The organism is Bacillus sp. PAMC28571 (genome assembly GCF_014250435.1).
Lineage (GTDB): Bacteria > Bacillota > Bacilli > Bacillales > Bacillaceae > Bacillus > Bacillus safensis.
The window spans coordinates 2,700,433-2,815,775 of the sequence record NZ_CP060191.1; the positions used below are offsets into that span (position 1 = coordinate 2,700,433).

The window sequence follows — 115,343 nt, forward strand, 5'->3', positions numbered from 1 at the left end:
CTGATCTGATAAGAGATCGTAAATGACCTCTTTGACTGCAACTGTCTCAAGCTCAGGTTCATGTTCTTTATCAAGTAGAAAATAGGCGAACAGATTATCAGATAGATTTTTCAATTGCAGTGCTTTTTCATAAGCACTTGCTATATATTGATCCTTACGGGTATCCGCTCCAGCCTCCTCTTTTTTCGCAAACTCCAAATTCATCATCAGCGACGTCAGCGGTGTCCTCATATCATGGGACATTTCAGTAACCAAGCTGCGGCTCTCTTCTTGCAGCTCATCAATGGCTTGAAGCTTGTCCAAAAAAGCTTTACGAAGGTCCTCAATACTTTTGGCAATCATCGCTAATTCGTCATGCCCTTTCACCGTCATCTCATAGTCCAGCTCTCCGCCTTCAAGAATATGTATCTCTTGGTGAATCGTTTGCAGGTAGCGCAAACTTTTGCGAATCCCGAGAAGAACAATGAGGAGAAAAATAAGCGTTGCTCCGAGCAGCTCGAGTGTAAACGCAAGATCGTGGTAGCGAGATGAATAGAACCCGTCCACCATGACGCGGCCTTTACCGTCGCTAAACTGAACCGGATACGAATGTTGCTCAGCGTACTGGGTCATCTTTTCTTTTCCGTACGCCGATTCATCGGCAGCAGAATAAATAGAGTCATATTGCAGCACTTGATCCTTGAAGATGGTCAAATTAATGTAATTCTCTTTTTTCACCCACTCGCCAAACGCTTTTCGATCCGTTGAAGACAGCTCATTCTCAGACACATAGCGGCTGAATTTTTGAATGTACTTGGCTGATTCCTGATCGTAATACTCGTCCGAACTCAAATATCCATCGATCAAATCATTGGTGATCTTTTGCAGCGTCAAAAAGACAATACCACTCACAATTGCAGCCGCCAAAATCAGCAGTGCAAGCTTTTTGGCCAGTGTATATTTACGATGTGGATGTGCCAAATCGATATCCTCTTCCCCATTCAGTTTTGATATATACAGGACGCGCAGGATCATCCTCAATTTTGGCACGCAGCTTTCGAATATGCACCATCACCGTATTGTTGGAACAATAGAAATAAGGCTGTCCCCACACGCTTTCATAAATATTTTGGGCTGAAAAGATTTTGTTTCGCCTGCTCATAAGCAGTTTTAACATCCGATATTCTAGATCAGACAGCTTTATTTGCTGGTTTTCTTTCCATACTTCATTAAATTCTTCACTTACCTTCAGTTTGCCCCCAACAAGAAAGGTCTCTTCCTGTTCCTTCTTTTCCTGATAGACAGTATACCTGCGTAATTGTGCAATCACTCTAGCATGAAGCTCCTCTTGTGAAAAAGGTTTTGTCATATAATCATCCCCGCCGGCAAGTAAGCCATCGGTTTTATCGAATGTACTTGATTTGGCTGTTAGAAATAGAATCGGGACATTAGAAGAGGCTCTTATCTGCTGGCACGTTTCGATGCCTGAGAGCCCCGGCATCATCACATCCAAAATCACCAAATCGAGCGAATCGTCCACAAACTTCAATGCTTTTTCGCCATTCATCGCTCTTAGCACCTCATATCCTGCACGTGAAAGGGATTCCTGCAGAAGGTCACCAATATCCTGATCATCTTCTACGACTAATATTCGATGGGTCATGTCTCTCACCTCATGTAATGTGTTGCTCTTTCTTTTATGTCTTTACTATATATCATCTAGCTATGTGAAAAAATACAGCATAAACCTTAACAGTTTATGAATTTGACCATCTGCCATCAATTTGTCACATTTATTTTCAAAAAATTGGATCTTCATAAATTGTTAAGAATTGGGCCGTATATTGATTCATTGTAAGGATCGATGAATTGATCCGAATCACATTATCATAACAAGAAAAGGAGCATGGATATGAATGCAAACAAAGTAGCACAAGGACAACCGATGAGTCTGCGGGAACGGGTTCATTTCTTGGACATTGTACGAGGGTTCGCCTTAATGGGGATTATTCTAGTCAATTACTTTTTGATCGTGGATTCGGCCAAGGGATTTGACATGCAGTCAAATGATGTCTTTCACAATGTGGTCAATTGGTTTGCCTCGGGGAAATTCATTACGTTGTTCTCCTTCCTATTCGGGGTTGGTTTTATGATTTTTATGGATCGAGCTGCTCAGAAGGTGGACAGTCCGAACAAGCTGTTTGCCCGCAGATTAACCATTCTCTTAGGATTTGGCCTTCTGCATTTAACTTTTGTTTGGATTGGTGACATTTTGGCCTATTATGCAGTCGCTGGCTTTTTATTGCTTTTCTTTTACAAACGCACAGCCAAAACCATCCTATACTGGCTCATCACACTCTTTGTGATTCAATTGCTCACACCTATTTTCACGATGCTGTTCAATACCGTCAGTTCAGGATCATCAGGCAAGCCGGACTTTGCTGATTTCGAGCTGACCAGCCACAACAGTCTGACTTATTTAGCATCAATTAGTGATCGGTGGACAGATATGGTCACAATGGCTTCCGGTTCTTTTTCCACCGTCTATTCTATGTTTTTCATGTTTTTACTCGGTGTGTATTTTGTGAAAATGGAGTTTTTCAAAAACATGCAGGCGAAAAAAGCGATTTGGAATCGCATTTGGATCATTTTTGCCATCGCTTTTCTGATTACACAGAGCAGCACGATCATAACAGCGGTCAATCCTTTTGAAAATACACTCTGGATGAACATAGCCTCTGCCCTTGAACAAAACGGCGGATTAACAGGCAGTATGTTCTATATGAGTACACTTGCGATGCTGTTTCTTCACGTCCCTCAGCTGCGAGGTGCTTTGATGGTCTTTACCAAAGTCGGACGCATGTCACTGACCTGTTATTTGCTTCACTCCATCATTGGCACAATGCTATTTCTGAAATACGGAGCCGGACTTGCTGATTATCTTCAGCCTGCTGGCACGTTTATGATTGGACTCGGGGTTTATGTCTTCCTCGTGCTCTTTAGTACATTATGGTTAAAGCGGTTCAAATATGGCCCGATGGAGTTTATTTGGCGTCAGCTGACATATGGGAAGGTTGATGATCAACCGAAAACAAATACAATGGATATGGCGAAGTAACTGAAATAATAGGAGTTAAAAAGAGTGGGAAAAGGCGAACTTTAGTGGTTCGCCTTTTCTGTAGTATATTCATTTTTTTTGATTCAATACTTGTCAATCACTTCTCGTAATTGATTCAAATAACTTTCTTTCAATTCATCTGGGTATTCAATTTTCACATGTTTCCCAAATGACATCAAATAATGAGTCATATACGATAATTCTTCTTGGTTGTATCCACCCACAATATAAGGGATCTGATCAATGATCTCCAATCGCATATTTGGGTAATGATGCTTTAAAAACTTTTCTTTTCCTTGTTCCGTTAATCGACATTTAAATGAGATATCATGATAAGTTTTTTCGTATTCGAGCTGCAGTTCTTTTAATTCTTCCTTTGTAAATGTGTCTCTGATTTCTTCTTCAATCACCATGTCCTTCATAAAGTCACATCTGTAGATGCCCCACTTTTTATTTTGAACATCATATGCTTGAGAAAACCAAATGCCATTTCGATAAAATAACTCAAGAAATTGCAGCCTGATCCATTTATTTTCATATTGAGTGTACGTCATCTTCACGATTTGATCTTTCATCATCGCCTGTAAAATCAATTCCAAATGATTTTGTTCACTAACTGGAGCGACATTATAGTAATGAATCACATCCAAAGTCTCCGTAATCATTTGTTTTCTCTCATCAGACATTGTGGCAAACAACTTTTGCCGAATTTGTGAGTAAGATTTTTTAAATGGTGTTGCTGACACCAGGTCAAGAGCTTTAAGAGCGAAAAAAATAGCTTGGACTTCTTCTATATTGAAATAAATAGGAACCAATGGAGATTGATTCACGAGTCGATATCCTCCGTGTCTGCCAGATTCAACGTAAAAAGCTAAGCCCATTGACTCTAGCTCTTCTATATCTCTTAAAGCCGTCCTTTTAGAAATGCCAAATTCGGACTGTAAGTCCTTTAACTGAAAAGAGTGTTTATCACTTAAAAAAATAAGTTCTTGATTTAAACGTTCTGATTTTTTCATTTGTTTTCCCTCTTAAAAAGGTGACTTATTTTGTCACCTTTATCATTTATACTCAGCTTATCAAAAGAAAAGGAGCATGTACATGCAAACATTAATCATTAACGCGCACCCAGATTTCACTCATCGAGAAAGTTATTCAAACAAACTGCAAACACTATTTTTAACACAATTTAAAGAAAGGTTTCCTCATGAGGAACCAACCATTTTACATTTATATGGAACTGAAATTCCTCGTATCGAAAAAGAACAGCTGCTAGGAATTTGGGATAAGCAAGCATCCGAACAAGCATTAACGGCTGACGAGGAAAAAATCGCTGCTGCTTCATCTGCTTTATTGGCTCAATTCAAAGCACATCATCGAATTGTGATCGTGTCACCTGTTCATAATTTCAATGTGACTTCACGAATGAAAGATTATATAGATAATATCTTTATTGCGAGAGAAACGTTTAAATATACAGAAGTTGGTTCAGTTGGTCTGATGACAGATGATTATCGTGTACTTTTGCTTCAAGCAAGTGGCTCAATTTTCACAAATAACGATCGATATACACCTCTGGAATTTTCACATCATTACCTAAAAGAAATATTTCAAAACTTGATGGGATTTCATCAATTTCATATTGTCCGAGCACAAGGAACAGCGATTTTAGAACAAGATGCGATCTTACAATCTGCATCTGATGATATGACGAAAACCTTAGAGGAGTTTTATGCACCTAATTAACCTCTATTTAATCAAAAAGACCCAAAACGAAAAATCGTGCTTTTTTTAATAAAAATCACCTTTTTCGTTTTAGGGTGCTATAAAATCTTTCAGTTGGTGTGCATCGGCTGGATCACAAGCACTGCGATTTCATTACAATTACGACATTCTTTATTTATCCCACATTCTCAACTGCTAGTAAGACTATTTTTTATAACCAATGCTGCCGTTTCACTCGGATGGCTAAGAGGAAAATGATGGCCGTATGGAACAACATCAACTTTACCTAGATGCGATGGAGCAGAATAGCCTCTGTCAAACTCCCCCCAAATCATATGAAGATTATGCTTTGTTGCTTCATTGAATTCACCGTGATCGTTTTTCAATAGTAAATGGTTAAGCTGAACTGTTGTATTTAAAATTCTAGGAGAAGTAAAGCTGTTTCTGATTTTTTCAATATAATGTTCAGGGATGCTCTCGGTCCTTTCAAACAAACTATTACTTAATAAATAACGCTCTATCATTTTAGGAGTTGCTAATTTTAAAGACCATTTGTTCATCCATTGTGGAACATTTAGCGATTTAGCATTTTTTTTAGCAACAGGCGGCTGAAGTAAAGTGATTGAATATTTCTTATCTATGTACCCTTGTCCCAATGCTTTTAATAGAATAAACGCACCGAATGAATGGCCGATTAGATGTGCACCATTAGCCGCTTTCTCCAATACCTTTTTCACTACATTCAAATAGATATCTAGAAGATGTTTCTCTCGTTTAAATGGGGAACGCCCCAAACCTGGAAGATCCAAGATCCATATAGGCTGACCCGTTTTTTCATGAAGCTCTTGTGCTAAAGGGAATAAATCCTCTCCATCACTCAATAAACCATGTAATAAAATAAACGGTTTCCCTTCTCCTTGTAATTGGTAAAGGGTGTTGTTATCGCATAATGTTCGCTCAAATGCATGATAATGCTCACCATGTTGATCCATCATGCGATAATCCAGATCAGCTACTACAGCAGGGAAAAAGTTCATGACACTCGTCTTCTTAAACCAATCTTCCCCCATCATTTTTTTCACTGAAGCATTTGAAAATGTTCGTTTTGTCATAAAATTGAGTCCATCAGAAGGAATGTTTGTTATTTTACTTACTCCACTTTTCATCATTGCTTTCATAAACGGCATTGGGACAGAGGTTTTTGGTGCCCTCATATTCATACTTTCCGACATCACACTTAATAATTCAGCAATGTTCTGATCATGCTCTTTGTCTTCAACAAGTGTATATGTTTGAATAGCCGGCTGCTCCATCCTGAAAACCTGCACAATAAACTTCGCAAACTCATCGTTTGAAATCAGTGGCAGCCTGTATCCTTTACCTCCAGGAATCACTGGCATAAGCCCTCTTCGCATACTTGTCACAAGCAATCCTAATCCTGCTATCTGTTCTGTACTCCCTGTTTTACTACTGCCGACCACAGTTGGCGGATTAATGACAGACAGCGGATAACCTACAGCTGATGCTTGTTGACGGATATAAAGATCTGCTAAAAATTTTGTTCTCTCATAAGGATTCTTTATTTTCAGGTAATCATTTCCTTCTTTAAACACATCAATTCCAATCTTGCTATTTTGATCATCAAAGGGGCTCATATAACCGACAACATGAATAAATTGCTGCAAGCCCTTCGATTGATGAATACTTTTAGCTAATTCACCAATATATTTGGCGCCATTTAAAAAGACGGAAGCTGCCTCGTTACTTGTCGCTTGAATATCCATAGGGCCTCCTGCGTGAATCATCACATCCGTCTTCAATACCCTCTCTTTATCTTCAGGATTTAGACCTAAATCTATTTTCGTCAAATCACCTTCAATAAAGTGCATCACTGACTCTTTTAAAATACCTCTTTCTTGAAAAATGCGTGTCGCTTTACTTTTCGACCTCACTAAAAGAAGAATGTTCACATCCTCTTTCACTAGTTCTTCAACTAATTGCTTTCCAATAAAGCCTGTTCCACCTGTTAAAAATACTGTTTTCATATGAAATCTCCTTTTTAGTACTAAACAGTACTAATTTGATGTAAAAAAAATGCTTCTTTATCGAAGCAAGTTAAATAAATGATCTGCTGTTTTTGTGATGACAGTGGCATCCTTCAATGTTTCTGAAATAAATAACGCTCCTTCAAGATTTGTAATAAAAAGTGATGCCACCTCATCAATCTGAATCGTATTTCTGAATTCCCCGTTCTCTACACCTTGTTTCAGTAATAGAGAAACTTTCTTTTGTAATCCTGTGAAAAAAAGACCTATTTTTTCTTTTATTTGTGTGGCCTGTGCAGGACTTTGAATATAAAGAGTAATAAATGGACAGCCTCCCTGATACTCTCTCGACTGAACGCCTTGTGATAATTGCTTTAAAAACATTTGGATACGATCTTCAACTGAAAATTGGGTCTGAGACATTACCTCGTCTATTGCAGCTTGATACATATCAATCCAATAATCAACGACCCCTTCTAATAATTCCTCCTTATTAGAAAAGTGATAATACACATTCGACTTTGATACTTTGCTTACACGTACCAATTCATCCATACTTGTATAAGCAAACCCTTTTTCCAAAAATAATGTTGCAGCTACTTCAAGTACACGTTTTTGATTCATTAATTTTACCTTTGTCATAATTAGAACTATACAGTACTAATTTGAATGTGGCAAGTATTTATGTTCGTCGTTTAGAAAAAGTTTGATTAAAGGATTCTCTCTCAAATGAAAATGAGTCCAAAAAAATAAGATGACTTTCATGATAATTATGATGTTATTGGAGGGATAGATTTTTGTAATTCCTTCATTCATGTGAGTAAGAGGCATTTGTTGGATTCACACTGAATACTTTTCTCCATTCACTAAAAAACAACGCCACAAAGGCATTTAATTAACAAGTGGTATCATAACGATATCACTCGAAATTAAATGCCTTCAAAAAGCGTTGTGTATCAATGTTTTTTATTAACCAATAGAGCCTTCCATCTCAAACTTAATCAAGCGGTTCATTTCAACGGCGTATTCCATTGGCAGTTCTTTTGTGAATGGCTCGATGAAGCCCATGACGATCATTTCTGTTGCTTCTTCTTCAGAAATTCCGCGGCTCATCAAGTAGAAGAGCTGTTCTTCTGATACTTTTGATACTTTTGCTTCGTGCTCTAATGAAATGTTGTCGTTTAAGATTTCATTGTAAGGGATCGTATCAGATGTTGATTTGTTATCCATGATGAGTGTATCACACTCGATGTTTGAGCGTGCACCCTCTGCTTTTCGTCCGAAGTGAACGATTCCGCGGTATGTTACTTTACCGCCTTGTTTGGAAATCGATTTCGATACGATTGTTGAAGATGTGTTTGGTGCAAGGTGAATCATCTTCGCACCTGCATCTTGGTGCTGACCTTTACCTGCTAGAGCAATACTTAATGTCATACCACGAGCACCTTCACCTTTTAGGATGACCGCTGGGTATTTCATTGTCAGCTTAGAACCGATGTTTCCATCAATCCATTCCATTGTTGCATTCTCTTCACATACTGTACGTTTTGTCACAAGGTTGAAGACGTTGTTTGCCCAGTTTTGAATCGTTGTATAACGGCAGTAGCCGCCTTTTTTGACGATGATTTCAACAACCGCACTGTGAAGTGAGTTTGTTGTGTAAACTGGTGCTGTACAGCCTTCTACGTAATGCACATGTGCGCCTTCGTCAACGATGATCAGTGTACGCTCGAACTGACCCATGTTTTCAGAGTTGATACGGAAGTATGCTTGAAGTGGAGTATCTACTTTTACGCCTTTTGGTACGTAGATAAATGAACCACCAGACCATACAGCCGAGTTAAGCGCAGCAAATTTGTTGTCAGTCGGAGGAATGACTTTTGCCCAGTGCTCACGGAAGATGTCTTCGTTCTCTTTTAATGCGCTGTCTGTATCTTTAAACACAATTCCTAGATCTTCAAGGTCTTGCTTCATGTTGTGATACACAACTTCAGATTCATACTGAGCAGATACACCAGCTAAATATTTTTGCTCTGCTTCTGGAATACCAAGCTTATCAAAGGTTTGTTTGATTTCTTCTGGTACTTCATCCCAAGAACGCTCAGAGCGCTCTGATGGCTTTACGTAGTACGTAATTTCATCAAAATTTAATGCATTTAAATCTCCGCCCCATTGTGGCATCGGCATGTTGTAAAAGTGCTCAAGAGATTTCAAACGGAAATCGAGCATCCACTGAGGCTCTTCTTTCATACGAGAAATTTCTTCAACGATCTCTTTTGTCAGTCCGCGCTCTGAACGGAAAATGGAAACGTCTTTATCAGAAAAGCCGTATTTATATTCACCAACATCTGGCATTTTTTTAGCCATCCATTTTCACTCCAATCTTATGATTTGCCGTTATCTTCGGCAGATGCGCCTTTTTCAAGCGCCTTCCAGGATAATGTTGCACATTTGATGCGGGCAGGGAATTTTGCCACTCCCTGCAGCGCCTCAATGTCACCAAGATCAATGGAATCGTCGTATTCTTTTCCTAGCATCATATCGGAGAAAATCTGAGACATTTTCAAAGCTGTTTCAATATCTTTCCCTTTAATCGCCTGCGTCATCATAGAGGCAGATGCCATCGAAATCGAGCATCCTTCTCCTTCAAATTTCGCATCCGTGACTTTTTCGTCTTCGATTTTCATCGTAAGACGAATGCGGTCACCACACGTTGGGTTGTTCATATCGACGACAATGCTGTCGTTTAGTACACCTTTGTTTCTCGGATTTTTATAATGATCCATAATCACTTGTCTGTACAGTGTATCTAAGTTTACATTAAAAGACATTCGTAAAATACTCCTTTGTCTTACGGAGCGCTGCAATGAGTAGATCAATCTCTTCTTCTGTATTATACAGATAGAAGCTTGCTCTTGCAGTCGCTGATACACCAAGCCATTTCATGAGCGGCTGTGCACAGTGGTGTCCAGCACGAATGGCGACACCTTCCGTATCCAGAACAGTTGACGCATCATGCGGATGGACGTCGTCTAAGTTAAACGTCACAAGCCCAGCTCGGTGCTGCGGTCCATAAACAGTCGCACCGTCAAGCTCTTTAAAGCGCTCAAGCGCGTAAGTCGCAAGCTGATGCTCGTAACGGCTGACTTCCTCCATACCAATGTCATTTAAGAAGTCAATTGCTTTTCCTAGTCCAACTGCTCCAGCAATAATCGGTGTTCCCGCTTCAAATTTCCACGGCAGCTCTTTCCATGTAGAATCATATAGATCCACAAAGTCGATCATTTCACCGCCAAACTCAGCAGGCTCCATATTATTCAAAAGGTCCTTCTTCCCGTAAAGCACACCGATGCCAGTCGGTCCACACATTTTATGCCCAGAGAATGCGAAAAAGTCACAATCTAGATCCTGAACATCAATTTGCATGTGCGGGGTGCTTTGCGCACCGTCGACGACAATGATTGCCCCATGATCGTGGGCAATTTTGGCGATCTCTTTAATCGGGTTGATGGTTCCTAATACGTTTGAGACATGTGTGACTGCGACAATTTTCGTTTGATGTGTGATCGTTTGCTTCACATCTTCAAGCGATAGCGTGCCGTCTTCCTGTAACGGAATGTATTTCAATGTGGCGCCAGTTGCTTTTGCTGCTTGCTGCCAAGGGATGATATTCGCATGATGCTCCATATGCGTAATGACAATCTCATCGCCTTCTTTGAGGTTGGCTCTAGCATAGCTGATCGCCACTGTGTTTAGTGCAGTTGTTGTACCTCTAGTAAAAATAATCTCCTGGACAGATGAAGCACGGATGAATGCACGAACTTTCTCTCTCGCACCCTCGTATGCGTCCGTTGCTTTTGTGCCAAGGGTATGAACACCCCGGTGGACGTTCGAGTTGTAAGACCGGTAATACTCATTCATTGCATCAATGACCACTCTTGGTTTTTGAGAAGTCGCTGCACTGTCCAAATACACCAAATCATGTCCGTTCACTTGCTGATGAAGGATTGGAAATTGCTCACGAACGTCTTTGATATTCATTATTTTACTTTCCTTTCAATCACAGAAATCAGCTGCTTTTTAACTCCTTCAATCGGCAGTTCTTTTACAACTGGATTTAAGAAGCCATAAATCACAAGTCTTTCTGCATCTTCTTTGGAAATCCCGCGGCTCATGAGGTAGTACAATTGAATTGGATCAACACGTCCAACAGAAGCGGCGTGCCCTGCTGTCACATCATCTTCATCAATTAAAAGAATTGGGTTTGCGTCACCGCGTGCTTTCTCACTCAGCATGAGGACACGTGATTCCTGCTCTGCATTTGACTTTGTTGCGCCATGCTCGATTTTGCCAATTCCGTTAAAGATAGAAGATGCTTGATCCTTCATCACACCATGCTTCAAGATATACCCTTCAGAGTTTTTACCGAAGTGGATGATGCTTGTTGTGAAGTTTTCTGTTTGGTTTCCTCGGCCGACAACAACTGATTTCGTATCACCGAATGTACCGTCGCCCATCAGTTTTGTGATGTTTTCAGATACGACGTCTCCATCATTCATCAAGCCAAGCGCCCATTCGATTTTACTGTCACGGCCATTTGCCATACCGCGTCTGTTTACATATACTGTGACTCCTTCTGCAAGGTTATCTACAGCACCGTATGTGACGCGGGCGTTAGCGCCTGTGAACACTTCAGAAACGATATTGAAGATCGCTTCTTCCGGTTTTGCTGTACTGATGTAGTTTTCTACATATGTCACAGCACTATGATCGTCTGCTACGACGATGACATGGTTGAACAAAGTCGTTTCATCATTTTCATGAAGATAAACAGCTTGAATTGGTGCTTCAAGCTCTACGTTTTTCGGTACATAGAGGAAAGCTCCGCCATTCACTAAAGCAGCATGTAAAGCTGTTAGTTTATGCTCATCCACTTTCACTGCATCTGTCATGAAGTATTGTTTCACTAAATCTCCATGCTCACGAATCGCTGTATGAAGATCAGTGAAGATCACACCTTTGTCTTTTGCTTCAGCTGAAAGAGACAAATAGGCCGGCGTTTGATCACGCTGAATGTAAACTGTCTTATCTGTGTCCTCTAAATCAATCAGAGATTTCACTTCTTCTGGAAGCTCTTCTAATGATCCAAATGGCGCACTTTCGACTGTATGCTGTTTGAAATTCGTTAAATTCCATTTTGAAATATTCGTTTTGTCAGGCTTTGGCATTGGGAGGTCTTCTGCTTTTTCAAGAGCCTGTAAGCGAAGGGAGCTCATCCATGCCGGTTCCTGATGCTTCTCGGAGAAGCTTTTGACATAATCTTGATCTACTGATAATTTCGTTTCTAATGTCATCAATAATCCTCCTAACGCTTACGCTTCTTGACCAACAGTTTCGTCTTCAATTCCTAACTCTTTTTTAATCCAGTCATAGCCTTCTGCTTCTAGACGCTGCGCGAGTTCTGGTCCGCCAGATTTCACGATACGACCTTGCATCATGACATGAACGTGATCTGGTGTGATGTAGTTCAGTAGACGCTGATAGTGAGTGATCATTAAGCAGCCGAAGCTTTCGCCGCGCATTTTGTTAATTCCTTTAGAAACAACTTTCAAGGCATCGATATCAAGACCAGAATCGATTTCGTCAAGGATGGCGATCTTTGGTTCAATCATCATTAATTGAAGAATTTCGTTGCGTTTTTTCTCCCCGCCTGAGAAACCTTCATTTAAGTAGCGCTGTGCCATATCTGGGTCCATTTCAAGGAACTCCATGTTTTCGTCCATTTTGCGGATGAATTTCATAAGAGAGATTTCATCGCCTTCTTCTCTGCGTGCGTTAATTGCAGAACGAAGGAAGTCAGCATTTGTAACACCGCTGATTTCAGATGGGTATTGCATCGCAAGGAAAAGACCAGCTTGAGCGCGCTCATCTACTTCCATTTCAAGGACATCTTCGCCATCAAGCAAGATGCTCCCTTTTGTTACTTCATATTTAGGGTGACCCATAATGGCAGCAGATAAAGTAGATTTACCTGTTCCGTTTGGTCCCATTACTGCGTGGAATTCTCCACCTTTTATCTCGAGGTTTACACCCTTTAAGATTTCTTTCCCTTCAATCTCAACGTGCAAGTCCTTAATTGTTAATGTCGAAGCAGTCATATATCGATACCTCCAAAATAATCATTATTCTCAATTTATTCTCATTCTAATTTTATAACAAATTAAAACTGAATACAACACATTCACGATAAGCGTGAGAGGATGCTCTCAAAATTCTAACAAAAAAAGCAGGTAGATAAAAGGATTTATGTCGAAAAGACTGTTTTCATAAAGAAAGGGCGGGAAACTGTTCTCCCCGCCCCTCAGCTATTATTAGCCTCGTATATTCATTTTTGCGAGCTGTCTTTTCTCATCTCGATAGGACTGCTCTCGTTTATATTCCACTTTCATCCTTAAGTCATGGTCTCTTTCGTACTCTGCATAGCTCATGCCATGAGCTTGATGCATGGCCTTTTCCATCTCGGCGGTATAATCCAATCCCAGTGTACTATGGTCCGAACAAATAATAAACCATTCCCTTCCTTGAGTGTAGCTTTATTGTAGCAAACGTATGCGGCTTCACTCAAAAGGGATATGACACCTTATGCTGGCATATTTTCTCACACAATCGGATGAGAAGCGCTCAACTCCCTGAGATGGAAAAATACCGTGTTTTGCTTCCCTTAATGCGTCTGTCCTCCAAATTCATCAATACATTGCTGAACGACAGTGATTCCTTGGCTTAGTGCTGCCCCGCCGCCAAAAGCTGCCGCCACGCTGACAACCTCCAGCAAATTCTCTTCTGTCGCCCCTTGATCGAGCGCTCCTTTTGTATGATAAATCATGCAGTATTCATCCTGCGCATGAATACTGATACCGAGGGCAATCATTTGTTTTTCCTTTTGCGTTAATGAATCGCTTTGGAAGCACTGCTCCGTAAATTCATTGAATTTCTTTCCAAACACCGGCATTTTCTTCTGGAATTCACCCATTGCGGTTTTATAATCAGTCAGTGATTGCTGCATGGATCCGCTCATATGCTGTTCATTCATCTTGATTCCATCCCTTCAGGTCATTTGTACGTTTTTATTATGAGCGAGATTTGAAAAAATACACAAAAAACCTCGCTTTGGTAGAAGCGAGGTTGAAATGTTGTTATTCAGATACAGGCAATACTGCACCGTCATATTTTTTGTCGATGAATTCTTTGATTTTATCAGAGTGAAGAACTTCCATTAGTGCCTTGATCTTATCTGATTTTTCGTCACCTTTGCGAACCGCAACGATGTTTGCATATGGGTTGTTCTTTGTTTGCTCAAGTTCGATTGAATCTTTTTTCGGATTCAATTTATTTTGGATCGCATAGTTGACGTTGATAAATACAGCATCGCCTTCACTGTTTTCATAAGCTTTCGCAGTTAATTCAGGCGCGATTTTTTTGAATTTTAGGTTCTTTGGGTTTTCTTTAATGTTCTTTACTGTTGCGTTAATTGTATCAACCTTCGGATCAAGCTTGATGACACCAGCATTTTGCAGCAGGGCAAGCATACGGCCTTGCTCAGCTACGTTGTTTGTCATGATGATTGTGCCGCCGTTTGGAATATCTTTTACGGATTTGTATTTCTTAGAGTAGATACCGAAAGGCTCAAGGTGAACCGCACCAGCACTCACTAGGTTATAATCTTTGTTTGATTTATTTTCTTCGTTTAAGTAAGGGATATGTTGGAAAAAGTTCGCATCAACTTCTTTTTCAGCTAACGCTTTGTTGTACATTTTATAATCGCTAAGCACTTTCACTTTTAAATCGTAGCCTTTTTCTTTTAGAAGTGGTTTTGCTTCTTCAAGAATTTCGGCATGCGGCGTTTTTGAAGCGGCAACCGTAATGGTTTTGCTTTCACTTGCGTTATTAGATGAACCGCACGCAGCTAAAATACCTGCAAATGCTAGAAATAGTGCACTTAAAATCAATTTCTTCATGAATAAATCCTCCCTTAACGTTTATCAATTTTATTTGTAATCAAATCACCGATTATTTGAATAATAAAGACGATGATGAGAATAAACACAGTAGCTACAAGTGTGACATCTGTATTACCAGATTGGTACCCTTCCACATAGGCGAGGTCACCAAGTCCGCCTGCTCCAATTGCACCTGCAATCGCAGTAGAGCCAATCAGAGCAATTGCTGTTACGGTAATACCTGAAATAAGGGCTGGCAATGATTCTGGCAGCAATACTTTGAAAATGATTGTCGACGTTTTTGCTCCCATTGATCGTGCTGCTTCAATGACTCCTTTATCTACCTCACGCAGTGCAATTTCGACAAGACGTGCATAGAATGGAGCTGACCCTATGACAAGGGCAGGGAGTGCTGCATTTGGGCCAAGAATCGTGCCCATAATGAGTTTTGTAAATCCTAATAATAGAATGATTAGAATGATAAAAGGAATCGATCTGAAAATATTGACGACTGCCCCAATGACGGTGTTAATCGGTTTATTTTCCCAAAGACCGCCTTTACTCGTTAGAAAGAGTAATAGTCCAAGGATAATACCAATGGCAAAGGCAAATGCCAATGAAATCAGTGTCATATACACCGTTTCACCTGTTGCACTCCAGATGACGTCTAAATCAACGTTCGGAAACCATTTCTCAAACATGTGTCATCACCTCGATTTCAACCTGTTTGCTTTGGATATAGGCGATGGCTTTTTCTACCTCAGTCTCTTCTCCATTAATGTGGATAAAGAGTGTTCCAAACGCGCCTTCCTGCGTTTGAGAAATCTTCCCTTGAAGGATATTCACATCGACATTGAAGGATCGAATGATTTCAGTGATCAGCGGCTGCTCGGCAGAGTCTCCAATAAAGGACAACCGTACGACCTGACCTTCTTTTACTCGTTCTAAGACGTGCTCGATTGTTTCTTTCGCTTCCTCTGGTTCTGCAAGCTGTTTCACAAATCGTTTCGTCATTTCTTCCTTCGGTTGTCTGAAGACGCGTAATACTTCGCCTTCTTCGACAATGCGTCCATTTTCCATGACCGCGACGCGATGACAAATTTTGCGAATGACGTGCATTTCATGTGTAATGAGCACAATCGTGAGCCCTAACCTTTTATTGATATCCGCCAAAAGTTCAAGGATCGAATCGGTCGTTTGCGGATCTAGCGCAGATGTCGCCTCGTCACATAGAAGAACCTTTGGATCATTCGCTAATGCTCTCGCAATGCCGACACGCTGTTTTTGCCCGCCGCTTAGCTGAGACGGGTATGCATTTTCTTTTCCTTCTAAACCGACCAATTTAATCAGTTCATTCGCACGCTCTCTCCGTTTCGATGTCGGTACACCTGCGATCTCAAGCGGGAACATAATGTTTTGTCTCACCGTTCTTGACCAAAGCAAGTTAAAGTGCTGGAAGATCATGCTGATTTCTTGTCTTGCTTTCCGAAGTTTCGCATTTGATACTTCATTGATCCGGTTGCCTGCCACTTCAACAATTCCTTCTGTTGGCAGCTCCAGACCGTTTAATAGGCGAATAAGCGAGCTTTTCCCTGCACCGCTATACCCGATAATTCCGAATATTTCACCTTTATCAATATCCAAGTTGACGTCTTTCACGGCATCAACATTTCCGCTTTTTGAATGGTACGTTTTTGATACATTCTGTAAATGGATCACAGTCTGATCACCTGCTTTCTTGCTGAATCTATAGGTTTCCATCACATACGTTATTTATTCTTCTTTCTGTCATGACTCTAGCCTGGCGCCAGGTCAGTAAAAAAGACCTAACTGCAACGCAAGCAGAAAGGCCTTTTATGTCAATTACGCCTTTCTCTCATCTTTCAAAGCGCTGCGGCTTTGAGTGAATTGGCACCAATTTCAGCTATGCTGACGGTTGCCGGGTTTCATAGGGCACGTCCCTCCACCTCTCTTAATAAGAGAAAATATGTTGTTTTATGTGATGTTCATGTTTTTACTAACGTAGAATATCATGCTACCCGAGATATGTCAACGCTGTAAATCGCTAATTTCCAAGTAAACAACTACGTTATCATTTTTCGAAAAAAACCGTTCGTCAGCCAAAGCACTGCCTCTAGTCTAAGGAGCGCACGGAATGACCCTTTCACTTTGACTTGTCCTCTGCTGATTAACTGCTGTAAGGACATATCTCCATCTAATAATTGAAGAATCTCTTTCCTCTCACCATAAAAGATGAGATCCGATAACTCAATTGCAGGTAGTTTCTTCACTTCACCACGTTCATCCACAATCAATGTACAAGAGTCAGTTTCCGCCTCAAATGTAATCTTCAAGGATGATGATGAGAGCAGCGGCTTTAATAATAAACGCTGCCCTGTGTTACCATGGGCTTTCACATTTTCCACATGTATAACCTCCCTGTCATTTGGTTATACATAACATTTCTCTACAAACATCGGCTTGTCCTTTATAAATAACTCGACAAATTTTCAAATGAATTTCTTGAAATATGACAAAAAACCGCTTTATTTAGCGGTTTCAATCATTTCATGAAGATATGGAACTGAGTGAAAGGCATAGCCTTTTTGCACCAATTCACCTTTTTTAAACATGAGAAAGCAAGGAACACTCTCGATTTCAAATGCTTTCGCAAAGCCTGGTGAATAGTTTAAATTGTTTTCGTAAAATGGTACATCCGGCTGCATGGCGTCTACGACTGCCAGCATTTTCTTTGCCAGCTGGCATGTTCCGCAAAACGGTGTATATAAGTATAAAAGAAATAAATCGTCCTCTATCTCCTTGAATTCGTGTTCTTCAATCTCTTTCATATACGTCCACCCTCATAAATATTTCGAATGAACATCAATGTTTGCAGCTAATAGGATAGATGCAATGTGGGCTGACGGTGAAGCGGCCACTTCGCGGTACGTTCTGTCGACAAAAAGATGAAGTGCTTCAGGGAATTCTTTTCGAAATTGCTTCCGCAGTTTGTCGCCTGCATCGTCACTGTCAGCTAATATGTAAACGTCTTTCCCCACTAAATCGTCCACAAGCTGATCCAGCTTCGATGTACTGATCGTGCCATTGGTGCAAATGATGGTAACAGGTTCACTTATGACTTCTTTTAGCTTTTGTTTGTCTGTTTTACCTTCTACAATGATGACCTTTTCTATCTCGACATTCATCACGATCACCCGGCCCTTTTGACGTTGATTCACTTCTTCCTTAGATTACAATCTTTCATTCAGGTTGTAAAGATTGAGCGCCTCGTCATCAAAAAGACTGCAGCTTCTGTTCACTGCAGTCTCATCTGTGATTAGCACCAGCCATTTTCATCGTCACAGTCAACATATTTTTCTGTCCCATCGGTCAATGTATCCGTTAAACGATAAAAACGATTTTGATCATAGGAATATCCCGATTTCAGCTCATATTGGTTTTCACTAATCATCGTACCAATCTCTTCATTTTGATGATAAAGCACCATGCCGCTTTCTTTGAATCGTCCAGTGACATGCTCTGTTATATCCACGTGTTCTTTTTGAAAAGACAAATTGGACACCCCCCATAAAGGTAGAGTGTCCAATTTCTCATGAATTAGTCTTCTTTTGTCATTTCTTCATATTGCTCAGCCGTCATTAAGTTCTCAATTTCAGAAGCATCAGCTGGTTCTACCACGATCATCCATGCTTTTTCGTATGGAGAGTCGTTGACGAATTCTGGGCTGTCATCCAGCTCATCGTTCACTTCAACGATTGTGCCATTGATCGGTGCATAAAGTTCAGAAACGGTTTTCACTGATTCTACACTTCCGAAAGGCTCGTCCGCTGTGATTTTGTCTCCTACTTCAGGAAGCTCAACGAACACGATATCGCCCAGCTCAGATTGAGCAAAATGCGTAATACCGATACGCACCTTATCTCCTTCTACTTTGACCCATTCATGTTCTTCTGAATAACGTAAATCTTTTGGTGTGCTCATTCAATACCCCTCCAGTCTTTTCTTACAATCTATATTGAAGATACCACAATCTGAATGAAAGTTACATCATTTCCAGACGCTTTTAAATGTATCTTCGTTAAATCCTACCGTGACTCGTTTTCCGTCTGTTGTAATCGGGCGCTTAATCAGCATTCCGTTAGACGCGAGTAATTCTAGCTGCTCGTCCTCTGACATTGCAGGAAGTTGATCTTTCAGCTGCAGCTCCCGGTATTTTTGTCCGCTTGTATTAAAGAATTTCTTCAGCTCTAAACCGCTTTTTTCGTAAAGGGCTTTTAATGTTTCTTTATCAGGCGTCTCTTCGACGATATGTATGCTGTTGATGTCTTTATTGTGTGCTTCCAGCCACTTTTTTGCTTTTCGGCATGTACCGCAAGATGGGTATTCGTAAAAATCTAAAGCCACCATTTTCACCTCCTGCAAATTGTGACAACATTTTATCACAAAATATTTTAAAAACCTAAATGTATGCTTACAAAAAGGTGCGGAGTGATATCCGCACCTTTTCAGCCGTCCTTATACAATATATTTCTCTGCTTCAAAGATTCGTTTTGCCACTTCGCGCTTTTTGGCGATGACATTGATCGGCGTAAATCGTGTCAGCTTGCGAAGGGCTGACAGGCTCATACGGAGTGAATCTCCTTCCTCCATCGCAATCAAGGATTCTTTTGCATGGGCTTCAATCTTTAAGAAAGCTTCCTGCGTGAAAATTTGTGTGTAAGCAAGCTTTTGTTCATTCTTTTCTGCCCCTGTTGCAGCGATTGCCTTTTCTGTACGCAGAATCGCTGATTCAGCAGCAAAAATTTCATTGACGATATCGGCTATGTTCACAAGAATTTCTTGCTCTTTGTCTAAGGCTTTCCCGTATTTCATAGCTGCCATACCAGCCACCATTAAGGCGATCTTTTTCGCATGGGCGAGCAAATATTTTTCTTGATCGAGCGGCTGATCGCCTGGCTCTTCCGGCATCATCATCATTAGCTCTTCCTGTAAGGTTTGCGCTTTTTGAAGCAGCGGAAGCTCTCCTTTCATCGCTTTCTTCAAGAATGTACCTGGTACAAGCAAACGGTTGATTTCGTTTGTCCCTTCAAAAATCCGGTTAATTCGCGAGTCGCGATAGGCTCTTTCGACCTCGTATTCTTGCATGAATCCATATCCGCCGTGAATCTGCACGCCTTCATCCACAATATAATCCAACGTTTCAGAGCCAAGCACTTTACAGAGAGAACATTCAATCGCATATTCCGCAATGGATTGGGCAATTTGTTTGCCGTCTTTTTGCTCTTCATCACTTAAGAGCCCCATCCGTTGTTCAAATAATCCAACCGTACGGTAAACAGCACTTTCCATCGCATAGAGCTTTGCTGACATATTGGCTGCTTTTTCACCAATTAAGCTGAATCGAGAAATTGGTGTTTTGAACTGCTTACGCTGGTTCGCATATTCTGCCGACAATTGAATGACGCGCTTGGATGCACCGATTGTGCCGACTGCCAGCTTATAGCGCCCAATATTCAAAATGTTAAACGCAATCACATGACCTCTGCCGGCTTCACCGAGCAAATTCTCCTTCGGTACTTGGGCATCTTCAAGAATCAACGTTCTTGTCGATGATCCTTTAATACCCATCTTTTTCTCTTCAGGCCCCGTTTTGACACCTGGAAAATCCTTTTCGACGATAAAAGCAGAGAAGTGTTCACCATCAATCTTCGCATACACAACAAAGACATCGGCAAATGCGGAGTTTGTGATCCACTGCTTTTCTCCATTGAGGACATAATGGGTACCTGCTTCATTCAGAACTGCCGTTGTTTTTGCTCCAAGAGCGTCAGAACCTGATCCAGGCTCAGTAAGTGCGTACGCCGCAATGGTTTCACCAGAGGCGAGTCCAGGCAGGTACGCTTCCTTTTGCGCTTGATTCCCGAAGAGCACGATCGGCAGAGAACCAATACCGACATGAGCACCATAGGAAAGTGAGAAGCTTCCTGCTCTAGCGAATTTTTCAGTAATGATAGCTGAACTGATTTTATCTAATCCAAGCCCGCCGAATTCCTCAGGCACATCGGCTCCTAAAAGTCCAAGCTCACCAGCCTTTTTGAGAAGCCTAACCGAATGCTCGAACTCATGGTTTTCAATTTGATCTATATGCGGAACCACATCTTGTAAAATATAATCCTCTGTTGTTTTTCCAATCATTTGATGTTCATCAGAGAAATCCTCCGGTGTAAAAATATGCTCATAATTCGTCTCATCAATTAAAAAGCTTCCACCCTTTTTTACATCTTCCAATGCTTTCATCCTGATTTCCCCCTTTAGATCAATTCAAAAATGCCTGCTGCTCCCATGCCCCCGCCGATACACATTGTGACAATGCCAAATTGCTCGTTTCGCCGTTTCATTTCATGAATCAGTGACAGCGTTAGTTTCGTTCCTGTACAGCCGAGCGGATGTCCGAGCGCAATTGCCCCGCCATTGACATTTACCTTTTCTTCATCAATTCCTAAATGACGAATGACTTGAATTGCCTGAGAGGCAAACGCTTCGTTTAATTCAAACAGGCCAATATCCTTCAGTTCAAGTCCAGCGATTTTCAGCGCACGCGGAATGGCTTCAACCGGACCGATCCCCATCACTTCAGGCGGTACACCGCCAACAGCAAATGCTCTGAATTTAGCGAGCGGCTGAAGAGAAAGTGAGGATGCTTTCTCGCGGTCCATCATCATCACACACGCAGCCCCGTCACTTGTTTGAGACGAGTTCCCTGCGGTCACCGTGCCTTTTGTTGAGAAAGCCGGACGCAAAGTGGAAAGAATCTCCTCCGTTGTGCCTGCTCTCACACCTTCATCCTGTGAGAACGTGAATTGATGCTCTTCTAATTGATATTGCTCACCTACCCGTCGCTCTGTTACATCAACAGGCACAATTTCATCTGAAAATTTTCCTTCTTGAAGTGCCTTTGCTGCCTTTTGATGACTCCTCACCGCAAAGGCGTCCTGATCTTGACGTGTGACCTGATACTTTTGCGCCACTTGCTCTGCCGTGTGCCCCATGCTCATGTAGTATTCAGGTGCTTGCTCTGCCAAGAGAGCATTTGGACGAATGGAATGCCCCATCATCGGCACCTGTGACATCGATTCGACTCCTCCGGCTAAAATCGTGTCTGCCTGCCCGAGCATAATACGTTCACCCGCATAAGCTATAGATTGAAGTCCAGACGAGCAGTAACGGTTTATGGTGATGGCAGGTACCGTATAAGGCAATCCTGCTAATGCCCCAATATTCCGGGCCACATTTAACCCCTGCTCTGCTTCTGGCGTTGCACAGCCAATGATCAAATCATCTATTTGACCGTCGTATTCACCGGCACGCTTTAACGTTTCTTTTACACATAATGCGCCCATATCATCAGGCCGGACATGTTTTAACGATCCTTTTTTCGCCTTCCCTACTGGTGTTCTTGCGCCAGCGACAATGACTGCTTCTCTCATTTTGACTCCCCCTTAGTTACGTAAAGGTTTTCCTTTGACGAGCATGTGCTGCATACGTGCCTGTGATTTCACTTCTCCTACAAGACTTAAAAAGGCTTCTCTTTCAAGCTCTAATAAGTATTGCTCCTCTACCTCTGTTCCAAATGGCAGTTTCCCGCCGGAAATGACATGAGCTAATTTTTTTACAATGGTCATGTCATGCTCTGAAATGTATCCTGACAGTCTCATATTTTCAGCAGCCAAAATCATCGCTGCATAGCCTGTTTCTCCCATGACCGGCACCTTTTGCTTGAGCGGCGCACGATAACCGGCTTCATCAAGAGAGAGCACCAGTTGTTTTGCATCATAGATCAGGTGATCCCCGTTCATACTGATCCGGTCACTCACGCGGAGCATGTTCATATCCCGCGCATCCTCAGCTGAAGTTGATACTTTTGCCATTGCAATTGTTTCAAATGTTTTCAGCGTGGCATCCTGTATAGCCGTCTGCGACGGCTTCGCTGATCCTTGCAGGTGACGAAGATATAACTCTTTGTTTCCGCCGCCTCCTGGAATCAGTCCAACTCCCGCTTCCACAAGTCCCATGTAAGTTTCGCTGGACGCCTGAATAGCTGCTGCCGGCAGACAAACTTCTGTTCCGCCTCCTAATGTCATCCCAAATGGTGCGGCTACGACTGGGCGATTGCTATATTTCACCTTCATCATTGCCTGCTGGAAGCGTCTGATCACAAAGTCAATTTCAAAGAAATTGTCGTCCTGTGCCTCCATTAAAATCAGGGCAAGGTTTGCGCCAACACAGAAGTTCTTCCCTTGGTTTCCGATGACAAGCCCTTTATAATTCTTTTCCGTCTCATCAACAGCGCGATTGATCATATCAATGACATCTAGTCCAATGGCATTGCTTTTAGAATGAAATTCGAGCAAGGCGACATCATCACCAATATCGATCAGGCTCGCACCAGAATTTTTGAAGATGACGTCGTGCTTCTTTTTCAATCTAGCTAAAGATATATGTTTGTCGTTCCCTTTTTCCTGTTCATAAGCCCCATTATGATAAAACGCACGCTCTCCATCAGCATTCTCTTGATAGAATGTCTCGTGTCCTTCTGACAGCATGTCTTGCACCCATGTTGGAATACTGTGGCCTTCTGCTTCCATGCGTTCAGCGGCTTTTTTGACACCTATTGCATCCCACAGCTCAAATGGGCCGTGCTGCCAGCCGAATCCCCATTTCATGGCGTTATCAATAGACTGAATATCATCCGCAATTTCACCTTTTAGATGAGCTGAATAAAGAAGTACGGGAGCTGTCATATTCCAAAGTAGTTGCCCTGCACGGCCATCCTGATAAATAAGCGCTTTCAACTTTGCTTTTGCACCCTTTTGCTGTTTCGCCATTTCAATGCCTGGATCATTTAGCTTTGTGCGTTCTCCATATGTGAGCGTCACTGGGTCAAGCTCTAAAATGACCTTCCCATTTTTTTGATAAAAACCTTGGCCTGCCTTGCTGCCAATCCATCCTTTTTCGAGCATTCTTTCAATAAACTCAGGCAGCTGAAAAATCTCTTTTTCCTTTCCTTCTACCTGTTCATATACGTTTCGTGCCACATGAGAAAACGTGTCGAGTCCCACTACATCCAGTGTACGGAAGGTCGCACTTTTCGGTCTTCCAATGAGAGGTCCTGTGACAGAATCCACTTCTCCGATGGTGTATTTGTTCTCAAGCATTTCACGCACTGTGACAAGAAGTCCATAAGTGCCAATGCGGTTTGCAATAAAGTTCGGTGTGTCCTTTGCTTCAACCACACCTTTGCCGAGTACATCCTCGCCAAATGTTTTCATAAATGACAGTACTTCTGGATCGGTTTCTTGAATAGGAATGATTTCTAAGAGCTTTAAATAACGAGCTGGGTTAAAAAAATGTGTGCCTAAAAAATGGCGTTTAAAATCATCTGATCGGCCTTCTGCCATTTTTTCAACTGAAATACCGGATGTATTGCTTGATACGATGCTTCCTTCTTTGCGGTGTTCGTCGATGAGAGAGAATACGTGTTGTTTGATGCTGAGCTTTTCAGTGACGACTTCAATGATCCAGTCAGCATCGTGTAATAAGGAAAGGTGGTCTGTGAGATTTCCCGGTGTGATGTATGATAGGTTTTTTGCTGAAGTAAGAGGTGCTGGCTTTTGCTTTAACAATTTTTTCATCGCTTCTTGACTTAATCGATTCCGAACACTAGGGTGATCAAGCGTCCGCTTTTTCGCCATTTCTTCCTTTGTCAGTTCATTTGGCACAATATCTAGCAGTGTAACTGGTATCCCAATATTGGCTAAATGTGCAGCAATGCCTGAGCCCATGACACCTGAACCAATGACAGCCGCCTTGCGAATATGTTTGCCCATAAATATCCCCCTAAACGTTTTGAATGAACAGTCATTCATTTTTTGTCCAAAAAAAAGCAATGCCTCTTTCTTTATCTTAAAAGATTTTCCGAAACAGTTCAATAGCAGATTTCAAAAATTTACACATTCTCGTGTGCCTTATTTTGCGGCGTATGAATTAAAGATGAGAGGGAATTGTAAGAATGGAGGTGATGTCCACATGTCTCGTTTGAAGAAAAACCCATCGAAAGCAGGCGTTAGTGCTGCAAGTGTAAAAGGAAACGCAGGTCCATCACAGGAAGCAGACCTAGGCGGGAAAAAAACCAGTCAAAATCAGCAATATAAAAAGAATCAGTAAGGAAACAAATTCGTAAGGAGGAACACAAGTTGAACAATCAGCAAATGAATATGCCCCCAGAAGTCATTTCAGTGAAGGATTCCTTGTACTTAGAGGATATGCTCAACTGGAATTTGATCGCCATGAAAAAGGCTCATTTTATGGCCGAGCATTGCCAGGACCAAACATTGAAACAAGAATTAAATCAAGTTGGGCAAATGCATCATCAGCATTACACACAAATTCTTCAGCATTTAGGCAGCTCAGGGCAAGGCCAGTCTACTGGCTTTATGCAATAGGAGGAAAAAACATGGAACAGCAAAACCAACAAAAAATCGGGAATCCACAAACTCCGGTTCCCACAACAACCAACATGAACGATCGTGATTTTGTCACAGACCTCTTGTCGACTGAAAAATATATGACAAGTGGATACAACACAGCGCTCAATGAATTCAGTCATGAATCTCTTTATCAGGATATTCAGCGAATTGCACTGGAAACACAGAAAACACAAAGACATTTATATGATGTCATGTTCCGATATGGCTGGTATTCTGTTGAAGCCGCTGATCAGCAAAAGCTCCAGCAGGCACACCAAAAATTCCAGCAAACACTGACAGATCAATCCCCGTACGGTTCATCACAAATGTCATAAGAAAAAAACTGCCAGTCTAGTGCTGGCAGTCAATTGTTGATAAAGGGCTAAAATGATTTTTATTTTAGCCCTTTGTCTTCTTTTCAGCGTGATAGAAAACCTTTGCAGTCTAGGAAGGACGAGCACTGGCGCGGAGCGAATTGAACATTCGTGAGCACCAGCGCACAGGACTGACAAAGAATGCGAGGGTTTGTCTACACGCTGCTGGCAGTTTTTTAACGGTCTTTATTGGCGCGATGAGCCTCGTTCAACTGTTTGATTCGTTGAATCGTGTGTTTGATTTCTTCTTTTGCTTCTGGATACGTTTCATTGAAATGCTTTGCTAGCGGCGGCATGCTTTTTGCGATATGGGAGTAGATCACCCATTGTTTCACATCTTGTTTCAGCTCGTCTGTTGATTCACCGAGCAGCAGCTCTGTATATTTATCAAGCAAGCCTTCCAGCTTTTCATCTAATTCATTTCCCATTGATATTCCGCTCCTTTTTCAGAAAAAAGCCTGACTCTGTGAGACACAGATGTCAGGCTTTTGACATACGATTATCTTGCAGCAAGAAATGTTTCAGCTTGTGCTTGCTGCACAATACAGCGTCCTCTACCGTGCGGAATACATAATGGTGTTCCAAATAAAGGATCTGTTGTCACTTGGCAATTCATATCAAAGACATTTTTCACGAGATCACAATTAATCACCGTTTCTGGTCTGCCTTCTGCATAGATCGACTTGTCTTTAATCGCCACAAGATGATGAGCATATCTGCATGCAAGATTGAGATCATGAAGAACCATCACAATCGTGCGCTGCTCTTTCTCATTTAAATCAAACAGAAGATCCAAAATTTCGATTTGATGCGTCATGTCTAAATATGTCGTCGGCTCATCTAACAAAATAATATCGGTCTCTTGGGCCAGCGTCATCGCAATCCATGCACGCTGCCTTTGTCCACCTGATAATGAATCAACGGTCCGATCAGCAAGATCTTCCATCTTTGTTGACTTCAATGCGCGGTTCACAGCTTCTTCATCTTGCTTCGACCACTGCTTCAGCCAATTTTGATAAGGATATCTGCCTTGCTTCACTAACTGATGCACAGTTAATCCTTCTGGCGCTTCTGGTCCTTGTGGAAGAATGGCGAGCTGTTTCGCTACTTCTTTTGTTGGTAATTTTGCAATGGAATGACCTTCAAGCAGGACAGAACCACCCATTGGCTTCATGAGACGGGCCAAAGAGCGCAGTAGCGTGGATTTACCACATCCATTACTGCCAATAAATACTGTGATTTCACCCTTAGGGATTGATACATTTAGTTCATCGATGATCATTGTTTCTCCGTAGCCTAAGCTTAAACCTTCAGTAGAAATGGCACTCATTCCGCTCAAACGCTCCTTTTCTCATCCAAATTTTTATATGAAATATCGTCTATGTACAGACGTAAAAGATCACTTATCTCAATTTAGTGTATCAGATTTAAGTGATCTTGAAAATCATTTTCAATTAAAAAATGAGAAAGTCTCGTTTATTTCTTCCTTTGGAATGTACGTTTGGTCCCATCCTCGAGTTTTAGATCGATCTGAATCTGCTGATAATCATCATCTAAATTAAAAGCAGTTAATAGTTCATTTACATACGCTTCATTGATCTTTGCACTAGGGATCGACATATCATTCAGCTTCATCTTCATCTCGCGCAAGGCTTCTTCTCCTTCATAGCGGGCCCCATTCATATGATCACGAATGATTGCTTCCTCTTTGCCTCTTGCCTGACGGTAGGTCGCTTCGTATAATTCGTTTTTCTGTCCATATTGGACAAGCAGATGCACATGCTGAAATGGCAGTTCCTTCATTTGAACAGCTGATAGACTTTCTGCTTCTGCTTCATGTGTTTGTTGTAACGGTTCAACTGATTGACAGCCGGACAGCATAAAGAGCAGCACTCCTATTCGTCCCGCCTTCTTCCAACACATCATGTGTTTCCTCCTATTTCACAGCATCGCTTTTTATTCTTCTCCAGGCTCCTTTTTGTTATTCAATAAAACAGCCCACTATGATAAATTGAAACAAAAAGGAGAACCGGATGATGATGAAAAAAATAGCCATTGTAACTGGTGCCAATAGCGGCTTTGGCAAGCTCATCACGATGTGTCTCGCAAAGCGGGGCTATACAGTGATTGCCGGCGTCAGACAGGAAACCAATGCCAAAAAGCTCGCTGAAGAAATCGAGGAAGCCTCTTTATCTGGCATGATACATATTGAAGCGTTAGATGTGACCGATACGCAGTCGATTCAAGCATTTCAGAAGAAGCTTCATACCTATGCACCCATTACCCTGCTTGTGAACAATGCGGGAACAGCCTTTGCTGGTTTTGCGGAGGAGGTTCCTGTCGATACATACCGCCAACAATTTGAAGTGAATGTCTTCGGTGTGATGGAAATGACCCAAGCAGTGCTGCCGTTTATGACGAGTGGCGCAAAAATTTTCAATATGAGCAGTATCAGTGGATTAATGGGAATGCCTGCACTTTCTCCATATGTATCGTCTAAGTTTGCGTTGGAAGGCTATACAGAAAGCTTGCGGATTGAACTGGCTTCGTTCGGTATACAGGCGGCCTTGATCGAGCCAGGCTCTTTCCAGACGAATATTTGGAACACTTCCATGAACGAGCAAATGATTCAGCCAGCAGAAGGTTCGAAATACACAAAACTCTATCAAAAGATGATGGCCCATATTGATGCCCAGAAATCCAACTATGGAGATCCTCGTGAAGTGGCAGAGCTTGTTGTACGTTTAGCAGAAAAGAGGCGGCTGAAACGGCTGAGATATCTTGTTGGAAAAGGTGTACGACTTTCATTCATAGCAAAGCAGCTTCTGCCGTGGAACATGTGGGAACAGATCATACTACGTACACTTTCAAAAAAATAAGCACAAAAAAACAGGCGGACATGTTGACATCCACCTGTTTTTTCATTTATTCGCTATCTGACTGTCCAAGAGTAATATCTAGATTTTTATTCTTTCCTTCACGGATGACAGTCATTGTGGTTTTATCGCCGACTTTTGTTTCTTTGTAAAGAATTTCTTTCAGCTGAGAGCTGTTCACTACGTCTTTTCCTTTGAACTTAATGATGACATCTCCAGATTTCAAGCCTGCTTTTTGAGCAGGTGAACCTTTTGAAACATCCTTTACGTAAATGCCTTTGCCGATTTGTTTATCAAATAAGCCGAGCGTATTTTCCTGATACGTCTCAGGCACTTGCTCAAGGTCAATCATTTGTACGCCAAGGTATGGACGTTCGACTTTTCCATTTTTCAACAGCTCATCTACAATCGGTTTGACATCGTTACTTGGGATCGCAAATCCGAGTGATTCCACACCGCTTTCGCTGATTTTCAAGCTGTTAATGCCAATGACTTGACCATCTGTATTGATCAGTGGCCCCCCGCTGTTTCCTGGGTTAATGGCTGCATCTGTTTGCAGTACATTCATCTCCACCGTACCAGATGACGTATTTGCTTCTACGGTACGATCAAGACCACTAATGATTCCTTCTGTCACAGTACCTGAGAACTGTGCACCGAGCGGATTCCCAATGGCAATGACTTTATCTCCAGCACGAAGCTTAGAAGAATCACCAAAGCTCGCCACTTTATCAATGCCGTCTGCGTTCATTTCAACAACGGCTAAGTCGGTCATGACATCACTGCCGACAAGCTTTGCGTCTTTTGTTTTTCCATCATAAAGGGTGACCTTGATTTTATTGGCCCCTTCGACAACGTGGTTATTTGTAATAATGTACGCTTTTTTGCCATCTTTTTTGAAGATGACACCAGAGCCTGTTCCAGCTTCAGCTTCTGTTTGATCACCGCTCAAGCCAAACGAATTTTGTGTAGATTGATAGTTTGAGACCCCAACAATAGTGGGCTCTAAATCTTCTACCATATCAGCCACATTTGTTGCATTGGTGATTTGTTTTGTCGAGAAATTATCTGAGGCTGCCGCCTCACTTGATGCGGTCTGCGTTTGCGTGTTGGCAGCTGTATCCTGTGACTGCGGCAAAAGCGGTGTAATGCCAAGTACAAGACCCCCGCCAATAATCCCTCCAAGAATTGGGCTGAGCCATGCCGCCTTCCGCTTTTTCTCTTTTTTCGACGCACGGTCATCCACCATTTGAGGAGAATGATTTGTCACACTCTCCTGCGAGGCAGATGCTTCATTTTCATGCTGGTGAAAAACGAGTTCCTTCTCTTTTTCTGGTACGTCTATTTGTTTCTCATTCTCTTGATGGGTATCTTTTTGATGATTCATTTCATTGTCTTGATTTTCTGGATGATTCATCTTATTCTCTTCATCTTCTCTTCGGAAATCCATCGCTTGCACTCCTTTACATCATGTTTCATTCATATGTCTAGATAGGACTCAGGTCCTCTTAATGGAAAGATCATTGAAAAATACTTTATGGCAATATGTCAAATTATATAATACTTATTCATAGAAAAAAAGCAAGGTGCGCACATTGATGAAAAGCACCTATTCATCCGCCTTTTGTCTATGCCCTTTTTTCCCTTGACCTTATCATAATCAAACATTATGGGATAATGATGAGAAGAATATGTGAAATTGTGAAAAAAGCGTGTGATTGTTGACATGCCGCCTTCGTATCCCGTTATAATGACGTTGAGAGGATGTGGAAGACTTTGTCGTACACCATTTATTTAGTTGAAGATGAACAAAATTTAAATGAACTGTTAACCAAATATTTAGAGAGTGAAGATTGGAATGTCTCCTCTTTTTTAACCGGAGAAGCGGCACGCGAAGCCATAAACAAGCCGCCGCATCTATGGATTTTAGATATCATGCTGCCTGATACAGACGGCTACACCCTTATTAAAGAAATCAAAGCCGCATCACCTGACGTACCGGTCATTTTCATTTCAGCACGTGATGCAGATATCGACCGTGTCCTCGGCTTAGAGCTGGGAAGCAGTGATTATATTGCGAAGCCGTTTCTTCCTCGTGAGCTGATCATTCGGGTTCAAAAGCTGCTGGAGCTTGTGTATAAAAACAGCGATACCCCGCAGCAGCAAAGCGTCACTTCAGTTTCTTCTTATGTCATTCATGAGGATGTAAGAGAGGTCTATGAAGAGGGGCAGCTCATTAACTTAACGTCTAAGGAATTTGACTTGCTGCTTTTATTTACACATCACCAAGGACATGCTTTTTCTCGTGAAGATATCCTCGTCAAGATTTGGGGACACGATTACTTCGGGACAGATCGTGTGGTGGATGACCTTGTCAGACGGCTGCGCAAAAAAATGCCCGACTTAAAGGTCGAGACCATCTATGGATTTGGCTATAGGATGCTGAAAGGATGAAGAACAAACCGCTCGCTTTTCAAATTTGGGCTGTGATCTCTGGCATTTTGCTCACCATTTCCATTGTCCTGATTATTCTATTTTCCAATACATTACGTGACTTCTTCACAAATGAAATTTATAAAAATATCGAAAATGAACAGCAAGTGCTGACAGAATATCCATTGAACCGAGACGGCTCGCCAAAGTCGACACCGGAAAACCGCTCCGTGCAGCACATTTTGATCCCGTCAGATGAATTAGATCAAATGGCGCAGTTTTTTCCGCATGCTTTTATTGAGAAAATCCAATCGTTTGTGAAAAAACAAAAAAGCGCAACGAAACGGTATTCTGAAGAGGTGAACGGCCAGCATATCTTTTTTGTCATCAAAAAAGTATCATCAGGCAATACACAATATATTCTTCTGTCCTATGCACCAGATTCTTATCGAGATGACCTGTCCTTTACGCTGTTTAAACAGCTGATCTTTATCTTAGGCACTGTTATTTTACTAAGCTGGATTCCATCGATTTGGCTTGCCCGCTATCTATCCCGACCAATCGTTGCGTTTGAAAAGCACGTCAAACGGATTGCCCAAGAGGACTGGGACGATCCTGTCATCGTTGACCGGCAAGATGAAATTGGCAAACTTGGTCATACCATTGAAGAAATGAGACAAAAACTCATTCAAAAAGATGAAACAGAACGGACACTTTTGCAGAATATTTCACATGACTTAAAAACACCTGTCATGGTCATCCGCGGCTATACGCAGTCCATTAAAGATGGTATTTTTCCTAAGGGAGATCTTGAACAAACGGTGGAAGTCATTGAAGGTGAAGCGGAAAAGCTTGAGAAGAAAATCAAGGATCTGCTGTACTTAACAAAGCTTGATTATTTATCAAAACAACATCCCGCACATTCTTCCTTCCTACTCAGTAATACGATGCTGGAAGTGGTCGACCGAATACGCTGGTCGAAAAATGAATTGCAGTGGAACGTGGACTTAGATGATGAGGCTGCTCTTGAAGGCGATCCAGAACAATGGAGCAAATTATTTGAGAATGTACTAGAAAATCAACTTCGCTACGCAAAAAGTAAGATTGATATTCAGATGAAACAAGAAGAGGATCAAATCCGCATTGTCATTCGTAATGACGGTCCTCCAATTGAAGAACATATGCTGTCCAACCTATACGAACCTTTTAGTAAGGGAAAAAAGGGCGAATTCGGTATTGGATTAAGCATTGTCAAAAGAATCCTTTCAATGCATCAAGCGTCCATATCTATTGAAAATGATGATCTAGGTGTACGTTATACAATCATGGTTCCAAAGAAGAGACTGTAGGTTTTTGACCGCAGTCTTTTTTAAATGAATGAATACCCATTGAAATCACGGTATGTGGCTTTGATCTTTTTGCCAGCTTGATACATCCATTTCTTTTCAATGGTTGTCTCTTTCGGCATTTTGACTTTTTCTACTTGAATCCCTTTTGTTCGCAAGCGTCTAATCATATCATCGATTTCTCTCATGGAACATCATCCTTTCACATATTTTGACCAGTTGGTCACCTTACTTTATAATATAAAGAATTACACTGTAAAAAACAAGTTACAATCTGATTAATTTTTGAAAACTTTCGTCGTTTATGACCAATAAGTCACATCTCTTTGCGCACGTTTCCTAAGACATTTGTCTCTCGGTAAGAAAGGATGACATTCATATTGAAAAAGAAAGAAAAAATGATCATTGAGGCTGGCATGAAATTATTTGCCAGCAAAGGCTACAACACAACGTCTGTTCAGGAAATTGCGGATGAATGCCACATGTCAAAGGGTGCTTTTTATCTTTATTTTAAATCAAAGGAAGCATTGCTCATTTCGATCCTTCATTACTATTACGATAAGGTATTTACCCGGATTCATGAGGTTCAAACAGAGGGCGGCACACCAAAAGAAGCCTACCGCAAACAGCTCACTGTCTATTACGATAATATTTTGCAGCAAAAGGATTTTATTAAAATGCAGCTGAGCGATCGAGCGCTTCCTATGACTCAAGAAACGCAGCAGCTCGCAAAACAAATTAGGCTTGCGACGATTCAGCTTCATATCGACAATATTAAACAAGTGTATGGAGACGCTGCCATTCCTTATATGGCTGATTTATGTTTGACGATTGAGGGCATGAGCCACGTTTATTTCGAGCTTGCGATTTTATATGATTTTCAGCTGGAAGCAGAAGAGCTTGCCACAACCATGATTCACCGTATCGATGATTTGATGGGCGGTATGATGAAGCGAAAAGATCTTCCTCTCATTTCTGTAGATCAAGCGAGCGATTGGTTTGGTCCGATTTATGAACGGTCATTCGATCCGCTCACAGAATCTCTTTTACAGGAATTAAGAGAGATGGCTGAAGCACACTATGAAGTGAAAGACGAGCCTGAATTATTTGAAGCGCTTGGCATTCTGGAAAATGAATTAAACAAACAAAAACCAAGACAAGTCATCGTGAAAGGCATGCTGTACCAATTGAAATTATACGCACCGCTTCAAACCAACTCCGAATCTCTTTTGCGTATTTTGAAAGAGGATCATTTGTAAAACCCAGGGGATGCCCTGGGTTTATTGTTGTGATAAAAAATCAAAATCCTTATGTGTCAGTTCAGGAAGTTTGCTGGCTTGAACTCTATTTAGTAAGTCATCTACATATCTTTGAACAGCAAGCATGTCACAAGGAAAATCAAATTCAAATTCTTCCTCTATCGACAGAGTGTCCATACAATACGAACAGGTTGGTTTAAAGCCAAGCATATCGTTATTGAAACTTAGAACATCTTCATACGACTCTTCTGACAGCTCAAAATGAGAGATCAAAAATATATCAATATGATTCCCACCCTCGGGCCGTCTTTGATCAATATATAACAAAAAAGCTGACTCCTCCGTATCTTGGGACATTACTTGAAAGAATTCAACATCGCGTGTCCGCAACCATCTAATAAACCTTGTCTTTAATGTTCTCACAACTATTCACCTCAAATATCTTCCCACATAAAAACCAGGGGCAGCCGCCCCTGGTTTCTTATTTTGCTTTCGGTGTCACCATTTCCTCTGGTTTCACAAATTGCTCGAACTGCTCTTCTGTTAACAGCTCTAATTGAAGTGCTGCTTCTTTTAGTGTTAATCCTTCTTTGTGCGCAAGCTTCGCAATTTTCGCTGCATTTTCATATCCGATGTGCGGGTTTAGTGCCGTCACAAGCATCAATGAATTGTTCAAGTTTTTCTCAATCGTTTCAAGGTTTGGTTCGATTCCAACTGCACACTTGTCATGGAATGAGTTCATGCCGTCAGCAAGTAGTTCAACTGATTGCAGGAAGTTATAAATGATGACTGGCTTAAATACATTCAGCTCAAAGTTTCCTTGGCTTGCTGCAAAACCGATTGTGGCATCATTCCCCATGATTTGTGCTGCAATCATGGTTAAAGCTTCACTTTGGGTTGGGTTGACTTTTCCTGGCATAATGGAGCTTCCCGGCTCATTTTCAGGAATGATCAATTCACCAATTCCGCAGCGAGGACCACTTGCAAGCCATCTCACATCATTGGCAATTTTCATTAAGTCAGCTGCAAGTGCTTTTAAGGCTCCGTGTGCATACGTAATTTCATCATGACTTGTCAGCGCATGGAATTTGTTTGGTGAAGAATTGAATGTTTGACCTGTCAGCTGGCTAATTTCCTCAGCAACATATTGACCGAACTCAGGATGTGCGTTAATGCCTGTACCAACAGCCGTTCCGCCAATGGCCAATTCTCTCATTTTTTCAGTTGATTCTAGAATCATTTCTTTTGAACGGTCCAGCATGTATACCCAGCCGCTAATCTCTTGGCCAACTGTCAGCGGTGTTGCATCCTGCAAGTGCGTACGGCCGATTTTCACAATCTCTTGATACGCTTTTGCTTTCTCATCAAGAGTTGTTCTTAACTGGTCAATAGCAGGCAGCAATTTTTTGTACACAGCTAAAACAGCTGCCACGTGCATAGCCGTTGGGAATGTATCATTTGAGCTTTGGCTGCGGTTAACGTCATCATTCGGGTGAATGCTGAACTCGCTATTTTTATCTTTCAAATAAGCAGTTGCTCTGTTTGCAACGACTTCGTTCATGTTCATGTTACTTTGTGTTCCACTGCCTGTCTGCCAAACAACAAGCGGGAAATGCTCGTCATACTTTCCGCTGATGATGTCATCACATACAGCAGCAATAGCTTCTGCTTTTTCGCTTTCAAGGTTGCCAAGACGCTCGTTCGCAATCGCTGTGCTACGTTTCAAAATTGCAAACGCATTCACAACTTCCTTTGGCATTTTCTCAGAACCGATTTTGAAATTTTCTTTGCTTCGTTGTGTTTGTGCACCCCAGAACTTGTCCTTCGGCACTTTGATTTCGCCCATTGTATCTTTTTCGATTCTAAATTCTGTCATTATGTATCCCTCCATAGCTTCTCATCACTCAACTCTATTCTATACAAAAAACGAAAATCCTTTAAGCGTTTTCAATTAAAATTTTATCTTTATTTTAATTTTAGTTCAATATAAACGCGAACATCCTTCGAATATTTGTATTTTGGGTTCGTTTTTCCGTAATTCTTTGATGTATATGTCACCTCATAATGCTTGTCAAACGACTGTAGAATACGGTCGATCTCCTCTTTTGTTCCTGCTAAACGAATCTGTGCCATCTTGTTTCCTCCAAAACCCTCATTCTTTCTTTTACCACAAAATAATGTAACACAGAATATTGTTTTTTCAAGCAGGTAATGCTAAGAAAAAGATTTGAGGCGGGTGATCCGAATGAATCAGACTCCATTAAAAGAGCACTTATACGATAATCTCTCCGTCATTCTTCCGCAATTAAAGGAAATGGACGATTTGGTCCATGAGAAAAAAACGCTGCCTCACGGACAGGTGGTTTACTATTTATACATAAAAGAAATGAACGAAAAGATGGAGATTCAAACCTTTTTAAAGCTGCTTCTCCAAGATCATACGTCTCTCACAAAAGAGAAGTTAGAATCCAATTTATCGATGATGACCACACGTTCGGTGAAAACCTCTGAGGAATTGGTCGATGCGATTTTTGATGGGCATTGTGTTGTTCTGATTAACGGATTTCAGCATGCGTATATTTTAGAAACGCACGGAACAAAGAAACGCAGTATAGGGGATGCTACCTCTGAAACAGTTGTGAGAGGACCGAAAATTGGCTTTATTGAAGATTTAGATACGAACTTAGCTCTTGTAAGACAGCGCTTGAAAAACCCCGATCTTAAAACCGTCGACATGAAGATTGGTCAAAAAAAGTACACCCAAGTGACCATCATGTACATTGACGGTATGGCTCAATCGTCTGTTTTAAAAGAAGTGAAAAAACGACTCAAGCAAGTCACCATTGATGATATACAAGACTCCGGTGTTCTTGAGGAACTGATTGAAGACAATGTGTACTCGCCTTTCCCGCAAATACAAAACACAGAACGGCCGGATAAAGTGGCCTCTGCTTTAAATAATGGACGTGTCGCCATTTTTGTTGATCATTCTCCTTTTGTGTTAATTGTACCTGCTTCTCTCGCGACGATTATGCAATCACCTGATGATTATTATGAAAGATGGATCGCTGCCTCTCTCATTCGGATGCTGCGGTTTACCTCTATCTTTCTGACATTATTTTTATCAGCCATTTATATTGCACTTGTGTCCTTCCATCAAGGGCTTTTACCAACAACTCTTGCTATTTCAATCTCAAGCACTAGAGAAAATGTCCCCTTTCCGCCTATTGTGGAGGCACTGATCATGGAGATAACGATTGAGCTGCTGCGGGAAGCCGGTTTAAGGCTGCCAAATCCGCTCGGGCAAACGATTGGACTTGTAGGCGGAGTTGTCATCGGGCAGGCGGCCGTTCAGGCTCATATTGTGAGCTCGATCATGGTGATTATCGTCAGTGTGATTGCCCTCGCATCATTCACTGTCCCGCAATATGGGATGGGCATGTCGTTCCGCGTGCTCCGGTTTGTGTCCATGTTTACAGCAGCTACCTTTGGTTTATATGGGATTGTGCTGTTCATGCTCGTTCTCCTTACTCATTTAACACGGCAAAAAAGTTTTGGGACGCCTTATTTCTCACCAGATTTTGTGTTCAGCTATAAAAACGAAGACAATTCCATCATTCGATTGCCTTTAAAAAATCAAAAGAAAGGAGAACGATATGGTCAATCATAAAGAGTCGATCACCAGCTATCAGGCAAGTGCCATCATTGCCAATACAACATTAGGTGCAAGTATGATGATTCTGCCAAGAGCAATGGCTCAGGCTGCAGCTACACCTGACGGCTGGATTGCGCTCTTACTCATGAGTGGCATTTACATTGTATTTATTTTTGCGAATGTCCTTATGATGAAAAAAGTCCCCTTCTCCTCTTACTATGATTATACGAACGAGGGGCTTGGCAAGTGGATCGGTGCCCTTGCTAACCTGCTCATTATTATTTATTTTCTCGGCGTTGCCAGCTATGAAGTGCGGGCTATGTCGGAAATGGTGAAGTTTTTTTTGCTTCAAAACACTCCAGTAGCGGTGACAATGATCAGCTTTATTTTGGTCGGTCTTTATCTTGTCGTCGGCGGGATTGGTGATTTTGCCAGACTGTGCCCTTTTTTCCTCATTGTCACCCTAATTATCTTATTTATTGCTTACGGACTCAGTGTTCAAGAGTTTAAGTTAGATAACCTCCGGCCTGTTTTAGGCGAGGGCTTCTCCCCTGTCTTCAAATCCTTTAATGCATCAGCCATTTCGTTTGTCGGTATTGAAATGATGCTGTTTATGCCTGTCTATATGAACACGCAAAAACACACCTTTGCTTATGGCGCAATCGGCTTTTTGATTCCTGCGATCATTTATATATTCACCTATATTCTTGTCGTTGGTGCGTTCACGGTGAAAGAAACTGCGACGTTGACTTGGCCGACGATTGCTTTATTTCAATCGTTCGATATACAGGGGATCTTTATTGAGCGGATTGAATCTTTTTTGCTTATCGTTTGGCTTGTTCAGCTTTATACGAGCTTTGTAGGATATACGTTTTTTGCTGCAATGGGGGTATCCAAACTAACAAAATTACCCAAAAAAGTCGTACTCACGTTGATGGGAATTGTCATCTACTTTGCCGCCGTTTTCCCAAAGGATGTTGATACAGTGCGTGATTATTTAACCTATGTGAACAATTTATTTTTCCTTTTATTCGGCATTCTCCCGTTTCTCTTATTTATCATCGTATTTTTGAAAAGGAGGCGGAAAGCGGCATGAAAAAGAAAGTGGTTTTTGCATTAATGACCCTTGTTCTATTAAGTGGATGCTGGGATAGTACCAATATTGAGGAACTCAACATGGCGATTGGTTATGGCTTAGATAAAGGAGATGACGGTCATAAGCTTAAAATATCAATGCAAGTCCTTGTTCCTCAAAAAATTGAACAAGAATCCAGCGTAAAAGACCCAACAAAGATTATAGAAACGAGTGGTGATTCCGTACATCAAATATTCCGAACAACGACGCTCAAAAGTCACCGGATTTTCGCCCAGCAGCTGAGGGTGTATTTATTTTCTGAGGAACTTATCAATGAGAATAATTTCGACCTCGTCATTAATCAATTTATTCGCGACAATGAAACGCGGAGAGGAAGCCTCGTCTTTATGACCTCAGAAAAGCCTGGGGACTTGCTGAAAATCAATGACGATGGGCAGCCAGCTTCTTCTACATTATATGATATTTCTGGGAATACAAAATCGACCATACGTATGTTCAAGCCCGTTTCATTAGGAGATATTTCTTCTGCTATGCAAAACAACGTATCTTTTGCTGTTCCGAAAGTCGGTGTGGATCAAGGGAAATTAATACTCGATGGAGCCTCTATTATTAAGAACAGACGATTTCTCACCAGCATCTCTCCGTTAGCCGTGCAGTCATACAATCTGTTGACTGGGGACGGAAAAGGCGGAGTCATTGAATTTGAATATGATCACAGCATCTATTCGTTTGAGATTTTTAAACTGAAACATAACATTGAAACGAATAAAACAGCGAGCGGAAAATATCAATTTAATGTGTCAGTGGCGCTTGAAGGAAGGTTGTCTGAGGATTGGAATGAGCGTGAAAACTCATTTAATGAAAAGTATCTTCAAGAGATTGAGGGTGCAGTGGAGCGTCAATTAGAGAAAAACGTAAAAGATTTCATTGGGGAATTACAACATGAGATCAAAGCAGATATTTGCGGGTTTTCTCAAAAAGCGAGTATTGCGTATCCGAAGGACTTTCGAAAAGAAGCGAAGCATTGGGATGAAATTTTTAGTGAATCGGACATTCGTTACAAGGCAAATGTGAAAATCCGTGACTTCGGGACTAAGGGCGCAACACAATCTTTATAGAGTGTGTTAAAATGGTAAGAAAAAAAGGGTGTCAATCATGAAACGAGCTTTACTTTCGGCCGGCATTCTATTTTTGATTCTAGGGATACTTCTGTTAATCGTTGTATTCACGCAATCAAAAGAAGATTTCTTCATTGAAGCCGACAGCTTTTCAAGCACATTTTTGATCGTGGTTTATTATGGACAAACCCCTGCGCTCCTTCTGTTGGGAGGCGGTTTATTCGTCGGACTTTCACAGATCATTGATTTGCAGGAAAAAAAAGCGGCAGCAGCAAAGGAGAGCGTAAAGCTTTTATCCGAAATGAAGAAAACCCTGGAAGAAAAATCGGCCAAGGAGCAGGAGGCTTTTCCAGTTCCTGAGCTCCATCAACTATCCGAACGTCCGATCACAGGACAGAAGGACTAATTTTACGCATGTTCTAGCAGCTTTCACTTGAAAGCTGTTTTTTTATTGAATCAGCTTATGACGGTGCGCATACACAGCCGCTTGCGTTCGATCTTCCACATCAAGTTTGGAAAGAATGTTGGTAATATGGGTCTTCACCGTCTTAATTGTAATAAATAATTCCTCGGCAATGACCTTATTCGATTTCCCATCCGCAATCAGCTTCAAGATCTCCATTTCTCTTGCTGTTAATGAATCGTGAAGGATGGACCCATTTGATGAATGACGGAGTTTATTCATGACCTTTCCAGCCACTTTCGATTCAAGTCTTGGTTCACCGATACTTGCTGATCTGATGGCATCAGCAATTTCTCCTGCCTTGGATGTTTTTAATAAATAGCTTAGAGCACCCGCCTCAATCACCGGATAGACTTTATCATCGTCAATAAAGCTCGTCAGAACGATAATCTTGGCATCTTCAATTTCCTGACAAATTCTTTTCGTTGCTTCGATGCCATCCATCCCTTCCATGACAAGATCCATTAAAATCACATCTGGCTTTAACTCAACGGCTAGCTCTACACCTTTTTGTCCATCTGACGCTTCACCAATGACTTCAATATCAGCCTGCGCCTCTAAAAAGGCCGCAAGACCCATTCTCACCATTTCGTGATCGTCGATTAAAAGCACTCGAATCATCGAACGTTCTCTCCTTTTCCTTCATCAAAAATGGGGACCTTCACATCAATTTGTGTGCCTTTTCCCTCAAATGACATAATCTCTGCGACACCGCCTACTTCACTTGTTCTCTCTCGAATCGATTCAAGTCCGTAGGAGGCTGTCTTCACATGATCTGTTTGAAAGCCGATACCATTATCAATAATCTTTAGCTGCACTTGCCGGTTTCTTATGAGCAGGCGCACAGTTACCTTTGTCGCCTTTGCATGCCTAAATACATTAGACAGGGCTTCTTGCACAATTCGGAAGAGGTGGTCCTCTACTCCTTTAGATAACGGAACATCATCTTCGATTTCCCAATCAATATCAATCGGCTGCTTTGCTTGGAATTCATTTAGCAGCTCAATTAAGCCTTTTTTCAGGTCTTTTCCTTCTAGCGTGATCGGTCTTAGGTGAAGCAGAAGAGCACGCATCTCATTTTGTGCATCGCCAGCCATTCGTTCGACAAGCTGCATTTGCTTTAATATCTTTTCGTCCTTTTCCTTCATGCCTTCAAGAATAGCTGAAGTCATCATTGAAATCGCAAATAACTGCTGACTGACCGCATCATGGAGCTCTCGTGCAAGCCGCTGCCGCTCTTCTGAGACGACCGATTTCTTCATTTGAACCTGCCATTCAGCCCGTTCATTTGAAAGCTTTTGCAAAGAGGCTACTTGCCCTTCGACCCGCTTCGCCATTTCATTTAATTGATCGGCGGCTAAGCCAATTTCATCGTCGCCAAGAGACGGCAGTCTATATGCAAAGTTTCCATTTTCAAATTTCAAAATCGACTCAACAAGCTGATCGAGGCGTTTCTTATGCTGATAGCCAAATACACTCCCGGCAGAAATCCCAATCGCAAGACTAACGATGAGTAAAATACAAAAAAACGGTATGCCAAACCAGCGGGTAGAAAGCAGGATCATTGGATCAAGCTGATAATAAAAAAACATCGGCAGGGTCGTCATCGTCACAACACCGAGCGAGATACCGACGCCAAGACGAACAGATTGCCACTGGAGACCTAAATGCAATTTCCTCATAAGTATCTCACATCCACATCTCCGATCAGCAGAGAGATGGAGATTTTCACTTTTCGTTTGCTCTCATCGTAATCGTTGGTCATCACGTACACTTTACTGCCGAACCCGCTTCTTTTTTCATCTATGATTTTCATATCACCAATCGCGGCGGAAGCACTCACACATACTTCAATATCCTGCGGTACGTAAATATCCACATCTCCAATCAGCCCGCTAATCACGATCGTACTCTCTTCTTCTGCGATGATCGCCTTTGATAAATCGATTTTAACATCGCCAATAAAACCTGAAATCGTCAAATCACTTAATTGAAACGGCTTTTTCATCAGCCTGACTTCACCAATAAAAAAGTCATGCTCTTTGCGCGGCTTTGTCTGGCTTTTTGTTTTCTTCTGATCGCTCTTTTTTTCAAGATTGACTTTCAGTGAAGGCTTCCCGTCGTCTGATGTTTCCTTTTTATCGACATCAAAAACAGGTTTATTTTTCAATAAGCGGTAGCCGGCATAAATCAAAAAGGCCGCAAATAGGTAACCTGTTAAACTAAATGTAATATTGAGCAGAAATTTTAAGAAGAGAAAGCCGGCAAAAATATAGGAAACTGAACCGAGCCAACGTTTGGATCGTGAGTGCAGCCAATAACCCGCCAGCGCAAAAAACACAGGCCAAAACAAATCTGCTCCGATCCCAATAATTTTGAGAAATAAATTAATACCAAATATCACAACAATGATGCCTAAAATTTGATTCCTTGTAAAACGCAGTTGACTCGCCTCCTTCCTTTCTTTCATTCATTACCGCAGCTTGAGGTTACCACTTGTCATTTCAATATCGACTACATGTGTCCCTTTTCCCCGCGTACCTGTAAAGCCTCGACCTTCACTATCCACTTGATCAAAGTCATACGAGTGATCGACGCTTCCACTTGTTTTTTTCACCTGAACGTTGAAATCTCCGTCATCTGGCAAATTAAATTTCGCACTCCCTGATGTCATATGAAAGGAGACAGGTGACTCAATTGTATCAAAACTTGCTGTCAATCGGCCGCTTGTCATGCCCAATTGCAGCTCGCCTTTGACATCATTAATATCGGCACGCCCTGAAGTTGCCCCAATATCACTATCCTTCGCATCAATGTGCGACACTGCCAGTCTGCCAGAGGTTGCTTTGATTTCTACATTTTTTGCTGAGAAATTCTCAGCTGTGAGGTTTCCGCTCGTTGATTTAAGTATCACATCTTGAAGGGACAGCTTTCCTTCTCCGTCAATCTCACTGACGCCGCTTCCACCCGTAATCTTCACATTTTTATGATAATCTGTTGGAATTTTAACTAAAAGCTCTCCTTTTTCAAATTGAGTAAAAAACAAGAAGCTTTTATTTTCAGCACGAATTTTGAACGTACCGCCTGTTTGCTCCGCATACATTTTCCCTTTTCCATTGACAGCAGTCACCGAGATATCGGAACGATTTTCAGGTTTTACCTTCACGCGAAACCCAGAAAGAGAAATATCTAATTGATCAATCTCCTCTTTTTTCGCTGAAGCTGTTGTCACTGGTTTTTCACGGGAAAAACTTAAATGAAAGAGATTTTCATTTTTGAAAAGCATGCCAATCATTAAAAAGATACCTACAAGTATACAAATTAGACCGATTAATCGCTTCATTTATACCATCCCTTTATCTTCTGACCTTTTCATTATAAGGAAAAGCGAAACAGAAAGAAATCAAATATCGGAAGAAAAAGCCTGCTTTTCTTCCGATTTGACCTCTATACGTTTGCTTGCTGCTGTTCAGGCTTTTTCTCAAGCTTCAGCTTCTGCCATTCTTTTTCAACCTCATCGGCGTAGTCTAAATGAGCGTATGCCCCTTGATCTGCAAATTGTGCATAGCTGCCTGCTTTTGTTTCCATTTCTTCAATACGGTTCTCCATTCGAAGAAACTCTTTATATGCACTTTCACTGTCTACTTTATTGATGGAATCATTCATATGCTGCTTTGCCTGTGCGGCATTGGCTCTTGCAATCAGTGCCTGCTTCTTGTCTTTTATATCACGCAGCTTCGTTTCTAAGTGCTGCAATTGCTCTTTCAGCTCTTTCAATTGTTTCACAGATTGCTGGTAGGCTTCCTGGTATTCGTTGTGCTTTTCTTCAAAATACTTCATTTCTGTGAGCGCTTTTCGTGCAAGCTCCTCTTCTCCCGCATGATATGCCAGCTCGGCCTGTTTCTTTCGCTTTTCAGCAAATGCTTCCGTCTCTTCTGCTTTTCGCAGGAAGCCTTGCTGAATCGTTTGCTGTTTGATGATGGCATGTTTCGCTTTCGCAACATCATCCTCCATATCACGAACGTATTGATTCAGCATGACACGCGGATTCTCCAATTTATCTAAACCTTCATTGACAGTTGCAACAAACATATCTCTTACTCTTCTTAATACCATTTGATATTCCTCCCTTTATTTTTTCTTTAAAAAGTCTTCCCATTCTTGATCAAAAGACGTATGAATCGGTTCTTCCGTATTAGGTGCCGTGTTTGGCTCCATATAGGCTCTGCTTGATGATTTTTCGGTAGATTCACCATTGATCATCGACCAGCCAAAATAAAGAAGTACCCCTGCAAATGCGATGCCGAGTATAAACGGCAGAAATTGCACGACGATCAGTACACCAATGACTGCTAGAATGACACCTAAGGTTGTACTGCTTTTTTCGTATTTTTTAACACCTACATAGATGAGCCCTGCACCAATCAAAACCGGGATCAGCCCACCTAATGAACCACCAAAGAAGATGGATAAACCGACAAACAATAAAATTGAACCGATAATGGTTTTACTTGTTATTTTCATCTTCATGCCTCCTTTCTTGCTCCTTGCTTTAACTATAGTCAAAAAAGAAAGCCGGCAAAACGTGTCACAGATTGATCTTTGATTGCGACTAGAGTCGTAACAATGCTCAGACTAAGAAGCAGAACCTAATAAAAAAGCACTCTTCTATGAAGAGTGCTTTCCTTATTTAGAACGAAACACATCGGCACTTCGTTCATATTCAACATCAGCTTCACCAAGCCGATAATTCACAATTCGAGCGGCTGCAAATAAATAATCGGATAGACGGTTTACGTATGAGAGAGCAACGGCTGGAATCTCCTCCTGTTTTGCAAGCGTCACAATATGCCTCTCGGCTCTTCTGACGACTGTCCGCGCTACATGTAAGAGAGCAGCGCCTTCCTGACCACCCGGTAAAATAAACTTAGTAAGCGGCTCAGCCTCTTCTACATAGACATCCATTCTTTCCTCAAGGACTGTCACAGAGGCTTCTGTTAATTTGCCTTCTTTACGTGGTTTGACTGCTGCCAAATCACCCCCGCAGTCAAACAGCTCATGCTGTATAACGATCAGCTCTGACAAAAGGTCCGGAAACAATTCGCCATGCTGCCGTAATTTTGCATGCGCGAGTCCAATAAAGCTATTCGCCTCATCTAACGTACCATACGCCTCTACTCTCACATCATCTTTATCGGCTCTTCCGCCAATCAAGCCTGTTTGGCCCTGATCCCCGGTTTTCGTATAAAGTTTCAACGGTTTTCCCTCTTTTCTACTGCTTTGTCCTTTTAGTATAACCTGAAGTTAAAAAGATGTATTTGTTTTATTATGAAACACTTTTACTGAAAATCACTCCAACCCTCTTATATATGTTGAATGATGAAACATCCCGTTTTATAATGAATGAAAGCGCTTTTTAATTATGAGAGATGGGGTGGGATGTACGTGAGTTTACAAAATAAAGTAGCAATCATTACAGGTGCAAGCAGAGGAATTGGCCGCGCCATTGCAGAGGCACTTGCCTGCGAAGGAGTGCGCGTCGTTCTCAATGGAACGAACGACATGCTGCTGCAAGAGGTTTGCTCCTCACTGAATAAAAAAGAGAAACGAGCCGTTTATGTAGCTGGTGATGCTAGTTTACCAGAGACAGCCTCTTCACTCGTGGAGCAAGCGAAAACACATTTTGGACAGATTGATCTGCTGGTCAACAATGCTGGGATCAATTTACGAAAATCAACAGTCGAGACAACCCTTGATGAGTGGAAACGATTGATTGATATTAATTTGACCGGCACGTTCCTCATGTGCCAAGCGGTCATTCCTGACATGATCAAACAACAAGGCGGAAAGATTATCAATATGAGTTCTACAACTGGCAAAACCCCTCATCACAATGCATCACCTGCATACGGTGCATCAAAGGCAGGCATCAATTATTTAACCATGCATCTTGCCAAAGAATTAGCAGAGCACCACATTCATGTGAATGCTATCTGCCCTGGTCCAATTGAAACAGACATGAGCAAACAGTGGAGCGATGAATACCGGCGTTCGGTTTTAGATAGAATTCCTTTGAAAACGATTGGAACACCAGAACAAGTCGCAAATGTTGTGACATTTTTAGCTTCTGACCAGTCGGATTTTATCACAGGAGAAACCATCAATATGAATGGCGGAACGTATATGAACTAGAAAAAAAGAGCCTCTCTTAAAGGCTCTTTTTCTTTTCATATTGATTTTCTCTCGTACCAGAAAGCATGATGGCCTGTCTAATAGCTTCTTCCATGCTCGCAGCATCAGCTTTTCCTGTTCCTGCGATATCAAATGCCGTCCCATGATCGACACTTGTACGGATAATCGGCAGTCCAACTGTAATGTTTACACCCGACTCTAAGCCAAGCACCTTAATCGGTCCGTGCCCTTGATCATGATACATCGCCACAACGATATCAAAGTCACCTCTTACTGCCCTAAAGAACAAGGTATCAGCAGGCAGCGGCCCAAATACTTGAATCCCTTCTTCCTGCGCTAGTTCAACCGCTGGGATGATCTTCTCCTCTTCTTCTCCGTTCCCAAACAATCCATTCTCCCCAGCATGCGGGTTAATCCCGCATACAGCGATTTTAGGAGCAGAGATCCCAGAACGGACGAGTGTATCATGTGCCAGCTTAATCGTCGTGTATACACGCTCAGTATTAATTTTTAAAATGGCATCCATTAATCCAATATGTGTGGTGACATGAACTACCTTTAAGTTAGGGGCCGCCAGCATCATCGCATAATCTTCTGTACCTGTCAGGTCAGCTAAAATTTCTGTATGTCCTGGATACATATGACCTGCCTTATGAAGTGCTTCTTTGTTTAGCGGCGCTGTGCAAATGCCGTCAATTCTACGGTCATTTGCAAGACTAATGGCTTTTTCAAGATATCGGAAAGCAGCATTTCCTGCTTCTTTTGATATGTCCCCAATTGGAATCTCGTTCGTTAAGAGCTTAAGGTCTAAGCACGGAACTGCTCCGGCTTTCACCTGCTCCGCTTCCTCTGGTTCTTTGATACTTACAATCTCCACATCTGTATTCACAAAGTCTTTTGCCCTATTTAATATACTGGTATCTCCGATCACAAATAGAACGGCTTCTTCATGTAAACGCGTTTGCTGAAAAGCTTTTAAAATAATTTCAGGACCAACACCAGCCGCATCTCCCATCGTTACAGCAATGATTGGTTTTGACATTCGACTTCCCCCTCTATCTTTTTCAGCACTTCTACCGCGTGGAGTACTGAATTTTTTTGACCGTAAGCTCCTGCTTTCGTAACCGCATATAAATTCGTATCAACAAGCTGACCGAGCGGGATGCCAGGTTCAATTTCTTTCAGCAGCCGAATACCTCCTGCTCCAAGCTCCTGGCAAATCGCCCGCGCTGTATCTCCGCCAGTTAGGAAAAGTCGTCTCATTCCTGATAATGTGACAATGTCTTTTGTGATCATTCCAAGAAAGACGGACAAAGCACTTCCAACCTCTTGTCTTGACAGCCCTTTCTTTTCTCCGTAAACCAGCATCTTTTCAACCATCTCTGGCCGTGCATCTGTGTAAAGGAGAATATCTTCGTTTTGACGCTTACGCAGTTGATCGAGAACTGATTTTCGTTCCCATGCTTCACGGCCGTTTAATACATTCAGCGGATTCACTTTTATCTCAAAACAATCGTGAGTTTCTCTTAAATAAGCAAACTGCTCATTTGTTTTTTGAGAGGCACTTCCAGATACGATGAGGACAGGTCTCTGTTTTTTAAAGCGAGAAGTATTTCTACGTTTAGCGACATATGCCGATAATGCACCAGCTAGTCCCGCTGAACCGACCCATAGTATTCTTTTATCCATCTTCATAAACACTTCCACAATCCGCCCTAAATCATCACTTGTTTCTGCATCACACACAAACCATTGGTGATCATGCTTCAATAAGGATGATACCTCATCACTCGTTCCTTTGAGCTCTTCGCCGATTGTTTGTTGAGAAAGGTTTTTTGGTCTGACGTTCGTCTGCTCCTCAATTAAATCTGATAGGCTGGATGTCAAAACTGGTGTTTTCGGATCCTTTGCCGCCTCTGACAGATGAACAGGCACTCCTTCCACATAATGTATGCCATCATTGGTTGCTCTTTGTGCATCTGGGTAGGCAGGTGCGATAACCGCCGCATCAAATGGGCCAATATCCATTAGTGCTTGCAGTTCAATTCCTATATTGCCTCTCAATGTTGAATCTATTTTTTTAAAGAAAAGGTGCGATTCATCTTGGAGAAATGGCTGCACCATTTGGCTGACCTCATGGTAGGCGTTCTCTGAAGACATACTTCGTGAATCGGTATCCACAATCAGCACATCCTCTTTATACCTGTCAACGCCTTCAAATGACGGCTGAAACAGGACAGAGGCTGTGAAGCCCGCTTTGACAAATTGAACACCTGTATCGTTGGCACCTGTCAAATCATCCGCCACAATGATTACCTTTTGCTCTAGTTTCGCTCCTTTTTTTAATAGATCGTTTGTCATTTAGACACCTCGGCCTCATTACATATTATTCCTTTAGCTTTCTCCATAGCGTCGTACGGTTGATATTCAACCGCTTTGCCGCCTTTGATTGATTCATATTTTCTTCTTCCAGCACCGTTTTGATAATCCGTCTTTCAATTTCATCAAGCGTTCCATTCAAATAGCTGGACAGCTGTTTTTCTTCATTTTCAAAAGCAAGCTGATCAATTGCTGCCTTTGCCTTATTCAACGTGATATATCCACTTTTTGTCGTCAGCACAAGCTCCTCAATGATCCGCTTGAACTGCCTGACATTTTCTCTGAATTTCTGGTGTTGAAAGGCTTCAATCACATCTGCTGACAGCCCAACCACCTGCGTCCCGTAAAGAGAATTTAGTTCCGCAATAAATAACCTGCTCATGTCCTCAATATCTTCTGGCCGTTCAGACAACGGAGGGACATGAATCGTGAGCTCCTGTAAGCCTGTATATAATTCCTCACAAAACGCTCCAGATTGCATCAATTTGAACAAATCCACTTGAGATGCAGCCATCCAGCGAATATTCTGATGATGATGCATCTGCTCAGCAATGAGCTGCTGTATATCCATTGGAACGCTCTCAATATCCTTTAGAAACATCGTCCCTTTTTGATGCAGAGGGATTGATTTTAAATCTTCCGGTTCTATCAAACGTCTGCAATGTACCGTCGTAAAGCTCTCATCTTTCCTCTCGCTCATTTGATGGATGGCAAATGCAAGGCTTGATTTACCAGTTCCTTGTTCACCATACAGGCAAATCGAGCGCTCCGTTTGGCTAAACGCTTTTGCCCTTTTGATCACATCTTTCATTTTTGGGCTTTGTTCTGTAAAAAGAGCAAATGGATGTTCTGAATGAATAGGCGACGCAAGCGTCCAAATACGAAGACCTTCTTGATTCATCACAGCCGAAGGCCTTTCAATCGTGACAAGCAACTCGCCTTTCGATAGCATGCTTCCTTTGACATGCCACACTTGCTGCTGATGAGATATTTGAGAATAACCATTTTGTTTCCCTTCTCGAATCGCCTTTAGTGCCGGTTCAAGTGCTGGACACCATGTAATCACATCGGCATGAGAAGTAGACGGTGCAAATAATCCTTTTTCTGTCCATTGTTTCATTTGTTGATTCATAAAATGAAGTTTGTTGTGTGGATCGACGATTAGCATGCCTTTTGGCTCTTGATCAATCATTTCACGAAAAAGACGCTGTTCAGCTGTCGCCTCTTTATATAAACGATACATTTGTTTTGCTTGATGAAATGCTTCTTTGACCGATTCACGACCTGATGTAATGAGCATACTCTGCATTCCCAGCTCTTTAGCCGCTTTATCTGTAATGACATCTCCAAGCACAACCTGTGTCCCTTGATCTTGTAATTGTTTTAAGAGATCCCATACCTCTTCCTCTTGCTGCACTGTGTAAATATCAATTTTAATTCCGTATAATTCCCCAATGGTGCGGACACCTTGAGTGATATTTTCAAAACCCACGACCGCTTTTTTACCTTGATAATCTTTTATCAGCGTTAAGGCACGAAGCAAGTCGTACCCTGACACAGGGATATCCACTACTGGGATGTTCACATGTTTTTGAATGAGCGCAGCTGTTCCGCCCCGGCTCATAATGATATCCATCCCTTGAGCTTCTGCTTGTTCTGCGAGAGCAACCCCAGACCGAAGATCTCCGACTACAAGCTGGAATGTGATATTTTTTTCTTCTTTGGCAAGGTCGATTAACACATCTCCCAACCCTTTATACGGCGCAACACCTAACACTTTGATATTCATGAAAAGGACCCCCATTTTTTATCTCTTCATCATGAGACATACCTTGAGGGAGTCCAGCCGATAGAAAATGGGGACAACCCTCCAAACATCAATTATAAATGAAGCAAATGAGGGTTACAATTCACCAGAAGCAGGGCCCTCTTGCAGTTAAGAAGTGCGATTGACCCATTCTTCTGTCACACACACATATTTGATCGCCTGCCGATAATACGTAAACGCAATATGCAGCTTCCCGTTTTTTCCTTCCGTGATGGATGGATAAGAATACTCTCGATTTAGTTTATCCTTTGAATTGTTTGTCATCGCATATCCATCACCCACTTCAAGGTTACGTCTGATAGGCCATGTATGACCATTATCCTCAGAGAGCGCCAAAGTCATTGGTGCACGCGGTGTTCCCCAAAACGCTGGACGTGCTTCTGTATCAACCGCCGTGCGCGTATCGCCTTCATCCTCAATTTCATCGTATAAAGAAGCTCTTTTTTCTGTTTGCTCATCCGCATTGATATGATTATAGACTAGGGCAAGATGCCCATTTTGGAGCACTGTAAATTGAATGGATGAATTATTATTGGGCAGCTCCGTTGCCTTTGGCTCAGACCATGTCCGTCCATGATCGACGGAACGGCTGATATAAATCGAATCAGCAAACCGGCTTCTAAAGAGGGCTATGAGGGACCCGTCTGCACACTTTCCAATATTCATATGAACACAGCCCGTGCTGTTTGGTACAATGACCTCCTCCCATGTCTTTCCTTGGTCGGATGAAATTTTCACAGCACTGACATCCCGGTTCCCTGTCCATTTGACGCCTGGAATGGTCTTACAATAGAAGACGGGCAGCAGCCAATCTTGATTATCCAGTACAACAATCGGCTGCCGTATAAACGTACCCGGCTGTTCAAACAAAGTATCAATCTCACCCCATGTCTCACCTCTATCCTCTGATAGCCGGTATCGCACGATGGCGGTATCTTGATTCCCAGATAGCTGCGCGGTATACAGCAGCCATAGCCTGCCATTTTCCTCTTGAAACAGAACTGGATTTTGTTCAGAGCGTGCAGGATCGTTAGATAACTTCACTGCCTCTGTCCACTTGTTACTTCCCCGTTTGAGTCTCGACGTATAGATTGAGATATCAGGTATTCCCTCCTGCGTTCCACCAAACCAAACACATAATACATCTCCATTATCCAGCTCAAGTAGATTGGCCGCATGATTTTGCACACAGTCTGTTGGCAGAAAGGCTTCTTTTCTCTCTGTATCTTGTTCATTTTGTCGCAAAATTCCATCTATTTTCATCACAGTCTCTTCATTTGTCATGACAATTCTCCTTTCAATGATTGATCCTTTTTAGCAGGCGGACTGATAAGTCGATCGATTACCAGCACAAGGAAAGGAATGATAATGGCAATATACATATTATCGATTCCGAACGGATTATCGAGTAAATACCAAACCGTCGTGGTAACACCTGAAGCAGCAAGGCCAATGGTCGCCCCTCTATTTGAATTAAAGTATGGCAAGTAAAAGCCCATTGCTGCTACAACGGCGATCGATGTTCGAAGCGCCCTTGTAAAAAAGGAAAGGGACAGCAGCTCCGGCGCAAGTGCCACTCCGACAAGAGGCACAATTCCAACGAGTACAGCCACATACCTCGTGATTTTCATTCTCTGCTCTGGTGTTGGATTCATTTTCGGTACATAAAAATCATCGATAATTAAGGTTGTCGTCGCAAGCGCGACCGTCGACACACCGACAAAGATGGATGCCACAAGCGATGTTGCCACAATGGCACTCAAAATTGGATTCATATGCTGTAAAAAGACAGGGAAGGCATAAATAGGATCAATGTCTGGATACAAATAATGTGCAGCTACACCGATCACACCAATCGCAACGGCGAGCGGCAAACAAAGCAGAGCTGCATAAAGTGTCGATTTCTTTGCCTCACGCTCACTTTTCGACGAGGTGATTGCTTGAATAATAAACTGCGTAGCAAAGATGGCGCCCATGTTTCCTATAAACCAAGCTCCAATTGTCCCCCAACCAATTGTCCCGTCCCATGTAAAGAAATGATCAGGCATCGTTTGTTTCATCGGTTCAAAGCCTTTTGTTAAATAAAGGGCTACCCCTAGTGTAATTAAAATTCCCGCATACTTCACGATCGAATGAAGGATCGTGACCCATGCTACCCCTTTCATTCCTCCGAATGTAAAATAAAATGTACTCACAACGGCCGTAATGATCGCACAGGTCATTAAAGGAAGCCCTAAAATGGATGCAATAGCAGCTGACCCACTTAAATAGTTTCCTAGATTCACAAGCAGTAATGCAGCAATCATAATAACAGAAACAACTAGCTTCGTTGATTTCCCAAACTTCTGATCGATAATACCTGAAATGGTGTACTGCCCTGTTCGATAAAACTTGCCTACTAAGAAAAATGAAAAAATAAAAAAGGCGATAGCGACGGTCACAATAGACCATGAAGCAGAAAGCCCATGCGTAAAGGCAGATTCTGCAGTTCCAACAGTGGATTTCGTTCCAATGAATTCACTCATGAGCAAGATACCGACTACAATGGCTGGAAGTGACTTAGCAGCATTGTTAAATTCTGAATTGGATTTACTGCGGAAACGCATCGTCAGCCAAGTCGTAAATAGTATATAGAGAATAATGACGATCAAAATAAATGTGATGACAGAACTGCTTAAGACATTCATTTAAAATCCCCCTTTGTGTGCAAGCCGTGTGAAGCAACTTCTCATGTCCCATCCCAATGAAGCATTAAGCGTCAAGCAGTTTCATGTATACCTGTTCAATTTCGGAAACAGACATTGGCTTTGGATTGTTGTCCATTAATCTCTTCACCTCTGAAGCTGCTTGAGCAAGTGCCGGTACATCCTCCTTCGACACGCCAAAAGCTTTGAGCTGCTGTGGTATGTGTAAATCCGCTGTCCATTCTTCAATTTGATGAATCACACGATCTGCAAGATTCTGCTTTGTGTGAGCTCCCGATAGTCCTATTACTCTTGCCACATGTTCAAGCCGATCAATGATATGATCTGCATTAAAAGCAGTGACATGCGGAAGCAGCATGGAATTAGCAACACCATGAGAAATCTTGTATTTCCCCCCTAATGGATAAGCCATGGCGTGAACAGCCGCAGTTCCGGCACTTGTGAGCGCCATTCCCCCATACATTGCACCAACAAGCATATTTTCTCTTGCCTTCATATGATCCCCGTGATGATACGCTTCCTGAATACTTCCTGAAATCAGCCGCATCGATTCCAGTGCAAACATATCACTGAATGGATTGGCTTTATTTGAAATATAAGATTCAAGCGCATGCGTAAAAGCATCCATACCTGTAGCTGCGGTAATAGATTTCGGTAAGTTGAGTGTAAGTGCTGGATCTAAGATGACAAGGTCTGGCAAAAGATGCGGACTAACCATTCCAATTTTCAGTTCCTTTTCTGGAAAAGTCACAATTGCATTTGGTGTCACCTCAGATCCCGTACCAGAAGTTGTCGGAATTAGAATCGTCGGCACTCCCCTTTTTTCCACAAGGTTTGTGCCAACGAGAGCAGAAATCGGCTGATCGTTTGTCTTAAGAACAGCTAGAATTTTTGCAGCATCAAGGACACTCCCGCCACCAATGCCAATAATGGCGTCATGCTCTCCTTTTAAAAAGGTGTGGAATACGCCCTCGATATTTTCTTCTGTTGGTTCAGGTTTGATTTCTGTACTTATCTCACTTGCTATCCCCTTTTTCGCAAGTTCTCTTTTGATGTGATCTGCATAACCAAGTGATACGATAGATGGCTGTGTTAATATAAAAATGGATGTGAGTCCGCTAAGCCCTAAACTATCTAATTTCTCCCCAAGAAGGTCTAAAGAACCTGCGCCAGATACAATGTGTGATGCCGTCTGAAAGTGATAATGGGTGATCGTCATCTCTTCACTACTCCTTTGCCGCTTTTCCTTGTTTGCGATAGTCTTCAACCATTTGCGCCACAGCTTCCAATGCCTCACCTGACAGCTCTTTTACAGGGCTTTTGGGCGGGCCAACCGGAATTCCATAAAGCTCTGCTGCCTTTTTCAAAGGTGCTGGCAATGTCCCTAAACCGAATGTTGCTCTTAATGGCTGCAGCTGCTTCTGGAAGTGCTCACTTTCGTCAAGCTTCCCTTTTTGAAAAGATTCATAGAGTCCAACGACAGTTTCAGGCAGTACATTTGCAGTTGCTGCGACCGCCCCTGCTCCACCGAGTTTCAAGGTATCCAAAATGAGTGAGTCCGTACCTGCAAGGACAACAAAATCTTCATCTTTTGTGACATCCAGATATGCCTTAATGTTTTCAATGTTTCCACTGCTATCTTTAATGCCTAGCACATTCGGCAGTGCACTGAGCCGCGCAACCGTCTCTGGTGCTAGAGATACGCCTGTTCTCGATGGAATGTTATAAAGCAGAATCGGAATATTCACATTCTCAGATATGTGGCGAAAGTGCTCATACAGCTCTTCTTGGGTTGGTGCAACAAAGTAAGGTGTAATGATAGACAGAACATCTACCCCTCGATCTGCCAGTTTGTTTGACAGTCTGATGGTTGCCTCCGTACTATTCTCACCTGCTCCAATGAATACCGGCACTCGTCTGCCAACAGCCTTCACGACAGTTTCAGCAATTTGAAGCTTTTCTTCCTCTGAAAACAAGTGAAACTCTCCATTTGTGCCTAAAGCAAAGATGCCGTGTACACCTGACTCGATCAAATGATTCACTAATTGCGTTGCCACTTCGGGATGAAAATGTTCTTTCTCAGTAAGCGGTGTCAAAATAGCTGGTATAATTCCTTGAATGTTCAAATGATCCTCCCTTTCTTATATGTTGCATTTTTAAACATATTATAAATTAAGCGCTTTCATGTTATTTATTATAAAAGGATTTCGATTAAATTAGCAACACTTTTTTGATTTTTCACTATAATCCGTCCTTTTCTTATATAGCTGTTGATGTTTTCAACAAAAAAAGCGAACCATTTTGGTTCACTTTTGAATGACATTCAACGTACCATCCTTTTTATTTCATTATAAAATAGCGATTGAAGATATAGTTTTTAATGCCTAAAATATGATTAAGACAAAATGAAGGAGGATGGTATGAGTAAATTTAGTTTATTTAACAAGTTTTTGGTAAAAGAAGGCGAAAAAGAAAAAATGGTTGATATTCTGTTAGAAGCAGCAGAATCAATGAAGAATTTGGATGAATGTGAAATATATCTTGTGAATATTTCCGAGAATGAACCAAGTTCTGTTTATGTTTATGAAGTGTGGGCAAATGAAGATGCCCATCAAGCGTCTCTAGGTCTCGAAGCTACCCAAACATTAATAAGTCGTGCGAAACCAATTATTACTGGTATGGAAAGAATCAATACTTTAATAACACAAGGCGGAAAGGGCATTTCATCTAATTAGAATTCGACCGTCTTAGATATAAAATTAGAACTGGCTGTCATTGTGGCAGCTTTTTTTCTTATTTAAAGCAAAGATTAAGAACTATTGTCAGGACTACACATTTTAGATATGTGTAGTCCTTTTATTTCAACTGTTTTACTCAACTAACCTAAATATAATTGTACATTTACTTTTGAATGTCTTTCAACGTATGAAGAAGCCCTTGCACCTTTTGTCCTAATCTTTCGTGTAAATGGTCAGCATCTTCCGTTTCTTGCGTATTGGGTGCAGCGATGCACAGATGATGGATCGGATAACTTGTTTCTTGCTTAATGATGTGCATAAGCTGCCCCATGAGCTGAACAGCTGCGCCATTTGCTAAAGATCGTTTTAGGATAAGCCAAATAGTCAACGCTTCCTGCTGAAGCATGCCGTAAAGGATCATATCGTCTTCGTCGTCTTCTGCGGCAAATTGTGCTAATCTGTTAGCTTGCTCGAAAAACAGCATATCTTCAGCTGACTCTAGTTGCTCATGAAGCGTCTTCGTCCCCGTTCCAATAGACCTTTTCCAAAAGAACCCGCCGTTTTTCTTATGTGAGGAAAGGATGCGAAGAGGCTGATTAATGGAAAACGTCATTCCTTCTGAGCCATATGTCCTCCAACCATCCGCTATGTTTACAATTGATGCTTTAGAAGGGGCTGCAGGCTCAACCATCAGCTGAGGGTTTGCCCTAAATGGATGCTGGAGCGGTGTCACATTTGTTTCATACACACGGTTGATTCGTTCAGTGGTCAAGACGTGATGCGGCATTCCTAACATGTCAGTCTTTCCTTCATGAAGCAGCAGCAGCCGATCACAATATAAACTGGCGATGTTCACATCATGGAATACGCCAATGACCGTTAACCTAGAAGAAGCAGTTTCTTCTTTAATTAAATCAAGCAAATCTTTTTGATAGGCTAAATCAAGGAAACTCGTTGGTTCATCCAGCAATAAATATTCAGGCTGCTGCGCCAATGCCTGTGCTAAATACACCCGCTGCTGTTCTCCTCCGCTTAACTCATGGATGGATTGATTCTTAAACTGTGCAACACCCGTTTGTTCCATGACTTTGCTGACGACCTGCACATCTTCTTGCGTGACAGATTGCAGCCACCCTTTTTGATATGGATAACGACCAAATTGGACGGTTTCTTCCACCGTAAATGAAAAAGCTTGGTCCGTTTTCTGCGGCAGAACTGCCATCTTTTGCGCAAGCGCCTTTGGCTGATAGGATTGAATAAGGTGACCGCCGAGACGTACTTCACCGCTCATAGGTGCTAAAATCCCTGCCATCATTTTAAGCAGGGTCGTCTTACCGCTTCCGTTTGGACCGAGTATACCGAGAAATTCTCCTTGCTTTACTTCAAGATTAATGCCACGAATGACCTCTTTCTCTCCATATCCACCTCTGATTTCTTTCACTTGAATCATATGTGCGTCCCCCCTCTATATTTACGAATGAGGATGATGCCAAATACAGGTGCACCAATTAACGCAGTAATGATGCCAATCGGTAATTCAGTCGGCTCGATGATGGTACGGGATAACACATCTGCTAATACAAGAAAGGAAGCACCGTTCAGCATAGACAAAGGCAGCAGATGCCGATGGTCCGTGATAGTTAAGAGGCGGATAAAATGCGGAATCACAAGTCCTACAAAACCGATCGTCCCTGATACCGCAACTGCACTTCCAGTCAGGATCGAGCCCGCCAGCAGCACAATATATTTGCTCCTTTTCACATGTACACCTAATAACTTTGCCTTCTCCTCGCCATACGTCATCACATTCAAATCCCGCCCCATCAACATTAACGCAAAGGTTCCAATAAGAAAGAAAGGAAGAAAAAGCACAATATAACGCCAGCCCCTCATGGACACACTGCCAAGCAGCCAATGAATGATCTCTTTTAGATCATCACCTGTTAAAGCAATCATCAATGAAATGAGCGCACCCAAAAAAGAGCTGAAAATTACTCCTGTCAAAATTAAAGAAGAAATGCTCATCCCCCGATGAACAAGACGCGCAAAAAAGAGAACGAGACAGAGGGTCACAAGCGCTGTTGTCATACTGAATAATGGCAGTGTGAAACTACCAAAAAGCGGGAGCTGCAAGCTGAAAAACAGGGTCGCTACGGCTCCAACTGATGCCCCTTGAGATACCCCCAGCGTATAAGGGTCAGCAAGAGGATTTTTTAATAAACCTTGAAAAGCTGCACCAGATAACGCAAGTGCTGCTCCGACTAATGCCGCTAATATGACCCTTGGCAGCCGAATGTTCATCATAATATTGCGATCGATGAAATCAATGGTTCCAAACTGCACGCCGAATAGTTCGTGAACAAATATTCGAAGAATAGAAGGAATGGGAATCCCTAAGCTTCCAAAGGAGATTCCCATTCCAATGCTCATCACAAGAAGTAAAACACTTAGTGTATATGCGATGGTCAATTTATTTGAACGTATCAGGATAGACGTTTTTCGCAAGAGCCTCGACTCCTTCAACCAATCGCGGTCCCGGTCTTGATGCGAGATCCGTATTCAATTGAAAGACTTGTTTTTCTTTCACTGCTTTCATTGCATTCCAGCCGTCTCTTTTTTTCAAGTCAGCTAAGCTGGAACCATCAATTGTCACGATGACATCAGGATTTCGCTTGATGATCGATTCTTCTGTCATTTGCACCCAGCCAGTTTGATCGCCTGCAGCATTTTTGGCATGAATAACAGAAAGCATTTCATCCATAAATGTATTTTTACCAGTTGTATAGATTTCAGGTGCACCTGACACTTCGACAAAGACTGTTTTTTGCTTATCTTTCGAAATCCCCTCTGCTTGTTTCTTGATGTCATTCAGCTTTGTTTTCATTTCGTCTACAAGCTTTGTTGATGCTTCTTTCACGCCAGCTGCTTCACCGATCATATTGATTGATTTGTACACATCCTTAAAGGACGTTGCATCATTTACAGTCAGCACTTGGATCCCTGCATCTTCAAGCTGTTTAAATCCATCTTTTGATCCCATCTGAGATGCATGTGCTAAGACAAGATCTGGCTTTAAGGAAATGACCTTCTCGACATTGAATTCAAGTCCGCCAATCTTCTCTACCTTTTCGACTTCCTTTGGATAATTGTCAAAGTCTGATCGTCCAACCATTTTATCTCCAAGACCGAGTGCATAAGCAACTTCCGTATTACTTGGAATTAACGAAACAATTCGTTTAGGCTGTTCTTTAATTTCAACTGTTTTGCCAGCTGCATCTTTTATTGATACTGGAAAAGCCGCAGTGGCCGTTTCTTTATTTTGTGACCCTTTTGCTTTGTGATCTGTCTCAGCGCCTGCACATCCTGCTAAAACACCCATCACAAGCAATAACGATAGCCAAATAGCTGTTAACTTTTTCATGAGTGAACCCCCTGTTTATGTACTGCTTAACGAAATCTCTTTCGTCAATTCTTTTCTAATTTCGGGAATATTATACTACAGTGCAGATAGGTTGTATATGTGATTTCTAAAAGCGTCTTTTCTGTCCCTAAAACAAAAAAACAGCCTCTAAAAAGACTGTTTTTCACTCTTCAATGAATTGATTTGTTCTCCATTGATGACGACTTTCTGAAAAGCTGGAGAAACGGCATGCTCTAAAGATAAGGGATACGCCACATCATCTATGACACAATCTTTCATTTTAAAATGTGTCACAGGAGAATGTGCGTATGCGGCTATTTTCACACCATATCGTCCGCCGCTGCTTTTGAGTCCTTCTACTTCAATATGACGTACAACAGGACGGTGCGGACCAGCATCTCCTTCCTCATACATCATGTCGATACAGACCACTTCATGCTTTAGACTTTTCACTGTATTGTTTTTAAAATAAATATGTTCAATGGTACCGCCTCTGACAGAGTTGGTTTTAATACGCAGTGCCCGGTCAAGGTTCGGACTGTCCATTACATTATCTTCTGCATAAACATACTTTACCCCACCAGAAATCTCGCTCCCGATCGTCACACCGCCGTGTCCATCCCGCATCTCATTTCTACGAATGACAATGTTTTCAGATGGAATCCCTATTCTCCGTCCATCCTCGTTTCTGCCCGATTTGATGGCAATACAATCATCTCCGTTATCAAAATAACAATCTTCAATGAGTACATTCCGGCAAGACTCCGGATTGACACCATCTGTGTTTGGTCCATGCCCAATGATTTTAACGCCGCGGACGATGACGTTATCACTTAACACAGGATGAATTTGCCACATCGGTGAATCCTTCACTGTCACTCCTTCGATTAGCACATGCTGACATTGGTATGGCTGAATAAAGCTTGACCTTAAATAATGACCTTCTCCAAATACCCTTTCTTCTACCGGTATTCTCTTTTCCGCCATTTCAAACAAAAGCTGGCGATCCCGATCCTGAGAGGGCTGGCCATTTGTCCCATACTTCCAAGGCCACCAATGATGCTCATCCCCTCTGCCATCAAGCGTTCCGGCTCCCGTAATAGCGATATTTTCTGCATGGTGTGCATAAATGAGAGGTGAATAATTATAAAGTTCAACCCCTTCATATCTTGTCAGTACAAGAGGCAAGTAATCCTTTGGGTCTTGGCTGAATGTCACATAGGCTTTCTCATGAAGATGAAGTTCTACATTGCTTTTCAATTCTAAAGCACCTGTCATAAATCTCCCTGCTGGGATCAGCACCCGCCCCCCTTTCAACCGGTGCGCATCATCAATGGCAGACTGAATAGCATTTGTTGAAAGCTCTTGCCCTTCCGCATCTGCTCCATAATGCACCACATTCAATTCACGATCTGGGAACTGCGGTGCTTTTATCTGCTTTAGCACTTGATCAATTCCGTTTACTTTTTTATCTTTCTTCCCTTGCTTTGCTAAACGAGCAATTCCAACTCCAGTTAGTACCGTTCCTGCTGTGATATACATCAAATCCCGTTTTTTAGACACGTACTCATCCCCCAGTCGACTTAAAGTGTGACACCTGTTTTGAAAATAGCCAGCTCTCTAAAATTGTTTTTTTCATGATTTAACAGCTTCCCGCTCGCCACATCAATGACAGTTGAAATGAATTTTTCTAATACAATATCTTCTGGTACATCTTCAAGCAGTTCTCCAGCATTAAAGTCAATCCAGTGCTTTTTTGTTTCATATAAGGCTGTGTTTGTTGAGATCTTCATTGTTGGCACAAACGTACCAAATGGTGTACCCCGGCCTGTTGTAAACAGGACCATTTGACAACCGGAAGCAGCAAGTGCAGATGAAGCAACCAAATCATTACCAGGTGCACTTAATAGGTTCAATCCCTTTTGTTTCAGCAGCTCTCCATATTTCAATACATCTTTAATTTCAGAAGTACCTGCTTTTTGTGTACAGCCAAGAGATTTATCCTCTAATGTCGAAATTCCACCTGCTTTATTTCCCGGGGAAGGATTTTCATATACCGGCTGTCGATGATCCATGAAGTATTGTTTAAAGTCATTGATCATTTGCACAATATTGTCGAAAGTCTTTTCTGATTCCGCTCTCTCCATTAAAATCGTTTCAGCACCAAACATTTCTGGCACTTCTGTCAGCACAGTTGTTCCGCCTTGCGCGACAAGAAAATCCGACAGTCTGCCTAAAAGCGGATTTGCGGTAATACCAGAGAATCCATCTGATCCTCCGCACTTCAAGCCAATTTTCAGCTCAGATAACGGAATGTCTTCACGATGATCTTCTTTCGCCGCATCATAAATTTCCTTGAGTAAAGCGACTCCCGTTTCTATCTCATCTCCTACTTCTTGGCTTCTTAAAAATTTCACTCTCGTACGGTCATATTCACCTAAAGTGGACTGAAAATCCTCAATGTCATTGTTTTCACAGCCAAGTCCAAGAACGAGTACTCCTCCAGCGTTAGGGTGCTTCACCGCATTTTGTAAAATGGTTTTGGTATTTTCATGATCGTCCCCAAGCTGTGAGCAGCCATAATTGTGCTTTAATACAAGGGCTGTTTCAAAAGGATGGATGTTTCCACCCATTTCAGCGGTGAATATTTGGATCATTTGATCGGCGATGCCATTTACGCATCCAACGGTAGGAACAATCCAAAGCTCATTGCGGATTCCGCTTCCGCCATTTTTTCGTTTATATCCTTTAAATGTAAGATTCGTTTTTTCATAGGGGTTTTCTGATAATGAAGGCTGGTATTCGTATTCTAGCTTGCCAGATAGATTGGTTTTGATATTATGCGTATGCACCCATTCTCCAGCAGAAATGGCAGTCACTGCATGACCAATGGGATAGCCATATTTGATAATATTCTCTCTTTGCTTGATTTCAGCCAATGCAAACTTATGACCTTTGGCGACGGTCTCTTTTAAGATAATCGTATGTCCTTGATGCTGCAGCTCCTCCCCTTGCTCAAGCTCTTTTAAAGCAATACCGACATTATCTGAAGGGTGGATGACAATAAAGTCTTTCATGCTTTCTCCCCCTGACTTTCATATTGATGAAGCATCATTCGATGAACAGCTGCTCTCATCCCATGCGTCTGTATGAGGCTAAGCTGATCAGCTACAGCTTGACTCAATCCATTTATATCTGTTAAATCTCTGCCCCATAATGACTCGCATGAAAGAATTTTCGCTGCAACTCCTTCATTAGAATGGTTTTCCTCTCCCCTTGCTTCCTTCATGAGCGTTAGCACAGTTTCATCATCCTTGACCCTTCCTGCATGTGCTCTGTAGAAATAAATGAGACTGCTAAGTGAAAACACAAGTTTCATTGGCAGCTGTTTCTTTCGTTCAACATAATCAAGCAATGACGGAAGATTACGGGTTCGGAATTTGGATACCCCATTCAGTGCAATATCCAGCAATTGATGCTTTACAAATGGATTGCAAAAACGATCCCAAACGGATTGTGTATAAAGAAGAAGCTCATCTTCAGGGAGTTCAAGCCCTGGAAGTACTTCCTCCTCCAGCATACGCCGGACGAACGGACCAACATGCTCATCATCCACAGCTTCTTTTACAGTTTCTAAACCGCATGAGTAAGCAATCGGCACCATCGCTGTATGTGCACCATTTAAAATTCGTACCTTGCTCATACGATAAGGCGCAATATCCTCTACAAAAAGTACATTTAATCCTGCTTCTTGAAAGGGAAGCTCCTTTTGTACAAAGGCAGGCGCTTCAATGACAAAAAGATGATAATATTCTGCCGTGACAAGCAATTCGTCGATATACCCTTCCTCCTTTTGTACAATTTCAGCCGCTTCCTTAGAGAATCCAGGGACAATCCGGTCCACAAGTGTATTACAAAACGTGTTGGCTTTCTTAATCCATGTAATAAACGCAGGCGGCAGTTCCCACTCAGCTGCCATACTGATCACGTATTCCTTCAATCGATCACCATTTTGTTCAACCAATTCACAAGGCAGAATGATCAGTCCTTTCTGCTCATCTCCAGCAAATGCTTTAAACCGGTGATACAAGAACGATGTCAGCTTTCCTGGAAAACTGGCTTGCGGCCGATCCTCCAAACGATCCTCTTTTCTAAACACAAGTCCTGCCTCTGTCGTGTTTGAGAAGACAAAGCGAAGATTCGGGTTTTCCGCTACGTGTAAAAACTCCTCGTAATCCGTATACGTACTAATTCCTCTGCTAATCGATTGGATGATCATACGTTCATTCATTTCTTGCTGGTCATGATATCCCTGAATACATAATGTGTACAAGCCATCTTGTTCATTTAAGGCTGCTACCGATCCTTTTCGTGGAGGGACAACAACCGCTCTTCCTTTAAAATCTGTGCAGTCGTTCAGCTTCTGGATGTGCCAATTGATAAATCCTCGCATAAAATTTCCTTCGCCAATCTGCAAAATCGTTTCCGGATACTCAGCCGCCGGGTATATGGCTTTTGATAATCGTTTCAAATGGATTCCCCTCTCCAAAGAAATATGCACACGTGAACATTTTTCTAAGAAGGTGCTGATTACTGCACCTTTTTGACTGAATCTCTAATCATCAGCTCTGTGTGGACATACACTTTTTCCATATGATCCTCTTCTTGCTCTTCACCGTTTATTACTGAAAGGATAGCTTCTGCTCCAAGTGCACACATTTTTTCAATCGGTTTTTTCACCGTTGTCAATGCAGGTGTGGTATAGGACGAAAAAGCAATATCATCAAATCCAATAATAGAAATATCACCTGGACACGTTTTGCCTTTTGCAAATAATGCATTCATTGCACCAATCGCCATGTCATCGTTTGAGCAAAAGAGCGCTGTTGGCGGTTCATCAAGGGCCAGCAGCGATTCCATTGATTCATAGCCGCTTTTCATATGATAATCGCCTTTCATCATATATTCTTTCTTCATAGGTATTTGGTGATCAATTAACGCTTGCAGGAAACCAGCTTTTCTTTCTTGAGTTGATTTAAAGCCTTCTTTCCCTTCAATGATGGCGATTTGTTCATGACCTTGCTGAATGAAATGGTGTGCAGCCTGGTAAGCTCCTTGACTATCATCTGCTAATATATTCATAACCTCATGACTTTCTACACGGCGATTCAGCACAATGATGGGTATGCCCTGTTTTTTCACATGATGAATAAATGCTTCATCGTGTTCGCTTTGACTCATGAGCAAAATGCCATCGTAGCGTTGTTTATGAATGGTTGTGTAATCGTGAAAGTCGTCAATTCCTCTTACAAAGAGATTATAATGCTCTGTCATGACGCTATTGACACCTTTTAACGCATCCACAAAGAAGCTTGAAGATGTGCCTTCTGTTAAACTCGTAAAAAACAGACCAATTGTGAATGATTTTTGTGATACTAGGCCTCTCGCATGGACATTCGGTGAATAATTCAGCTGTTTTGCAATCGACAAAATCTTTTGTTTTGTCTTCTCTTTAATAAAAGGACTGTTATTCAAAGCCCTTGATACCGTGGTATGAGAGACGTTTGCCAATTTTGCTATGTCTTTAATTGTGACTGTCATGCTATTCCGCCTTTTATGATTTTTTACCATCTTATCATAAAACCGCTTTCATTTTCTTCATGTCATTCAGTTTGGATGCTGGAGCTGCTTTGCCCGGTCAAATTGGAAATACTGCCTGGCATTTTCATAGCTGATTCCTTTCACAATTCCCCCTAACAGTTCAAGATCATAAGGGGCTTCTCCTTTTTCTACCCAATCTCCGATGATATCGCATAGCAGTCTTCGAAAATATTCATGCCTTGTATACGACAAAAAGCTTCGTGAATCTGTCAGCATCCCAATGAAACGGCTGATCAGTCCAATACTGGATAGAGCCATCATCTGCTCTGTCATCCCTTGTTTCGTATCATTAAACCACCAAGCTGTGCCGTGCTGGATCTTCCCAGGTGTCGTCCCATCTTGAAAGCTTCCAGCCAATGTTGAAATCACAACATTGTCCCGAGGATTCAAGGAATAGAGAATGGTTTTTGGCAGTGCCTGTTCTTGTTCTAAACGGTCTAATATTCTGCAAAGCGGCTTGGCAATGTCTTCATCATTCATCGCATCATACCCTGTATCTGGCCCAAGCCGCTCAAACATTTTCGTATTGTTGTTCCTAAGCGCATTGATATGAAGCTGCATTGCCCAGCCCCGCTCATAGTAAGCCTGACCTAGCTGAATGAAAGTTTGTGTTTTAAATTTGATCTTCTCTTTTTCCGTCAATGAATGCCCAGACATTCTTTTATGAAAGATGGCTTCCACTTCTTCTTCCGTCGTTTCTTCAAACGTCATTTCGTTAATAGCATGATCTGAGATCAAGCAGCCTTGTTCATGGAAAAAATCAATTCTTGAAAGGAGTGCTGTCAAAAAGTCTTGATAGGATTGTATTGAAGTAGATGAAGCCTCTGCCAGTTCGTGAACATACACTGTAAATAGGTGATTCGTTATATCTAGTGCCTTGTCAGGCCGAAATCCGGGCAGTACTTGCACAATGAATCCTTCTTCCCGCAGTTTTTGATGATAGCAAAGCGAATCGACTGGATCATCTGTTGTCACGACTGTTTCAACGTTCGATTTCACAATAAAGTCTCTTGCACCAAAACCCTCTCCTTGCAGCTTTTCATTTACTTTTTGCCAGATGATGTGTGCGGTTTTTTCGTTTAAAAGTTCTTCAACTCCAAAATATCGTCTCAGCTCTAAATGAGTCCAGTGATAGAGCGGGTTACCAATGGTCATGGGAACAGTCTTCGCCCACGCCAGAAATTTCTCATAGTCTGAGGCATCCCCTGTGACGTGCGATTCGGGTATGCCATTTGCTCTCATGGCACGCCATTTGTAATGATCTCCGTAAAGCCATGCTTCGGTGATATTATGGAAGGTTTTATTCTCATAGATTTCTTTGGGGCTTAAATGACAATGGTAATCTATAATTGGAAGGTCCTTTGCAAACTCATGGTATAACTTTTCCGCCGTTTGACTGTTGAGTAAAAAATGCTCATCTAAAAAGGCTTTCATCAAACTCCCCCATCTCACTTATAGATAAAATTGATTTGTTCACGTTAACAATTTCATTGTAATCGTTTACAAAATTGATTTCAATCCTAAAACAGGAAAAAACGATCTCCTTTAGAAAAGAAAATCGTTTTTTGGCTATTTTACAGGTGATGATTTTTTTAGGATAATCGCAATAGTTGTTCCAATGCCTAGTTCACTTTCAACTTGAATATCACCGTCATGCAGCAAGACGAGCTCTTTTGCTATCGCAAGCCCGAGACCTGTTCCGTTCGTTGGATCGTTTGTATTTGTCCCTCTGTAATAGCGGTTAAATAGGTGATCCACCGTTTCCTGTGCCATTCCGCGGCCATTGTCTTTCATTTCGATTCGAACTTCTTCATTTGTTTCAGATAAAACAGCTGTAATATGTGTGCCTTTTTCGTTATGCTTCACTGCATTCGCCAGCAGGTTCTCAATCACTCGTCTGAACCATGCTTTATCGATCTCAAATATGACACCATCTGTTTGATCTTCAAAGGAGGATGGATAATCCTCAGAAGAAGAGCTTCTTGAAAACTCGTCCATAATGGAAGCTAAAAATTCTCTGAGTTCAACCGGTTTCCGATTAATAGGCAGGGCACCATTCTTCAATCTGTACGTGAGGTTTAAATCCTCAATCAGTGTTGACATGTATTCTGATTTCTCACGAATCACCTGTCCCATTTCCATGACTTCTTCCTTGGACCATTGATATTGATCGGATTCAAGCATGAGTCCATAGCCATAAATCGTACTTAGAGGCGTTTTCAAATCATGAGACAATCCTGCAATCCATTCTTCCCTTGTGGTTTGAATTTTTCTTCGGTTTGCTTCATTCTCTTTTAATGTAAGCGTGAGCTGCTCCATTGTTTTTAGGATATCCTCAAATAATCGGTATTCCCGCTTAATACGGCCTTTTTTATTTTTGCTGACTGGAATTCCCTTTCTATTTGTTGGTTCCTGCAATTTATTTTTTGATAAGAAAATCAGCCAGCGAATAATGTGATAAATTGGCAGCCCATAACGATACGAATACCATAATGTCATGACAATAATAATAGTGAGTGCAAGACCTGCAATTAAGATGGTTGTATATTGATTTAAAGCGTCTCTCTCTTTATCGTAAAGCTCGTCCGGGCTGTATACTTTATTTGGTACTGAAACGATGATATATAGTTTTTTATTCACTTTTATATAAGTGAGGTCACTTCTAAACTCCCAAGGCTTCGATTGATACTTGAGCAGTTCAACATCTGTTACGTTATGTTTCAAATCGGTGTTGGCTCGAATGCCTTTTAAATATTTTCCTTCGTCATTGAACAAATGAACTGATCCGTTCATTCTCTTCAAGAATTCTTTCGTTTCAACCGAATATTGAGATAATGCAGCCAAATTTTTCTCGTGCTGTTTCAGATAATTGGCTACCTTTGTGCTGTTCGTTTTGAACCCATATAACACAATAAAGCTTTCTTGATCAATCTCAATGGGCCAGAAGTACATCTTGTAATCTTTAAATTCTTTTTTTTCAAAGATCTTGATCATTTCATCCTTTTGATAAGACGTTGGAATGGATTTAGGGCGGTGATAGCTATAAACAGTATTCTTTTTTGAATCAATCACTTGCAGCCAGCCGTCTCGTTTTTTCACTGCTTGCTTGAGCTGATCGTCGGCTTCCATTTTTCCATCCTCGTTAAAATAAAGCCAGCTCATGAGTGTATCTCCATCAGCTTTTGTTAAACCAGTTTCAGCCATGTTCTCGTATTGTTTTGTTATATATAAATTTTCAGAGAACGTCTGCCCGATCGTCAGAATGGCAATCACAATAAACATTTGTCCGACAAAGTGAAAGAAAAGTTTTGATCGTAAATTCATAAATTATTGAAGGACCTTTGCAGGGTGGGGTATAAATTTATATCCCATACCACGGATCGTCACAATATATTCTGGCTGACTCGGATCTAATTCAATCTTTTCTCTCAGCTTTCGAATATGAACCATGACAGTGTTGTTATCACCATATGATGGGACGCCCCATACTTTCTCATAGATTTGATCTTTTGAGAGTACCACATTCGGATGGTCACAAAAGTACTTCAGCAAAGAAAGAAGCTGAGCAGAACATGCCGTCACCTCTCCTCTTACTTTCAATTCGGCTGCATGAGGATGATAGGAGAAATGGGCATAATGATATTGGCTTTGAGTGTCTTCTTGCTCCTCCTGTAAGGAGATATATGTTCGATTTAGGTGAGCCTTAATTCTAGCCACTAGCTCAAGCGGGTTAAATGGCTTCGTGATGTAATCATCTGCCCCCTGTGCAAAGCCCGTCAGTTTATCGACATCAGACGTTCTTGCAGTTAAATAGAAAATAGGCACTTTCGTTAACTTTCTGATTTCAGGCAGAACGTCAAAACCAGACTTACCGGGCATCATTACATCTAGAAGTAAGAGGTGGATGTCCTCGTTTTTGACAATATCTAATGCTTCATCTGCATGGTAGGCTTTATAAATATGCTTGAATCCTTCTTTTTTTAATACGCGTTCAACCATTTTCACAATTGCTTCTTCGTCATCTGCAATCAATATTTTTGCTGTTTCCACGCATCTCTTTCCTTTCTAGCATGATCTCTAACCGTATATTACCATTGTCTAAAGTAAAAAAGTACCTCTTTTCTGCATAAAAGCGAAAAAATATCAACTGGAGAAAATGGCAGGACCAGGAAGTTTTAAACATGCAAAAAAACCCGGCAGCTGCACCGGGTTCCTTTACATCTATTATCCATTCACAGCTTCTAGCTTTCGTTCATGATTCATTAAGTCATATGTTAAACAGATCGGCTTATTCGTTCTAGGATCAAGCACAATTTCTGCATCAATATGGAATACCCGACTGAGTACATCTTTGGTCATGACCTCATGAGGCGTACCATCTTTTATGACTTTCCCTTGATTGAGGGCAATCATGTAATGTGAAAAACGCGCCGCATGATTCAAATCATGGATGACCATCAACACAGTTCGGCCCTGCTCCCTATTTAAGCGTTCTAACAGCTGAAGAATCTCGAGCTGATGTGCAAGATCCAAATACGTCGTAGGTTCATCTAATAGGAGCAGCTCTGTTTCTTGGGCAAGTGCCATCGCAATCCATACACGCTGACGCTGTCCGCCGGAAAGTGCTTCAATTGGCCGATCATGAAAAGCAATCATTCCCGTTTCCTCAAGTGCCCACCTAATGATTCGTTTATCTTCATTTGATAAGCGGCCAAACCCATTTTGATGCGGGAAACGTCCATATGACACGAGCTCATACACTGTCAATCCACTTGGTGCTTCGGGCGTTTGCGGTAAGATCGCCATTTGTTTTGAAATTTCTTTTGTCGGCGTCTCATGGATAGCCTTGCCATTTAAGTAAACAGCTCCTCGATTGGATTTCATAATACGAGACATCGTTTTTAAAATGGTTGATTTCCCGCAGCCATTCGGTCCAATCAGTGTTGTCACCTTGCCTTTTGGGATACTGACATTCAAATCTTCTACAATCAAACGGTCTTGATAACCGATACAAAGCTTTTCTGTTTCGAGTGATTTCATATGTTGTCTCTCCTTCCTCATTAGTTCGATTTCATCAATAAGTAAATGAAGTAAGGTGCGCCTAAAGCAGAAACGACAAGGCCAACTGGCACTTCTGATGGTGCAAGGATGACGCGGCCAATTGTATCTGCCAGTAATAATAACAGCGCGCCAATCAGCGCGGAGGCCGGTATCATTCCTTGATGCTTTGGCCCAACAAGCTTTCTAGCTAAGTGCGGTGCGGCTAATCCTAGGAAAGAGATACTTCCTGCAACAGCAACACTCGCACCTGCTAATGCAACGGCAATCAGCATGAGAAGGCTTCTTTCTTTATGAACAGAAATGCCCAATCCATAGGACAGCTGATCACCTAAATTCATAATGTTTAAGTAGCGTGATCTGACAAGCGCTAATATAAGGAAAATCAGCATCCATGGCAGAACAGATAAGACGTACGTCCAGCTCGAGCCATAAATGCTTCCAGATAACCACACGATGGCTTGGTTAAAATCATTTGGGCTCATTTTCAACTGGATGACCACAATTGCTGCTGAAAACGCAGCATTCACACCAATACCAGTTAAAATCAATCGAACAGGTGTGATGCCTTTTTTCCACGCTAACACATAGATGAGAAATGCAGCAAAGCCTGCACCTACGAACGCGAAAAGCGGCAGTACAAAAATCGTAAAATCACCTAAATTTGTCATCGTGCCTTGAAATGCAAAGATAAATAGCACAACGGCAAAACCAGCACCGGCATTGACACCGAGAATACCCGGGTCAGCTAAACCATTTTGAGAAACACCTTGCCAAATCGCTCCTGATACAGCGATAGAAGCGCCGACAAGTAAAGCGATGACCATTCTTGGAAGCCTGAACTCGAATAATACGAGTTCATCCATTTCACTTCCGAATCCAAAAAGTGTTTTTAATGTATCCATCGGAGAGATTCGAATTTCTCCGGTATTTAAACTAATGAGAAACACAGCTACGATCGCGAAAAAGATCATGAGCATCGTTCGTTGATACTTCTTTTTCTTTGCTTGCTGCACCATTTCCATTTAAATCCCGCTCCTTTCACGTCTAGCTAAGTATAAGAAGAAAGGAACGCCTATAATCGCAGTAATGGCACCGACTGGCGTTTCAAACGGAGCGTTGACCAGCCTTGCAGCAATGTCTGCATAAATTAACAAAGTGGCTCCTAAAATAGCAGAGCATGGGATAATCCAGCGGTAGTCCACTCCAACCAAGAATCGAGTGACATGAGGGATCACAAGCCCAATAAAACCAATAGAGCCTGCTACCGACACGGCAGCACCCGTTAAAAGAATAACAACCAATATACCAAGCACCTTGACCGTTTTTGTATATTGTCCAAGTCCTTTCGCCAGTTCTTCACCTAAGCTCAAAACCGTGATCGAACGGGCAAGGATCATTGCAATGATTAGTCCTGCAATGGCAACTGGAATGATGATATGAATGTTACTCCAATTCACACCTGCCACTCCACCAGCATACCAAAAGCTCATATCTTGAGCGACGTCAAAACGGATGGCAATGGCTGAGGAGATGGAGCTCAAAAGTGCTCCAACCGCTGTACCAGCTAGTGCGAGCTTTACAGGAGTCAGCCCCCCTTTTGACATAGTACCGACACCAAATACAATAGAGGCACCGAGTGCGGCTCCAACAAATGACCAAAGAATTAATGTAAAAGAAGATTGGCCAGGGAAAAATGCTAATGCAATGGCAATCGCAAATGCGGAGCCATTTGTCACGCCCATAATCTCAGGTGACGCAAGCGCGTTTCTTGTCATTCCTTGCATAATGGCACCTGATACGGCTAAAAAGGCACCGACGAGGGCAGCTCCAACTGTACGCGGCAGCCTCAATTCCCGAATGATTTGATGTGAAGTTTGATGTGGATCAAAATGAAAAACGGCTTCCCATACAGTCTGTAGATGAATGTTTGCCGCTCCTAATGATACTGATAAAAAAAGACCAAATGCTAAAGCGATCATTCCTATGATGATAACAGCTGCTGTTCCAAAAGGCTTCGTGACAATATCGATCGTATCATCGCTGGCTGGCAGCTGTTTATTCGATTGTGAGCCCAAAACCAGTCTCTTCCTTTCCGTTCATGTCTATTCTGTATTAGTGATAATGATTATCAATCTCGAAGTCTAGTATATCACTTTCTTTTCTTTTTGAAATCACTGTTCTGATAAATTTCTTTATTTTCGGCAAAAAACTGTGAGAATTTCATCATTTTTCTTTTGGTTCTAAATTAGCCGATGCATTTTTGTTCCTACCATGTTACGATAAAATTGAAAATGAGAATCATTATCAAAGGAAAGTGAATAGGAGAGAACTTTTGTGAAAAAACGAACTGGATTTCTTTTGATTTCTTTATCCATCCTTATGATCTTTACAGCCGCTTGCGGCAGCACTTCAAATAAACAATCTGCAGAGAAAAAGAATGACATGATCACCTATCAGGATGCCAAAGGTGAAGTGAAGCTACCGAAAAATCCGAAACGAATAGTGCTTCTTGCAGAAAGCTATTACGGGGACCTCGTCACGCTCGGCAAGACGCCGGTTGCTACAACATCACCCATCTTTAAAAACCCTTTTTATAAAGGGAAAACAGATGGAGTGGAAAATCTCGGAAGGACCCCATCAGTCGAAAAGGTAGCCGCTTTGAAGCCAGATATGATTATTGCATGGGGAGAAGACGAGAAGTTTGATCAATACAAAAAAATCGCCCCAACTGTAGCGGTTAAATACAACCAATATTCCTTCAAAGACCAGCTAAAAGAATTCGGTAAAATGACAGATACACCAAAAAAAGCAACAGAATGGATCACGAAATGGGATACCAAAATTGCTGAGGTGAAACCAAAGGTAACAAAAGCGGTCGGTAGCAAAACGGTTTCGATCGTATCGCCATTTGATAAAGGTATTTATATTTTTGGAAACACCTTTGGCCGCGGGGGCGAAATCATTTATGACGAGCTGAAATTAAAAGCACCGAAGGCCGTCAAAAAAGAAGCGATCGACAGCGGTGTCGGCTATGCAAACATTTCTCTTGAGAAGCTGCCAGAATTCGCAGGCGACTATATTTTCACAGGTCCATGGAGCGGCTCAAAAAGTAATGGTGACCAAGTGTATCAAAGCAGCATTTGGACATCACTTCCTGCCGTCAAAAATAAACGTGTATTTGAAATAGATCCCGTCGGTTACTTCTTTAATGACCCAGTGTCACTAGAAGGTCAGCTAGAGTTCATTGTGGACCGATTGACATCTGCATCATAAAAAAACGTTTCTCCAGAGATGGAGAAACGTCCAAATTATTGACAAAGGGATAAAATGAGCTTTATTTTAGCCCTTTGTCTTCTTTTCAGCGTGATAGAAAACCTTTGCAGCCCTAGGAAGGACGAGTACCGGAGCGGAGCGGAGCGAATTGAACATTCGTGAGCACCGAAGCGCAGACCTGACAACGAATGCGAGGGTTTGTCTACACGCTGAACGTTTCTCCAGAGATGGAGAAACGTCTTCCTTATCTTATACCGTTTCTTTGGCAAATCCTTTTGACATAAGTGGATAAAGCAAAATACCCACTAAGAATAGACCGATTCCAAGACCAAAAGTTTTCAAGTCGGCTGTTCCTGAAATAATGACCCAAGCTGAATATCCCATCGCAACAAGTGCAATGATACCGTCTCTTGTTCGATTCCCTTTTTGAAGCTCATATGTGTCACCTTGCATAATGACCTTAAAGCTGTAGATGGAAGACACAATATACGGAATAAGATACGCAAGTGTCGCTGATGTGGTTAAAAAGGTAAAAGCTTCATTAATCGTACGTGACATCACAGAGAAGATAAACAGCTGTGACATAATATTTGTAACAGTCAAAGCGAAAGCAGGGCTTCCTTTTTTGTTTGTTTTTGCAAATACTGCTGGAAAATCACCAGCCTTTGCTGCTTGATACGGTACTTCTGAACCAAGTAAAATCCAGCCAAGCATCGAACCAAACAAACAAATAATCGCCAGCAGTGCCATGACAATTCCGCCAGCTGGCCCAATAATAAGCTGAAGCACATCCACGAATGGTTTGTCAGAGCCTTGCAATTGATCATGCGGCAGAACGCCCATTGTAATCAATGTGATAATCATGTAGATCGAAAGTGCGATTAAAAGACCTGTAATCGTCGCACGTTTCACATCACGCTGTGAGGATGCTCTTCCTGATAAAATGACAGCTGATTCAATCCCAATAAATGCCCATAGTGTGGAAATAGCCGCATGATGAATTTGGCCACCAAGTCCAAGCACTCCTTCTCCGCCTGTTTCAACTGGGAAGTAATAATGTTCAAATAATGCCGTTTGAAATGCAAATAATCCCGCCACAATAAAAAGGACGAATCCAAGCACCTTCGAAAAGGTCGTAATAAAATTCAATTTACTTGCAGCACTTAAGCTAGTGATTAAAATGGTATGTGTTCCCCATAGAAGAAGGGTACATACGATAAACGTCATGAGCTGGCCAAGTGTGACCGCTTCTTTTCCAAAGGTAAAAACTTCAGTCTTCACGGTGAGAATAGGGAAAAAAGTCGTTAAATAACCAGCAAGGCTTGTAATAATTGCGACATTACTAATCCAGCTTGCCACCCAATATCCCCAAACCATTGTAAAACCGGCCGCTTTCCCTTTTTTCGGATCTTTAAAAAGCGCCCTTGCATAACTTTGTGGTCCAGCCGTCAGCTGCGGCTTATGAATGGACAAATGCCCAAATACAAGCGCAATCATCAGCACACCGCCGCCTGTGACAAGCCATGCCATCGTCACACCTAAAGGACTGGCGTGCTGGGCAAGCGTACTTGGCAGCATAAAGATGCCTGAACCTACCATATTTCCGACGACAAAAGCCGTCAATAACCAAAAACCCCATTTTTTTGTCTGTTCCATTTCCGTACCTCCGTTTTATTCACTTTGGACCAGACCCGGCAGTATCTTCATTGATATATTTGTGAAGCAATGACTTGCATTCTTTATGTTCATTATGGATTACTTATTCACAGCATACCCTTATTTTTTTTACTCAGAACATAAAAAAAAGCCTGAACAAAAGTCCATGCTTTTCAAAACATACACCTTGATCTCCGGATAGCCCTCCACGCTTCAAAGACGTGGCAGTCCTGCATTTATTCAATGCAGACCCAGCATAAAGAAAGTTGGAGCTCTCTTTACACTTCGGCGCTGATGCCTTTTTTCTCATGATCTACGATTCCATCTCTCCTATGAGTGACTCATCATCCGCGCAACCTCTACCTCACTGAGACATAGCGTGAGGATTTCTATTCATTTTTACTACACGAAGGTTATCAAACATTCTCACATCTGTCAAAGGGAAAAACATAGAAAAAAGGCAGAGAACGGTTTCTCTGCCCTTTACCTGCTTATTGTTGGTTGTTTTTCTTCTTTTGTACAGCTTCCTGAAGCGGATCGCCTGCTAGCTCTTTACTTGCTTCCTCTAACAGCTGATCTACCTGCTGATGGTTTTTCTCACTTTTCGCCTTTTTATCCTTTTGGAAAAATGACATCGCTGTTTCCTCCCTTTTCATAAAATGCGGTTGCCTGTTTAATTTGCGCTACAGCGCTCAGCATTATACAAGGGAAGGGGCTCAATCATCATGAAAGGTCTGTCTCATTTTTTGCAAGTACGACAGAAAGGTTTTTAAATCATCCTTTGTGAAGTCTGACATCATATGCTGAATCACTTTTCCGAAAAGACGTGTATGCTTTTCATAAATCGCCATCCCTTTTTCCGTGACTTCTAAACGAACAAGTGATGAATCGTCCTTGTCCCGTTCTCTTTGAATATAACCCTGCTCACATAATTTATTGAGTGCAATAGAGGCTGCACCAGGGTTTAAAGAGAGTCTTTGCTTCAGCTCTTCGGCATGTGATACTTTGCCTTGTATCAAAATAGAAAGAGCATATATCTGCGGGGGCGTGATGTCTTTCTCTAACTCAAGTAACTTGCGGTTTAATTTACGGCTGACTTCATAATGTACAAGAACAATTTCTTTTAAAATGTCTGCATTACCCATCCGAATCGCATCCTTATCGTTAGTATCAACATGACTTCTCCCTTATTATAGAATGTTTTTCCATTCAGCCAACCATTTTGGCCTCTTTTTCTTTAGAAATAAGCCTTGCTGAATAAATCCACCCTTGATATAGTGAGTACTTGAACTAAAGATAGAACAGGAGTACGCATCATGACAGGAAAAACACACATCATGGGCGGAGTTGCCGCCTCTACAGCCGTTGCCTACTATTATGGATTAGACCCAGTGACGATGGCTGCTGCTGGATCACTTGGTGCCCTGATCCCTGATCTTTGCCATACAAAAAGTAAAATCGGCAGAAAATTCCCGCTGCTCTCGGCACTGATCAGCAGTGTATTCGGTCATCGCACGTTTACACACAGTTTATTATTTTTGCTGATCATTTATTTTCTAGCGACAACATACATTCCAAATGACAGCCTAAGTATCGGTTTACTAGTCGGGATGGCAAGTCATCTCATCCTGGATGCAGGAACAGTGAACGGGATTAAATTTTTATTTCCAGCTTCCATTAAAGTGCGTCTTCCCTTCTATGTCAAAACAGGCAGCACAGGAGAACAAGTCGTACTAGCTGCTCTTACCGTCGTTACCTGCTATTACATCGCCGTCATCTGCGGCATATCCATCCCATTCTAATGAATTAAAAAGAGTTTTTCCGAAAAACACAGGATATGAATTGATCATTCCTCATTTTTTTAGTAGGTTTAAGATAAGTGTTTTTGCCTTGCAGCTGAATACAGAATGATGAGGAGCTACATAAATGAAAGCGTTCTTCAAAAATCACTGGTTTTTAGTGTATTCCATCCTCTTCATGTGGATGAAAACATACATCATATATCAATTCGGATTTCACATAAGAACGGCCAATCTGTTTCATGAATGGCTGCTTTTGATCAATCCACTTAGCTTTTTGCTCCCTTTGTTTGGGATTGCTCTTTTTTTAAATGAAAAGAAGCAAAAGATTTTTTTATTGACCGCAAATTTTATTTTAACGGCGATTCTCATAGCGAATACGATCTTTTATGGATTTTATATTGATTTCATTACGATCCCTGTATTATTCCAAGCGAAAAACATGGGGGATATGGGCAGCAGTATGACAGAATTGTTCCACCCGCTGTTTTTACTGATGCTCATTGATTTCGTGGTACTGGCATGGCTGTTAAAGCGTAAACCTTTAGCACCAAAAGCCTCCTTCAAGACGATCAAAACATATTATGCCGTGTGCTGCAGCTTTCTATTGTTTCATGTCAGTTCAGCCATGATGGATCACCCTCGTTTTCTGACAAGCTCTTATGATCGAGAAGTGATTGTACGAAACCTTGGGCTGTTCCAGTTCCACCTATATGACGGCGCTGCCCAAACAGCGCGAATTGGACAAAAAGCCTTTGCAGATGAAGATACACTTTCAACCGTAGCTAACTACACAAAGGCTGATTACAGTGCACCAAACGAAGAGTACTTTGGACTTGCTAAAGGCAAGAACGTTGTGTTCATTTCACTCGAATCAACCCAGCAATTTGTCGTTGATCAAAAGGTGAATGGACAATACATCACCCCCTTTTTAAATCAACTCGCTAAAAAGAGTTTTTATTTTGATGAATTTTATCAGCAGACTGAGCAAGGAAAGACGTCGGATTCAGAGTTTATTGTCGCAAATTCCCTCTATCCATCTAGCAGCGGCGCTGTCTTTTTCACAGCGAGTGACAACGAATACGACACGTTATACAAGCAGTTGAAAAAAAAGAACTATCAATCCGTCCAATTTCATGCGAATAATAAAACGTTTTGGAATCGTGATGTGATGTATGAATCGTTTGGGATTGACCGCTTTTATGATGTCGATTCGTATCAAGTCAATGAACAGAATTCAACTGGCTGGGGCTTAAAGGATATCGACTTCTTTAACCAATCCATTGATTATTTAAAAAAGTTGAAGGCACCTTATTACAGCACATTCATTACCTTGACCAATCACTTTCCATTTGAAATCGATCCAAACGATCAATTGATTGATGAATATGATTCGTCCAGCGCCATTTTAAACCGCTATGTGACGACCGTCCGCTATCAGGATGAAGCCATAAAGACATTTTTTGAACGTATGAAAGAAGAAGGACTGTATGACAATACAATGTTTGTTCTCATGGGGGATCACTATGGCATCTCCGAGGCACATCATCAGGCAATGGCAGAGCTGCTCAATAAAGATGAAATCACACCGTTTGATGCTGTGAAATTGCAGCGGGTTCCCTTTTTGATTTACATTCCGGGAGTCACAGATCAAGCACCGCAGACAATTTCTGAAACAGCTGGGCAAATCGACGTGAAGCCGACACTCCTGCACTTACTCGGTATTGAAACGAAGGATGCCATTCAATTTGGCAATGACTTATTTTCAAACGAACGGACGCCTTTTGCTGTTTTGAGAAACGGAAACTTTATTACAGATGATTATCTCTATACAAAGAACACCTGCTATGATCAAAAAACAAAAGAACCTGTTGAACAGGATGAGGTGTGTCAGCCTTATATCGAAAAAGCCAATAAAGAGCTTTCCTTATCAGACAAAGTGATCAATGGAAATTTGCTCCGTTTTTATCAGCATTAAAAGTCGCCTTCTGGCGGCTTTTTCTTTTCTCTTTTTACTGAAAGCCTATGAATGGTCAAATAAGTTTGCTTATAATAAAGGATACAGATGATATTGAATAATAAGAGGTGTAAACATGAAGTATGCGTTCTTCGCCTTCATCGCCATCTGTTTGCTCCTGAGCGGATGTCAAACAGAGATGAAGTCATCGGATACAACCAAAAAAACTGAGCTTGTCATTTCAGCTGCGGCAAGCCTTCAGGATGCACTAAAGGAAATTGAATCCACTTATAATGATGAGCATCCGAATGTGACATTAACAAATAATTTCGGGTCATCCGGCGCATTAAAGCAGCAAATTGCGCAAGGGGCAAAGGCGGATCTCTTTTTCTCTGCAGCTGAAGCGCCCTTTGATGAGCTTGTGAAATCTGGAGACATCGATCAACACTTTATCAAGGATGCTATCCAAAATGAGCTTGTACTCATTGTGCCAAAAGATCACTCTTCCTCTATTAAAAGCTTTCAAGACGTCCAGCACATAAAAGGAAAGGTTGCTCTTGGCACACCTGAATCCGTTCCTGCTGGTACATACGGCAAAGAGATTTTCACAAAGCTGAACATCTGGGATCAAGTGAAAAAGAACACTGTGTACGGCAAGGATGTGCGGCAGGTTTTAAGCTACGTAGAAACAGGAAATGTGGAAGCTGGTGTTGTGTATAAGACAGATGCCCTCGTTTCCAAAAAAGTAAAGATTGCAGCTGAAGCCAATCAGGACATGCATTCCCCGATCATTTACCCAGTAGGGATCGTAAAAGGGACAGAACATTTAGAGGAAGCCAAGTCCTTTTTTCAATTTCTACAATCAAAAGCAGCCAAATCCATTTTTAAAAAGTACGGCTTTCAAGTAACATAATGCCCATGCTCACTGAAGAATTCCTATCTCCCATCTGGCTGTCTGTGCAAGTTGCCGTTGTGAGCGGGCTGCTGGCAACAGTTTTTGGTACAATGATTGGCTATTGGATGGCGCGAACTTCATTTAAGGGGAAAATGATCGTAGAAACGCTTTTGATGATGCCGCTTGTCCTTCCGCCAACAGTTGTAGGGTTTTTATTGCTCGTCATATTCGGAAGGCATAGCTTGATCGGAGGCGTGATTGAATGGATCTTCCACCAACCTGTCATTTTTACATGGTGGGCGGCAGTTATTGCATCGACGGTTGTGGCATTCCCCCTTATGTATCAATCTGCAAAAGCTGGATTTTCTACGATTGAGTCAGACATTGAAGGGGCTGCAAAAGTAGATGGTGCTCATTCATTCCAAGTCTTTGCCTATATTACAGTACCACTTGCCCTGCCTTCCCTCTTGTCAGGCAGCATCCTCAGCTTTGCCAGAGCCCTTGGAGAATTCGGGGCGACCTTAATGTTTGCCGGCAACATCCCAGGAAAAACCCAAACACTCCCAACCGCTATCTATGTGGCAATTGATTCTGGACGAATGGAGCTTGCTTGGGCTTGGACGATTTGTATTGTGATCCTATCTTTTATCATGCTCTTGGCTGTGCGCCGAAGCAGTACGTAAAAAATCCTCTTTCTCAAATAAGAAAGAGGATTTTATTATTTATTCAAACCCAACCGTCATCGTCTCTGGATTTGAGCCGACGCGTTCGTTATTGTTTAATGCATCGATTTTTTCCATGTCTTCTTTGGAAAGCTCGAAGTCAAAGATGTCTGCATTTTGTTTAATGCGTTCTTCATTGATTGATTTTGGAATTGTCACGACACCGCTTTGCAGATCCCAGCGCAAGATGACTTGAGCAACAGATTTGTTGTAGCGTGCAGCAATGTCTTTCAATACGTTATGATCTAATAGCTTCCCTTGCATCAGCGGAGACCATGCCTCAATCTGAATGCCTTTTTCCTTTGCATATTGACGCAGTTCAACAAGTGTCAGTTTCGGATGAAATTCCACTTGGTTCACAGCTGGAACAACCTCAGCATCTTTTAACAGCTCTTCTAAATGCTGAATGTAGAAGTTGCTGACTCCAATGGCTCTGACTTTCCCATCTTTATAAAGCTTCTCAAGTGCGCGCCATGTGTCTTTAAATGTATCTGCATTTGGTCCAGGCCAATGAATCAAATAGAGGTCTAAGTAATCAAGACCTAATCGGTTTAAGCTTGCGTCAAACGCTTCAAGCGCTTTTTCATAGCCTTGATCTGTGTTCCATACTTTAGATGTGATAAATAAGTCTTCTCGTTTCACGCCAGATTCTTTAATCGCTTTTCCTACGCCTGTCTCATTTTTATAAACAGCTGCCGTATCAATGCTGCGATATCCGTTTCGTATGGCTGCTTTTACGGCATCTACCACTTGATTGCCGTCCTCCACTTTGAATACACCTAAACCAAACCAAGGCATTTCGACTCCGTTATTCAATGTTACGGTATCATTCAAGCTTTTGACCATTTTTACAACCACCTTTTTTATAGATTCCATCTCTTTCATTATCTCATGTTGTGCTTCAAAACTCTATTATCAGGCGTTTCTCTTCGCTTCGACGGCTAAGAGCAGTGCACCTGTCATGCCAGCCTTGTCCTCAAGCCCGGGGGAGACAATGTATGTATCAAGCGGCGGCAGATCGACATAATCATTGACATAAGCAGCCAGCTTCTCTCGAATGAGTGGGAATAGCTGCTTTTGCTTCATGACGCCTCCGCCCATGATGATGCGCTCTGGGCTTAAAATGAGTGAGTACTGCATAAGCGCCTGCGCTAAATAATCCGCTTCAAGTGCCCAAACTGCTTCTTCCTGCGTAAGCTCTTTGGCGGGTTTTCCCCACCTTTTCTCAATCGCTGGTCCAGCTGCCAGCCCTTCTAAGCAATTTCCATGTGCCGGACAGACACCTGCAAACGGATCTGATTCATCCTTTCTGATAAGGATATGTCCCATCTCAGGATGTGAATGGCCGTGTAGAAGCTCATTTTTCACAACAGCTCCCGCACCAATGCCTGTACCGACCGTGATATACAAACAGCTGCTTAGCCCTTTGGCTGCCCCTTTTGTTAATTCACCTAGTGCTGCGGCATTGACATCTGTTGTAAAGGATACTGGGACACCTAATTGCTTCTCAAGCTCAGGAATGAACGGATAATGCTTCCACTCCACTTTCGGCGTGTTCATAATATAACCGTATGAAGGATCCTCCTTTTGAACACAAATGGGTCCAAAGGAGCCAACCCCTAATGCTGCAATGTCATGCTGCTTAAAAAATGGAATAAGCTGCTGTATTGTTTTTTCTGGGTGCTCTGTCGGAATCGTCATTTCCTCTAAGATGTCTCCATGCTCATTGCCGATTGCACAACAAAATTTTGTACCCCCAGCTTCAATCGCTCCATAATACGCCATCATTGATCTCCCCTCTGCTCGTTCTCTTTCTTCATCATAAAACACGAGGGAGAAGATGACAACATCACGTATTGGTGAGCAGAACAGCTTCCATGTCATTGATATACTCCCTTAAATGATGGGCAATATCACGATTGATCTCACCATCTTCATATAAGGTTTGAATTTCATTTCGAATCGACTGTACAGCTTGGAAGTTAAGCTCTTTTTTCTTCCGGTCAAATGAACGGTCTTTTTGCTGGAAGAAGCTTGGACCGTGTTCACAGCGGTAAATCACTTGGTTGTAAAAACCAATCACTTGGTGGCATGTTTGCTGGTTTTCATCTGTCATATGCTGTTTGATCGAGTCTACCGCAGCCTCAGCCGTTTTCTTACGGATTTGTTTGTACGCGTCCTCTTTTTCTAAAATACCGCTTGAAATGTGCTGATTCGGCCGCCATAATTGCAGCCATTGAAGCAAGCGGAGAAACTTTACCTTTGAAAAACGGATTTTGAAGGAGTTTGAATACAGCATTTCCAGCTCATGAAATCTCTCTTGCAGCTCATAGGCTTCTTCCTTGTCAATTTTCTCTTCATCGATTAATTGTTGAAGTTTCATCTGTTCTGCTTTGATGCCGTGCAGTCTGATTTTTCGCTCTTGTTTTCTCATCCCGAATTGGTATGGTTCACGCTGGATATTTCTCAGCTTCATTCGGTAATCATTGATGAGTGCAAGGGATACTTCCCTGTTGTCCTCATTCATCCCTTCTTTTAACGTTTTAATCGCGCTTCTCAGCAGTTTTCGTTTCGCATGCTGAATCTTTGTATCCAAGTCCACGTCGACTTGTTTGTCTTTTTTCTCAGATAAAAGAGGCAGTAACACACTGGCTAAAATGAGTGTACATAAGATGACGCCTGCTGCGAGGAAGATAATCAAATGCCGCTCTGGAAATGGTGATCCGTCCGCGAGCGTAAATGGGATAGAGAAGGCACCGGCTAATGTCACAGCCCCGCGGACACCAGAGAATGTCATGAGCATCGAGGCGCGAAACTTCGGCTTTTTCACATTTTGCTTTTTTGTTGCACTCCATTTTCCTGCCCAGAACAGCCATACCCATAAGAACCGCAGCACCATGAGACATAGCGTAATAATTAAGATGTAGCCAATCACCTGCATGTTGTTAAAGGATTCATCTTGGAAAATGACTGTAGAAACATCCGGAATCTGCAATCCAAGTAAAACGAAAACAAGTCCGTTTAAAATAAATAAAATAATATTCCATGTGTTTGATGAAGCAATTTGCAGTTTGGCTAAATTCGCTTCCATTCGGTCTTGCTCAATGGCATGTGTCACACCGCCAGCCACAACGGCTAAAATTCCAGATACACCGATTTCTTCCGCTGCTAAATAAATCACAAATGGTGTAAGGATTTGCAGGATGATATGCATTGTGACATCGTCCATTCCTAAACGGCGGAGAAAATAGCGAAAACGAATGATAAAAAAGGATAGAATAAATCCAGTCAATAACCCGCCTGCTGCAATCAGTACAAAACTAAAGGATGCCTGAGCAATTGAAAATGCTCCCGTCACCGTTGCAGCAATGGCAAATTTAAAGGCGACAAGTCCTGATGCATCGTTCATCAGCCCTTCGCCTTCCAGCAGTCTCATGATGCCCTTTGGCATATTCACACGGCTGGATAAAGCACTTACTGCCACCACATCTGTCGGTGATAAAATTGCTGCAAGCGCAAATGCGGCTGGAAGCGGTATGCTTGGAATCATCCAATGAATGGTATATCCCGCTACAATGACGGTCGCAAACACTAACCCAAGCGCTAAAAGAAGAATCGGTGCTCTTAATTTCCATAGCTCGTCCCTTGGGGTACGCTTCCCGTCATTAAATAACAGCGGCGCAATAAATAGAACGAAGAAGAGTTCAGGATTTAAAGAAATATGTAAACCTGAAGGAAAAGCTGCCACCAATATTCCTAAGCCCACTTGAATTAACGGAACGGGAATAAAGGGGACAAAACGATTGATAATATTAGATACTGCAATGAGTGCCAGTAGTACAAGCACTGCCAAAAAAATCTCCACTAGTACATGTCCCTCCTATGTATATTTTTCGTCAAGTTTTGCTTACATGCAAAGATGTGTTCATTTCATCCATCCGTCCGCTCAGAAGTGCTTCTTTAGTATTCCGCAAAAAGTGAAACCAACACATAACAATCCATCTAGGCAAAAAAAGGCTGAATCTAGATATTCAGCCAGCTGACAAAATTTTCATCATATGTATTGTTCAAATGATGAACAAAAGACCCTGCTTTTATTTTACACGAAAACTCCATCATCTGCTGATATTCAGCTCTTATTAAACACAAAAAAAGAGCGGAATCGCCCTTTTTTCGTTTTACCCTTTATTTAAAAAATAAGACCTGGCGGGAAGACGCCATTTGAATAAGTAGGAACAAACTCTGCATACGACGAGGATGACAAACAGCAGATATAATGCAAGCTCTCCTTGCGCTAAGCCGAGTCCGACGAATAAGCCGCCAAGGGCTGCCCATACGGCGTAAATCTCTGCTTTTAGCACAAGCGGCTTCCGCCCTGCCAATAAATCACGCACAATTCCGCCGCCGCTTCCAGTCAAAATGGCTGCCACAATAACTGCACTGAGCGGGAGTTCTCTTTGCACAGCAAATAATGCGCCTTGAATCGCAAACGCTGCTAAACCGATCGCATCTGAGAAATTCCCCCATGTGCTCCAATGCTTGAGCAAAAGCTTTGGAAAAAGAAACACAATCGTAATGGATACAAGGGCAATCGTAAACATTTTGCCCTGTGACCATAAAGCAGACACCGGCAGACCAATTAATAGATTCCGAATCGCTCCACCGCCAAATGCTGTCACAATCCCTAAAATGTACACACCAAGAATATCGTACTCTTCCTCCATTGCCACAATCGCGCCACTAATAGCGAATGCGACAATGCCAATGATACTTAAGACTTCCCATGCCATTTTCCGCTTATCTCCTTACCTTTATCTGATCATCTAACACTACTCCCTTAATGTATATCTGACACTGGTGAAAAGCAATACAAATTTTCTTTAAATTTTATCTTTTTGCAAAAATAAAAAATAGCCCGCTTATAAGCAGGCTATCTCTTTCAATCTTCTTTTGCATTTAACAGCAGCATACTAATGATGATGAGAATAAATGCAATAAGGGCTAGCAGTGGAATGGTGATAAAACCAAACCAGTTCAAATAATCAACGGAACAAGGAATACCGCTCAGGCAAGGGCGAATCGATGCAAAGCCAGGTATCTTTTGTTCCATATAATGATAGATAGAAAAACAAGCGCCAATCACAGCCAAAGGCAGAACGTAATATTTCACTTTCACATCGCCCCTGAATGTCGCAATTCCAAGTAAAAGCACGAGCGGGTACATGAAAATGCGCTGAAACCAGCACATATCGCATGGGATAAACTTCTTTACTTCACTTAAATACAGGCTGCTCATCGTCGCAACGATAGAAACGATCCAAGCACTGTATAAGTAAACAAGCTTATTCTTCATGATTTTTTCCCTTTGAGCTCTTGATCAATTAATTCTTTGATTTCATCATAGTCATAAAAGTTTTCGACTTGTTTATTGTTAATGAAAAGAGTTGGTGTTGCATTCACTTTATATTGGTTCACAAGCTGATCGTCTGTGTTCAGCTGCGGCTGATATGTTTTCTTTGATAGGTTATCTTTAAGCTTGTCCGTATCTATTTTTGTTGTCTTTTTCGCTAGCTCTGTCAGCTTAGCAGGCGTGACCCATTCTGCTTCACTATCTGGCTGTGCTTGATAGACAGCTTCATGAAATGCCCAAAAGTTTTTCGGATCTTCTTTCCACACTTCTTCAGAAGCTAGTGCTGCCAGCACTGCGCCATCTCCATGAACAGGAAGTGGCAAGTTAATAAACGAAAATGATACATCGCCTTTATCTATGTAGTCCGCTTTCAGTTTTGGGAAAATGTCTGTTTCAAATGATTTACATGACGGACATTTATAATCCCCAAACTCGACGATTTGCACCGCTGCGTTTTTATCCCCCATAACAGGCTGTCCTTTAATAGAAGGCTTACTGTCAACCGTTTGTGCTTCTTTGCTGTTGTTATTTCCAATGACGACGAATAATCCGATGAGAAGAGCTGCGATAATGGTTAAAATGACAGCAAATTTAATGGATGATGATTGATTATTTTTTTTACTCACATAAGCACCTACCTTATCTTTTTCATTCCTTCAAAAGAAAAAGGATAATAGCTTAGAATAATGCCATTATCCAACTTCTTCTATTTTAACAAGAGGGGATTCATTATGAAAGATGGTATTCATGAATTTTTCCTAACAATTTTATTTCATTACCCTCATGGCATTTAAAACAGCGAGTACAGTCACACCGACATCCGAAAAGACAGCTTCCCACATGGTCGCAATACCAAATGCTCCGAGTAATAGGAAAACCCCTTTAACCCCAAGAGCAAATGCAATGTTCTGCCATACAATTCTTCTTGTTCGTTTAGCGACAGCGATGGCTTCTGCAACTTTTGACGGCTGGTCTGTCATAATGACGATATCAGCCGCTTCTACCGCTGCATCTGAACCAAGTCCGCCCATCGCAATTCCTATGTCTGCTCTTGCTAATACCGGTGTATCATTAATGCCGTCCCCAACAAATAATAATTTTTCTTGAGGCGCTTTTTTCTGATCAATTTCTTCTAATTTCGTTACTTTATCCTGCGGTAATAATTCGGCATGTACTTCATCAATGCCAATTTGCTGGGCGACCGCTGTTCCAACTTGCTTGGCATCACCAGTCAGCATGACTGTTTGAATGCCAGATGCTTTTAGAGCTGAGACGGCTTCAATTGCATCATCCTTTAATTCATCTGCAATCAAGATCGATCCGGCAAACTCACCGTTAATGGCCATGTACACAACCGTTCCGCTTCGTTTTTCTTTTTCATATGAAATGCCTTCTCGTTCCATCAAGCGATGATTACCCGCTAACACTTGGGAACCACTGATGGTTGCTTTAATTCCATGTCCCGCAATATCTTCATATGCTTCGATCTTGCTTTCATCAAGCGGCGAACCATATGCCGTTTTAATTGATTCAGCAATCGGATGTGAGGAGTGGGCTTCTGCTAAAGCTGCAAAAGAAAGCAGCTCTTCTTCTGACCACTTGTCGCTCGTTGTCACGATATTGGTCACTGTAAAGTTCCCTTTTGTGAGTGTGCCCGTCTTATCAAATACAGCATAGCTCACAGAGTTTAGTGCTTCTAGATAGTTACTGCCTTTTACAAGGATGCCTCGTTTAGAAGCTGCCCCAATTCCTCCGAAGAACCCTAATGGGATGGACACGACAAGGGCACAAGGACAAGAAATCACTAGGAAAACGAGTGCCCGGTAAACCCAGTCAGACAATTGAGCTGATGGAATGAGAAGCGGCGGCACAAAGGCAAGCAGCAATGCCAATACAACGACAGCCGGTGTATAGTATTTTGCAAACTTTGTGATAAAGTTTTCTGTCTGTGCTTTTCGGCTGCTCGCATTTTCAACCAAATCTAAAATTTTCGTCACTGCCGATTCGCTTAGCCCTTTTTGCACTTCAATTTCAAGAATACCGTTTTGATTCACAAATCCTGCAAGAACTTCTTTCCCTGCTTCTACATCCCGCGGCACAGACTCACCTGTTAATGCAGAGGTATCCACGAGTGAAAAGCCTTCAATGACGAGACCATCAAGTGGAATTTTTTCGCCCGGTTTTACGACGATACGGTCACCGACTTTTACTTCTTCCGGCTTCACTTTTTTCGTTTCATTTCCTACTTTGAGATTCGCATATTCAGGGCGAATATTCATTAGTTCACTAATGGATCGTCTTGAACGATTCACTGCTGCTCCTTGGAACAGCTCTCCAATTTGGTAAAACAGCATCACTGCCAGTGCCTCTGGATATTGCTGAATCACAAAAGCGCCAGCTGTTGCAATGGTCATTAAGAAGTTTTCATCAAATACTTGGCCGCGCACGATATTTTTCAGCGCTTTAAAAACCACATCGCCCCCGACTAGTAAATACGCTGCGAAAAACGTAATAAATTTCAGTAAGCCATCTTCTGGTATAAAATAAGCTGCTGTTCCAATGACTGCACCGCCAATTAATTTCAGCACAATCGCTTTTAAATTTTTTGTCCCATGATCATGATCGTGGTGATGTCCTTCTTCTTTTGGTGATACACTCACATGAGGTTCGATGGACTGAACCGTTTTTTCAATACGTTTTGACATCGTTTCTTGCTTATCTGCATGTGTGACAGTCAATGTCCCTGTCGCAAAATTAACGGAACAAGCTTCAACGCCATCCATTTTGCTGACACCTGTTTCAATTTTACGTGCACAGTTTCCACAATCAAGACCGCTTAATACGTATTCATCCTTCATTTTTTTCATGTTCTCACCTTTTTTCTATATGATAAGTAACGTTCCCTGGATCGATGAAACCTATTAAAAATCAAAAACTTTATATATGAGCATATATTCATATATTGGATTACCTTTATTATATGAGGAGTTCTCGTCTTCTGTCAATCATTTCTGAAGAAATAATTGGTTTTTTGTGTCCAATTCTGTCACACGGATTTTCAATAAACCAAGCTCATGTCCCCCGCCCCCCGCATAACATAAAAACGATCGTTTGCAGTTTTTCTCTTTACAAAAGAAGGACAGACGCTTAGAATAAAATAAAAGTTTCCCTAAGGAAACAAATTAGCATTAGAGAATCATTTCATCCTTTAGTCAAAATTATTTAATGTATGCATATATCTTTAGGAAGTGCAATGATGATTGAAAGGGGCCGCAAGAGATGTCAAATGCTTTAACAATCGACCGTCTTCATGTCTCATATCACGGACAGGATGCATTAGAGAATGTCTCTCTTTCCATACAGGAAGGGACAATGACAGGAATCATCGGTCCAAATGGTGCTGGTAAATCGACGTTACTCAAGGCATGTTTGGATCTCATTGAAAAAGACCAAGGGGATATTCGTTTTTTTGAACAGCCCTTTAAACACGTCAGAAAACAGATCGCCTATGTACCGCAGAGAAATGATTTAGATTGGACGTTTCCGATTCATGTACTGGATACCGTACTACTTGGAACATATCCGAAGCTCGGACTAATCAAACGTCCAAAAAAAGAAGACCGGGCATATGCGTATCACTGTTTAGAAAAAGTCGGGATGCAGGACTTTGCCAAAAGACAAATCGGTGAGTTATCCGGCGGACAGCAGCAGCGTGTCTTCCTTGCAAGGGCACTTGCTCAAAACGCACAGCTCTTCTGTTTGGATGAACCATTTGTCGGGATTGATATGGCAAGTGAAGAAACGATGGTGCGCATTTTGAAGGAATTACGAGATGAAGGGAAAACCATTTTGGTTGTCCATCATGATTTGAGTAAGGCAGATGATTATTTCAGCCATCTTGTTCTGTTAAATAAAAAGCTCATCAAAGCAGGACCTGTACATGACATCCTTCGCCCAGAGATCATGCTGGAAGCATATGAAACACAGCTGCCATTCTTAAAATCAGCAGGAGGAGACGTGTAATGGAATTTTTAACCGGACTCTTTGAATATGCTTTTTTACAAAAAGCGCTATTTACATCCGTCATGGTAGGCATCATTTGCGGCGTTATCGGCTGCTTTATCATTTTACGCGGCATGGCTCTGATGGGAGACGCCATTTCTCATGCCGTACTGCCAGGGGTCGCCATCTCTTATATGCTTGGAATTAACTTTTTCTTCGGGGCCGTTTTAACTGGCGTGTTAACAGCGATTGGGATCGGTTATGTGAGTCAAAACAGCCGCATAAAAAATGATTCTGCCATCGGCATTGTCTTTACAGCCTTTTTCTCAATCGGAATTATTTTGATCACATTTTTGAAAAGTTCAAGTGATCTATATCATATTCTATTTGGAAACGTTCTAGCTGTTCGATCATCTGATATGTGGATTACACTGGGAATCGGTATTTTTATTTTGCTAGCCGTCATTGTTTTCTACAAGGAACTGCTCATTAGTTCATTTGATCCGGTGATTTCTTCGGTTTACGGTTTGCCGAATCGTATGATTCATTATTTTCTCATGACCTTATTGACCCTTGTGACCGTTGCATCACTGCAAACCGTTGGAATTATTCTTGTCGTTGCCATGCTGATCACACCGGCAGCCACCGCTTATCTCTTAACGGACCGGCTCTGGATCATGATTTATTTATCTGCTTTTTTCGGTGCTGTTTCTGCTGTCGTAGGTCTTGGGCTTAGTTTTACGTATAACTTGTCATCTGGCGCTTCCATCGTGCTGGTCGCGACTATTTTATTCGGCAGTGCCTTTATCTTTTCACCAAAGCAAGGCATTCTATGGAGATCATTAAAATCTAAACGAAAACGAACGCACTTAAAAAAGGAAGCGTCTATGTAAAAGGAGGACATATATGAAGAAGGTATTTGCTATCCGTTTGACCGCAGTATTCATTGCCCTTATGATCATCGCAGGCTGTTCGACCAAGCAAAGTAATTCCGGTAAAGATGACGGCACATTAAAAGTTGTCACGACCTACTCTATTCTTTATGACATTGTGAAGGAAGTAGGCGGGCAGCATGTCTCTATTCACAGCATTGTTCCCATTGGTACAGATCCGCACGAATTTGACCCACTGCCAAAGGATGTTCAGTATACGACGGATGCAGACCTTGTTCTATATAATGGCTTGAACCTTGAAACAGGGAACGGCTGGTTTCAAAAGCTGCTTGAATCGAGCGGCAAGGACGGGGATGATGCACCTGTAGCCGAGCTGAGTAAAGGCGTCAAAGTGAAGCATTTGTCCTCAAAAGGCCTTGAAAGCCAGCAGGACCCTCACGCATGGCTGAATGTTGAGAATGGGATCCTTTATGCCCAAAATGCCCGAGATGCGCTTATTCAAGCGGACCCTGAACATAAAGAGGATTACGAAAAAAATGCAGAAGCCTATATCAAAAAGCTTCAAGCTCTTCACGATGAAGCAAAAGACAAGTTTGATCAGCTGCCAAAAGATAAAAAGCTCCTTGTCACAAGTGAAGGGGCATTCAAATATTTTGCAGAGGCGTATGGATTGAAAGCCGGCTATATTTGGGAGATCAACACAGAAAGTGAAGGAACACCAGGACAAATGAAGCGCATTATTCATTTTGTCAAAGATCATCAAGTTCCTGCACTCTTTCTTGAAACAAGTGTTGATAAACGCAGCCTTGAAAGCCTCTCTGAGGAAACCGGGGTTCCGATCAAAGGAAAAGTCTTCACTGACTCTATTGGAAAAGAAGGGGAAGATGGAGACAGCTACTATAAGATGATGAAATGGAATATCGACACCATTTACAAAGGGCTGTCATCATAAGAAAAGACAGGCGGAGTGAATCCGCCTGTCTTTTTTGTCAGCCTGTTATATTTTCTGGATGTTTTTTCGGCCAAATGACGTAGCTGATGCTAATGATGAAATCAATCGTTAAGATCATCCCCCATGTATTGACAAGCTGTATCAGCGCTTCCGTCCGCTCTGGTGCTTGGATGAGATAGGTCAATCCATATAACAGCCCCGCTCCAATAACATAAGAAATGAAATGCCGCGCCCAGCCGACCATTTCATACACAGACCGCTCTTTCCCGTACTTTGGTTTTCCCTTTGGCTTAGGGCCTCCTGCAAATCGATAGGCAAACCTAGCATCTGCCCATTTCACCATTTGATGTCCGAAGGCAAGGCTCACACCAATATAAACAGCCGCAAGCCCGTGGATGACACTCGCCACAGCCCCTTGCCTTAAATCTATATAAGTAGCCGCAAGAAGGATGAGATCTAAAACTGGCGTACAGACAAGAAAAAAAGCACCCCACTTTTTCTGTTTAAACACATAACGAAGCGTTAAGCCCATTAGAATAAACAGCCAAAAACCAATTTCACATGCCACAATCAATAACCCGACCAATTTCTCCACATCCTTTTTAATACGATTGTATTAAATAAAAAATAACACATCTGTGTTAAAAAAACAACAGCTATGCTAAAATCAATGTATGCCAAAAATCGTCGATCACCATAAACAAAAACAAAAGGTCGCTCAAGCTGCAATGAGAGTAATTAAACAAGAGGGATTGGAAAACGCTTCTGTACGAAAAATAGCAGTCGAAGCTGGAATTTCAGCCGGCTCTATGCGTCATTACTTTTCCACACAGCAAGAGTTATTTCTCTTCTCTATGAATTTAATTCAGGAAAGAGTCAAGGAGCGGATTACAGGGCTTGCATTAAACGGTTCAACGAAGGAAAATGTCCTCACTTTATTGGAACAGCTTCTTCCACTTGATGAAGAACGAAAATTTGAAATGGAGGTGTGGCAGGCTTTTACAGTTAAGGCGCTGACTGAACCAGATTTACAGCCGCTCAATGCAAAGATGTATGACGAGCTATTCAAAACGGTCCAATATTGTTTAATGAAATTGAAAGAGGATGGGCTGCTGCTAACTGATATCGATCTTTTATTAGAAACTGAGCGGCTTTATGCGGTCATCAATGGGCTTGCATTGAATGGAATCGTGCAGCCCGAACGCATACCGCCTCAGCTCATACGCTCCGTACTGCAGATGCACCTGCAATCTATCACAAAAAAAGACATGTCTCCTTAATTGGAGAGCATGTCTTTTTTTAATCTTCCATAAAAATACGTTTCGCTTCGTAGTAAAGCACCTGCACAAATTTCTTCACATTGATGCGGGTGTGTTCTTCTCTTCCGCTCATCTCTTTCGTCAATTCACTCATTTTCTTTCGTACGATGGTGAAATCGAAAAATTTAGATGCGTAATTTTCAAACGTTGGATGAGAAAAATCGGTTAGCCCAAGTGATGCGATGTGCTTTAATGATTGGTTGATCGCACGTCTTACCCGCTGTTCGGCTGCCTTTGCTTCTCTTGCGATGTCTGCCGATGTGTAGGGCTCACTTAACTTATCCTCCGTAATCCCAGTGAAAATGATCTTTAAAGAAGGAAAGGAATCATGCTGATCAGCATGCAGCGCTAAATACTGGTCTGTAAACAGAATCATATCTAATAAATCTTTAGACCCCTTCTCCCCAACAATACCAAGCTCCGCCAGCAAAAACTGCCCCGCCTCTGCAAGACTTTTCCCCCGCTGCTTCGTTTTCGTCTGACCGCGCTGCTGAAATTGCATGACCGATTTGAGTGAGTGCTGAATATTTTCAATTGAATGCTCTAAATGAAGACGTTCAATCATGAGATGGAGAACACTTAAGACCTCTACACGATTGATCGGCTTTGTCACATAATATTCGACGCCAAGCGTATACGCCTGTCCGATTAATTCCTTTGTTTCAACCTGTGACAGCATTAAGTATTTCCCATGAAACTCATCCTTGATCGCTCGAATCGTTTCAAGCCCGTCCCTTTCCGGCATCAATAGATCAATACATAAGATATCAATGTGCAAATCATTTAAGTAGCTGGCTGTTAACTCTGCGCCATCCTCTGCTTCCCCGGCCACAATGCCAAGCTCTTCATCTTCAATGAGCTGAGCCAGTGAAGAACGAACGGCTTCATCATCATCAACAATAAAAAATCTCATCTCCCAATCCCCTCTTTTCTACTGACTTGATCTACTGGTATCGTTAATGTGAAAATCGTTTGTTCATTTGGGATACTCTTCATCTCAACACTTCCGCCAAGCTTCTCCGCTGTATCCTTTACATAGGCAAGCCCGATACCGCTCGATGGATTCCCAGCCTGATCGTATTTTAAAGTGAAGCCCGGTTTAAAAATCACATGATGATTACGTTCTTTTATACCAGGCCCGTTGTCGCTGATTTGAAAAATCACGTGGTTTTCTTTCTGTGAAATAGAAAGTGACACCTCTCCTTCTACAGGAATGGCTTCCACAGCGTTGGATACGATGTTATTTAACAAAGATAGAATGGTATACACGTGATAGGCGGGATGCTTTCCATCTTCATCATAATGAAAGACGATGTTTTTTTTAAGAGATTCTGCATAATTTTCATGAATGCGAATGACAAGCCCAGCGATATGAGAAGGACTCTCATAAGCCTGGAAGTTTTCCTCATGAATCAGCTTTGATAAGGCAGAAAAAATGCGCTGGTTATCCTTTTTGATTTCATGCACCTCTCCTGCAATCTGCAAGGCGGTTTTACCGAGCTTTTTCAAATCCAATGATTCCGCATCCTTTGCGTGGTGAAGGGATTGATACAATTGATAGGATGTAGCCGTAATATGCTCAGCATGTGCGAGTGTTTTATGAAAATATGTAGATTCTGTGTAAAGGTTAGACAGAAGCATCAGCAGATGTTCCTTTTCCTTTTTCATCTGACGCTCTCTCGCCTGCTCTTCATATAAGCGAATCATTGTATAACAAGCCAACACGAAAAAGCTTCTGAATATCGCCAAAACAAATAATTGGAACAGCGTCCTCACCGTTAAAATTTCATCCATCGTGCCTCGAAGTGCGATGATTTCAACAACGCTTGCGCACAGCTCCATGACGATGCCTGTTGCTCCAATCAGCCATGGCTGATCGCGGAAACGTCTGACCTTCAATAAATAAAAGAGTGTGCCATAGACAACATAATAAAGCAGGGAAGGAAATCTTAATGAAACTGCCTCTTCAAGCGGAAGATGCCCTGTCACAGCTGTATCAAGCAGCACGCGAAACACAAAAACAGATATCCCAGCGATAATGCCGCTTGCCCATGCCGGAAATCTTTTCATTTGAAGCAGGATAAAGAAAAAGACAACGGTTCCAAAGCTGACCCGAAAGCTGTCCTCAAACGGATAAAATTTAAACTCTCCGCCAATCGGCGTCAGTACAATGAGCAGCACAATTAAATAAGGCTCTGTATTCAGCCATTTTTTCAGTAGATTCAAACGCAGTCACATCCCTAATAATTGACGATAGTATACTATGTGAGCTAAAGAAAAACAAACCTCCATGAAAAAGCGCACACCGGAACTTTGCCGGTGTGCGCTTTTCATGATGCCGCTTAATCTTCTAAACGATCCTTTTCTAAAAGTGATGCGCCAGCAATACCTGGTTTTGTCATTTCAAAAGGATTTAAGATGACATCAAGCTCTTCCTCTGTTAACACATCATTTTGCAGACAAAGCTCACGTACAGATGCGCCTGTAAGGATGGCTTCTCTTGCAATTCGTGCAGCCGCTTCATAACCAATGTGCGGGTTCACCGCCGTCATGACACCGGCACTCTTTTCTACATATTCTTTTAATCTAGATTCATCTGCTTTTAAGTCACGCAAGCAGTTGTCCACGAAGGACTCGAATACATTTTTCATCATGCTGAGAGATTGAAGCAGGTTGAACACTAACACTGGTTCCATAACGTTTAGTTCAAGCTGGCCAGCCTCTGATGCAAGACAGATTGTGTGATCGTTCCCAATGACTTGGAATGCCACTTGGTTCATGACCTCAGGCATAACTGGGTTGACTTTCCCTGGCATGATGGATGAACCTGGCTGTCTCGGCGGCAGGTGCAGCTCACCAAAGCCTGCTCTTGGACCTGAAGCCATCAGACGAATATCGTTCGCCATTTTGGACATGTTCATCATACATACTTTAAGTGCAGCCGATACTTCTGTATAAGCATCCGTATTTTGCGTTGCATCGACTAAGTCTTCAGCGCCAACTAACGGTAATCCGCTAATGTCAGATAGGTAGCCAACCACTTGGCGAATATATTTAGGATCTGCATTCAATCCAGTTCCGACTGCTGTTGCACCCATATTGACTTCATATAAATGCTGTCTAGACTGCTTGATACGTTTAATATCACGAGCAAGAACTTTTGCATACGCACTAAACTCTTGTCCAAGTCTGATTGGAACAGCGTCCTGAAGATGCGTGCGTCCCATTTTGATGACATGATCGAATTCCTGCGCTTTTTCGGTCATGACTTGATGCATGTTTTCCATCGTATAAAGTAGTTTTTCAATCATATTCAATGTTGAAATATGAATCGCTGTTGGGAAAACGTCGTTTGTTGACTGCGACATGTTCACATGCGTGTTTGGACTTAGCTCAGTATAAGCGCCTTTTTCCTTTCCTAGTAGTTCAAGCGCTCTGTTTGCAATGACTTCATTGGCATTCATATTCATTGAAGTGCCAGCCCCGCCTTGAATTGGATCGACAATAAATTGATTGTTCCATTTTCCTTCGATGACCTCATCTGCGGCTTGAACAATTTTTTCTCCAAGACCAGAATATAGTCGCTGTGTATCCATATTTGCAAGTGCGGCTGCCTTTTTGACAATCCCTAATGCTTTGATGAGTTCCTCATGAATACGGTAGCCTGTAATTGGAAAGTTCTCCACTGCACGTAATGTTTGAATTCCATAATATGCTTGAGTGTCTACTTCCTTTTCACCTAGAAAGTCACGTTCGATTCGAACTTGCTTGTCCTGTAGCTTCGTCATTTGAAAAGATCTCCTTTTTTACGCTGCTTTTGTTTGTTGTTTTAATTCCTCAATATACTTCTTCGATTTCTCTTGATCAAATACTTTTTCCCACTTAGACATGACAATGGCTGCAAGTGAGTTACCAAATACGTTCACTGTTGTACGAACCATGTCAAGAAGTCGGTCGATCCCAACGATGAAGGCAAGTCCTTCAAGCGGCAGTCCCATAGCACCAAGAGTTGTGATGACAACAACGATTGATGCACCTGGTACACCAGCCATTCCTTTAGATGTCAGCATTAAAATTAATAGTAACGTAATTTGCTCATAGATGGAAAGCGGCATGCCGTACATTTGTGCAACAAATATCGCAGCAATGGATTGATAGATGGCACTTCCATCTAAGTTAAAGGTGTAGCCTGTTGGAATAACGAACGACGTGATCGCTTTCGGGCAGCCGAACTTCTCCATTTTGTCCATTAATCTAGGCAGTACAGCTTCTGAACTTGCTGTTGAGAATGCAAGAATGATTTCTTCCTTTAATACTTTAAATAGTGTAAAGACGCTTGTTCCAGCCATTTTCGCAATAATGCCAAGTACAACAATGACGAAGAATGCCATTGTACCGTAAACAACAAGTACCAGTTTACCTAGCGGGAGAAGCGCTCCGACCCCGAATTTGATCACCGTCACACTGATGAGCGCGAATACACCAAATGGTGCAAACTTCATCACTTTATTGGTCACCCAGAACATCGCTTCGAGTATCCCCTCAAAGAATCCTAATACTGGTTTTCCTTTGTCTCCTACTGCGGCAATTCCTAATCCGAATAAGACTGTAAAGAAGATGGTTGGTAATAGATCACCTTCTGCAATAGATTGGAAAACGTTTGTTGGTACAAGATGCACCAACGTTTCAGAGAAAGTCGCTTTTTCAGAAGAAGCCTTAGATGTCTCTTCATATTTAGAGATATCGCCTTTCTCCATGTTGCTCATATCAATTCCTGTACCAGGATGGAAGACGTTTGCTGCAAGCAGTCCAACTGCTAATGCAATCGTTGTCACAATCTCGAAGTAAAGAATGGTTTTTCCGCCGAGTCTTCCGATTGTTTTCATATCTCCTACACCTGCAACTGCTACAATCAATGCAGCAATAACAATTGGAAGAACGATCATTTTAATTAAATGGATAAATATATCGCCAATCGGCGTTAACACATTAATAACGGTTTCATTTTGATAAAACAGCGCTCCCACGACAACACCCAGAACAAGTGCAATGAGTATTTGAGAAGCTAACCCTAACTTTTTCATACGTGAACCCCCTTTTTTTGATAACGCTTTCTTTGTTGCTTAATCGCATCTTAACGACGAACCTACAAAAAACGACAAAAAGGAACAAAAAGAAGTGAATTTTTTATGAAAAATCTTTAAAAAGGTGGGTTTTTCCACAATATTGTAAAAAAAAGACTTCGCTTTTGGCGAAGTCTTAGAATATAGACAACGTGCTAAAATGATTTTGTTTTAGCACGTTGTCTTCTTTTCAGCGTAATAGAAAACCTTTGAAGTCTAGGAAGGGCGAGCACCAGCGCGGAGCGAATAGACATTCGTGAGCACTGGCGCACAGACCTGACAAAGAATGCGAGGGTTTGTCTACACGCTGGGACTTCGCTTTTGGCGAAGTCTTAATGATTTTGCATCTGTTCACTTGGTGTATGTTGATTTGGAAAAAATTCATTATAAATCGTATATCCAATGAGCACAAGAGCAACGTAGAACAATGCACTAACGGTCCAAATCCATTTGACATTCAGCTTCATTCTGCCACTCCCTCTCTAACTGGCTTCAATCGCTGCAATCTGAGCGCATTCAGCACAACGGACACGGAGCTAAAGGCCATTGCTGCTCCTGCAAGCCATGGCGCAAGAAAACCAAATGCAGCAATCGGTATCCCAATACAGTTATAGGCAAGCGCCCAAAATAGGTTTTGTTTAATGTTTCTCATTGTTTTTTGACTAAATTCCAGCGCATCTGCAATGGCATGGAGATCTCCCGTCATGAGCGTAATATCTGCTGCTTCCATGGCAACGTCTGTCCCTGTTCCCACAGCCATCCCAATATTCGCTGTTGCAAGAGCTGGGGCATCATTGATACCGTCTCCGACCATGGCGACTTTCTTTCCCTGTTCCTGAAGCGCTGCAATGTGAGCCGCTTTTTCTTCAGGCAGCACTTCAGCAATGACATGATCAATGCCCGCCTGTTTCGCAATCGCCTCTGCTGTTAGTTTATTATCACCTGTCATCATCACAACGTGAATCCCCTGCTCTTTTAGACGAACGATGGCTTGTGGAGAGGATGATTTGATTGTATCTGCAACCGCGACAATGCCGGCGACTTCACCGTCAATCGCAACAAGCATAGCCGTTTTTCCTTGCTCCTCCAGTGTTGTGACAGAAGCTTCAATTTGCTCATATTGGATATGATGTTTCTGTAATAGCTTACGCGTTCCAATCAAAAGCTTGTGTCCTGCTGCCTTTGCTTCAATTCCATGACCTGGATCTGCTTGGAACGCTTCAACCTCGACCGCTTCAAGACCTCGTTCCTTCATACCGTCTGTGATCGCCCGGGCAAGCGGGTGTTCCGACTGCTGTTCTGCCGAGCCTGCTAGCTGCAGCAGCGTATCTTCTGTCCAGTTGGCATATGCCAGTACATCTGTCAGACTAGGCTCTCCTTTTGTCACAGTCCCTGTTTTATCTAACACGACCGTGTCGAGTGATTGAGTCACTTCTAAATGCTCTCCGCCTTTAAACAGAATGCCTGATTCAGCCGCACGGCCGCTGCCAGCCATAATAGAGGTTGGTGTCGCAAGGCCGAGCGCACACGGACATGCGATGACAATGACGGCTATAAAGGTTTCAAGTGCTGACGTCACATTTCCTGGATCAACAAAGAAAAACCATATGAGGAATGTGAGCACAGCAATTCCTACAACAATAGGAACAAATATCCCTGATATTTGATCTGCCAATCTTTGAATCGGTGCCTTTGAGCCCTGCGCTTGTTCTACGACTCGGATAATCTGTGAAAGAGCGGTCTCTTTCCCGACTTTAGTCGCTTTTATTTTGATGAATCCATTTTTATTGATCGTTGCCCCAATGACCATATCTCCTGCTGTTTTATCAACAGGCAGACTTTCTCCTGTAATCATGGACTCATCTATTGCGGTTGTCCCCTCTATGATTTCTCCATCTACCGGCACTTTTTCCCCGGGTTTGACAAACACAAGATCATTCACTTTCACGTCAGAAATAGGCACAGTCATCTGTTTGCCATCTCGCTCGATAACCGCTTCTTTCGCCTGTAAGCCCATCAGCTTTTGAATCGCTTCTGATGATCTTCCTTTTGCTCTTGCTTCCATTAATTTTCCGAGCACGATCAACGTAATGAGGACAGCACTTGTTTCATAATAGAGGGCTGCCTCATGTGTGCCTCTAATCGCTGACTGAATGCTTTCATATAAACTATAGAAAAACGCGGCAGATGTCCCAAGTGCGACAAGAACATCCATATTGGCACTTTTATTTCTTAAAGCCTTATACGCACCTACATAAAAGGGCCAGCCGACAATGAACTGCACCGGCGCTGCTAACGCCAGCTGTACCCATGGATTCATAAACGCTTCTGGCAGCCAAATAAAGGACGTAAAAGAAAAATGGCTGACCATTGCCCAAAGAAGCGGCAGTGATAAAATCATCGAGAATAAAAAGCGTGCCGTTTGCTTTTCTATTGCAGCTTGCCGGTGATCTTTTTTTCCTTCCTCCGCTTGATCTGCATCTGGTTCTATTAAAGAATACCCAATAGACTGCACCGCATCTTTTATGTCATTTGCAGACGTTTGGCCCGGATGATATGTGACCTGAAGTGTCTCAAGGGCAAAGTTTACAGACCCGTGATCGACACCATCCATTCGGTTAATTTTTTTCTCGATGCGGTTTGCACAAGCTGCACAGGTCATTCCCTCTATATCAAATTCTGCTTGCTCCATCACCACATCATAGCCAAGAGATTGAACTTTTCGCTTCAAATCATCTGGTGTTAGCTGCTCTGTTTCATAAATGATATGAGAAGTTTCAAGCGCCAAATTCACACTGGCATCCTCCACACCTTCCAGCCTATTCAATCCCTTTTCGATGCGGCCTGCACAGGCAGCACAGGTCATCCCTGTAATTTGAAAATCAATTTCTTTTTTCATTGATCTCACCTCTCCACATACTCCATGGGGGTATTATATTTTGAAAAAAATACGTGCTGTTTTGCAGCACGTATCAGATTGTGACAAAGGGTTAAAATGATCTTTATTTTAACCCTTTGTCTTCCTTCTTTATCAGCGTGATAGAAAACCTTTGAAGTCTAGGAAGGACGAGCACTGGAGCGGAACGAATTTGACATTCGTGAGCACCAGCGCACAAACCTGACAACGAATGCGAGGGTTTGTCTACACGCTGAAACGTGCTGTTTTGCAGCACGTATACTTATTTATATGACATCATATCCCTGTTCCTCAATCACATCGGAGATACGGTGTAACGTGACTTGATCCGGGTGAAATGAAACCTCCACCTGTCCTTTGTCTAAATGGACTTTCACAGATTCAACACCTGCTAATTCTCCTACATTTCCTTCGACTGCTTTCACGCAATGTCCGCAAGACATGCCCTGCACTTGAAGTGTTGCTTGTTCCATTTCTCATCGCCTCCATCAATCATTTTCTACAATTTACTATACCCTAGTAGGGTATTAATGTAAACATAAATGCTACGATTTTGTCAGTTTCGTAAAGACCGTCATTAACTCTTCAATGGCTTCATCCCCATTGCCGCTCTTGATAGCATCTGCAACACAATGGTGTGTATGCTTTTCCATCAAATGAAGACTGACTTTTTTCAAAGCCGCATTGACTGCGGAAATTTGATTCACAACATCTATACAGTAACGATCGTTTTCAATCATTTGCTGAATCCCGCGCACTTGTCCTTCCACTCGTTTTAAGCGATTGATCAATTGGTCCTTTTCCTTTTCGGCTCTAGGCGAAGCCATATGTCTTTCTTCATGTTCTGTCATGTGATCACCTTTTTTCCATTATGACTTGTCTGTACCTAAATTAAAGCATATCTCCACCGGAAAAGGCAAAGATATGCTGAGCACCGCATATAAAGCTGTGTTTGTCCTAATTTGTTAATTGTTCGATATCCTGCAAAAGATTGACGGATTGCTGAAGCTGTTTCATCAATCCCTGCTGATCCTCCAGTATGGCGGCAGCATCGATATCGCCTGCTTTCAATTTCTGTAAATACGTTTGGATTTCCTCTGACAGCACTTTATTTTTTTCAATGATTTGCGCATGCAGGTCTTCTGCCATTTTTGGCGCTGTGACGTCATTAAAATCTTGAATGTCTGCCTTCAATGATTCAAGCTGCTGCGTTAATTCTGCTTTTTTGGCGGCATTTTGCACAGCTTCTTCAGCGAGTTTTGGAAAATCCTCTGTAAATTGCTGAATGTCTGTCACATAGTCATTTGCCTCAGTGACATATGTCGTTGTATCGTTGACCTGATCAAGCAAGCCGGAGCACCCGCTTAATACAAGCGTTCCGGAAAATAGGCAAGCCATCACATATTTTTTCAAGATCGATCATCCTTTCATCTGTAGGATTAAAAGCATCATTTGTTCCGCTCCTCTATCACACAGATGCAAAAAGACCTTAAAAATAGCCAGACCTTTGCCTCATGTGTGATAGGCAAAGGTCTGGCTAACATTGTTCATGCCGGAATGGCCGAGAAACAACGAATGTTTCTGTAGTGACGACCAAACCGTAAAAGCTACTCCCCTTTAGGAAACCGTTCAAATGTTATGTTTATCATATCGAATGTCAGGACAACAGTCAATTCGGAAGATCCTGCTCTTGATACAGCACATGGCCCTTACCAGTGGATGCATAAATCCGGTTCCGTCCTTGGCGTTTTGACATATACAAGGCCTGATCCGCTTCAAATAGAAGTGTCTCTAATACACAAGGATCATTGGCTGTGTGAGCAATTCCAAAGCTCGCTGTCACTCGCACTTTTTCCTCATCATTCGTAAAGAAACTTGCTTCAAACGAATGTCTTATTTTTTCCGCGATATGACATGCCTCTTTAAATGACTGATGAGGCAGACAAATGGCAAACTCTTCTCCCCCATATCGTCCAAATAAATCATCCATTTGTAAATGCTCCTGACAAATAGAGACAACATGACGCAGCGCTTCATCCCCGATATGATGTCCGTGTGTGTCATTGATTTGTTTAAAGAAATCAATATCAAACAGCATAACAGCCGTATCCTGTGCATCCTCTTCCAAGATCATCTGCGTTCGTTCGATGAAAGAAGAACGATTGAAGATATTCGTCAATCCATCGATATACGCACGACGCTCCAGCTCTTCCTGCAGCAAACGCTGCTCTGTTACATCACTGATCACTATTTGCCTGCCTTCGATCTCTCCTCTTCTATTAAATAGAGACGAAGCGGTCAGATGATAATAGCAGGACTGGTCTTTTTCCTTTTTCCACATTAAATCATATTGCGAATGATCCTGCGGAGAGCGCAGCCATTGAATGAACGTTGAATCTTTGATGATTGCTGAGAAAATATCGTCGATTTTATAGCCAATTCCCTTTTTATTCGCAAGTGCTGGAATGATCGATGCAGCAGCGGGATTGTAATCAATGAGTGTCCGATATCGATCTAAAATCAGAACCCCTTCAGACATATGCTCAAACACACGCTCCATTGCAATAGGAGACAGCTTAAAGAGCTGAAACGACATAATTGCCCATAAATAGAGTGCGTTGGTGATAAACATCACCACAGGAACCGGATCAATATGTAGGGGTGTAACGCCTAATAAATAAATAAAAGAAGTCAAAATTGGTAATGACATTCCCACTAACAGTATGAGAATCTGCTTTAAATATTCTTTTTTTGTGACACGTAAAAACCAAAGCAGCATAAAGATAGCAAGCATCGAACAGCCAAACGTATAAACGCCATGAATGATATACCAATAGCCAATCGTAAAATCAGCCAATAAAAACCCATCTACTGGATTCATCGTGATGCTTCGATAAAAGAGTGAATGTAAAGAGTTGGTGAACACCATAATGGTTGTGAGAGTTGGAATCAATAAGATGAGAAGCACGCGGCGCTTTGTGAAATATTGATGGAACCCCGTAAATTGTAGCACAATCAGCAGACTGAGCGGTGCGATAAACGGAAGACCTATGTATTGAAAACAAACCCAGAACATGATTTCTCCAGGAGTACGAGCCAATAATTCAAACGTATGTCCAAAGATATAAATCGCAGTTGCTCCAGACATGTACATAAACAATTGACAGCCAATATATCGATGGCGGTTTGCATGAGCAATGATTGATAATATCACGGACAGAATGCCAGAAACACTCATGATCACAATAAAATGTAAAACAATCGAATCCATGTAAACGCCCCAATTTCAGTTATTTAGAACTAGTCTAATCTTACTATATATGAGGACGTCTCAAATGGGAAGATGTGATTTTGAATTGGTTGGAGGTTTTTTGTAAAATTTCAGGCGTCATCGGTTCGTGATTCCTTATATTTTCACTACTTTTTGCTTAATTTGAGAAGAAGTATGTTGCGTTCGGAGAAATATCTGTACAATGTGGGGATGAATGGAGAGGAGACTCGAAAGGAATATGAATTTTTGGATGATTATGACGGGGCTGTTTATGCTGATTCTTTTAGAAAAACCGTTTAAAAAGAGAAGTTCTGGATTGTTATTTTTGATCAGTTACTTGCTGCTGATTGCGGTTTATGTGATTCAGACAACGTTTGTAGAACTTGTGCCGGATGGATTTTTGATGATGATTGCGGTGGTTGTCGTTTTTCCTTTGTTTGTTCGGTTGGTGTCTTCTTTGAGAAACCGTACATAAGAAAAGAGATGCCAGATCTGACATCTCTTTTTCTGCTGTGAACCAAGTTCGGTTTATGATCCTTTAAAAGGTTCCAGCATTATTTTTCTAAATCAAGGTTTTGAATTATCTTTTGTTGTATTTTTAGCTTTCTCATCTTCAATTTTACTAACCTCTGCTTTTGCAAGAACCATCTCTTCTAATGCTTTCTTCATCCTAGAATCTATGAAATTCAAATCATCACCGTCTACCTTATCTTGCTTGGCAACCTTTAAAATATCTTTGAAAATCGGCTCTAAGTTGTCATCTGTTTTCACTAAGTAACTATTTACCTTTTTATACGTATCTGGAACTTTGTTTTCATTTTCTTTGGCTTCGTTAAGTAATTCTCGCAGACTATCAATTTTCTTCTCAAGTTCACTAGCCCATTCTTTATCATAAACATCATCCATTGGAACTAATGAAAAAAAGAAAGGCATAATTCTATCTTCAAAACGTTTTAAATACCCCTTATACCATGCAGCATATTCTTTATCGGTCATCTTTTCAATTTTTTCTTGTTTTACCGGCGTTTTATTTGACGATGAACCGTTTGCTGCTTCATTTTTACCGCATGCTGTGCTCAGCATCAATGTAAATACTAGAAGAAATATTGAAAGCATTGTCCTTTTGTTTGTCTTCATGTGTGAATTACTCCTTATCCTTTGAGACTTTTTCTACTTCGTCATCGGCTTTGGCTGTTTGATCGTATGCTTTGTCGAGTCTTTTCGAAATGTTATCCAGTGATTCAAGATCAAGATTTTCAAGTGCTTTCGGTGTTTCTTCTACGGCATATTGATATCCTTTGTTTGCTTTTAGCAAATACTCATGTGCTTTTTTATAAGCACCAGGAACGTTTTTCTTTTCATTACCCTCATCAATGACTTTTTGTACATCAAAAAGTGACTTCTCGACAGATCCAAGCCATTCATCATTACCTGCATCAATTGCCACCATCTTTTTAGCAAACGCAAACATTGTGTCTTCAATATCACTTCTGTAATTCTCATACCACTCGGCGTATTCTTTTTCTGCCTTTTGATTGCTGCACGCTGTACCGAATACCATCAGCACGGCAAGCATAATCATCGTGGCGAATAGTGATTTAGTCTTTACTTTGTTCACTGAGATAAACTCCTTCTGCATTCCTGCTGTTATTTTCAGGCTTTAAGTTTAATAAATTCACCCACTAATATATGGTGTAACATCCCTACATTTCATCGGTTAAAAGATGGTTATATTTAGCTATTCATTCAAATTATTAGTAAAAAAATTCGTATTTGGCTTTTCTGTTAAAAAATTAAAAAAGCATAAAAAAACGCTATCAATAGCGTCTTCTTTTATTTAATCTAAATATTTCATGTTGCCAGACCCGCATCAAGGGCTTTAAAACCCTTGATGCGACTGGAATCTAAAAGTTTTGATGGAGACGGTGGGAGTCTATTAGATGGGGTTCGTATGTTTGTAATATTCATTAGATACGTTTACTATTCAATGTTTTGTTTATTATTAGTTGAGCGTTTTTAAACTTTTAATGCCAGAATGATGCCACAAAACCCTCACTTTAACATTATCCCCTGTTAATATGATAAACTGTTATGGAAATTATTTGATACGGAGGGTTAATATTGAATTACCTTAAAACTTTTCTCTTTATGATTTTATGTGCCTTATTCTTATCTGCTTGTGGCAAAGCAGAAAACACATCCACAAGTAACTCCAGTAAAAAAGAAGAAAGCATTGAAACTAAAAAAAAATTAAACGTAAAGATCACTTTGGATAAAGAAATCACAAACAATAAAATTATTATCCTTAGCGGGAAAAGCAACTTACCTAAAGATACGAAACTAAGGATTCGTCTTGAACAAAAAAATTCCCATAAAAACTCCATAGTTAATACAGCTGTTCAAAAGGATGGATCTTTCGAGTATAAATTCTTTAATGAAGGTGACACAGTATTTGATGATGGGAAATATATTATATATGTCGAAACACTACCGGTTCTTGAACAAACTGAAGTTGTTCAAGAACTTTTTGGAGATAATGGATCTAACCTCAGTGGTTCACAGATTAGCGATGACTCAGAACTAAAAGCTACTGCTGAAATAAATTTAAAAATAAACAATTCTGAAGTTATATCTGAGGAGGAAACTTTGCCTAAAGATACAGATGCAGAGGAAGAGAAAAATGAAGATTATACCTCAGAAGAAGTTGAAGATAACAGTGAAGAAGATGAGTTAGATATGGTAAAAGATGATGCAAAAATAGAAATCAAAACAATTATCGAAGAGAACTATAAAACCACATCGATTGAAAAAATTGAAATTAACGAAGATATGGGTTCAAATGAGAATAATAAATTAATAGCTCTTGTTTACTTGTCATTTGACGCGTTGAACACAAGTAAAACCGCTTATAACATGGTTGAAATGTATAGTGATGACTTAGCTGCAAACATTGGCAAAGATAATGATACAGTCAATCAAATAGCTGTATTTTGGAAAGTTCCTTATATAGATGAAGATGAAACAGTGGCTAAATTCTCGTATGAACGTTCTGGAGAACAAATGAAAATTACTGATAAAGTATCTTCTTTAAAATGACCCTTCAAGTTGAAGGGTTTTTTATTAACATTTATAATCGAACGTACATTCTTTTTGTAGGAGGGTATGACGTGACGGATCTTGAAAGGAAGTTATACCGAAACATTTATAATATGAGCCGATTTCGCAACAACCCTTCGATGGATGACCTTAAAAAGAAAACGGGTAAAGATGAACTCGCGATCCGTAAGGCTGTTAAAAACCTGATGTCTAGAAATGAAATAGAATGGGATAAAGAGAAGCATGAGTGAAAGTTCAAGTAATGTAAAAAAGCCGCCCAGGTGGACAGCCAATTTTACATATTACTCTTATTCATATTGAGCAGGAGCAATTTTGGCTACTGGCGCACCACAAAATAGCATGAATACGAATAACACGCTTGGCTTAATTGCAAGGCCCATACCGCCTAAGTATACTGCCACTGTCATCCAATCTCCCTTATCTATTGCTTTTTGCAGATGCTTTAAAGTACCTTTAGCGATACCAACTGCATCCTCGACACAGCGAGTTACCGTGTTACTTTTCGTGGTCGCTTCTTGATTCATTAATTTTGCGAAAGCGATCATGCCATTTTTCTCTGCATCTGTATAATGTGATTTTGCAAGTTCTTCTTCATTAATGGTGTAGCCTTTTTCTTTATCAGAAATGATAATCTTTGTGAAGATGTATTCAATTTCTTTTAAAGACTTCTCAATTTGCTCTTCTGTCAAACCTTCTAATCCCTTTGTGCTTTGTGTCTTTGCAGCAGCAGCTGGAACAAAGGCAGTCACACCCAGAACTAATGCTAACATTAAAAAAACCAATCTTTTCATATTAACTCCCCCTTTTTTTAACTTAAAATTACTTTATCATACATTTATGTAAAATAAAGGGTTTTAAGAGAGAGTTAAACCCATTAGACTCAATCATACATAAATCGACATATTACGCCCACAAGTTTAAACATAAAAACGAGAGAAAATAAATGACCATGCCCAACATTACAAAAAATTTAAGGAAATTTTCGTACTTTGTGAGAGGGCGCTCTTTTTTTGTTTTGACTAGTTTCCAATAAAGAGCGTATCCAGAGAAGAAAAGAATTAATTGACCAAGTCTTGAAGCGTTCTCTAATATATCTATACCATTCATTATAGTTCACCTCCCAAATTAGAGAAAAATCAAACATTCTACACATCTACTTTTCATGTATATCCAAGGTAATTTCAATTTATTATCTCAAATTTCCTTTTCGCCTTCCAACATTTATGTAAAAATAAGTAATAAGAAGCATTACACAAGATAGATGTATCCCTCCTTTCTCTACTTGTTTTTTGATTTTCCAAAAATACGGATGATAGATAGGTGTACTTGAAGTAACTGAATTAACACAAAAAACCCCTCCAAAAAAATGGAGGAGTTCTCAGAAACACTAAACAATTATAGCCATATATACCCTTCCACACAAAAGGAAGTTGTAGCTTTTATGAAAGAAGAAGTTTTTTAAAATGTTGCCAAAATGTTGCCAGACCCGCATCAAGGGCTTTCAAACTCTTGATACGGCTGCATTCTAAAAGTTTTGATGGAGACGGTGGGAGTCGAACCCACGTCCAGAGACATCGATTACTTAAGCGTCTACGAGCGTAGTCAACATATTTCGTGTTCACTCATCCGCATGCCTGCTGACGGGCGCTTGGAGAGCTAGTCTGATGGATCTCTTCTTACGTCCTCAGACGGAAACGTAAGCGTAGCCTACTTCATTGGGCTCCTCACAGACACATAGGCGATGTCAGGAAGAGCTCGCTGCGCTTATTAGGCAGCTAGTGCTAAGTTTTGGTTAAAACTTTTAGTTTTGCCAGTTACATTTAAGTGCGTGTTAACGAGATCGCCTCTCGGCTCGCAGCCTAAGCTCGAACCATCCCTGTCGAATCCGTAACGTCCCCTTGTAAAAGGGATATACGGGATGGAAGTTCAGCTTCACTGCTTCCGTATATAACTATTATAACAATCTCACTGCTCGAAACAACTGGTGGTTTCTGTCAAAACAGCGCTGATTGTTTACTGCATAACATATTGTAGCATAATGCTTCCGCTCTCAGCAAGCCATCAGCATCAGGCTAGAATTGCTTTTGACGATCGCGGAAGGCACGTTCGATTTCACGTTTTGCATCTTTTTTCTTCAGATCTTCACGCTTATCGTATTTCTTCTTCCCTTTTCCGATTCCGATCAGCACTTTGGCAAAGCCATTTTTCAAATAGAGTTTCAGAGGCACAAGTGAATAGCCTTCTTCCTTCGTCGCACCAATCAATTTGCTGATTTGCTTGCGATGAAGAAGCAGCTTTCTCGTTCTCAGCGGATCATGGTTATAACGGTTCCCCTGCTCGTATGGGCTCACATGCATGTTATGAAGGAACACTTCTCCTCGTTCGATTTTGGCAAAGGAATCTTTTAAATTCACTTTTCCAGCACGAATCGATTTGATTTCAGTTCCTTGCAACACAAGACCAGCTTCATACGTTTCTTCTATAAAGTAATCATGATTTGCTTTTTTGTTTTGGGAAACAACCTTTCCCTCTCCCTTTGGCATTGGCGTACACCCTCCTTTTGACACAAACACGGTCCAAATCGTACGGATTATTTTATCAAACAATCCAGCTTTCGACAATGCTGACGCCATGTGGTCAAAAAGCAAATAGAGCGTGATGCCCTATTTGCTTTTTGGCACGTTACTTTTTCTTTTTGCGTTTTTGTTTCGGTGCGTTTTCAAATACGCGTTTTTTCTTTTTCTTCTTTTTACGGCTTGTGAACCAGTCACTTCCGCTTTTATCCTCTTTGCCTTTTTCCCCAGAGGCTTTTTGACCTCCACGGCCTTTTTTCGCTGGTGGATCTGTTCGTTTTTTGAACTTGAAATCTTTTGGTGATTTACGGCGAGTGCCCTTCATACCGACGATTTCAAAATCAATTGAGTGCTCATCTTTATTGACATTCACGACTTTGACAGTGATTTCGTCACCGATACGGTAGACATTCCCTGTACGTTCACCGATCATAGCAAAGTGCTGTTCATCAAAGCGATAGTAGTCGTCAGTCATATAGCTGACATGGACAAGACCTTCTATCGTATTCGGCAGTTCAACGAATAGTCCGAAGTTCGTCACGGAACTAATCATACCATCAAACTCTTCACCGATTTTATCTAGCATAAACTCTGCCTTTTTCAGGTCATCTGTTTCACGCTCTGCATCGACTGAGCGGCGCTCCATTGTAGATGCATGATCTGCGATTTCAGGCAGCAGCTGGCCCCACTTTTCTAAGGTCGCTTCATCTGTCTTTTTCTGAATCAAGTAGGTTCTAATCAATCTATGCACGATTAAATCCGGGTAACGGCGGATCGGTGATGTGAAGTGTGTATAGAATTCCGTTGATAATCCAAAATGGCCAATGCTTTCTGGATCATACTTCGCCTGTTTCATAGAGCGAAGCATCACAGTTTGAATGACGACTTCTTCTGGTTGATCCCTGACAGCATCGAGGACACTTTGAAGTGCGCGCGGGTGAATGTTCGTTGACGTCCCTTTCACAATGTAACCAAACGTCGTCACGAACTCTAAAAAGCGCTGAAGTTTCTCAGGATTTGGTTCTTCGTGAATTCGGTAAATGAACGGAACATTCATCCAGTGGAAATGCTCTGCAACCGTTTCGTTTGCAACAAGCATGAATTCTTCAATTAATTTCTCTGCAACGGAACGCTCACGAATGACAACATCTTTCGCAGCGCCTTCATCATCTACAAGTACTTTTGCTTCCTTGAAGTCAAAGTCTACAGCTCCGCGCTCCATTCGTTTGTCACGAAGAATCTCTGCAAGCTTCTCCATCTCTTGGAACATCGGCACTAGCGGCTCATATTTGTTTAGAAGCTCTTCATCTTGGTCGACTAAAATCTTATTCACATCGGAATAGGTCATTCTCTCTGTCGTTTTGATCACACTTTGGAAAATCTCATGTTTGACGACTTTCCCGTTACGATCAATAACCATTTCACAAGACAGGGTGAGACGATCGACCTTTGGATTTAATGAACAAATACCGTTTGACAAACGATGCGGAATCATCGGAATGACGCGGTCGACGAGATAGACACTCGTTCCACGTTCATAAGCTTCCTGATCAATCGGAGAATTCTCTGTGACATAATGAGAAACGTCTGCAATGTGCACGCCAAGCTTATATTTGCCATCATCCAGCTTTTGCACGGTTACGGCATCATCTAAGTCCTTTGCATCTGCACCGTCAATCGTCACAATCGTTTCATTGCGCAAGTCGCGTCTGCCTTCAAGGTCTTTTTCATCAATCGTTTCCGGTGTGTCTACTGCCTGCTGAAGTGCTTCTTCCGGGAACTCACCTGGCAGACCGTGTTTATGAATGATCGACAAAATATCAATGCCAGGGTCATTTTTATGACCGAGGATTTCAGTCACTTCACCCTCTGCACTCATTCTTCCTTCAGGGTAGCTTGTCAGCGTCACAACGACTTTATGACCTTCGACCGCACCGTTTTTAGCGGATTTCGGAATGAAGATATCGTTTGTGATTTTTTTATCATCAGGAATGACAAAGCCAAAGCTTTTCGTTTCTGTATAGGTACCGACAACCGTCTGAGTATTACGCTCGAGAATGCGGATGACAGTTCCTTCTTTTTTCGTGCCGTTTGATTTGTGGCTGACACGAACCATGACGGTATCGCCATTCATCGCTGTGCCTAACTCATTTGGCGGAATGAAAATATCATCCTGTCCAAACTCTTCAGGCGTTACAAATGCAAATCCTTTTGCATGGGCAGACAGCTTTCCTTTTACCAAATTCATTTTTTCTGGTACACCGTAACGGTCGCTGCGCGTGCGAACGATGAGTCCTTGATCCTCCAGCGTCACAAGTGCTTTGACGAGCTCTTTATAATCATCAGGATTGGTAATCTCCATCATGACTTCCAGCTCTTGAACAGTTAACGGTTTATATGCTTCTTCTTTCATAAAAGCGAGTAATTCATCCATAAATTCTTCTTTTTGCACACTCTAACCCCCTATATATTTAAATTGACCAATCAAGTGATTCTAAGAATGCATAGACATCCTGATGAACCTTCTCCCGCTCTTTATCAAGCGTGATGACATGGCCTGATTCTTCATACCATTTCAAATGCTTATCATCTGTCTCTACTTCGTTATAAATGATATTTGCACTGTCTGTATTAATCATATGATCGTGACGTGCCTGCACAACAAAAGTAGGTGAATAGATCATGTCGACATTGTTTCTGACATCTGCAATCAGTTCTTGCAGGCTCTTCAGTGTATCCATTGGTGTTTTCTTGAACGCTTCCATTTCTTGTTCAATTTGGTCCTCTGACTTACCCTCAAATTTCTTATAGTTACGGGCATAATCTAGTACACCCTGGTACATGACTTCTTCACTTTTTATGTACATAGGTGCACACATAGGTACAATTCCCTTTACAGGTACAGTGTAACCTAATTTCAATGAAAAAACTCCTCCGAGGGATAGTCCGCAAACTGCAATCTCCTCATAGCCCTCATCTTTTAAGAATTGATAGCCTTCTTCTACATCTTTCCACCAGTCAGCCGGGCCTGTATGGACAAGCTCTTCTGGCGGCACACCGTGTCCTTTATATTGAGGTGCATGGCATGTATATCCTCTTTCGTTCAAATAACGGCCAAGCATTCGAACATCGGCTGTATTTCCAGTAAAACCGTGAAGAAGAAGCACCGCCTTTTCTCCACCTTTAAACGTAAATGGTTTTGGTGTAACAACTTTCATGATGTGACTTCCTTTCCTTCTGATATGGTTTATATTTTCCACTTGTATGTATGAAACAAACACAAAAGAGTGCTGATAATAAAAAAAGGTCTGAAAAAAGATCAGACCTTCTGTTACTCGCGCTTTACACGCCTAAATATGCCAATGCAAGTGTTAAGATGAAGAAAAGCACTGACAAAATAACCGTTAATCGGTGAAGAATCAAGTCAAGGCCTCTCGCTTTTTGCTTACCGAAAAGCTGCTCGGCTCCACCTGAAATAGCGCCTGACAGTCCAGCACTTTTACTTGATTGTAGTAATACAACGATGATAAGTGCGATACTGACAATTACGAGTAATGTGATAACAAATGCGTGCATGAAAACACCTCCAGACAAACTGGTACACATAACTTTATTTTACATGAAAACAAGGTGCATGTCACGAAACATCAAAATAAAGATTTCCTATATATTGTCGACTTGATTCGTTATTTTGATACAATTTCGTTCCAAAGTGCTGATTGCAGCATTTTTATATGAATTTTTTCGGTTAAAAACACATTTTAATGAGTTGCTTCTTCCTTCAATAGCTGTTTTAATTCTACTAACAAACGTTCAGCTCCTTCAGGACTCAGCATCACGTTCCCATTTCCATAGCTTTTGTTGTACTTCGTCACTTGTCCCGTTAACAGGCAGCTCTTATCTGCATCATATTTTTTCAGCATAATGGTTTGATCTTCAATGAAAATTTCTAACAGCTGCTCTTCTTTAATATTGAGTACCTTGCGCATTTCTGAGGGCAGAACAATTCTGCCGAGAGAATCAATGTGTCTGACCATCCCAGTCCTTTTCAATGACATTTCCTCCTTGATGATGATATCATTTATTGACTTTTGTCAATATCCTCATAGTAAAATAGATCTTCAAATTTTTTATCAAAGTAATGAATCATTTTGCCAATGACAAGCTGTCCTGGTTTTCGGTGACCATTTAATACCCTGCTAAGTGTGGCAGGAGAGATGCCAATTTCATCAGCGAGCTGATTTAACGACATATCGTTCTCGATCATATACTGCATGACAAAAGCCCGCCTGATCTGAATCTTTTCGACCATCATTACAACCTCCTATGGAATCATTATGTACAACATGTAAGACTCTCACATCAAGCAGATTCATTAACTTATGTCAACACTTTTACCCCTCTGCTATTTCCTTTGGTCAATGATCATACTAAAATAAGTCATATACTGAAATGTGAGGTTCGATGTCATGAATCACTTTGGTGAACAATTACGCATTTTAAGAGAAAATAGAAAAATGTCGGTCAATCAGCTTGCCATGTATTCAGGTGTAAGCGCTGCTGGAATTTCTCGTATTGAAAATGGAAAGCGCGGTGTGCCAAAGCCTTTAACCATAAAAAAATTAGCACACGCCTTGAAGGTGCCCTATGAGGATTTAATGCTGCTTGCCGGTCATATTGAACAGGAACAAGTTCATGAAATGAAACCGAAATATGAGTCCATGTTAAAAATCTATCAAACGGCGCTTCAAAAGGATGTAGAACATCTCCCCATTTTTGACGGAGACAAATGGGAAAGGCTCTCCGCACAAGACATCAGCCAGCTGAATGAATACTTTCTCACGCTCATCGACCAAAAAAAGGCGAACAAATAGCGGGGCATAAACCTAATGTACATCCACCATTAACTAATGTCAATATTTTCATGGTGTTCTTATTGCCAATAGTCAACAAATCAAGTAAAATAGACATATCGAATCTATAACCATGTGAGGTTTTGCGTTGATGAACTTTGGTGCATATTTAAGAGCATTACGTGAGGAAAAGAAGCTGTCGGTGAACCAATTAGCGATGTATTCTGAGGTCAGCGCTGCCGGTATATCTCGTATTGAAAACGGGAAACGCGGCATTCCGAAACCTCCTACGATTAAAAAGCTAGCTGGTGCGTTAAAGGTACCTTATGAAGACATGATGCAGGCTGCGGGCTATATTGAGGAGGCCTCTTCTGTCCATCAGCACGAGGAAGAGGATCTGGCTTTATCCAAAATAAAGGAAGCCGCAGCGCAATATGAACTTGGTGATCTCGAAATATTTGATGGTGACATATGGTCGACCCTTTCGAAAAAAGAAATAGAGGACCTCAACCGCTATTTGTTATTTATGTTAAACAGCCGTTCGACCTCATAAATGTTTAAGCTTTTTGCGCCGATTTATGACAGATTTACGGTATAA

Annotated in this window: 118 protein-coding genes, 1 other RNA gene and 2 riboswitches (1 of these 121 running past the window's edge); of the genes, 29 read left to right on the top strand and 90 right to left on the bottom strand. The window is 41.6% G+C overall.

Annotated elements, in window-relative coordinates; genetic code table 11:
• A protein-coding gene (locus H7F25_RS13750) for a HAMP domain-containing sensor histidine kinase (RefSeq protein WP_185853819.1) crosses the window boundary here: on the bottom strand, positions 1-960 show its 5' portion. 354 nt of this gene lie to the left of the window's left edge; the window shows 960 of its 1,314 coding nt (coding positions 1-960); it begins with the start codon at positions 958-960; the stop codon falls past the left edge of the window.
• Positions 941-1,642, bottom strand: a complete 702-nt coding sequence (locus H7F25_RS13755; protein WP_103131586.1) for a response regulator transcription factor — start codon at positions 1,640-1,642, stop codon at positions 941-943. Before H7F25_RS13755 ends, H7F25_RS13750 begins: the two co-directional genes overlap by 20 nt.
• 249 nt (positions 1,643-1,891) lie before the next feature.
• On the opposite strand from H7F25_RS13755, the gene H7F25_RS13760 reads away from it, so the two are divergent.
• On the top strand, positions 1,892-3,097 hold the full coding sequence (locus H7F25_RS13760) for a DUF418 domain-containing protein (protein WP_185853820.1): 1,206 nt from the start codon (positions 1,892-1,894) through the stop codon (positions 3,095-3,097).
• Between the two features lie 83 nt (positions 3,098-3,180).
• On the opposite strand, the gene H7F25_RS13765 is transcribed toward H7F25_RS13760, so the two are convergent.
• On the bottom strand, positions 3,181-4,113 hold the full coding sequence (locus H7F25_RS13765) for a helix-turn-helix transcriptional regulator (RefSeq protein ID WP_103131588.1): 933 nt from the start codon (positions 4,111-4,113) through the stop codon (positions 3,181-3,183).
• Between the two features lie 82 nt (positions 4,114-4,195).
• Between H7F25_RS13765 and H7F25_RS13770 the strand changes: the two genes are divergently transcribed.
• On the top strand, positions 4,196-4,840 hold the full coding sequence (locus tag H7F25_RS13770; protein ID WP_185853821.1) for an FMN-dependent NADH-azoreductase: 645 nt from the start codon (positions 4,196-4,198) through the stop codon (positions 4,838-4,840).
• Positions 4,841-5,007: 167 nt separating this feature from the next.
• On the opposite strand, the gene H7F25_RS13775 is transcribed toward H7F25_RS13770, so the two are convergent.
• From H7F25_RS13775 to H7F25_RS13870, 21 genes are all read right to left on the bottom strand, one after another.
• A complete protein-coding gene (locus H7F25_RS13775; RefSeq protein WP_185853822.1) occupies positions 5,008-6,864 on the bottom strand; it encodes an alpha/beta fold hydrolase in 1,857 nt (618 codons plus the stop codon).
• 57 nt (positions 6,865-6,921) lie between these two features.
• Positions 6,922-7,488 carry a TetR/AcrR family transcriptional regulator gene (locus H7F25_RS13780; RefSeq protein WP_024423392.1) on the bottom strand — a complete coding sequence of 189 codons (567 nt, stop codon included), beginning with the start codon at positions 7,486-7,488 and terminating at the stop codon, positions 6,922-6,924.
• Between the two features lie 345 nt (positions 7,489-7,833).
• The gene (sufB, locus tag H7F25_RS13785) at positions 7,834-9,231 is read right to left on the bottom strand and encodes a Fe-S cluster assembly protein SufB (RefSeq protein WP_007500362.1); all 1,398 of its coding nucleotides are present in this window, start codon (positions 9,229-9,231) and stop codon (positions 7,834-7,836) included.
• Positions 9,232-9,248: 17 nt separating this feature from the next.
• Entirely contained in the window at positions 9,249-9,695 is a 447-nt protein-coding gene (gene sufU, locus H7F25_RS13790) for a Fe-S cluster assembly sulfur transfer protein SufU (RefSeq protein WP_012011181.1), read from the bottom strand.
• A complete protein-coding gene (locus H7F25_RS13795; protein WP_025094139.1) occupies positions 9,685-10,905 on the bottom strand; it encodes a cysteine desulfurase in 1,221 nt (406 codons plus the stop codon). The genes sufU and H7F25_RS13795 overlap by 11 nt, the downstream gene beginning before the upstream one ends.
• A complete protein-coding gene (gene sufD / locus H7F25_RS13800) occupies positions 10,905-12,218 on the bottom strand; it encodes a Fe-S cluster assembly protein SufD (RefSeq protein WP_024423399.1) in 1,314 nt (437 codons plus the stop codon). Before sufD ends, H7F25_RS13795 begins: the two co-directional genes overlap by 1 nt.
• A gap of 18 nt (positions 12,219-12,236) precedes the next feature.
• Positions 12,237-13,022 (bottom strand): Fe-S cluster assembly ATPase SufC, encoded by a 786-nt coding sequence (sufC, locus tag H7F25_RS13805; protein WP_007500355.1) that lies wholly within the window; start codon positions 13,020-13,022, stop codon positions 12,237-12,239.
• Positions 13,023-13,235: 213 nt separating this feature from the next.
• Positions 13,236-13,370: a YuzK family famiily protein gene (locus H7F25_RS19365; protein ID WP_254965641.1), complete on the bottom strand. Its 135-nt coding sequence runs from the start codon at positions 13,368-13,370 to the stop codon at positions 13,236-13,238.
• A 215-nt stretch (positions 13,371-13,585) separates the two neighbouring features.
• A complete protein-coding gene (locus H7F25_RS13810; RefSeq protein WP_003212803.1) occupies positions 13,586-13,954 on the bottom strand; it encodes a carboxymuconolactone decarboxylase family protein in 369 nt (122 codons plus the stop codon).
• Between the two features lie 103 nt (positions 13,955-14,057).
• Entirely contained in the window at positions 14,058-14,879 is an 822-nt protein-coding gene (gene metQ, locus H7F25_RS13815; RefSeq protein ID WP_024423400.1) for a methionine ABC transporter substrate-binding lipoprotein MetQ, read from the bottom strand.
• Positions 14,880-14,893: 14 nt separating this feature from the next.
• On the bottom strand, positions 14,894-15,562 hold the full coding sequence (locus H7F25_RS13820; RefSeq protein WP_034623843.1) for a methionine ABC transporter permease: 669 nt from the start codon (positions 15,560-15,562) through the stop codon (positions 14,894-14,896).
• Positions 15,555-16,580 carry a methionine ABC transporter ATP-binding protein gene (locus H7F25_RS13825; RefSeq protein WP_024423402.1) on the bottom strand — a complete coding sequence of 342 codons (1,026 nt, stop codon included), beginning with the start codon at positions 16,578-16,580 and terminating at the stop codon, positions 15,555-15,557. Before H7F25_RS13825 ends, H7F25_RS13820 begins: the two co-directional genes overlap by 8 nt.
• Before the next feature lie 154 nt (positions 16,581-16,734).
• A riboswitch (SAM riboswitch) is annotated at positions 16,735-16,843 on the bottom strand.
• Positions 16,844-16,945: 102 nt separating this feature from the next.
• Positions 16,946-17,287 (bottom strand): SCP2 sterol-binding domain-containing protein, encoded by a 342-nt coding sequence (locus H7F25_RS13830; RefSeq protein ID WP_024423403.1) that lies wholly within the window; start codon positions 17,285-17,287, stop codon positions 16,946-16,948.
• A 120-nt stretch (positions 17,288-17,407) separates the two neighbouring features.
• Positions 17,408-17,710 (bottom strand): thioredoxin family protein, encoded by a 303-nt coding sequence (locus H7F25_RS13835; protein ID WP_041088351.1) that lies wholly within the window; start codon positions 17,708-17,710, stop codon positions 17,408-17,410.
• Positions 17,711-17,722: 12 nt separating this feature from the next.
• Positions 17,723-18,067, bottom strand: coding sequence for a toprim domain-containing protein (locus H7F25_RS13840; protein WP_024423404.1), 345 nt, complete (start codon positions 18,065-18,067; stop codon positions 17,723-17,725).
• A 131-nt stretch (positions 18,068-18,198) separates the two neighbouring features.
• Entirely contained in the window at positions 18,199-18,435 is a 237-nt protein-coding gene (locus tag H7F25_RS13845; protein WP_024423405.1) for a YusG family protein, read from the bottom strand.
• Positions 18,436-18,479: 44 nt separating this feature from the next.
• Positions 18,480-18,863, bottom strand: coding sequence for a glycine cleavage system protein GcvH (gcvH, locus tag H7F25_RS13850; RefSeq protein WP_008347039.1), 384 nt, complete (start codon positions 18,861-18,863; stop codon positions 18,480-18,482).
• A gap of 66 nt (positions 18,864-18,929) precedes the next feature.
• The gene (locus H7F25_RS13855; protein ID WP_024423406.1) at positions 18,930-19,286 is read right to left on the bottom strand and encodes an arsenate reductase family protein; all 357 of its coding nucleotides are present in this window, start codon (positions 19,284-19,286) and stop codon (positions 18,930-18,932) included.
• Between the two features lie 111 nt (positions 19,287-19,397).
• On the bottom strand, positions 19,398-21,179 hold the full coding sequence (locus H7F25_RS13860) for an acyl-CoA dehydrogenase family protein (RefSeq protein ID WP_025094137.1): 1,782 nt from the start codon (positions 21,177-21,179) through the stop codon (positions 19,398-19,400).
• A 14-nt stretch (positions 21,180-21,193) separates the two neighbouring features.
• Positions 21,194-22,369 (bottom strand): acetyl-CoA C-acetyltransferase, encoded by a 1,176-nt coding sequence (locus tag H7F25_RS13865; RefSeq protein WP_024426007.1) that lies wholly within the window; start codon positions 22,367-22,369, stop codon positions 21,194-21,196.
• Positions 22,370-22,381: 12 nt separating this feature from the next.
• On the bottom strand, positions 22,382-24,769 hold the full coding sequence (locus tag H7F25_RS13870; protein WP_122632052.1) for a 3-hydroxyacyl-CoA dehydrogenase/enoyl-CoA hydratase family protein: 2,388 nt from the start codon (positions 24,767-24,769) through the stop codon (positions 22,382-22,384).
• Positions 24,770-24,968: 199 nt separating this feature from the next.
• On the opposite strand from H7F25_RS13870, the gene H7F25_RS13875 reads away from it, so the two are divergent.
• From H7F25_RS13875 to H7F25_RS13885, 3 genes are read left to right on the top strand one after another with little or no spacing between them, the layout of a single operon-like run.
• Positions 24,969-25,106 (top strand): YuzL family protein, encoded by a 138-nt coding sequence (locus H7F25_RS13875; RefSeq protein ID WP_003212904.1) that lies wholly within the window; start codon positions 24,969-24,971, stop codon positions 25,104-25,106.
• A 44-nt stretch (positions 25,107-25,150) separates the two neighbouring features.
• A complete protein-coding gene (locus H7F25_RS13880) occupies positions 25,151-25,384 on the top strand; it encodes a hypothetical protein (protein WP_224426662.1) in 234 nt (77 codons plus the stop codon).
• A gap of 11 nt (positions 25,385-25,395) precedes the next feature.
• Entirely contained in the window at positions 25,396-25,743 is a 348-nt protein-coding gene (locus H7F25_RS13885; protein ID WP_024423410.1) for a spore coat protein, read from the top strand.
• Between the two features lie 215 nt (positions 25,744-25,958).
• Here the strand turns inward: H7F25_RS13885 and H7F25_RS13890 are convergent, their stop codons facing one another.
• The 3 genes from H7F25_RS13890 to H7F25_RS13900 all read right to left on the bottom strand — a co-directional run bounded on the left by H7F25_RS13890 (position 25,959) and on the right by H7F25_RS13900 (position 27,705).
• Positions 25,959-26,210: a YusU family protein gene (locus H7F25_RS13890; RefSeq protein WP_024423411.1), complete on the bottom strand. Its 252-nt coding sequence runs from the start codon at positions 26,208-26,210 to the stop codon at positions 25,959-25,961.
• A 71-nt stretch (positions 26,211-26,281) separates the two neighbouring features.
• A complete protein-coding gene (locus H7F25_RS13895; RefSeq protein ID WP_008347057.1) occupies positions 26,282-27,112 on the bottom strand; it encodes an ABC transporter ATP-binding protein in 831 nt (276 codons plus the stop codon).
• 146 nt (positions 27,113-27,258) lie between these two features.
• Positions 27,259-27,705 (bottom strand): YusW family protein, encoded by a 447-nt coding sequence (locus H7F25_RS13900; RefSeq protein WP_185854550.1) that lies wholly within the window; start codon positions 27,703-27,705, stop codon positions 27,259-27,261.
• A 113-nt stretch (positions 27,706-27,818) separates the two neighbouring features.
• Between H7F25_RS13900 and H7F25_RS13905 the strand changes: the two genes are divergently transcribed.
• A complete protein-coding gene (locus tag H7F25_RS13905; protein ID WP_375850361.1) occupies positions 27,819-28,661 on the top strand; it encodes an oxidoreductase in 843 nt (280 codons plus the stop codon).
• Between the two features lie 46 nt (positions 28,662-28,707).
• Here the strand turns inward: H7F25_RS13905 and H7F25_RS13910 are convergent, their stop codons facing one another.
• Positions 28,708-30,108 (bottom strand): S1C family serine protease, encoded by a 1,401-nt coding sequence (locus tag H7F25_RS13910; RefSeq protein ID WP_185853823.1) that lies wholly within the window; start codon positions 30,106-30,108, stop codon positions 28,708-28,710.
• Positions 30,109-30,434: 326 nt separating this feature from the next.
• On the opposite strand from H7F25_RS13910, the gene H7F25_RS13915 reads away from it, so the two are divergent.
• Both H7F25_RS13915 and H7F25_RS13920 read left to right on the top strand, forming a co-directional pair.
• Positions 30,435-31,112: a response regulator transcription factor gene (locus H7F25_RS13915; RefSeq protein WP_024423415.1), complete on the top strand. Its 678-nt coding sequence runs from the start codon at positions 30,435-30,437 to the stop codon at positions 31,110-31,112.
• The gene (locus H7F25_RS13920) at positions 31,109-32,440 is read left to right on the top strand and encodes a HAMP domain-containing sensor histidine kinase (RefSeq protein WP_024423416.1); all 1,332 of its coding nucleotides are present in this window, start codon (positions 31,109-31,111) and stop codon (positions 32,438-32,440) included. The genes H7F25_RS13915 and H7F25_RS13920 overlap by 4 nt, the downstream gene beginning before the upstream one ends.
• 20 nt (positions 32,441-32,460) lie before the next feature.
• Here H7F25_RS13920 and spxO read toward each other — a convergent pair whose 3' ends face one another.
• Positions 32,461-32,625, bottom strand: coding sequence for an anti-adapter protein SpxO (gene spxO, locus H7F25_RS13925; RefSeq protein WP_003212782.1), 165 nt, complete (start codon positions 32,623-32,625; stop codon positions 32,461-32,463).
• Positions 32,626-32,817: 192 nt separating this feature from the next.
• Here spxO and H7F25_RS13930 point away from each other — a divergent pair, with 192 nt between their 5' ends.
• Positions 32,818-33,696, top strand: coding sequence for a TetR/AcrR family transcriptional regulator (locus H7F25_RS13930; protein WP_073207361.1), 879 nt, complete (start codon positions 32,818-32,820; stop codon positions 33,694-33,696).
• Positions 33,697-33,717: 21 nt separating this feature from the next.
• Here H7F25_RS13930 and H7F25_RS13935 read toward each other — a convergent pair whose 3' ends face one another.
• The 3 genes from H7F25_RS13935 to H7F25_RS13945 all read right to left on the bottom strand — a co-directional run bounded on the left by H7F25_RS13935 (position 33,718) and on the right by H7F25_RS13945 (position 35,829).
• Complete coding sequence (locus H7F25_RS13935; RefSeq protein ID WP_225315506.1) at positions 33,718-34,023, bottom strand: hypothetical protein; 306 nt, start codon at positions 34,021-34,023, stop codon at positions 33,718-33,720.
• A gap of 154 nt (positions 34,024-34,177) precedes the next feature.
• Positions 34,178-35,572, bottom strand: coding sequence for a class II fumarate hydratase (fumC, locus tag H7F25_RS13940; protein ID WP_024423418.1), 1,395 nt, complete (start codon positions 35,570-35,572; stop codon positions 34,178-34,180).
• Between the two features lie 89 nt (positions 35,573-35,661).
• Positions 35,662-35,829, bottom strand: coding sequence for a YvzF family protein (locus H7F25_RS13945; RefSeq protein WP_122632046.1), 168 nt, complete (start codon positions 35,827-35,829; stop codon positions 35,662-35,664).
• A gap of 112 nt (positions 35,830-35,941) precedes the next feature.
• Between H7F25_RS13945 and H7F25_RS13950 the strand changes: the two genes are divergently transcribed.
• The 4 genes from H7F25_RS13950 to H7F25_RS13965 are packed head-to-tail and all read left to right on the top strand — an operon-like array spanning position 35,942 to position 39,971.
• Positions 35,942-37,366 carry a spore germination protein gene (locus H7F25_RS13950; RefSeq protein ID WP_024423419.1) on the top strand — a complete coding sequence of 475 codons (1,425 nt, stop codon included), beginning with the start codon at positions 35,942-35,944 and terminating at the stop codon, positions 37,364-37,366.
• On the top strand, positions 37,353-38,447 hold the full coding sequence (locus H7F25_RS13955) for a GerAB/ArcD/ProY family transporter (protein WP_044331290.1): 1,095 nt from the start codon (positions 37,353-37,355) through the stop codon (positions 38,445-38,447). Before H7F25_RS13950 ends, H7F25_RS13955 begins: the two co-directional genes overlap by 14 nt.
• Complete coding sequence (locus H7F25_RS13960; RefSeq protein ID WP_133744589.1) at positions 38,444-39,565, top strand: Ger(x)C family spore germination protein; 1,122 nt, start codon at positions 38,444-38,446, stop codon at positions 39,563-39,565. Before H7F25_RS13955 ends, H7F25_RS13960 begins: the two co-directional genes overlap by 4 nt.
• Positions 39,566-39,602: 37 nt before the next feature.
• On the top strand, positions 39,603-39,971 hold the full coding sequence (locus H7F25_RS13965) for a hypothetical protein (protein ID WP_041107739.1): 369 nt from the start codon (positions 39,603-39,605) through the stop codon (positions 39,969-39,971).
• Positions 39,972-40,013: 42 nt separating this feature from the next.
• On the opposite strand, the gene H7F25_RS13970 is transcribed toward H7F25_RS13965, so the two are convergent.
• From H7F25_RS13970 to H7F25_RS14000, 7 genes are all read right to left on the bottom strand, one after another.
• Positions 40,014-40,649, bottom strand: coding sequence for a two-component system response regulator LiaR (locus tag H7F25_RS13970; protein WP_024423423.1), 636 nt, complete (start codon positions 40,647-40,649; stop codon positions 40,014-40,016).
• The gene (gene liaS, locus H7F25_RS13975; RefSeq protein ID WP_024426016.1) at positions 40,646-41,710 is read right to left on the bottom strand and encodes a two-component system sensor histidine kinase LiaS; all 1,065 of its coding nucleotides are present in this window, start codon (positions 41,708-41,710) and stop codon (positions 40,646-40,648) included. The genes H7F25_RS13970 and liaS overlap by 4 nt, the downstream gene beginning before the upstream one ends.
• Entirely contained in the window at positions 41,707-42,498 is a 792-nt protein-coding gene (gene liaF, locus H7F25_RS13980) for a cell wall-active antibiotics response protein LiaF (RefSeq protein WP_185853824.1), read from the bottom strand. Before liaF ends, liaS begins: the two co-directional genes overlap by 4 nt.
• Before the next feature lie 3 nt (positions 42,499-42,501).
• Positions 42,502-43,371: a LiaG family protein gene (locus tag H7F25_RS13985; protein WP_024423426.1), complete on the bottom strand. Its 870-nt coding sequence runs from the start codon at positions 43,369-43,371 to the stop codon at positions 42,502-42,504.
• Positions 43,372-43,475: 104 nt separating this feature from the next.
• Entirely contained in the window at positions 43,476-44,144 is a 669-nt protein-coding gene (liaH, locus tag H7F25_RS13990; RefSeq protein WP_024423427.1) for a stress responsive protein LiaH, read from the bottom strand.
• Positions 44,145-44,159: 15 nt separating this feature from the next.
• Complete coding sequence (locus H7F25_RS13995) at positions 44,160-44,552, bottom strand: membrane protein (protein ID WP_024423428.1); 393 nt, start codon at positions 44,550-44,552, stop codon at positions 44,160-44,162.
• A gap of 162 nt (positions 44,553-44,714) precedes the next feature.
• Complete coding sequence (locus H7F25_RS14000) at positions 44,715-45,284, bottom strand: cob(I)yrinic acid a,c-diamide adenosyltransferase (protein ID WP_024426020.1); 570 nt, start codon at positions 45,282-45,284, stop codon at positions 44,715-44,717.
• 189 nt (positions 45,285-45,473) lie between these two features.
• On the opposite strand from H7F25_RS14000, the gene H7F25_RS14005 reads away from it, so the two are divergent.
• Entirely contained in the window at positions 45,474-46,220 is a 747-nt protein-coding gene (locus tag H7F25_RS14005) for an SDR family NAD(P)-dependent oxidoreductase (RefSeq protein WP_073207383.1), read from the top strand.
• Between the two features lie 16 nt (positions 46,221-46,236).
• Here H7F25_RS14005 and pdxA read toward each other — a convergent pair whose 3' ends face one another.
• The 7 genes from pdxA to dapA form a co-directional block, all read right to left on the bottom strand.
• Positions 46,237-47,262, bottom strand: coding sequence for a 4-hydroxythreonine-4-phosphate dehydrogenase PdxA (pdxA, locus tag H7F25_RS14010; RefSeq protein WP_073207385.1), 1,026 nt, complete (start codon positions 47,260-47,262; stop codon positions 46,237-46,239).
• Entirely contained in the window at positions 47,238-48,581 is a 1,344-nt protein-coding gene (locus tag H7F25_RS14015; protein ID WP_073207388.1) for a four-carbon acid sugar kinase family protein, read from the bottom strand. The genes pdxA and H7F25_RS14015 overlap by 25 nt, the downstream gene beginning before the upstream one ends.
• A 25-nt stretch (positions 48,582-48,606) precedes the next feature.
• Entirely contained in the window at positions 48,607-50,388 is a 1,782-nt protein-coding gene (locus H7F25_RS14020; protein ID WP_185853825.1) for a sigma-54-dependent Fis family transcriptional regulator, read from the bottom strand.
• 147 nt (positions 50,389-50,535) lie between these two features.
• Positions 50,536-51,711 carry a sialidase family protein gene (locus H7F25_RS14025; protein ID WP_073207394.1) on the bottom strand — a complete coding sequence of 392 codons (1,176 nt, stop codon included), beginning with the start codon at positions 51,709-51,711 and terminating at the stop codon, positions 50,536-50,538.
• Positions 51,708-53,114 carry a sodium:solute symporter family protein gene (locus H7F25_RS14030; protein WP_024423435.1) on the bottom strand — a complete coding sequence of 469 codons (1,407 nt, stop codon included), beginning with the start codon at positions 53,112-53,114 and terminating at the stop codon, positions 51,708-51,710. The genes H7F25_RS14025 and H7F25_RS14030 overlap by 4 nt, the downstream gene beginning before the upstream one ends.
• A 64-nt stretch (positions 53,115-53,178) precedes the next feature.
• Complete coding sequence (locus H7F25_RS14035) at positions 53,179-54,351, bottom strand: iron-containing alcohol dehydrogenase (RefSeq protein WP_103131603.1); 1,173 nt, start codon at positions 54,349-54,351, stop codon at positions 53,179-53,181.
• A 7-nt stretch (positions 54,352-54,358) separates the two neighbouring features.
• Positions 54,359-55,258 carry a 4-hydroxy-tetrahydrodipicolinate synthase gene (gene dapA, locus H7F25_RS14040; RefSeq protein ID WP_185853826.1) on the bottom strand — a complete coding sequence of 300 codons (900 nt, stop codon included), beginning with the start codon at positions 55,256-55,258 and terminating at the stop codon, positions 54,359-54,361.
• Positions 55,259-55,552: 294 nt separating this feature from the next.
• Between dapA and H7F25_RS14045 the strand changes: the two genes are divergently transcribed.
• Positions 55,553-55,867, top strand: coding sequence for a putative quinol monooxygenase (locus H7F25_RS14045; protein ID WP_024423438.1), 315 nt, complete (start codon positions 55,553-55,555; stop codon positions 55,865-55,867).
• Between the two features lie 166 nt (positions 55,868-56,033).
• On the opposite strand, the gene H7F25_RS14050 is transcribed toward H7F25_RS14045, so the two are convergent.
• The 13 genes from H7F25_RS14050 to H7F25_RS14110 form a co-directional block, all read right to left on the bottom strand.
• The gene (locus H7F25_RS14050; RefSeq protein WP_185853827.1) at positions 56,034-57,320 is read right to left on the bottom strand and encodes a heme ABC transporter ATP-binding protein; all 1,287 of its coding nucleotides are present in this window, start codon (positions 57,318-57,320) and stop codon (positions 56,034-56,036) included.
• Positions 57,317-58,375 (bottom strand): FecCD family ABC transporter permease, encoded by a 1,059-nt coding sequence (locus tag H7F25_RS14055; protein ID WP_151039904.1) that lies wholly within the window; start codon positions 58,373-58,375, stop codon positions 57,317-57,319. The genes H7F25_RS14050 and H7F25_RS14055 overlap by 4 nt, the downstream gene beginning before the upstream one ends.
• A complete protein-coding gene (locus H7F25_RS14060) occupies positions 58,341-59,291 on the bottom strand; it encodes an ABC transporter substrate-binding protein (protein WP_024426031.1) in 951 nt (316 codons plus the stop codon). The genes H7F25_RS14055 and H7F25_RS14060 overlap by 35 nt, the downstream gene beginning before the upstream one ends.
• Positions 59,292-59,438: 147 nt before the next feature.
• Positions 59,439-60,854, bottom strand: coding sequence for a glycoside hydrolase family 28 protein (locus tag H7F25_RS14065; protein ID WP_135031178.1), 1,416 nt, complete (start codon positions 60,852-60,854; stop codon positions 59,439-59,441).
• A gap of 20 nt (positions 60,855-60,874) precedes the next feature.
• Positions 60,875-62,368 (bottom strand): UxaA family hydrolase, encoded by a 1,494-nt coding sequence (locus tag H7F25_RS14070; protein WP_185853828.1) that lies wholly within the window; start codon positions 62,366-62,368, stop codon positions 60,875-60,877.
• Entirely contained in the window at positions 62,365-63,822 is a 1,458-nt protein-coding gene (locus H7F25_RS14075; protein ID WP_185853829.1) for a tagaturonate reductase, read from the bottom strand. Before H7F25_RS14075 ends, H7F25_RS14070 begins: the two co-directional genes overlap by 4 nt.
• A gap of 59 nt (positions 63,823-63,881) precedes the next feature.
• Positions 63,882-64,892 (bottom strand): LacI family DNA-binding transcriptional regulator, encoded by a 1,011-nt coding sequence (locus tag H7F25_RS14080; protein WP_073207414.1) that lies wholly within the window; start codon positions 64,890-64,892, stop codon positions 63,882-63,884.
• A gap of 66 nt (positions 64,893-64,958) precedes the next feature.
• Entirely contained in the window at positions 64,959-66,386 is a 1,428-nt protein-coding gene (gene uxaC, locus H7F25_RS14085) for a glucuronate isomerase (RefSeq protein WP_185853830.1), read from the bottom strand.
• A 135-nt stretch (positions 66,387-66,521) separates the two neighbouring features.
• Positions 66,522-68,276, bottom strand: coding sequence for a HAMP domain-containing sensor histidine kinase (locus tag H7F25_RS14090; RefSeq protein WP_024423447.1), 1,755 nt, complete (start codon positions 68,274-68,276; stop codon positions 66,522-66,524).
• A 3-nt stretch (positions 68,277-68,279) separates the two neighbouring features.
• The gene (locus tag H7F25_RS14095; protein ID WP_024423448.1) at positions 68,280-69,002 is read right to left on the bottom strand and encodes a response regulator transcription factor; all 723 of its coding nucleotides are present in this window, start codon (positions 69,000-69,002) and stop codon (positions 68,280-68,282) included.
• 174 nt (positions 69,003-69,176) lie between these two features.
• A complete protein-coding gene (locus tag H7F25_RS14100; protein ID WP_024423449.1) occupies positions 69,177-69,992 on the bottom strand; it encodes an ABC transporter ATP-binding protein in 816 nt (271 codons plus the stop codon).
• Positions 69,993-70,012: 20 nt separating this feature from the next.
• On the bottom strand, positions 70,013-71,035 hold the full coding sequence (locus H7F25_RS14105) for a FecCD family ABC transporter permease (protein WP_048237425.1): 1,023 nt from the start codon (positions 71,033-71,035) through the stop codon (positions 70,013-70,015).
• Positions 71,036-72,088: a FecCD family ABC transporter permease gene (locus H7F25_RS14110; RefSeq protein WP_024423451.1), complete on the bottom strand. Its 1,053-nt coding sequence runs from the start codon at positions 72,086-72,088 to the stop codon at positions 71,036-71,038. It abuts the gene before it with no gap.
• Between the two features lie 259 nt (positions 72,089-72,347).
• Between H7F25_RS14110 and H7F25_RS14115 the strand changes: the two genes are divergently transcribed.
• Complete coding sequence (locus tag H7F25_RS14115; protein WP_185853831.1) at positions 72,348-73,286, top strand: iron-hydroxamate ABC transporter substrate-binding protein; 939 nt, start codon at positions 72,348-72,350, stop codon at positions 73,284-73,286.
• 249 nt (positions 73,287-73,535) lie between these two features.
• On the opposite strand, the gene H7F25_RS14120 is transcribed toward H7F25_RS14115, so the two are convergent.
• The 3 genes from H7F25_RS14120 to H7F25_RS14130 form a co-directional block, all read right to left on the bottom strand.
• Entirely contained in the window at positions 73,536-74,942 is a 1,407-nt protein-coding gene (locus tag H7F25_RS14120) for an amino acid permease (protein ID WP_041107769.1), read from the bottom strand.
• Positions 74,943-75,133: 191 nt separating this feature from the next.
• A riboswitch (Lysine riboswitch) is annotated at positions 75,134-75,312 on the bottom strand.
• Between the two features lie 121 nt (positions 75,313-75,433).
• Positions 75,434-75,577 carry a small acid-soluble spore protein SspJ gene (gene sspJ / locus H7F25_RS14125; protein WP_024423454.1) on the bottom strand — a complete coding sequence of 48 codons (144 nt, stop codon included), beginning with the start codon at positions 75,575-75,577 and terminating at the stop codon, positions 75,434-75,436.
• An 81-nt stretch (positions 75,578-75,658) separates the two neighbouring features.
• Complete coding sequence (locus H7F25_RS14130; RefSeq protein WP_024423455.1) at positions 75,659-76,087, bottom strand: MarR family winged helix-turn-helix transcriptional regulator; 429 nt, start codon at positions 76,085-76,087, stop codon at positions 75,659-75,661.
• A 171-nt stretch (positions 76,088-76,258) separates the two neighbouring features.
• Between H7F25_RS14130 and H7F25_RS14135 the strand changes: the two genes are divergently transcribed.
• The 4 genes from H7F25_RS14135 to modB all read left to right on the top strand — a co-directional run bounded on the left by H7F25_RS14135 (position 76,259) and on the right by modB (position 80,276).
• Positions 76,259-76,744 (top strand): metal-dependent hydrolase, encoded by a 486-nt coding sequence (locus H7F25_RS14135; RefSeq protein ID WP_185853832.1) that lies wholly within the window; start codon positions 76,259-76,261, stop codon positions 76,742-76,744.
• 124 nt (positions 76,745-76,868) lie between these two features.
• The gene (locus H7F25_RS14140; RefSeq protein WP_185853833.1) at positions 76,869-78,719 is read left to right on the top strand and encodes an LTA synthase family protein; all 1,851 of its coding nucleotides are present in this window, start codon (positions 76,869-76,871) and stop codon (positions 78,717-78,719) included.
• A gap of 115 nt (positions 78,720-78,834) precedes the next feature.
• Positions 78,835-79,611 carry a molybdate ABC transporter substrate-binding protein gene (gene modA, locus H7F25_RS14145; RefSeq protein ID WP_024426041.1) on the top strand — a complete coding sequence of 259 codons (777 nt, stop codon included), beginning with the start codon at positions 78,835-78,837 and terminating at the stop codon, positions 79,609-79,611.
• Positions 79,611-80,276 carry a molybdate ABC transporter permease subunit gene (gene modB / locus H7F25_RS14150; protein WP_025094109.1) on the top strand — a complete coding sequence of 222 codons (666 nt, stop codon included), beginning with the start codon at positions 79,611-79,613 and terminating at the stop codon, positions 80,274-80,276. Before modA ends, modB begins: the two co-directional genes overlap by 1 nt.
• Positions 80,277-80,315: 39 nt before the next feature.
• Here modB and H7F25_RS14155 read toward each other — a convergent pair whose 3' ends face one another.
• The 7 genes from H7F25_RS14155 to H7F25_RS14185 form a co-directional block, all read right to left on the bottom strand.
• Complete coding sequence (locus H7F25_RS14155) at positions 80,316-81,161, bottom strand: aldo/keto reductase (protein ID WP_185853834.1); 846 nt, start codon at positions 81,159-81,161, stop codon at positions 80,316-80,318.
• 69 nt (positions 81,162-81,230) lie between these two features.
• On the bottom strand, positions 81,231-82,100 hold the full coding sequence (locus H7F25_RS14160) for an ROK family protein (protein WP_172880340.1): 870 nt from the start codon (positions 82,098-82,100) through the stop codon (positions 81,231-81,233).
• A 64-nt stretch (positions 82,101-82,164) separates the two neighbouring features.
• Positions 82,165-84,180 (bottom strand): Na+/H+ antiporter, encoded by a 2,016-nt coding sequence (locus H7F25_RS14165; RefSeq protein ID WP_024423462.1) that lies wholly within the window; start codon positions 84,178-84,180, stop codon positions 82,165-82,167.
• A 313-nt stretch (positions 84,181-84,493) separates the two neighbouring features.
• Positions 84,494-85,105 carry a trimeric intracellular cation channel family protein gene (locus tag H7F25_RS14170; protein WP_024423463.1) on the bottom strand — a complete coding sequence of 204 codons (612 nt, stop codon included), beginning with the start codon at positions 85,103-85,105 and terminating at the stop codon, positions 84,494-84,496.
• A 149-nt stretch (positions 85,106-85,254) separates the two neighbouring features.
• Complete coding sequence (locus H7F25_RS14175; RefSeq protein ID WP_024423464.1) at positions 85,255-85,668, bottom strand: disulfide oxidoreductase; 414 nt, start codon at positions 85,666-85,668, stop codon at positions 85,255-85,257.
• A complete protein-coding gene (locus H7F25_RS14180) occupies positions 85,665-86,351 on the bottom strand; it encodes a DsbA family protein (protein ID WP_044331353.1) in 687 nt (228 codons plus the stop codon). The genes H7F25_RS14175 and H7F25_RS14180 overlap by 4 nt, the downstream gene beginning before the upstream one ends.
• A gap of 141 nt (positions 86,352-86,492) precedes the next feature.
• Positions 86,493-88,592 (bottom strand): heavy metal translocating P-type ATPase, encoded by a 2,100-nt coding sequence (locus tag H7F25_RS14185; protein ID WP_185853835.1) that lies wholly within the window; start codon positions 88,590-88,592, stop codon positions 86,493-86,495.
• Between the two features lie 412 nt (positions 88,593-89,004).
• On the opposite strand from H7F25_RS14185, the gene H7F25_RS14190 reads away from it, so the two are divergent.
• Genes H7F25_RS14190 through H7F25_RS14200 form a run of 3 tightly spaced genes read left to right on the top strand, consistent with a single transcriptional unit; the run spans position 89,005 to position 91,572 of the window.
• Positions 89,005-89,748, top strand: coding sequence for a metal ABC transporter ATP-binding protein (locus H7F25_RS14190; RefSeq protein ID WP_024426045.1), 744 nt, complete (start codon positions 89,005-89,007; stop codon positions 89,746-89,748).
• A complete protein-coding gene (locus H7F25_RS14195) occupies positions 89,748-90,620 on the top strand; it encodes a metal ABC transporter permease (protein ID WP_024423468.1) in 873 nt (290 codons plus the stop codon). Before H7F25_RS14190 ends, H7F25_RS14195 begins: the two co-directional genes overlap by 1 nt.
• A 13-nt stretch (positions 90,621-90,633) precedes the next feature.
• Positions 90,634-91,572, top strand: a complete 939-nt coding sequence (locus H7F25_RS14200; RefSeq protein ID WP_024423469.1) for a metal ABC transporter substrate-binding protein — start codon at positions 90,634-90,636, stop codon at positions 91,570-91,572.
• A 37-nt stretch (positions 91,573-91,609) separates the two neighbouring features.
• On the opposite strand, the gene H7F25_RS14205 is transcribed toward H7F25_RS14200, so the two are convergent.
• Positions 91,610-92,158, bottom strand: coding sequence for a hypothetical protein (locus tag H7F25_RS14205; protein WP_024423470.1), 549 nt, complete (start codon positions 92,156-92,158; stop codon positions 91,610-91,612).
• Between the two features lie 88 nt (positions 92,159-92,246).
• Here H7F25_RS14205 and H7F25_RS14210 point away from each other — a divergent pair, with 88 nt between their 5' ends.
• Positions 92,247-92,852 (top strand): TetR/AcrR family transcriptional regulator, encoded by a 606-nt coding sequence (locus H7F25_RS14210; protein ID WP_171464689.1) that lies wholly within the window; start codon positions 92,247-92,249, stop codon positions 92,850-92,852.
• Between the two features lie 19 nt (positions 92,853-92,871).
• On the opposite strand, the gene H7F25_RS14215 is transcribed toward H7F25_RS14210, so the two are convergent.
• The 10 genes from H7F25_RS14215 to H7F25_RS14255 form a co-directional block, all read right to left on the bottom strand.
• Positions 92,872-93,804 (bottom strand): response regulator, encoded by a 933-nt coding sequence (locus H7F25_RS14215; protein ID WP_024426048.1) that lies wholly within the window; start codon positions 93,802-93,804, stop codon positions 92,872-92,874.
• The gene (locus H7F25_RS14220; RefSeq protein ID WP_034623877.1) at positions 93,801-95,117 is read right to left on the bottom strand and encodes an ATP-binding protein; all 1,317 of its coding nucleotides are present in this window, start codon (positions 95,115-95,117) and stop codon (positions 93,801-93,803) included. Before H7F25_RS14220 ends, H7F25_RS14215 begins: the two co-directional genes overlap by 4 nt.
• Before the next feature lie 116 nt (positions 95,118-95,233).
• Positions 95,234-96,679, bottom strand: coding sequence for an aspartate ammonia-lyase (aspA, locus tag H7F25_RS14225; protein WP_024426050.1), 1,446 nt, complete (start codon positions 96,677-96,679; stop codon positions 95,234-95,236).
• Positions 96,680-96,697: 18 nt separating this feature from the next.
• Positions 96,698-97,975, bottom strand: a complete 1,278-nt coding sequence (locus H7F25_RS14230) for a cation:dicarboxylate symporter family transporter (RefSeq protein ID WP_024423473.1) — start codon at positions 97,973-97,975, stop codon at positions 96,698-96,700.
• 371 nt (positions 97,976-98,346) lie between these two features.
• On the bottom strand, positions 98,347-98,481 hold the full coding sequence (locus H7F25_RS19370; protein WP_259279817.1) for a hypothetical protein: 135 nt from the start codon (positions 98,479-98,481) through the stop codon (positions 98,347-98,349).
• Complete coding sequence (locus tag H7F25_RS14235; RefSeq protein WP_185853836.1) at positions 98,478-100,913, bottom strand: heavy metal translocating P-type ATPase; 2,436 nt, start codon at positions 100,911-100,913, stop codon at positions 98,478-98,480. The genes H7F25_RS19370 and H7F25_RS14235 overlap by 4 nt, the downstream gene beginning before the upstream one ends.
• 284 nt (positions 100,914-101,197) lie before the next feature.
• Complete coding sequence (gene copZ, locus H7F25_RS14240) at positions 101,198-101,404, bottom strand: copper chaperone CopZ (protein WP_034623879.1); 207 nt, start codon at positions 101,402-101,404, stop codon at positions 101,198-101,200.
• Between the two features lie 72 nt (positions 101,405-101,476).
• Entirely contained in the window at positions 101,477-101,782 is a 306-nt protein-coding gene (locus H7F25_RS14245; protein WP_012011272.1) for a metal-sensing transcriptional repressor, read from the bottom strand.
• Between the two features lie 106 nt (positions 101,783-101,888).
• Positions 101,889-102,344 (bottom strand): DUF6376 family protein, encoded by a 456-nt coding sequence (locus tag H7F25_RS14250; RefSeq protein WP_185853837.1) that lies wholly within the window; start codon positions 102,342-102,344, stop codon positions 101,889-101,891.
• Positions 102,345-102,600: 256 nt separating this feature from the next.
• Complete coding sequence (locus tag H7F25_RS14255; RefSeq protein ID WP_103131622.1) at positions 102,601-104,202, bottom strand: histidine kinase N-terminal 7TM domain-containing diguanylate cyclase; 1,602 nt, start codon at positions 104,200-104,202, stop codon at positions 102,601-102,603.
• A gap of 238 nt (positions 104,203-104,440) precedes the next feature.
• Here H7F25_RS14255 and H7F25_RS14260 point away from each other — a divergent pair, with 238 nt between their 5' ends.
• Positions 104,441-104,677, top strand: a complete 237-nt coding sequence (locus tag H7F25_RS14260) for a hypothetical protein (protein WP_185853838.1) — start codon at positions 104,441-104,443, stop codon at positions 104,675-104,677.
• Positions 104,678-104,769: 92 nt separating this feature from the next.
• Here the strand turns inward: H7F25_RS14260 and H7F25_RS14265 are convergent, their stop codons facing one another.
• Positions 104,770-105,339 carry a hypothetical protein gene (locus H7F25_RS14265; protein ID WP_034623883.1) on the bottom strand — a complete coding sequence of 190 codons (570 nt, stop codon included), beginning with the start codon at positions 105,337-105,339 and terminating at the stop codon, positions 104,770-104,772.
• 7 nt (positions 105,340-105,346) lie between these two features.
• A complete protein-coding gene (locus H7F25_RS14270; protein WP_224426629.1) occupies positions 105,347-105,820 on the bottom strand; it encodes a hypothetical protein in 474 nt (157 codons plus the stop codon).
• Positions 105,821-106,323: 503 nt separating this feature from the next.
• Between H7F25_RS14270 and H7F25_RS14275 the strand changes: the two genes are divergently transcribed.
• Together H7F25_RS14275 and H7F25_RS14280 are read left to right on the top strand one after the other, a co-directional pair.
• Positions 106,324-107,298, top strand: a complete 975-nt coding sequence (locus tag H7F25_RS14275) for a hypothetical protein (RefSeq protein WP_185853839.1) — start codon at positions 106,324-106,326, stop codon at positions 107,296-107,298.
• 71 nt (positions 107,299-107,369) lie between these two features.
• Positions 107,370-107,549, top strand: a complete 180-nt coding sequence (locus H7F25_RS14280) for a hypothetical protein (protein ID WP_135031204.1) — start codon at positions 107,370-107,372, stop codon at positions 107,547-107,549.
• A gap of 57 nt (positions 107,550-107,606) precedes the next feature.
• Here H7F25_RS14280 and H7F25_RS19375 read toward each other — a convergent pair whose 3' ends face one another.
• The 8 genes from H7F25_RS19375 to H7F25_RS14320 all read right to left on the bottom strand — a co-directional run bounded on the left by H7F25_RS19375 (position 107,607) and on the right by H7F25_RS14320 (position 114,207).
• On the bottom strand, positions 107,607-108,110 hold the full coding sequence (locus H7F25_RS19375; RefSeq protein ID WP_247721625.1) for a hypothetical protein: 504 nt from the start codon (positions 108,108-108,110) through the stop codon (positions 107,607-107,609).
• Between the two features lie 744 nt (positions 108,111-108,854).
• Positions 108,855-109,217: a transfer-messenger RNA gene (gene ssrA, locus H7F25_RS14290) on the bottom strand.
• Positions 109,218-109,391: 174 nt separating this feature from the next.
• On the bottom strand, positions 109,392-109,862 hold the full coding sequence (smpB, locus tag H7F25_RS14295; protein ID WP_012011279.1) for an SsrA-binding protein SmpB: 471 nt from the start codon (positions 109,860-109,862) through the stop codon (positions 109,392-109,394).
• 139 nt (positions 109,863-110,001) lie between these two features.
• A complete protein-coding gene (gene rnr, locus H7F25_RS14300) occupies positions 110,002-112,344 on the bottom strand; it encodes a ribonuclease R (RefSeq protein WP_024426057.1) in 2,343 nt (780 codons plus the stop codon).
• Between the two features lie 19 nt (positions 112,345-112,363).
• Positions 112,364-113,110: an alpha/beta hydrolase gene (locus H7F25_RS14305; RefSeq protein WP_039181462.1), complete on the bottom strand. Its 747-nt coding sequence runs from the start codon at positions 113,108-113,110 to the stop codon at positions 112,364-112,366.
• Positions 113,111-113,234: 124 nt separating this feature from the next.
• Entirely contained in the window at positions 113,235-113,468 is a 234-nt protein-coding gene (gene secG, locus H7F25_RS14310) for a preprotein translocase subunit SecG (RefSeq protein ID WP_003212746.1), read from the bottom strand.
• A gap of 185 nt (positions 113,469-113,653) precedes the next feature.
• A complete protein-coding gene (locus tag H7F25_RS14315; protein ID WP_024423481.1) occupies positions 113,654-113,944 on the bottom strand; it encodes an AbrB/MazE/SpoVT family DNA-binding domain-containing protein in 291 nt (96 codons plus the stop codon).
• A gap of 29 nt (positions 113,945-113,973) precedes the next feature.
• Complete coding sequence (locus tag H7F25_RS14320; protein WP_024426059.1) at positions 113,974-114,207, bottom strand: helix-turn-helix domain-containing protein; 234 nt, start codon at positions 114,205-114,207, stop codon at positions 113,974-113,976.
• A 154-nt stretch (positions 114,208-114,361) separates the two neighbouring features.
• On the opposite strand from H7F25_RS14320, the gene H7F25_RS14325 reads away from it, so the two are divergent.
• Positions 114,362-114,766 (top strand): helix-turn-helix domain-containing protein, encoded by a 405-nt coding sequence (locus H7F25_RS14325; protein ID WP_024426060.1) that lies wholly within the window; start codon positions 114,362-114,364, stop codon positions 114,764-114,766.
• 130 nt (positions 114,767-114,896) lie between these two features.
• Positions 114,897-115,298 carry a helix-turn-helix domain-containing protein gene (locus H7F25_RS14330; RefSeq protein WP_282102247.1) on the top strand — a complete coding sequence of 134 codons (402 nt, stop codon included), beginning with the start codon at positions 114,897-114,899 and terminating at the stop codon, positions 115,296-115,298.
• Positions 115,299-115,343: the final 45 nt, after the last annotated feature.

Coding starts and splice junctions, on each gene's coding strand:
- H7F25_RS13755 (WP_103131586.1), bottom strand. CDS start 1,642: ATGACCCATCGAATATTAGTCGTAGAAGATGATCAGGATATTGGTGAC.
- H7F25_RS13760 (WP_185853820.1), top strand. CDS start 1,892: ATGAATGCAAACAAAGTAGCACAAGGACAACCGATGAGTCTGCGGGAA.
- H7F25_RS13765 (WP_103131588.1), bottom strand. CDS start 4,113: ATGAAAAAATCAGAACGTTTAAATCAAGAACTTATTTTTTTAAGTGAT.
- H7F25_RS13770 (WP_185853821.1), top strand. CDS start 4,196: ATGCAAACATTAATCATTAACGCGCACCCAGATTTCACTCATCGAGAA.
- H7F25_RS13775 (WP_185853822.1), bottom strand. CDS start 6,864: ATGAAAACAGTATTTTTAACAGGTGGAACAGGCTTTATTGGAAAGCAA.
- H7F25_RS13780 (WP_024423392.1), bottom strand. CDS start 7,488: ATGAATCAAAAACGTGTACTTGAAGTAGCTGCAACATTATTTTTGGAA.
- sufB (WP_007500362.1), bottom strand. CDS start 9,231: ATGGCTAAAAAAATGCCAGATGTTGGTGAATATAAATACGGCTTTTCT.
- sufU (WP_012011181.1), bottom strand. CDS start 9,695: ATGTCTTTTAATGTAAACTTAGATACACTGTACAGACAAGTGATTATG.
- H7F25_RS13795 (WP_025094139.1), bottom strand. CDS start 10,905: ATGAATATCAAAGACGTTCGTGAGCAATTTCCAATCCTTCATCAGCAA.
- sufD (WP_024423399.1), bottom strand. CDS start 12,218: ATGACATTAGAAACGAAATTATCAGTAGATCAAGATTATGTCAAAAGC.
- sufC (WP_007500355.1), bottom strand. CDS start 13,022: ATGACTGCTTCGACATTAACAATTAAGGACTTGCACGTTGAGATTGAA.
- H7F25_RS19365 (WP_254965641.1), bottom strand. CDS start 13,370: ATGCATCAAGCTCATGGCATGAGCTATGCAGAGTACGAAAGAGACCAT.
- H7F25_RS13810 (WP_003212803.1), bottom strand. CDS start 13,954: ATGAATGAACAGCATATGAGCGGATCCATGCAGCAATCACTGACTGAT.
- metQ (WP_024423400.1), bottom strand. CDS start 14,879: ATGAAGAAATTGATTTTAAGTGCACTATTTCTAGCATTTGCAGGTATT.
- H7F25_RS13820 (WP_034623843.1), bottom strand. CDS start 15,562: ATGTTTGAGAAATGGTTTCCGAACGTTGATTTAGACGTCATCTGGAGT.
- H7F25_RS13835 (WP_041088351.1), bottom strand. CDS start 17,710: ATGAAAGAGATTGAAGAACACGAATTCAAGGAGATAGAGGACGATTTA.
- H7F25_RS13840 (WP_024423404.1), bottom strand. CDS start 18,067: ATGAATGTCGAGATAGAAAAGGTCATCATTGTAGAAGGTAAAACAGAC.
- gcvH (WP_008347039.1), bottom strand. CDS start 18,863: ATGAGCACACCAAAAGATTTACGTTATTCAGAAGAACATGAATGGGTC.
- H7F25_RS13860 (WP_025094137.1), bottom strand. CDS start 21,179: ATGAAAGCATTGGAAGATGTAAAAAAGGGTGGAAGCTTTTTAATTGAT.
- H7F25_RS13865 (WP_024426007.1), bottom strand. CDS start 22,369: ATGAGAGAAGCAGTCATTGTCGCTGGCGCAAGAACACCAGTAGGGAAG.
- H7F25_RS13870 (WP_122632052.1), bottom strand. CDS start 24,769: ATGGGCAAACATATTCGCAAGGCGGCTGTCATTGGTTCAGGTGTCATG.
- H7F25_RS13875 (WP_003212904.1), top strand. CDS start 24,969: ATGTCTCGTTTGAAGAAAAACCCATCGAAAGCAGGCGTTAGTGCTGCA.
- H7F25_RS13880 (WP_224426662.1), top strand. CDS start 25,151: ATGAATATGCCCCCAGAAGTCATTTCAGTGAAGGATTCCTTGTACTTA.
- H7F25_RS13885 (WP_024423410.1), top strand. CDS start 25,396: ATGGAACAGCAAAACCAACAAAAAATCGGGAATCCACAAACTCCGGTT.
- H7F25_RS13890 (WP_024423411.1), bottom strand. CDS start 26,210: ATGGGAAATGAATTAGATGAAAAGCTGGAAGGCTTGCTTGATAAATAT.
- H7F25_RS13895 (WP_008347057.1), bottom strand. CDS start 27,112: ATGAGTGCCATTTCTACTGAAGGTTTAAGCTTAGGCTACGGAGAAACA.
- H7F25_RS13900 (WP_185854550.1), bottom strand. CDS start 27,705: ATGTGTTGGAAGAAGGCGGGACGAATAGGAGTGCTGCTCTTTATGCTG.
- H7F25_RS13905 (WP_375850361.1), top strand. CDS start 27,819: ATGATGAAAAAAATAGCCATTGTAACTGGTGCCAATAGCGGCTTTGGC.
- H7F25_RS13910 (WP_185853823.1), bottom strand. CDS start 30,108: ATGGATTTCCGAAGAGAAGATGAAGAGAATAAGATGAATCATCCAGAA.
- H7F25_RS13920 (WP_024423416.1), top strand. CDS start 31,109: ATGAAGAACAAACCGCTCGCTTTTCAAATTTGGGCTGTGATCTCTGGC.
- spxO (WP_003212782.1), bottom strand. CDS start 32,625: ATGAGAGAAATCGATGATATGATTAGACGCTTGCGAACAAAAGGGATT.
- fumC (WP_024423418.1), bottom strand. CDS start 35,572: ATGACAGAATTTAGAATCGAAAAAGATACAATGGGCGAAATCAAAGTG.
- H7F25_RS13945 (WP_122632046.1), bottom strand. CDS start 35,829: ATGGCACAGATTCGTTTAGCAGGAACAAAAGAGGAGATCGACCGTATT.
- H7F25_RS13950 (WP_024423419.1), top strand. CDS start 35,942: ATGAATCAGACTCCATTAAAAGAGCACTTATACGATAATCTCTCCGTC.
- H7F25_RS13955 (WP_044331290.1), top strand. CDS start 37,353: ATGGTCAATCATAAAGAGTCGATCACCAGCTATCAGGCAAGTGCCATC.
- H7F25_RS13960 (WP_133744589.1), top strand. CDS start 38,444: ATGAAAAAGAAAGTGGTTTTTGCATTAATGACCCTTGTTCTATTAAGT.
- H7F25_RS13965 (WP_041107739.1), top strand. CDS start 39,603: ATGAAACGAGCTTTACTTTCGGCCGGCATTCTATTTTTGATTCTAGGG.
- H7F25_RS13970 (WP_024423423.1), bottom strand. CDS start 40,649: ATGATTCGAGTGCTTTTAATCGACGATCACGAAATGGTGAGAATGGGT.
- liaS (WP_024426016.1), bottom strand. CDS start 41,710: ATGAGGAAATTGCATTTAGGTCTCCAGTGGCAATCTGTTCGTCTTGGC.
- liaF (WP_185853824.1), bottom strand. CDS start 42,498: ATGAAAGAAAGGAAGGAGGCGAGTCAACTGCGTTTTACAAGGAATCAA.
- H7F25_RS13985 (WP_024423426.1), bottom strand. CDS start 43,371: ATGAAGCGATTAATCGGTCTAATTTGTATACTTGTAGGTATCTTTTTA.
- liaH (WP_024423427.1), bottom strand. CDS start 44,144: ATGGTATTAAGAAGAGTAAGAGATATGTTTGTTGCAACTGTCAATGAA.
- H7F25_RS13995 (WP_024423428.1), bottom strand. CDS start 44,552: ATGAAAATAACAAGTAAAACCATTATCGGTTCAATTTTATTGTTTGTC.
- pdxA (WP_073207385.1), bottom strand. CDS start 47,262: ATGTCAAAACCAATCATTGCTGTAACGATGGGAGATGCGGCTGGTGTT.
- H7F25_RS14015 (WP_073207388.1), bottom strand. CDS start 48,581: ATGACAAACGATCTATTAAAAAAAGGAGCGAAACTAGAGCAAAAGGTA.
- H7F25_RS14020 (WP_185853825.1), bottom strand. CDS start 50,388: ATGAATATCAAAGTGTTAGGTGTTGCGCCGTATAAAGGGTTGGGAGAT.
- H7F25_RS14025 (WP_073207394.1), bottom strand. CDS start 51,711: ATGACAAATGAAGAGACTGTGATGAAAATAGATGGAATTTTGCGACAA.
- H7F25_RS14030 (WP_024423435.1), bottom strand. CDS start 53,114: ATGAATGTCTTAAGCAGTTCTGTCATCACATTTATTTTGATCGTCATT.
- H7F25_RS14035 (WP_103131603.1), bottom strand. CDS start 54,351: ATGACGATCACCCATTATCACTTTCAGACGGCATCACACATTGTATCT.
- H7F25_RS14045 (WP_024423438.1), top strand. CDS start 55,553: ATGAGTAAATTTAGTTTATTTAACAAGTTTTTGGTAAAAGAAGGCGAA.
- H7F25_RS14050 (WP_185853827.1), bottom strand. CDS start 57,320: ATGATTCAAGTGAAAGAAATCAGAGGTGGATATGGAGAGAAAGAGGTC.
- H7F25_RS14060 (WP_024426031.1), bottom strand. CDS start 59,291: ATGAAAAAGTTAACAGCTATTTGGCTATCGTTATTGCTTGTGATGGGT.
- H7F25_RS14070 (WP_185853828.1), bottom strand. CDS start 62,368: ATGAAAGACTTTATTGTCATCCACCCTTCAGATAATGTCGGTATTGCT.
- H7F25_RS14080 (WP_073207414.1), bottom strand. CDS start 64,892: ATGACAGTCACAATTAAAGACATAGCAAAATTGGCAAACGTCTCTCAT.
- uxaC (WP_185853830.1), bottom strand. CDS start 66,386: ATGAAAGCCTTTTTAGATGAGCATTTTTTACTCAACAGTCAAACGGCG.
- H7F25_RS14090 (WP_024423447.1), bottom strand. CDS start 68,276: ATGAATTTACGATCAAAACTTTTCTTTCACTTTGTCGGACAAATGTTT.
- H7F25_RS14100 (WP_024423449.1), bottom strand. CDS start 69,992: ATGAAATCACTCGAAACAGAAAAGCTTTGTATCGGTTATCAAGACCGT.
- H7F25_RS14105 (WP_048237425.1), bottom strand. CDS start 71,035: ATGGAAATGGTGCAGCAAGCAAAGAAAAAGAAGTATCAACGAACGATG.
- H7F25_RS14120 (WP_041107769.1), bottom strand. CDS start 74,942: ATGGAACAGACAAAAAAATGGGGTTTTTGGTTATTGACGGCTTTTGTC.
- sspJ (WP_024423454.1), bottom strand. CDS start 75,577: ATGTCATTTTTCCAAAAGGATAAAAAGGCGAAAAGTGAGAAAAACCAT.
- H7F25_RS14130 (WP_024423455.1), bottom strand. CDS start 76,087: ATGGGTAATGCAGACATTTTAAAAGAAATTGTTCTTGTACATTATGAA.
- H7F25_RS14135 (WP_185853832.1), top strand. CDS start 76,259: ATGACAGGAAAAACACACATCATGGGCGGAGTTGCCGCCTCTACAGCC.
- H7F25_RS14140 (WP_185853833.1), top strand. CDS start 76,869: ATGAAAGCGTTCTTCAAAAATCACTGGTTTTTAGTGTATTCCATCCTC.
- modA (WP_024426041.1), top strand. CDS start 78,835: ATGAAGTATGCGTTCTTCGCCTTCATCGCCATCTGTTTGCTCCTGAGC.
- modB (WP_025094109.1), top strand. CDS start 79,611: ATGCCCATGCTCACTGAAGAATTCCTATCTCCCATCTGGCTGTCTGTG.
- H7F25_RS14155 (WP_185853834.1), bottom strand. CDS start 81,161: ATGGTCAAAAGCTTGAATGATACCGTAACATTGAATAACGGAGTCGAA.
- H7F25_RS14160 (WP_172880340.1), bottom strand. CDS start 82,100: ATGGCGTATTATGGAGCGATTGAAGCTGGGGGTACAAAATTTTGTTGT.
- H7F25_RS14170 (WP_024423463.1), bottom strand. CDS start 85,105: ATGGCATGGGAAGTCTTAAGTATCATTGGCATTGTCGCATTCGCTATT.
- H7F25_RS14175 (WP_024423464.1), bottom strand. CDS start 85,668: ATGAAGAATAAGCTTGTTTACTTATACAGTGCTTGGATCGTTTCTATC.
- H7F25_RS14185 (WP_185853835.1), bottom strand. CDS start 88,592: ATGAAAAAAATGAAGGATGAATACGTATTAAGCGGTCTTGATTGTGGA.
- H7F25_RS14190 (WP_024426045.1), top strand. CDS start 89,005: ATGTCAAATGCTTTAACAATCGACCGTCTTCATGTCTCATATCACGGA.
- H7F25_RS14195 (WP_024423468.1), top strand. CDS start 89,748: ATGGAATTTTTAACCGGACTCTTTGAATATGCTTTTTTACAAAAAGCG.
- H7F25_RS14200 (WP_024423469.1), top strand. CDS start 90,634: ATGAAGAAGGTATTTGCTATCCGTTTGACCGCAGTATTCATTGCCCTT.
- H7F25_RS14210 (WP_171464689.1), top strand. CDS start 92,247: ATGCCAAAAATCGTCGATCACCATAAACAAAAACAAAAGGTCGCTCAA.
- H7F25_RS14215 (WP_024426048.1), bottom strand. CDS start 93,804: ATGAGATTTTTTATTGTTGATGATGATGAAGCCGTTCGTTCTTCACTG.
- aspA (WP_024426050.1), bottom strand. CDS start 96,679: ATGACGAAGCTACAGGACAAGCAAGTTCGAATCGAACGTGACTTTCTA.
- H7F25_RS14230 (WP_024423473.1), bottom strand. CDS start 97,975: ATGAAAAAGTTAGGGTTAGCTTCTCAAATACTCATTGCACTTGTTCTG.
- H7F25_RS19370 (WP_259279817.1), bottom strand. CDS start 98,481: ATGAAGCTGAATGTCAAATGGATTTGGACCGTTAGTGCATTGTTCTAC.
- H7F25_RS14235 (WP_185853836.1), bottom strand. CDS start 100,913: ATGAAAAAAGAAATTGATTTTCAAATTACAGGGATGACCTGTGCTGCC.
- copZ (WP_034623879.1), bottom strand. CDS start 101,404: ATGGAACAAGCAACACTTCAAGTGCAGGGCATGTCTTGCGGACATTGC.
- H7F25_RS14245 (WP_012011272.1), bottom strand. CDS start 101,782: ATGACAGAACATGAAGAAAGACATATGGCTTCGCCTAGAGCCGAAAAG.
- H7F25_RS14255 (WP_103131622.1), bottom strand. CDS start 104,202: ATGGATTCGATTGTTTTACATTTTATTGTGATCATGAGTGTTTCTGGC.
- H7F25_RS14260 (WP_185853838.1), top strand. CDS start 104,441: ATGAATTTTTGGATGATTATGACGGGGCTGTTTATGCTGATTCTTTTA.
- H7F25_RS14265 (WP_034623883.1), bottom strand. CDS start 105,339: ATGAAGACAAACAAAAGGACAATGCTTTCAATATTTCTTCTAGTATTT.
- H7F25_RS19375 (WP_247721625.1), bottom strand. CDS start 108,110: ATGAAAAGATTGGTTTTTTTAATGTTAGCATTAGTTCTGGGTGTGACT.
- smpB (WP_012011279.1), bottom strand. CDS start 109,862: ATGCCAAAGGGAGAGGGAAAGGTTGTTTCCCAAAACAAAAAAGCAAAT.
- H7F25_RS14305 (WP_039181462.1), bottom strand. CDS start 113,110: ATGAAAGTTGTTACACCAAAACCATTTACGTTTAAAGGTGGAGAAAAG.
- secG (WP_003212746.1), bottom strand. CDS start 113,468: ATGCACGCATTTGTTATCACATTACTCGTAATTGTCAGTATCGCACTT.
- H7F25_RS14320 (WP_024426059.1), bottom strand. CDS start 114,207: ATGATGGTCGAAAAGATTCAGATCAGGCGGGCTTTTGTCATGCAGTAT.
- H7F25_RS14325 (WP_024426060.1), top strand. CDS start 114,362: ATGAATCACTTTGGTGAACAATTACGCATTTTAAGAGAAAATAGAAAA.
- H7F25_RS14330 (WP_282102247.1), top strand. CDS start 114,897: ATGAACTTTGGTGCATATTTAAGAGCATTACGTGAGGAAAAGAAGCTG.